The sequence below is a fragment of the Tropicimonas sp. IMCC34043 genome (assembly GCF_003390845.1).
Classification (GTDB): Bacteria; Pseudomonadota; Alphaproteobacteria; order Rhodobacterales; family Rhodobacteraceae; genus Tropicimonas.
Genome location: NZ_QMEK01000003.1, coordinates 114376 through 228066, shown reverse-complemented (window position 1 = coordinate 228066; position 113691 = coordinate 114376). Strand labels below are relative to the sequence as shown.

The 113691-nt window shown below is 64.8% G+C and carries 107 protein-coding genes, 2 tRNA genes and 1 pseudogene (1 of these 110 only partly in view); 50 read left to right on the top strand and 60 right to left on the bottom strand.

Features of this window, described 5'->3' with window-relative positions; genetic code table 11:
* Positions 1-288: 288 nt before the first annotated feature.
* The 12 genes from selD to DQG17_RS13535 form a co-directional block, all read right to left on the bottom strand.
* Positions 289-1353, bottom strand: coding sequence for a selenide, water dikinase SelD (gene selD, locus DQG17_RS13590; protein ID WP_116133386.1), 1065 nt, complete (start codon positions 1351-1353; stop codon positions 289-291).
* A gap of 166 nt (positions 1354-1519) precedes the next feature.
* Entirely contained in the window at positions 1520-2755 is a 1236-nt protein-coding gene (locus DQG17_RS13585) for a lytic murein transglycosylase (RefSeq protein WP_116133385.1), read from the bottom strand.
* Between the two features lie 229 nt (positions 2756-2984).
* The gene (gene rplA, locus DQG17_RS13580) at positions 2985-3683 is read right to left on the bottom strand and encodes a 50S ribosomal protein L1 (RefSeq protein ID WP_116133384.1); all 699 of its coding nucleotides are present in this window, start codon (positions 3681-3683) and stop codon (positions 2985-2987) included.
* 3 nt (positions 3684-3686) lie between these two features.
* The gene (gene rplK, locus DQG17_RS13575; protein ID WP_116133383.1) at positions 3687-4139 is read right to left on the bottom strand and encodes a 50S ribosomal protein L11; all 453 of its coding nucleotides are present in this window, start codon (positions 4137-4139) and stop codon (positions 3687-3689) included.
* Between the two features lie 163 nt (positions 4140-4302).
* Positions 4303-4836, bottom strand: a complete 534-nt coding sequence (gene nusG / locus DQG17_RS13570) for a transcription termination/antitermination protein NusG (protein ID WP_116133382.1) — start codon at positions 4834-4836, stop codon at positions 4303-4305.
* Positions 4837-5085: 249 nt separating this feature from the next.
* A complete protein-coding gene (secE, locus tag DQG17_RS13565) occupies positions 5086-5277 on the bottom strand; it encodes a preprotein translocase subunit SecE (RefSeq protein WP_116133381.1) in 192 nt (63 codons plus the stop codon).
* Positions 5278-5471: 194 nt separating this feature from the next.
* Entirely contained in the window at positions 5472-6644 is a 1173-nt protein-coding gene (locus DQG17_RS13560; protein ID WP_198666121.1) for an energy transducer TonB, read from the bottom strand.
* 26 nt (positions 6645-6670) lie between these two features.
* Positions 6671-7048, bottom strand: a complete 378-nt coding sequence (locus DQG17_RS13555; RefSeq protein ID WP_116133379.1) for a biopolymer transporter ExbD — start codon at positions 7046-7048, stop codon at positions 6671-6673.
* Positions 7049-7052: 4 nt separating this feature from the next.
* On the bottom strand, positions 7053-7418 hold the full coding sequence (locus DQG17_RS13550) for a biopolymer transporter ExbD (protein WP_198666120.1): 366 nt from the start codon (positions 7416-7418) through the stop codon (positions 7053-7055).
* Positions 7411-8052 carry a MotA/TolQ/ExbB proton channel family protein gene (locus tag DQG17_RS13545; protein ID WP_116133378.1) on the bottom strand — a complete coding sequence of 214 codons (642 nt, stop codon included), beginning with the start codon at positions 8050-8052 and terminating at the stop codon, positions 7411-7413. The genes DQG17_RS13550 and DQG17_RS13545 overlap by 8 nt, the downstream gene beginning before the upstream one ends.
* Positions 8049-8483 (bottom strand): hypothetical protein, encoded by a 435-nt coding sequence (locus DQG17_RS13540; RefSeq protein WP_157973611.1) that lies wholly within the window; start codon positions 8481-8483, stop codon positions 8049-8051. The genes DQG17_RS13545 and DQG17_RS13540 overlap by 4 nt, the downstream gene beginning before the upstream one ends.
* A 406-nt stretch (positions 8484-8889) precedes the next feature.
* Positions 8890-9801, bottom strand: a complete 912-nt coding sequence (locus DQG17_RS13535) for an AraC family transcriptional regulator (RefSeq protein ID WP_116133376.1) — start codon at positions 9799-9801, stop codon at positions 8890-8892.
* 189 nt (positions 9802-9990) lie between these two features.
* Here DQG17_RS13535 and DQG17_RS13530 point away from each other — a divergent pair, with 189 nt between their 5' ends.
* A complete protein-coding gene (locus DQG17_RS13530) occupies positions 9991-10935 on the top strand; it encodes a dienelactone hydrolase (protein WP_116133375.1) in 945 nt (314 codons plus the stop codon).
* 244 nt (positions 10936-11179) lie between these two features.
* Here the strand turns inward: DQG17_RS13530 and DQG17_RS13525 are convergent, their stop codons facing one another.
* The 13 genes from DQG17_RS13525 to DQG17_RS13465 all read right to left on the bottom strand — a co-directional run bounded on the left by DQG17_RS13525 (position 11180) and on the right by DQG17_RS13465 (position 25428).
* A complete protein-coding gene (locus tag DQG17_RS13525) occupies positions 11180-11764 on the bottom strand; it encodes a nuclear transport factor 2 family protein (RefSeq protein ID WP_116133374.1) in 585 nt (194 codons plus the stop codon).
* Positions 11765-12065: 301 nt separating this feature from the next.
* Positions 12066-12141, bottom strand: a tRNA-Trp gene (locus tag DQG17_RS13520).
* Positions 12142-12452: 311 nt separating this feature from the next.
* The gene (locus DQG17_RS13515; RefSeq protein ID WP_116133373.1) at positions 12453-13127 is read right to left on the bottom strand and encodes a type 1 glutamine amidotransferase domain-containing protein; all 675 of its coding nucleotides are present in this window, start codon (positions 13125-13127) and stop codon (positions 12453-12455) included.
* A gap of 27 nt (positions 13128-13154) precedes the next feature.
* Positions 13155-14186 (bottom strand): NADP-dependent oxidoreductase, encoded by a 1032-nt coding sequence (locus DQG17_RS13510; protein ID WP_116133372.1) that lies wholly within the window; start codon positions 14184-14186, stop codon positions 13155-13157.
* A 377-nt stretch (positions 14187-14563) separates the two neighbouring features.
* A complete protein-coding gene (locus DQG17_RS13505) occupies positions 14564-15748 on the bottom strand; it encodes a serine hydrolase (RefSeq protein ID WP_116133611.1) in 1185 nt (394 codons plus the stop codon).
* A gap of 272 nt (positions 15749-16020) precedes the next feature.
* On the bottom strand, positions 16021-16608 hold the full coding sequence (locus tag DQG17_RS13500) for a carboxymuconolactone decarboxylase family protein (protein ID WP_198666119.1): 588 nt from the start codon (positions 16606-16608) through the stop codon (positions 16021-16023).
* A complete protein-coding gene (locus DQG17_RS13495; protein WP_116133370.1) occupies positions 16577-17449 on the bottom strand; it encodes a carbon-nitrogen hydrolase family protein in 873 nt (290 codons plus the stop codon). The genes DQG17_RS13500 and DQG17_RS13495 overlap by 32 nt, the downstream gene beginning before the upstream one ends.
* Positions 17446-19101 carry an ABC transporter ATP-binding protein gene (locus tag DQG17_RS13490; RefSeq protein WP_116133369.1) on the bottom strand — a complete coding sequence of 552 codons (1656 nt, stop codon included), beginning with the start codon at positions 19099-19101 and terminating at the stop codon, positions 17446-17448. The genes DQG17_RS13495 and DQG17_RS13490 overlap by 4 nt, the downstream gene beginning before the upstream one ends.
* Complete coding sequence (locus tag DQG17_RS13485; protein ID WP_116133368.1) at positions 19098-19964, bottom strand: ABC transporter permease; 867 nt, start codon at positions 19962-19964, stop codon at positions 19098-19100. Before DQG17_RS13485 ends, DQG17_RS13490 begins: the two co-directional genes overlap by 4 nt.
* Entirely contained in the window at positions 19961-20905 is a 945-nt protein-coding gene (locus DQG17_RS13480) for an ABC transporter permease (protein ID WP_116133367.1), read from the bottom strand. The genes DQG17_RS13485 and DQG17_RS13480 overlap by 4 nt, the downstream gene beginning before the upstream one ends.
* 70 nt (positions 20906-20975) lie before the next feature.
* Positions 20976-22559, bottom strand: a complete 1584-nt coding sequence (locus DQG17_RS13475) for an ABC transporter substrate-binding protein (RefSeq protein WP_116133366.1) — start codon at positions 22557-22559, stop codon at positions 20976-20978.
* Complete coding sequence (locus tag DQG17_RS13470; protein WP_116133365.1) at positions 22556-24094, bottom strand: M81 family metallopeptidase; 1539 nt, start codon at positions 24092-24094, stop codon at positions 22556-22558. Before DQG17_RS13470 ends, DQG17_RS13475 begins: the two co-directional genes overlap by 4 nt.
* Positions 24091-25428 carry an aspartate aminotransferase family protein gene (locus DQG17_RS13465; RefSeq protein ID WP_116133364.1) on the bottom strand — a complete coding sequence of 446 codons (1338 nt, stop codon included), beginning with the start codon at positions 25426-25428 and terminating at the stop codon, positions 24091-24093. Before DQG17_RS13465 ends, DQG17_RS13470 begins: the two co-directional genes overlap by 4 nt.
* A 254-nt stretch (positions 25429-25682) precedes the next feature.
* Between DQG17_RS13465 and DQG17_RS13460 the strand changes: the two genes are divergently transcribed.
* Together DQG17_RS13460 and DQG17_RS13455 are read left to right on the top strand one after the other, a co-directional pair.
* A complete protein-coding gene (locus DQG17_RS13460) occupies positions 25683-26570 on the top strand; it encodes a MurR/RpiR family transcriptional regulator (RefSeq protein WP_116133363.1) in 888 nt (295 codons plus the stop codon).
* A gap of 14 nt (positions 26571-26584) precedes the next feature.
* Positions 26585-28060, top strand: coding sequence for a M81 family metallopeptidase (locus tag DQG17_RS13455; protein ID WP_116133362.1), 1476 nt, complete (start codon positions 26585-26587; stop codon positions 28058-28060).
* A 36-nt stretch (positions 28061-28096) separates the two neighbouring features.
* Here DQG17_RS13455 and rraA read toward each other — a convergent pair whose 3' ends face one another.
* From rraA to DQG17_RS13420, 7 genes are all read right to left on the bottom strand, one after another.
* Entirely contained in the window at positions 28097-28606 is a 510-nt protein-coding gene (gene rraA, locus DQG17_RS13450; protein ID WP_116133361.1) for a ribonuclease E activity regulator RraA, read from the bottom strand.
* Positions 28603-30117 carry a carboxypeptidase M32 gene (locus DQG17_RS13445; protein ID WP_116133360.1) on the bottom strand — a complete coding sequence of 505 codons (1515 nt, stop codon included), beginning with the start codon at positions 30115-30117 and terminating at the stop codon, positions 28603-28605. The genes rraA and DQG17_RS13445 overlap by 4 nt, the downstream gene beginning before the upstream one ends.
* Entirely contained in the window at positions 30114-31121 is a 1008-nt protein-coding gene (locus DQG17_RS13440) for an ABC transporter ATP-binding protein (RefSeq protein WP_116133359.1), read from the bottom strand. Before DQG17_RS13440 ends, DQG17_RS13445 begins: the two co-directional genes overlap by 4 nt.
* Complete coding sequence (locus tag DQG17_RS13435) at positions 31118-32113, bottom strand: ABC transporter ATP-binding protein (RefSeq protein ID WP_116133358.1); 996 nt, start codon at positions 32111-32113, stop codon at positions 31118-31120. The genes DQG17_RS13440 and DQG17_RS13435 overlap by 4 nt, the downstream gene beginning before the upstream one ends.
* Positions 32110-32994 (bottom strand): ABC transporter permease, encoded by an 885-nt coding sequence (locus tag DQG17_RS13430; protein WP_116133357.1) that lies wholly within the window; start codon positions 32992-32994, stop codon positions 32110-32112. Before DQG17_RS13430 ends, DQG17_RS13435 begins: the two co-directional genes overlap by 4 nt.
* On the bottom strand, positions 32967-33899 hold the full coding sequence (locus DQG17_RS13425; RefSeq protein ID WP_116133610.1) for an ABC transporter permease: 933 nt from the start codon (positions 33897-33899) through the stop codon (positions 32967-32969). Before DQG17_RS13425 ends, DQG17_RS13430 begins: the two co-directional genes overlap by 28 nt.
* A 72-nt stretch (positions 33900-33971) precedes the next feature.
* Entirely contained in the window at positions 33972-35549 is a 1578-nt protein-coding gene (locus DQG17_RS13420) for an ABC transporter substrate-binding protein (RefSeq protein ID WP_116133356.1), read from the bottom strand.
* Positions 35550-35724: 175 nt separating this feature from the next.
* Here DQG17_RS13420 and DQG17_RS13415 point away from each other — a divergent pair, with 175 nt between their 5' ends.
* From DQG17_RS13415 to DQG17_RS13395, 5 genes are read left to right on the top strand one after another with little or no spacing between them, the layout of a single operon-like run.
* A complete protein-coding gene (locus tag DQG17_RS13415; RefSeq protein WP_116133355.1) occupies positions 35725-36762 on the top strand; it encodes a GntR family transcriptional regulator in 1038 nt (345 codons plus the stop codon).
* The gene (locus tag DQG17_RS13410) at positions 36759-37457 is read left to right on the top strand and encodes a creatininase family protein (RefSeq protein WP_116133354.1); all 699 of its coding nucleotides are present in this window, start codon (positions 36759-36761) and stop codon (positions 37455-37457) included. Before DQG17_RS13415 ends, DQG17_RS13410 begins: the two co-directional genes overlap by 4 nt.
* Positions 37454-38494 carry a ketopantoate reductase family protein gene (locus DQG17_RS13405; protein WP_116133353.1) on the top strand — a complete coding sequence of 347 codons (1041 nt, stop codon included), beginning with the start codon at positions 37454-37456 and terminating at the stop codon, positions 38492-38494. The genes DQG17_RS13410 and DQG17_RS13405 overlap by 4 nt, the downstream gene beginning before the upstream one ends.
* A complete protein-coding gene (locus tag DQG17_RS13400) occupies positions 38491-39234 on the top strand; it encodes an SDR family NAD(P)-dependent oxidoreductase (protein ID WP_116133352.1) in 744 nt (247 codons plus the stop codon). Before DQG17_RS13405 ends, DQG17_RS13400 begins: the two co-directional genes overlap by 4 nt.
* Positions 39231-40604, top strand: a complete 1374-nt coding sequence (locus DQG17_RS13395) for a M20/M25/M40 family metallo-hydrolase (RefSeq protein ID WP_116133351.1) — start codon at positions 39231-39233, stop codon at positions 40602-40604. Before DQG17_RS13400 ends, DQG17_RS13395 begins: the two co-directional genes overlap by 4 nt.
* 58 nt (positions 40605-40662) lie before the next feature.
* Here the strand turns inward: DQG17_RS13395 and DQG17_RS13390 are convergent, their stop codons facing one another.
* The 3 genes from DQG17_RS13390 to DQG17_RS13380 form a co-directional block, all read right to left on the bottom strand.
* Positions 40663-42540, bottom strand: coding sequence for a PQQ-binding-like beta-propeller repeat protein (locus DQG17_RS13390; RefSeq protein WP_116133350.1), 1878 nt, complete (start codon positions 42538-42540; stop codon positions 40663-40665).
* A complete protein-coding gene (locus DQG17_RS13385) occupies positions 42537-42887 on the bottom strand; it encodes a hypothetical protein (RefSeq protein WP_157973610.1) in 351 nt (116 codons plus the stop codon). The genes DQG17_RS13390 and DQG17_RS13385 overlap by 4 nt, the downstream gene beginning before the upstream one ends.
* Before the next feature lie 176 nt (positions 42888-43063).
* Positions 43064-43825: a L,D-transpeptidase gene (locus DQG17_RS13380; protein WP_116133348.1), complete on the bottom strand. Its 762-nt coding sequence runs from the start codon at positions 43823-43825 to the stop codon at positions 43064-43066.
* Between the two features lie 390 nt (positions 43826-44215).
* On the opposite strand from DQG17_RS13380, the gene DQG17_RS13375 reads away from it, so the two are divergent.
* From DQG17_RS13375 to DQG17_RS13320, 12 genes are all read left to right on the top strand, one after another.
* Positions 44216-44650, top strand: coding sequence for a hypothetical protein (locus DQG17_RS13375; protein ID WP_116133347.1), 435 nt, complete (start codon positions 44216-44218; stop codon positions 44648-44650).
* A gap of 203 nt (positions 44651-44853) precedes the next feature.
* Positions 44854-46827 carry an AMP-binding protein gene (locus DQG17_RS13370; protein ID WP_369908030.1) on the top strand — a complete coding sequence of 658 codons (1974 nt, stop codon included), beginning with the start codon at positions 44854-44856 and terminating at the stop codon, positions 46825-46827.
* Positions 46828-46933: 106 nt separating this feature from the next.
* A complete protein-coding gene (locus tag DQG17_RS13365; RefSeq protein ID WP_116133346.1) occupies positions 46934-47752 on the top strand; it encodes an ABC transporter ATP-binding protein in 819 nt (272 codons plus the stop codon).
* A gap of 132 nt (positions 47753-47884) precedes the next feature.
* Positions 47885-48844 carry a branched-chain amino acid ABC transporter permease gene (locus DQG17_RS13360; RefSeq protein WP_198666118.1) on the top strand — a complete coding sequence of 320 codons (960 nt, stop codon included), beginning with the start codon at positions 47885-47887 and terminating at the stop codon, positions 48842-48844.
* On the top strand, positions 48844-49218 hold the full coding sequence (locus DQG17_RS13355; RefSeq protein ID WP_116133345.1) for a VOC family protein: 375 nt from the start codon (positions 48844-48846) through the stop codon (positions 49216-49218). The genes DQG17_RS13360 and DQG17_RS13355 overlap by 1 nt, the downstream gene beginning before the upstream one ends.
* Before the next feature lie 139 nt (positions 49219-49357).
* Positions 49358-49609: a hypothetical protein gene (locus DQG17_RS13350; RefSeq protein WP_116133344.1), complete on the top strand. Its 252-nt coding sequence runs from the start codon at positions 49358-49360 to the stop codon at positions 49607-49609.
* A complete protein-coding gene (locus DQG17_RS13345; protein WP_116133343.1) occupies positions 49609-50685 on the top strand; it encodes a branched-chain amino acid ABC transporter permease in 1077 nt (358 codons plus the stop codon). Before DQG17_RS13350 ends, DQG17_RS13345 begins: the two co-directional genes overlap by 1 nt.
* A 42-nt stretch (positions 50686-50727) precedes the next feature.
* Positions 50728-52017 carry an ABC transporter substrate-binding protein gene (locus DQG17_RS13340; protein WP_116133342.1) on the top strand — a complete coding sequence of 430 codons (1290 nt, stop codon included), beginning with the start codon at positions 50728-50730 and terminating at the stop codon, positions 52015-52017.
* Between the two features lie 76 nt (positions 52018-52093).
* Positions 52094-52924 carry an ABC transporter ATP-binding protein gene (locus tag DQG17_RS13335; RefSeq protein WP_116133341.1) on the top strand — a complete coding sequence of 277 codons (831 nt, stop codon included), beginning with the start codon at positions 52094-52096 and terminating at the stop codon, positions 52922-52924.
* A 104-nt stretch (positions 52925-53028) separates the two neighbouring features.
* Positions 53029-54252 carry a phenylacetate--CoA ligase family protein gene (locus tag DQG17_RS13330; RefSeq protein WP_116133340.1) on the top strand — a complete coding sequence of 408 codons (1224 nt, stop codon included), beginning with the start codon at positions 53029-53031 and terminating at the stop codon, positions 54250-54252.
* Between the two features lie 67 nt (positions 54253-54319).
* Positions 54320-55993, top strand: a complete 1674-nt coding sequence (locus DQG17_RS13325) for a peptidoglycan-binding domain-containing protein (protein ID WP_116133339.1) — start codon at positions 54320-54322, stop codon at positions 55991-55993.
* A 222-nt stretch (positions 55994-56215) separates the two neighbouring features.
* A complete protein-coding gene (locus tag DQG17_RS13320) occupies positions 56216-56677 on the top strand; it encodes an Lrp/AsnC family transcriptional regulator (RefSeq protein WP_116133607.1) in 462 nt (153 codons plus the stop codon).
* On the opposite strand, the gene DQG17_RS13315 is transcribed toward DQG17_RS13320, so the two are convergent.
* The 4 genes from DQG17_RS13315 to DQG17_RS13300 all read right to left on the bottom strand — a co-directional run bounded on the left by DQG17_RS13315 (position 56643) and on the right by DQG17_RS13300 (position 60108).
* Positions 56643-57650 carry a fatty acid desaturase gene (locus DQG17_RS13315; protein ID WP_116133606.1) on the bottom strand — a complete coding sequence of 336 codons (1008 nt, stop codon included), beginning with the start codon at positions 57648-57650 and terminating at the stop codon, positions 56643-56645. The two genes, DQG17_RS13320 and DQG17_RS13315, sit on opposite strands and share 35 nt — an antisense overlap.
* Positions 57651-57789: 139 nt before the next feature.
* Complete coding sequence (locus DQG17_RS13310; protein WP_116133338.1) at positions 57790-58437, bottom strand: RluA family pseudouridine synthase; 648 nt, start codon at positions 58435-58437, stop codon at positions 57790-57792.
* A complete protein-coding gene (locus DQG17_RS13305; RefSeq protein ID WP_116133337.1) occupies positions 58438-58902 on the bottom strand; it encodes a GAF domain-containing protein in 465 nt (154 codons plus the stop codon).
* Positions 58903-58947: 45 nt separating this feature from the next.
* Positions 58948-60108, bottom strand: coding sequence for an acetyl-CoA C-acyltransferase (locus DQG17_RS13300; protein WP_116133336.1), 1161 nt, complete (start codon positions 60106-60108; stop codon positions 58948-58950).
* A 91-nt stretch (positions 60109-60199) separates the two neighbouring features.
* On the opposite strand from DQG17_RS13300, the gene DQG17_RS13295 reads away from it, so the two are divergent.
* Positions 60200-60544 (top strand): STAS domain-containing protein, encoded by a 345-nt coding sequence (locus DQG17_RS13295; protein ID WP_116133335.1) that lies wholly within the window; start codon positions 60200-60202, stop codon positions 60542-60544.
* Positions 60544-61119: an ATP-binding protein gene (locus tag DQG17_RS13290; protein ID WP_116133334.1), complete on the top strand. Its 576-nt coding sequence runs from the start codon at positions 60544-60546 to the stop codon at positions 61117-61119. Before DQG17_RS13295 ends, DQG17_RS13290 begins: the two co-directional genes overlap by 1 nt.
* Positions 61120-61394: 275 nt before the next feature.
* On the opposite strand, the gene hspQ is transcribed toward DQG17_RS13290, so the two are convergent.
* The gene (hspQ, locus tag DQG17_RS13285) at positions 61395-61721 is read right to left on the bottom strand and encodes a heat shock protein HspQ (RefSeq protein ID WP_116133605.1); all 327 of its coding nucleotides are present in this window, start codon (positions 61719-61721) and stop codon (positions 61395-61397) included.
* Positions 61722-61928: 207 nt separating this feature from the next.
* On the opposite strand from hspQ, the gene DQG17_RS13280 reads away from it, so the two are divergent.
* On the top strand, positions 61929-62513 hold the full coding sequence (locus tag DQG17_RS13280; RefSeq protein ID WP_116133333.1) for a transglycosylase SLT domain-containing protein: 585 nt from the start codon (positions 61929-61931) through the stop codon (positions 62511-62513).
* A 39-nt stretch (positions 62514-62552) separates the two neighbouring features.
* Here the strand turns inward: DQG17_RS13280 and DQG17_RS13275 are convergent, their stop codons facing one another.
* The 3 genes from DQG17_RS13275 to DQG17_RS13265 all read right to left on the bottom strand — a co-directional run bounded on the left by DQG17_RS13275 (position 62553) and on the right by DQG17_RS13265 (position 67471).
* Positions 62553-63155: an outer membrane lipoprotein carrier protein LolA gene (locus tag DQG17_RS13275; protein ID WP_116133332.1), complete on the bottom strand. Its 603-nt coding sequence runs from the start codon at positions 63153-63155 to the stop codon at positions 62553-62555.
* Between the two features lie 129 nt (positions 63156-63284).
* Positions 63285-66272 carry a DNA translocase FtsK gene (locus DQG17_RS13270; RefSeq protein WP_116133331.1) on the bottom strand — a complete coding sequence of 996 codons (2988 nt, stop codon included), beginning with the start codon at positions 66270-66272 and terminating at the stop codon, positions 63285-63287.
* 14 nt (positions 66273-66286) lie between these two features.
* On the bottom strand, positions 66287-67471 hold the full coding sequence (locus DQG17_RS13265) for an aminotransferase class I/II-fold pyridoxal phosphate-dependent enzyme (RefSeq protein WP_116133330.1): 1185 nt from the start codon (positions 67469-67471) through the stop codon (positions 66287-66289).
* A 208-nt stretch (positions 67472-67679) separates the two neighbouring features.
* Here DQG17_RS13265 and DQG17_RS13260 point away from each other — a divergent pair, with 208 nt between their 5' ends.
* Positions 67680-68912, top strand: coding sequence for a UbiH/UbiF/VisC/COQ6 family ubiquinone biosynthesis hydroxylase (locus DQG17_RS13260; protein WP_116133329.1), 1233 nt, complete (start codon positions 67680-67682; stop codon positions 68910-68912).
* Positions 68913-69415: 503 nt separating this feature from the next.
* Here the strand turns inward: DQG17_RS13260 and DQG17_RS13255 are convergent.
* The 5 genes from DQG17_RS13255 to DQG17_RS13235 form a co-directional block, all read right to left on the bottom strand.
* The gene (locus DQG17_RS13255; RefSeq protein WP_116133328.1) at positions 69416-69613 is read right to left on the bottom strand and encodes a Trm112 family protein; all 198 of its coding nucleotides are present in this window, start codon (positions 69611-69613) and stop codon (positions 69416-69418) included.
* Positions 69610-70257 (bottom strand): LON peptidase substrate-binding domain-containing protein, encoded by a 648-nt coding sequence (locus DQG17_RS13250; protein WP_116133327.1) that lies wholly within the window; start codon positions 70255-70257, stop codon positions 69610-69612. Before DQG17_RS13250 ends, DQG17_RS13255 begins: the two co-directional genes overlap by 4 nt.
* A gap of 26 nt (positions 70258-70283) precedes the next feature.
* The gene (locus DQG17_RS13245) at positions 70284-71207 is read right to left on the bottom strand and encodes a tetratricopeptide repeat protein (RefSeq protein WP_116133326.1); all 924 of its coding nucleotides are present in this window, start codon (positions 71205-71207) and stop codon (positions 70284-70286) included.
* A 78-nt stretch (positions 71208-71285) separates the two neighbouring features.
* The gene (locus tag DQG17_RS13240) at positions 71286-72365 is read right to left on the bottom strand and encodes an acyltransferase (protein WP_157973609.1); all 1080 of its coding nucleotides are present in this window, start codon (positions 72363-72365) and stop codon (positions 71286-71288) included.
* Positions 72366-72476: 111 nt separating this feature from the next.
* Positions 72477-73265, bottom strand: a complete 789-nt coding sequence (locus DQG17_RS13235; protein ID WP_116133324.1) for an exodeoxyribonuclease III — start codon at positions 73263-73265, stop codon at positions 72477-72479.
* 200 nt (positions 73266-73465) lie between these two features.
* Between DQG17_RS13235 and DQG17_RS13230 the strand changes: the two genes are divergently transcribed.
* Positions 73466-74503, top strand: a complete 1038-nt coding sequence (locus DQG17_RS13230) for a hypothetical protein (RefSeq protein WP_198666117.1) — start codon at positions 73466-73468, stop codon at positions 74501-74503.
* Positions 74504-74739: 236 nt separating this feature from the next.
* On the opposite strand, the gene DQG17_RS13225 is transcribed toward DQG17_RS13230, so the two are convergent.
* Positions 74740-75426 carry a response regulator transcription factor gene (locus DQG17_RS13225; protein ID WP_116133323.1) on the bottom strand — a complete coding sequence of 229 codons (687 nt, stop codon included), beginning with the start codon at positions 75424-75426 and terminating at the stop codon, positions 74740-74742.
* Positions 75427-75586: 160 nt separating this feature from the next.
* Here DQG17_RS13225 and ribA point away from each other — a divergent pair, with 160 nt between their 5' ends.
* Together ribA and DQG17_RS13215 are read left to right on the top strand one after the other, a co-directional pair.
* Entirely contained in the window at positions 75587-76663 is a 1077-nt protein-coding gene (gene ribA / locus DQG17_RS13220; protein WP_116133322.1) for a GTP cyclohydrolase II, read from the top strand.
* Positions 76660-77154, top strand: a complete 495-nt coding sequence (locus DQG17_RS13215) for a L,D-transpeptidase (protein ID WP_198666116.1) — start codon at positions 76660-76662, stop codon at positions 77152-77154. The genes ribA and DQG17_RS13215 overlap by 4 nt, the downstream gene beginning before the upstream one ends.
* A 68-nt stretch (positions 77155-77222) precedes the next feature.
* Here DQG17_RS13215 and DQG17_RS13210 read toward each other — a convergent pair whose 3' ends face one another.
* Positions 77223-77876, bottom strand: coding sequence for a YggS family pyridoxal phosphate-dependent enzyme (locus DQG17_RS13210; RefSeq protein ID WP_116133321.1), 654 nt, complete (start codon positions 77874-77876; stop codon positions 77223-77225).
* 1 nt (position 77877) lies between these two features.
* Positions 77878-79350, bottom strand: a complete 1473-nt coding sequence (locus DQG17_RS13205; RefSeq protein WP_116133320.1) for a sulfotransferase — start codon at positions 79348-79350, stop codon at positions 77878-77880.
* Between the two features lie 228 nt (positions 79351-79578).
* Between DQG17_RS13205 and DQG17_RS13200 the strand changes: the two genes are divergently transcribed.
* Positions 79579-80934, top strand: coding sequence for an NAD(P)-dependent oxidoreductase (locus DQG17_RS13200; protein ID WP_116133319.1), 1356 nt, complete (start codon positions 79579-79581; stop codon positions 80932-80934).
* Between the two features lie 13 nt (positions 80935-80947).
* Positions 80948-82255: an NAD-dependent dihydropyrimidine dehydrogenase subunit PreA gene (gene preA, locus DQG17_RS13195; protein ID WP_116133318.1), complete on the top strand. Its 1308-nt coding sequence runs from the start codon at positions 80948-80950 to the stop codon at positions 82253-82255.
* A gap of 70 nt (positions 82256-82325) precedes the next feature.
* Here preA and pcaQ read toward each other — a convergent pair whose 3' ends face one another.
* The gene (pcaQ, locus tag DQG17_RS13190; protein WP_116133317.1) at positions 82326-83252 is read right to left on the bottom strand and encodes a pca operon transcription factor PcaQ; all 927 of its coding nucleotides are present in this window, start codon (positions 83250-83252) and stop codon (positions 82326-82328) included.
* Between the two features lie 90 nt (positions 83253-83342).
* Here pcaQ and pobA point away from each other — a divergent pair, with 90 nt between their 5' ends.
* From pobA to DQG17_RS13095, 19 genes are all read left to right on the top strand, one after another.
* Positions 83343-84512: a 4-hydroxybenzoate 3-monooxygenase gene (pobA, locus tag DQG17_RS13185; RefSeq protein WP_116133316.1), complete on the top strand. Its 1170-nt coding sequence runs from the start codon at positions 83343-83345 to the stop codon at positions 84510-84512.
* Positions 84512-85300, top strand: coding sequence for a 3-oxoadipate enol-lactonase (pcaD, locus tag DQG17_RS13180; protein WP_116133315.1), 789 nt, complete (start codon positions 84512-84514; stop codon positions 85298-85300). The genes pobA and pcaD overlap by 1 nt, the downstream gene beginning before the upstream one ends.
* Complete coding sequence (gene pcaC, locus DQG17_RS13175; protein ID WP_116133314.1) at positions 85293-85685, top strand: 4-carboxymuconolactone decarboxylase; 393 nt, start codon at positions 85293-85295, stop codon at positions 85683-85685. Before pcaD ends, pcaC begins: the two co-directional genes overlap by 8 nt.
* The gene (gene pcaH / locus DQG17_RS13170) at positions 85682-86404 is read left to right on the top strand and encodes a protocatechuate 3,4-dioxygenase subunit beta (RefSeq protein ID WP_116133313.1); all 723 of its coding nucleotides are present in this window, start codon (positions 85682-85684) and stop codon (positions 86402-86404) included. The genes pcaC and pcaH overlap by 4 nt, the downstream gene beginning before the upstream one ends.
* Position 86405: 1 nt before the next feature.
* The gene (locus tag DQG17_RS13165) at positions 86406-87098 is read left to right on the top strand and encodes a protocatechuate 3,4-dioxygenase subunit alpha (RefSeq protein WP_116133312.1); all 693 of its coding nucleotides are present in this window, start codon (positions 86406-86408) and stop codon (positions 87096-87098) included.
* Positions 87099-87106: 8 nt separating this feature from the next.
* Entirely contained in the window at positions 87107-87940 is an 834-nt protein-coding gene (locus tag DQG17_RS13160; protein WP_116133311.1) for a 3-keto-5-aminohexanoate cleavage protein, read from the top strand.
* Positions 87937-89244 (top strand): adenylosuccinate lyase family protein, encoded by a 1308-nt coding sequence (locus DQG17_RS13155; protein WP_116133310.1) that lies wholly within the window; start codon positions 87937-87939, stop codon positions 89242-89244. The genes DQG17_RS13160 and DQG17_RS13155 overlap by 4 nt, the downstream gene beginning before the upstream one ends.
* Entirely contained in the window at positions 89241-90263 is a 1023-nt protein-coding gene (locus DQG17_RS13150; protein WP_116133309.1) for a TRAP transporter substrate-binding protein, read from the top strand. The genes DQG17_RS13155 and DQG17_RS13150 overlap by 4 nt, the downstream gene beginning before the upstream one ends.
* Before the next feature lie 17 nt (positions 90264-90280).
* Positions 90281-90799, top strand: a complete 519-nt coding sequence (locus DQG17_RS13145) for a TRAP transporter small permease (protein WP_232829440.1) — start codon at positions 90281-90283, stop codon at positions 90797-90799.
* Positions 90796-92115, top strand: a complete 1320-nt coding sequence (locus tag DQG17_RS13140; RefSeq protein WP_116133308.1) for a TRAP transporter large permease — start codon at positions 90796-90798, stop codon at positions 92113-92115. The genes DQG17_RS13145 and DQG17_RS13140 overlap by 4 nt, the downstream gene beginning before the upstream one ends.
* 120 nt (positions 92116-92235) lie before the next feature.
* A complete protein-coding gene (locus DQG17_RS13135) occupies positions 92236-92718 on the top strand; it encodes a MarR family winged helix-turn-helix transcriptional regulator (RefSeq protein ID WP_232829439.1) in 483 nt (160 codons plus the stop codon).
* Positions 92719-92767: 49 nt separating this feature from the next.
* Positions 92768-93871: a C4-dicarboxylate TRAP transporter substrate-binding protein gene (locus tag DQG17_RS13130; RefSeq protein WP_116133307.1), complete on the top strand. Its 1104-nt coding sequence runs from the start codon at positions 92768-92770 to the stop codon at positions 93869-93871.
* A 51-nt stretch (positions 93872-93922) separates the two neighbouring features.
* A complete protein-coding gene (locus DQG17_RS13125; protein ID WP_116133306.1) occupies positions 93923-94462 on the top strand; it encodes a TRAP transporter small permease in 540 nt (179 codons plus the stop codon).
* Positions 94462-95742 carry a TRAP transporter large permease gene (locus DQG17_RS13120; protein WP_116133305.1) on the top strand — a complete coding sequence of 427 codons (1281 nt, stop codon included), beginning with the start codon at positions 94462-94464 and terminating at the stop codon, positions 95740-95742. Before DQG17_RS13125 ends, DQG17_RS13120 begins: the two co-directional genes overlap by 1 nt.
* Before the next feature lie 13 nt (positions 95743-95755).
* On the top strand, positions 95756-96523 hold the full coding sequence (locus DQG17_RS13115; protein WP_116133304.1) for an SDR family NAD(P)-dependent oxidoreductase: 768 nt from the start codon (positions 95756-95758) through the stop codon (positions 96521-96523).
* A 7-nt stretch (positions 96524-96530) separates the two neighbouring features.
* Positions 96531-97301, top strand: a complete 771-nt coding sequence (locus tag DQG17_RS13110; protein ID WP_116133303.1) for a crotonase/enoyl-CoA hydratase family protein — start codon at positions 96531-96533, stop codon at positions 97299-97301.
* Positions 97302-97323: 22 nt separating this feature from the next.
* Complete coding sequence (locus DQG17_RS13105) at positions 97324-99198, top strand: feruloyl-CoA synthase (protein WP_116133302.1); 1875 nt, start codon at positions 97324-97326, stop codon at positions 99196-99198.
* 11 nt (positions 99199-99209) lie between these two features.
* Positions 99210-100082 carry an amidohydrolase family protein gene (locus DQG17_RS13100; RefSeq protein WP_116133301.1) on the top strand — a complete coding sequence of 291 codons (873 nt, stop codon included), beginning with the start codon at positions 99210-99212 and terminating at the stop codon, positions 100080-100082.
* Complete coding sequence (locus DQG17_RS13095; protein WP_116133300.1) at positions 100079-101644, top strand: acyl-CoA dehydrogenase family protein; 1566 nt, start codon at positions 100079-100081, stop codon at positions 101642-101644. Before DQG17_RS13100 ends, DQG17_RS13095 begins: the two co-directional genes overlap by 4 nt.
* 265 nt (positions 101645-101909) lie before the next feature.
* On the opposite strand, the gene DQG17_RS13090 is transcribed toward DQG17_RS13095, so the two are convergent.
* On the bottom strand, positions 101910-102569 hold the full coding sequence (locus DQG17_RS13090) for an HAD family phosphatase (RefSeq protein WP_116133299.1): 660 nt from the start codon (positions 102567-102569) through the stop codon (positions 101910-101912).
* Positions 102570-102823: 254 nt separating this feature from the next.
* Here DQG17_RS13090 and DQG17_RS13085 point away from each other — a divergent pair.
* Positions 102824-102970: pseudogene (locus tag DQG17_RS13085) on the top strand (transposase); the annotation flags it as partial.
* Between the two features lie 485 nt (positions 102971-103455).
* Positions 103456-103545: transfer RNA gene (locus tag DQG17_RS13080), tRNA-Ser, on the top strand.
* Positions 103546-103785: 240 nt separating this feature from the next.
* Here DQG17_RS13080 and DQG17_RS13075 read toward each other — a convergent pair.
* From DQG17_RS13075 to DQG17_RS13045, 7 genes are all read right to left on the bottom strand, one after another.
* Positions 103786-104310, bottom strand: a complete 525-nt coding sequence (locus tag DQG17_RS13075) for a hypothetical protein (RefSeq protein WP_116133298.1) — start codon at positions 104308-104310, stop codon at positions 103786-103788.
* A gap of 309 nt (positions 104311-104619) precedes the next feature.
* Entirely contained in the window at positions 104620-105846 is a 1227-nt protein-coding gene (locus tag DQG17_RS13070; RefSeq protein ID WP_116133297.1) for a GIY-YIG nuclease family protein, read from the bottom strand.
* Positions 105846-107912 carry a DEAD/DEAH box helicase gene (locus DQG17_RS13065; RefSeq protein ID WP_232829438.1) on the bottom strand — a complete coding sequence of 689 codons (2067 nt, stop codon included), beginning with the start codon at positions 107910-107912 and terminating at the stop codon, positions 105846-105848. The genes DQG17_RS13070 and DQG17_RS13065 overlap by 1 nt, the downstream gene beginning before the upstream one ends.
* Positions 107913-107922: 10 nt before the next feature.
* Positions 107923-108750, bottom strand: coding sequence for an Abi family protein (locus DQG17_RS13060; RefSeq protein WP_116133295.1), 828 nt, complete (start codon positions 108748-108750; stop codon positions 107923-107925).
* Positions 108747-109526 (bottom strand): hypothetical protein, encoded by a 780-nt coding sequence (locus tag DQG17_RS13055; RefSeq protein WP_116133294.1) that lies wholly within the window; start codon positions 109524-109526, stop codon positions 108747-108749. Before DQG17_RS13055 ends, DQG17_RS13060 begins: the two co-directional genes overlap by 4 nt.
* On the bottom strand, positions 109523-112195 hold the full coding sequence (locus tag DQG17_RS13050) for a DNA methyltransferase (RefSeq protein ID WP_157973608.1): 2673 nt from the start codon (positions 112193-112195) through the stop codon (positions 109523-109525). The genes DQG17_RS13055 and DQG17_RS13050 overlap by 4 nt, the downstream gene beginning before the upstream one ends.
* A gap of 208 nt (positions 112196-112403) precedes the next feature.
* Positions 112404-113691, bottom strand: the 3' portion of a protein-coding gene (locus DQG17_RS13045; RefSeq protein WP_116133292.1) for a hypothetical protein. 656 nt of this gene lie beyond the right edge of the window; only the last 1288 of its 1944 coding nucleotides appear in the window; its start codon lies beyond the right edge, outside the window; its stop codon occupies positions 112404-112406.

Below are 113691 nucleotides of genomic sequence, written 5' to 3'. Positions count from 1 at the left end.
TAACGAATGCGACTTCCGTCGCGGATTTCTGCAACAATTTTCTGAAGCTATGTAGCGACCTCGCGTAAACGTGCAATGCGGCGGCAGCATCACAAGGATGTGCGCATCCGAAAGATCGGGACACCCAGTCAGAGTTTTGAGGTCAGGCCCGACCCGCAGGCATCCGGGGCACGGCCGCGGCGGATCGTCGGAGCCCGGCAACGCGCAGGCAGGTTTGATGCGCGGCAATCATGCCTTGCGACGGACTTCACCGGCGCAGGGGCGATCCCGCCCGCGCGACAGCTTGGGTCAGCCGAGGCTCACCCGCGTTGGCCCCGACGCCTCGACCATCTCGCCCACCACCGCGGTTTCCTCAAACCCGTGGCGGCGGAAGATCGCCAGTACCTCGACCAGCGCCTCGGGCGCGCAGGCAACCAGCAGCCCGCCACTGGTCTGCGGATCGGTCAGCAGCGCCCGGTCGAGGTCGGGGAAGCCCTCGGGCAGCGCGATCTCGGCACCATAGCTGGCCCAGTTCCGGCCCGAGGCGCCGGTGATGTGGCCCGCGGCCGCAAGGTCGCGCACCCCCGCGATGAAAGGGACCGAGGCCCAGTCGATCCGCGCCTCAAGCCCCGAGGCGCGCGCCATCTCGAGCGCATGCCCAGCAAGGCCAAAGCCTGTGACGTCGGTCATGGCGTGCACCGTGTCGAGATCCGCCAGATCGGGTCCGGGCGTGTTCAGCTGCGTGGTGACCGCGATCATCCTTGCGTATCCGGCCGGGTCGAGCTCGCCCGCCTTCAGCGCCGCCGACAACACGCCCGCGCCCAGCGGTTTGCCCTGCACCAGCACGTCGCCCGCCCGTGCGCCCGCGTTGGTCTTGACCCGGTCGGGATGCACGAGGCCAAGCGCCACCAGACCATAGATCGCCTCGACCGAGTCGATCGAATGGCCGCCGACAACCGGGATGCCGGCGCCGCGCGCCGCACTCGCCCCGCCTTCGAGGATCCGGGCAATGGTCTGCGGCGACAGCACCTTGATCGGCATCCCGACCAGCGCCAGCGCCATGATCGGCCGCCCGCCCATGGCATAGACGTCGCTGATGGCGTTGGTCGCCGCGATCCGGCCGAAATCGAACGGGTCGTCAACAATCGGCATGAAGAAATCGGTGGTGGCGACCAGCGCCTGCGTCTCGTTCAGGCGATAGACCGCCGCGTCGTCAGCGGTGCCCGCGCCGACCAGAACCTCCTCGGGCAGGGTCATGGTGACGGTCTCGCGCAGGATCTCGGTCAGCACCGCCGGCGCGATCTTGCAGCCACATCCGCCGCCGTGGGACAGCGAAGTCAGGCGGGGTTCGGGTGTCGGGACGGGCGCGGTCATGTGGGGCCTCCGGCGGCGCGGCAGTGTCGGGCCGAGGGCTAGACCCGCCGGCCGACACTGTCAACGCCGGGTCGGGTCCGACCGGCGCGCCCGCCTGCCCGGTCCCGACACAACCTTGAGCCGGCCCACAATACCTTGATTGCAGGCCGGTTTTCCACCCACCCGGTCACCGCAGCCGTTGCAACAACGCCATCGACGGCTGCCCGGTCACCGGCAGCCCCGCAGACGCCTGATAGGCCGAGATCGCGGCCAGCGTATTGGCCCCGATCACCCCGTCGGTCCCGCCGGTGTCGAAACCTTTTGCGGTCAGCCGCCGCTGCAGTTCCTTCCGGTCGTCGATGGTCATGCCCTGCGCGTCGGGCGGGAACGAGGCCTGAACCGGCGGCTTGCCAAGGATCCGGTCCGACAGATGCCCGACCCCGATGCCATAGCTTTCGGCATTGTTGTACCGCAGGATGACATTGAAGTTGTGGAACACCGCAAAGGCCGGCCCCCGCGGTCCCTGCGGGATCAGGATTGCCGTCGAGCCATAGTCGGGCAACGGACCCCCGCCCATCGTCGTGACCCCCATCGCTGTCCAGGCGCCTGCACTGCGGGCATTGCCACGGCCGGCAAGCCCGGTGTTGAATCCCGCCGGCAGCCGCACCTCGATCCCCCAGGGCTGGCCACGCCGCCAGCCCGAGCGCTGCAGATAGGCCGCAGTCGAGGCCAGCGCGTCGGTCGGATCGTCCGACCAGATGTCGGCCCGGCCATCGCCGGTAAAATCGACCGCATAGGCCAGGTACGAGGTCGGGATGAACTGGGTATGCCCCATCGCGCCCGCCCAGCTTCCGGTCATCCGCTCGGGGCTGACATCGCCCCGTTGCAGGATCTTCAGCGCGGCAATCAACTGCTGCTCGAAGAACGCCCCGCGCCGCCCTTCGAACGACAGGGTCGAGAGCGAGGAGATGACCGGGATGTCGCCGCGCCGCGTGCCGTATTTGCTCTCCATCCCCCAGATCGCCACCACGACCTGCGGATCGACGCCGTACCGCGCCTCGATCGCGGCGAGCGTGTTGGCCTGCTGGCGCAGCGCCGTCTTGCCCATCGAGATCCGCTCGTCCGAGGCGGCGATGGCCAGATAGTCCTCGAGCGAACGGGTGAACTCGGTCTGGCTGCGGTCCTTCTCGATCACGCCGGGCAGGAAGCCCGCGTTGCGAAAGGCGCTGTCGATGGTGGATTGCGAGATGCCCGCGGCGGAGGCGCGCGGCTTGAACGCTGCGACCCAGGCATCATAGGCCGGATTGGGCGCTGTCTTCATCTGCGAGGGCGCGGCACGCGAGGTGCCCGCTGTCCCGCCCGAACAGGCCGTCAATGCCGTTGCAGCAACGCCTGCCAAGAATGTCCGTCTGCTTGCCTGCATGATTTTCCCCGCCAGTGTTTTTTTGCGCTCGATTTGCCTCGCCCCATCCTATGACGGGTCGCATCATCCTGAAAGCACCCACACGACGGGACCGCGGGCTTTCCCTCCCAGACCTGACCGCCCCTGTGGCAGCGGACCTTCTGAAGATCGCGTCGCAAAGGGCCAGGCAGACATGAAAAAGGGCGCCCGAAGGCGCCCTTTTCGTCATTCATCCAGATCGAGCGTCCGCTCAGATCACGATGGCCGAGGAAACTTCGACCGACACGCCCGGACCCATGGTCGAGCTGAGCGAGATCTTCTGCATGTAGCTGCCCTTGGCACCGGCGGGCTTCGCCTTGGCCACGGCATCGCAGAAGGCGCGCACGTTCTCGACCAGTTCAGCCTCGCCGAACGACACCTTGCCGATGCCGGCATGGATGACGCCGGCCTTTTCGACCTTGAACTGGACTTCGCCGCCCTTGGCGCTTTTCACCGCCTCGGCAACGTCCATGGTCACGGTGCCGACCTTGGGGTTCGGCATCAGGTTGCGCGGGCCCAGGATCTTGCCCAGACGGCCGACGATCGGCATCATGTCCGGGGTCGCGATGCAACGATCGAAGTTGATCGTGCCGCCCTGGATTTCCTGCATCAGGTCCTCGGCGCCCACGATGTCGGCGCCGGCCGCGGTGGCCTCGTCAGCCTTGTCGCCACGGGCGAAGACGGCGACGCGCACGGTCTTGCCGGTGCCGTTCGGCAGCGTGACCTTGCCGCGGACCATCTGGTCGGCGTGGCGCGGATCGACGCCGAGGTTCAGCGCGACTTCGAGCGTCTCGTCGAACTTGGCCGAGGCCGCGCCCTTGATCAGCGCAACCGCTGCCTCGACGGTCAGATCTTCCTTGCCGGCAAATGCCTCACGGGCTGCGCGGGTGCGTTTTCCAAGCTTTGCCATGACTTACCCCTTGACCTCGATGCCCATGGAACGGGCCGAGCCCAGGATGATCTTCATCGCACCTTCGACACTGGTGGCGTTCAGATCCTTCATCTTGGCTTCGGCAATCTCGCGCAGTTGCGCCGCGGTCACGCTGGCCACCATGTCGTGGCCGGGCTTCACCGACCCCTTGGGGCGGTTACGCTTGCCCACAGGAGCAAGGCCGGCAGCCTTCTTCAGATAGTACGACGCCGGCGGCGTCTTGATGTCCATCGTGAAGGACTTGTCCTGATAGTAGGAGATGACGGTCGGGCACGGCGCGCCGACTTCCATTTCCTGCGTCTTGGCGTTGAACGCCTTGCAGAACTCCATGATGTTGATGCCGCGCTGACCCAGTGCGGGACCAACGGGCGGCGACGGGTTCGCCTTGCCGGCGGGCACCTGAAGCTTCAGGGTGCCAATAAGTTTCTTGGCCATGTGGCCACTCCTTTGTCATCGGCAGGGGGGAACCCCGCCCTGGTAAGGGCACAACGCGTCGTGCCCCATGGTCAGCGCGGTGCGGTTCGGACACGCGTGCCCTTGCCTCCCGCGAACGAACGGCGCGAACGCCGCAAGGCGGGGCATCGCCCCGCCGCCAGCCTCAGATCTCTTTCGAGACCTGGGCAAACTCCAGTTCGACCGGGGTTGCCCGGCCGAAGATCGATACCATCACCTTCAGGCGCTGCGCCTCGTCGTCGACTTCCTCGACCATGCCGGTGAACCCCTCGAAGGGTCCGTCGGTCACGTTCACCTGTTCGCCGATCTCGAAGATGATCAGGGACCGCGGCGCCTCGGCGCCTTCCTCGACCCGGTTCAGGATCAGGTTGACCTCTGAGTCGCGCATCGGCATCGGCCGACCCTGCGGGCCAAGGAACCCGGTCACCCGGTTGATCGAGGTCACAAGGTGATAGCCGCGGTCGGACATCTCCATGTGGACCAGCACGTACCCCGGCATGAAACGACGTTCGACCGTCACCTTCTTGCCGCGACGCACCTCGATTACTTCTTCAGTGGGGACCAGCACCTCGTCGATCTCGTCTTCGAGACCGGCGGAGGCGACATCGACCCGGATCTGTTCGGCGATCTTCTTCTCGAAGTTCGAGAGGACGCTCACCGAGTACCAACGCTTCGCCATCGCCCGTATTGCCCTTGCTTGTCCTGTTGCCAGCCGGACCATCCGGTTTCCCGTCTGGCCCCGTCGTCCCGCGAGATCGCGGCAGCATTACCGCCGCCACGGTTGCACGCACCCCAAACAAAAATCGGCGTGCGACCCGAATCGATGCACGCCGGCTGGGGAAAGTTTGCCCGACTTAGCGCCGGTGCCCCTGATTGACAAGGGCGTATCGCGGCGATGCCGGCCTTGCGGGACCCCGCCGAGGAAGCCTCAGCCGAAGAAGCGCAGGACTTGTGTCAGTCCACCGCGGATCAGCAGGTCCACAAGGAAGAAGAACAACGAGGTCACGATTGCCAGGCACAAGACCATCACCGTGGTCAGGAATACCTCGCGGCGCGACGGCCAGACGACCTTGCCGACTTCGGTACGCACCTGCTGCATGAACTGGAGAGGGTTGGCCATGGTCGGTCCTGCGCTTGCGATCTAGTGGTTCAGGCGCCGCACATACGCCTGCCAGCCGCGCATTTCAAGCAGGCTTTGCCCGATCCCCCCCCCGATCCACCCGGTGTGATGAAGGCGTGGCAGGCGCGGCGCGCGCCAAACAGGGAGGGCAACGGTCATCCGGTTCCCGGCGCTTCGTCCGGCAACGGTCCGGGTCAGTTGGCCAGATAGGTAAAGGTGATCCTGCGGTTTGCCCCTTTCGGGGGGCGCGGGAAGGGGGCCGCGCGTCGGATCTGCGCTCTGGCTTCGCTGTCCAGTTCGAGCGTGCCGGTGCTTCGCGAGACCGTGACCCAGGCCAATGATCCATCGAGATTGATCTCGAATGTCACCATGGCCGTTCCCCGGGCATGGTTTCGGACCTTGGGCATATTGTTCAGATGGACAAGGACCTGCCCGGCATAGTTGGTGACCGAGGCGTTCCCCGATTGTCGGGACCCGCCGCCAAGGCTCCCGCCGGACAGGGTTCTTTCGCGCTGATAGGTCGTCAGCGGCGATTCAATAACCACTCGGGGCGCAGAACCGCTTCCGCCCTGCGGTGTGAACTGCGCGGCAGGGCGGCGGGTTGGCGCCTTTGGGCGCATCGACGAGGATACAGCCAGATCGGATCCGCCGATCTCCCCGTCGTCCGGCGTGGTCTCCATAATCTCTGGCGTAGGCTGGGCCATCGTTGTGGGGAGAGCTGAGTCAACCGCCTCGCTTTCGGTCGGAACGACCGGGACCACAGACGGGGTAGGTGCTGGCGTGACAGGCAGGGTCGGCGAGACTTGTTCCGGCACCGCGGCAACCTGTTGCGGCGCGTCGGCCGTTGGCGCGGGCGCACGCGCACTCGAAGGACTGGGAGCAGGCGCGAGGGGCCCTGCCTCGACCGGGTCTTCAGACCCGTCCTCCGGAGTTTCCAGCGGCTCGGCTGCGGCAGCGGATTCTACTGGCGGCACGACTGCCGCTTCGGCCGTCGCAGTGGCCTCGCTCCCGACCGGTTCCAGCGCCTCGGGTTCTGGAACATCGCTCGTCTTCGGGGCTGACGGTTCGACAGTGTCGGGCTGCACCTCCTTCGCCACACCGAGGTCCGGGGTTTTGGTGTCCCTGGGATCGTCCGAGGCGACGAGCGCCAGCGTGGTTGGCGGCGCCGGCTCCGGCGCGTCCTCCACGGGCGGGACGGGGGCGGGTTCGGGCGGCACCGGGTCTGACGGCGCCTCGGCCATGTCTTCGAAAGCCTGACCCAAGGCGACGCTGTCGCTTGCCGCGCCCGTGTCGGATTGGTCCGGCGGGGTGCGAAAGGCGGCGGTCACGCCGAAGAAGTGGACAAGCAGCGAAACCAGGATGGCCAATGCCGCGATGGTGGCCGATTGCCGGATCACTCGAGCGCCCGCCGGGTCACCAGGATGACGGACGAGGCGCCGTTGCGGCGCAGGCTGCCCGTGACCTCGATCAGGCGGCGCGCCGGGACATTGCGGTCGGGGACGATCCGCACCGTCCCCGTGTCATGGCCGGCCATGTAGGTCTCCGGATCGGCGTCCGAGCCACGAAAGCTCAACCTGCCATCTGCGTGCAGCACAAGCGCGTCCGGCGGCTCGCGCCCCTCAAGGCCGGAGGTGTCCACAAGCTCCAGGTCGGGTGAGAGCGGCGGCGCGACCGTTCCGGCGATCAGGAAAAAGACCAACATCAAGAAGACGACGTTGATCAGGGCAATGGTCGCATCGCGCTTGCGGCGGGAAGGGGCCGGGCGGATCATGCGTTCACTCCAGAACAATGACCGACAGGTCGGCGCGTCCGCGCAGTCGTACCAGCAGGTCCGTCAACCGCTGAGCCGTGGTGTCGGCGTCGAGGCTGACCAGAACCTGCCCGGTTTCGATCTGCTCGGCGATGACATCCAGTCCGACCGGCATGCCATTCAGGACCAGCCGCTCGGCGCCAAGCTGCACGAAGACCCGTTCGGCCGGTGCTCCCTGACCTGCCCCGCCGGGTGCCGCCTGGCTCAATTCGATCTCGCCGAATTTTGCAAAGGTAGAGGACAGCATGAAGAACAGCAGAAGAAGGAAGATCACGTCGATCAACGGGGTCAGCGACACGGGGCGCCGCACGAAGGGCGCGGAATTACGCATCTGTGGATGCGGCCGCAGGATCGCCCTGCCCCGGTACCAGGACGGTTCGCAAGGCCTTGTCCGCGAACACCCGCTCGCGGGCAGTTTGGCTTTCGAACCAGGCAAGGATGATCGAGGTCGGCATCGCAACGGCCAGCCCGGCCGCTGTGGTCAGCAGGGCGACCCAGATGCCGCCCGCCAACAGCGACGGATCGACCGAAGACCCGGCCGCCTGCAGGCTTTGGAACGCGTCGATCATGCCAAGGACCGTTCCAAACAGCCCCAGAAGCGGTGCCATCTGTGCAACCGTGTCAAGAAACCGGAAACCGCGCTCGAGCCCGGCAAGCGCCACCGCGGCTTCGGCGTCGAGCCGTTCGTTCAGCCCGGGCTGGCTCGGCGCGTTCATCGCCGAGCCCAGGAGCGGCGCGAGGTAGCTGCTGCTGTGCGCGAGACGGTCCTGGGCCGACCGCCGGTCACCCGCATCCCAGGCTGCCAGCGCCTCCGAGAGCACCCGGTGCCGGCCGACGCCGGAGGCCAGGAACTGCCAGATCTTGTAGAGCGTGACCCCGAGCGTCAGCACCGACATCACAAGCAGGACCCCGATCACCGGTCCGCCGAGCGCGAGAACTTCGCGCAAAGCCCCAAGAATGCTCATCCGAGAAGCTCCACTGCGATCCGGCTGCCAAGCGAAAGCTCCGTGTCACAGACGCGGCTCTCCGCGCCATCGATCACACAGGAGTTTGCGCCATTGATCAGGGCATTTCCGATGGTGTCGCAGGGAATCTCCGGCAGATCGAACTGCCGCACCCGTGGCCGATCCACCGGCAACTCGCGAAAATCAAAGAGCGACAGCCGCATCACCCCGCCCGACGTGTCGAAGATCACCGTCTCGAAAACGGCCTTGTCAATCGCCGTCCCCGTCCGGTTCTGCGCCAGGAACGTCAAACGACACGCCCCGCCGACGTCCTGAACCCCATTCAGTTCCAGGGAAAGTTGTCGAGGCGCGTCTTCGGCGGATTGGGCCAGCGCCATGACGGGCACTGCAACAGAAACCAATACCGCTAGAGCAGAGCGACGAAACGACATGAGCTGGCTCCTCATTCCAGTTTTCGGGGTGGGAGCGGGTAAAATGCAACCGCTGATGGCATGGCCCGGAACAAGGACGGCCATATCGCAGACACCGGCTGATCGGAAGGGACGTCTACATCAATGTGATCTTCGGAGCTATGACCGGGCGTCGCCGACAATCGCGTCCCCGAGGAGAACCTTGCGCGTAGTCCACTGGCTGACCGCCGGGCGCGAGACGTTCATGAACTCCGCGAACTCGCGCCTTGGTCATCCCCCCCGCCGGGACAATGGCCGATCCCGCCACCTGCTCAACCTCCATCGCCCCCCCAACGCCGCCCGCGCCGGGTCGGTCCGAGCCCAAATTCGATAGTGGCCAAAGACTGTTGGCGCATATTATCGATGTCATCGGCATCCGCTTCCAATTCTAACTTCCGTCATCGTTTGCGAACGCACCTGGCGACTGGCCCTCGTGTCGGACAAAAGCCAGTCCAAATGCGCTGGCAGATCCGTAACCGACCTTCAGCGCGATCTCTGTAATGGTCAGCCCGCCCTGCCGCAGCAAGGTCTTGGCGACGGCCATGCGCCAGTCGGTCGCGTATTCCATTGGCGCGCGGCCGACCTCTCTGCGGAACCGTTCGAAGAAGCCAGAGCGCGACATGCCGGCGTCCTTCGCCATTTCTGAAACGGAAAGAGCGCCCCCTGCCTCGGTGTGGATACGTTGCAATGCACTGGTCAGTTTCGAATCCGACAGGCCGCGCAGCAGCCCCGGCGGCAGGGTCGCCGCCGGACCCGAGCGCAGGGCCTCGATCAGCAGGACTTCGAGCAGTCGCTCCAGGATCATCTCGCGCCCCGGTCGGTCGGCACGGGTTTCCTCGTGGATGACGGGCACAAGGGCGGTCAGGCGGCCTTGGCCGGAGACATGGATCATCTCTGGCAACAGCGACACAAGCAGGTCACTTGCAGGCGTATCGAAGCGGCAATGCCCGACGAGGGCGCGAACATCAACCGGAGCCTCTGGCAGGCCAAGCCGGAAAAGCCCGGGGCCGGTTTCAAGCGGAAGGCGAGGCACATGCGGGGACGGGGGCACCTCGCTTGACATGGTGAAGCCCTGCAGGTGGGGGATCAGCACGAAATCTCCTGCCCTCAGCGTGACCGGATCGCGCCCGATGACGTGCAGCCGGCACTGCCCTTCAACCATCGCGCAGTAGAAGGGGCTGGCCATGTTGTGACGCTCTACCAACCACTGGCCACCAGCCTCGACCATCTTTGAAATGGAGACTGCAGGCCGGAGAAGGGTGACAACGCTGGAAAGAGGATCTGAGGCACTGTCGAGCATGGATCTGGACGATCTATTGATGATTATGGACATCTGCATATAGAACGATCAGTTTCTGCCGTCTATCTCTCTGTCACACAAGACAAGGAGACGTCACATGCCCCGTATTCTTGCCACCGGTTGTTCCTCCGGTTTCTGGCACGGCGTGACCCATGCGATGCCGCCATCCCTTTCGACAGGAAATGCCCCATGAACAGACTGATCACCCTGTCCCGCGCTCTGCCGACGCCAGAGCCGGACATAACCGTCGCCTATACGCCGATCCGGCTGCCCATGCCGGGCCGCCAGCCGCTTGAGCTGCGCCTTACCGCACCGGCGGCCGGGGGTGACCTGCCCATCGTTATCCTGTCGCATGGCTTTGGTCCCTCGAACTACCTCCCCTCCAAGGACGGCTACGCCCCGCTTGCCCAGTTCTGGGCCGAACGGGGGCTGGCCGTTATCCAGCCGACGCAAGCGAGCTCTCGGATCGGCGGGCTGGACCCCGATCTGCCCAATGGGCCCTTCTTCTGGCGCGAGAGGGTGGAGGAAATGCGCGCCATCCTTGACCAACTGGCCGAGGTCGAGCGGCAGGCACCGGCCGTGGCCGGGCGGCTGGACCACGAGCGGATTGCGGTGGCCGGACATTCCTTCGGCGGCTTCACCTGCGGCCTGCTCCTTGGCGCGCGCTTGCAGGGCGAGGACTTTTCCGATCCGCGCATCCGTGCCGGCATTCTGCTGGCGGCCCCGGGCCGAGGCGGCGCGGACCTGACACAAGAAAACGCGGAGCGCTTTCCCTTCTTCGACGTGGACTTCAGCGGTATCAGCATCCCGACGCTCGTGGTTTGCGGTGCCGACGACGATCCCCATTTCACGCCCCGTGGCCCCGAGTGGCATGCGGATCCCTTTTATGACGCCCCCGGGGCCGATGCCCTGCTGACGATCAACGGCGTCGGCCATGGCCTTGGCGGCATCGCCGGGTGGGACGCGCGCGAAACCGAAGCAGAGGTGCCCGACGCGCTGGAGGCCACGCGGCGGCTGACGCTGGCCTGGCTGAGGAGCAGGTTCGCCATCGAGCCCGCCGCTTGGACACAAAGCCAGTCCGCGCTGAAAGAACGCGCGGGGTCCATTGCGGAAATCACGTTGAAACAGAGATGAATTCAGGTGTGATTGCCATCACGCCATAAATCTCGGCGGCCGCTTTGTCCGCACTGCCGGTCTAGCCCAGTGTCGACGTGGAGGCTCGCTTTCTCTCAGTCGACGCACAATCTCCCTGGCTACGGTGCCCGGCAGTACCGCCTGTCGGTCCCACCGTAGCCGGTAGCGGAGTCATGCAGAACAGCCGCCACCCTCGAGACAGTTAATCACCCATTGCCCATTTGTTCGTGGCAGTTTGAGAATATCATTCAGGAACGACAGAATCCGGAAAGTCATGCCAGCGCTGGATTTTCCAGCCGTCCGAACCTTTCACCAGCCATCCTTCATAATTCAGGCTGCTCACCGCGGCGAAAGTCTTGCCATTCGTCGCATTGGTCAAAAGTCCGGTAACACTGACATGGGCAGTGTCTGCCGTCTGGCCGAGAAACAGGATGTTTGTCATCAGATGGCGGCGCTGATTCCCGGAGGAGCTGAATTCTTTCATACGTTCTGTCCAAAACGTCCGGAAGCCGTCTCCGCTGAATGAAATCGCCTGCTCTCCCGGAACCCCGGCGACAAACACGGCGTCAGAGGTGAACAGATCGAACCACGCCTCTGACTCGTAATTGTCATATGCAAATGAGTAGGCGTAGATCTGATTGGCGATGGCCAGCCGATCGGTCGCGTCAAAATCGGCCGTGCCGGGATTGGCTTTGGGCGTGTAGGTGAGAAGTGCCTTGGCATCTTTCGCGATGCTTGCCCCTTCCGGAAGCGCGGCCTCGGCGAGAGCTGGCAGGGAGGGCGCGGCGACGAGTAGGACCGTCAAAGCCAGGGACGCAATTTGCTTCATGTCTTTTCCTTCTCAGGTCGGTGGAACCTGATTCAATCCGACATTCCCCAGGCGGACTGCCGTTTGACGTCTTGATCGCCTGATTTTTCCTGCCGATCAAACGTTACGTGCGGTGGATGGCGCGCCGCCTGCGTCCCACCGCCCGGGACCTCGACGCGCACTATCCGAGCCGCGACTCGCGGCTTGCCGACGCCGCCATGAGCAAGCGCGAGGCACACGAAGCCGGAAAAGGACACCCGACTGGAAGCCCGACTGGTCCAAGGGAATCGACTCTTGATCCCGAAGTTCTCAATGGATTGAATGGCAGGGGCAGCAGGGCTCGAACCCGCGACCTACGGTTTTGGAGACCGTCGCTCTACCAGCTGAGCTATACCCCTACGGCCCGCGTTTCTTAGGTTTTTCGGTCGGGGGCGTCAAGCGGGTTGCGGGTGCCGCCACGCAAGTTATCGGTTTCCTGTTCTGTGCTTGTTCCGTTCTCATGGCGCCGCGGCGACGGCTCGCCAAGCCCCGGCCGCAGCGCGCCGATTGCCGCCCCCATCGTCATCGCACGCCAACACCATGGCCGTGCCGGGCAAATCGGCGCCGCCTTCGGCAATACCAGATCGGCCCGCACCCTGCCCCGACTGAGGATGTGGTCGCACGTTTCCCGCGCATCCAGAATGGCGTGCCGGCAAGATCCGGCTGCGCCCTACAGAAGGCTCAGCAGCTTGCGTGCCGCTTCCTCGGAGGAGGCGGGATTCTGGCCTGTCACCAGTTTGCCGTCGGTCACCACGAAAGAACCCCAGTCGGCGCCCTTCTGGTAGTCGCCGCCATTGGCCACCAGCATATCCTCGACCAGGAACGGCACGACCTCGGTCAGGCCGACACCTTCTTCCTCGCTATTGGTAAAACCGGTCACCGTCCGTCCGGCAACCAGCGGCTTGCCGTCGGCACCCTTGGGGTGGCGGAATACCGCCGGGGCGTGGCAGACCGCGCCGATGGGACGGTCGCTTGCCGCGAAGGTCTCGATCAGCGTCTTGCTGTCGCCGTCCTCCGCGAGGTCCCACAGCGGGCCGTGCCCGCCGGGATAGAAGATGGCGTCGAAGCCGTCTGCGGAAACCGTCGAAAGGACCTTGGTGCTGGCCAGGGCCTTCTGCGCGTCTTCGTCCCCCTTGAAGCGTTTCGTGGCCTCGGTCTGGGCATCCTCGGCATCGCTTGACGGGTCAAGCGGCGGTTGGCCGCCCTTGGGCGACGCAAGGGTGATCTCGGCGCCGGCATCCTTGAAGACATAATAGGGGGCCGCGAATTCCTCGAGCCAGAAGCCGGTTTTCTTGCCAGTGTCGCCCAACTGGTCGTGGGATGTCAGAACCATGAGAATGTTCATCGGATCATTACCTTTCGTCTGTTGGTTTCAAACGCTCAGCTTGATGACACGCTTGCCAAACGCCTCGCCTCGCAGCAGGCCAACGAAGGCCGCGGGCGCCTGTTCCAGCCCCTCGATCATTTCCTCGCGATACTGGATCTTTCCCTGCTTCACCCAATCGCCCATCTGCCTGGCGAATTCTGGATAGAGATGGCCGAAATCGTCAAAGACGATGAAGCCGCGCATGGTCATCCGCTTGCGCAGGATCGTGCCCATCAGCAGGCTCAGGCGGTCGGGGCCATCGGGCAGCGAGGTGGCGTTGTATTGCGAGATCAGGCCACAGACCGGAACACGGGCCGAGGTGTTGAGCAGCGGCAGCACCGCATCAAAGACCGCGCCGCCGACATTCTCGAAATAGATGTCGATGCCTTCGGGAACGGCCGCTTTCAGCGCCTCGGGAAAGCCGTCGGCCTTGTAGTCGATGCAGGCGTCAAAACCGAGCGTTTCAACCACATGCGCGCATTTCTCGGCGCCGCCCGCGATGCCCACAACGCGAAGGCCGAGGATCTTGCCGATCTGACCCACGGTTGCGCCGACCGGGCCGCTGGCCCCCGCGACCACCAGGGTTTCCCCGGCTTTCGGTTGACCGATCTGGGTCAGGCCCGCCCAGGCGGTAAGGCCCGGCATGCCCAGCACACCAAGCGCCCAGGAAGGGGTCTGGGGCGCCTTGCCCATGTTGATCACGCCCGTGCCATCGGACAGCGCGTAGTCCTGCCAACCGCCAAAGGCGACGACCCAGTCACCCGGCGCAAAGCCGGAGACGTCCGAGCTGACCACCTGTGCGACCGTGCCGCCCACCATCACGGCGCCGACCTCGACCGGGGCGGCATAGGAGGGCGCGTCGCTCATCCTGCCGCGCATGTAGGGGTCGAGCGAGAGATATTCGTTGCGCAGCAGCATCTGGCCCTTGCCGGGGGTCGGCAGATCGACGGTCTCCAGCCGCAGGGTGCTGTCATCGGGTTCGCCCTTGGGGCGTTCGGCCAGAACGAACCTGCGATTTTGGGTGCTGGATTGTGTCATGAGGGATGTCCTTTGGGGGTCCGGCCCGGGGCCCGACGATGGTTGTTGGCGAAGCCGACGGATGCCGCGGCATACGGCGCACGGCGTCGGCTGAGCGGAGGGTCCTACATGGGCGCAAGCGTGGCGGCGCCGCTCGCGTCAATGGCAGTCGAGTTCCGATATAGGGCCGATGGGCGCGTCAACAATGCCCATCCGCCATGGATCTGCATCGGAAAGTGCTCCGCGAAGAACGTCAGTGGCCGCGCGCTTTGGGTGCAAGGCACCCCCCGACGAACCGTTGGTACCAAGTTGGGGTCGATTCCACGGACATGCCCAACCGCTTGCCGGTGCGGACGACCCGAACCTCGGATGCCCGGCAGGATCAGGCCGCCGCGGCGTCAATCGGCCGGTTGTTCGAGCCCGTGCAGGAAACACTGCCTGAGCGCCGCGAACACCGACAGGGTCTTGCGATCCAGATCGAGGTCCTCTGGAAGCGGCTGAGAGGACAGTTTCACGATCGTCAGCTCCGCCTCGGGGTCGGAACAGATCCACTGACCGTGGATCCCGACCGCCATCATTGCCCCCGGGAAGCTGTCCGGAACGTACCATTTGGAGCGGTAGTGGCCGGCCGGGAACAGATCCTTCATGCCGCCCCGCGCCCATGCCTCGCGCGAGCCGTTGGCCAGAATGTCCCGGACCCACGCCTCTGGCACGATCTGCACGCCGTTGGCCCGGCCCATGTTGCGCATCATCTCGCCAAAGCGCGCAAGGTCGCGCGCCCGGACGCAGATGCCCCCCGCCGTGCGCGGCGCGCCGTTCCGGTCGACGGTGATCCACCCGTCTGCCTCGGCCCCGAGCGGGGTCCAGATCATCTGCGACATCAGCTCGGCCAGGGTCTTGCCCGACGCCCTTTCGAGGATCCAGCCCAGCACGTCGGAATTGGGCGAGACATAGTGGAATGTCTCGCCATGTTCGTCCGCGTCCTTCGGAAGGCCCGGGAAGAAATCATGCAGACCGCCGGCATAGGGCAGCTCGCCCGGCGGATTCCAATCCATCGCCACCCGGTAGCGCGCGACATCGCCCTGCGGATCGAAGTAATCCTCGATGAAGCGGACCGACACGGTCATGTCGAGCACGTGACGCACACTGGCATCGCCCCAGGCCGAACCCTTCAGCTCGGGCACGTAGTCGACAACCGGTGCGTCGGGATCAAGCGCGCCGGTTTCCACCAGAACCCCCGCCAGCGACCCGGTCAGCGACTTGGAAACCGAGAAGACAATGTGCCGATCTTCCGGCCCCATCAGAGCGTCATAGCGTTCTGCGACCACCCGGCCCTGGTGCAGGACGATGAAGGCATCGGTGCAGGAGGACGCCAAGGCATCCTCGACAGTCTCGCCCGAGGGCAGAAGGATCGTCGAAAGATCGACCCGCGGCCCGGCATCAAGCCTGCTTTGCCGCCCGTCGGCACCGATGCGCCGTCCGTCCACCAGGGCATCGACGTGGTGAAAGCTCCAGCCGTTGAACGGCTGTGTGCGCCAATTGGCGAGCGTTGTCGCCTCTGCAAGGTTGCTGACGGTCGACATGGAACGGTCCTTTGCGAAGACGATTTCGTGCAGACGGACGAGCGCTGGCCCATCGCCTTTGGATGCAGATGGCACGGCAGGCTTCACCTGTTCAACCGCTCGCGGTTCGACCTTCGCCTCGATCACCGGAAAATGCGCGGCCGCCGACACCACCAGCGGCTGTCGCCGTCAGAGGTGCCGGCCGCGGGATTTGCCGAGGCCCGCGCGACACGTCGGGTCCGGGCGCCTGAACGTCCGGTGACAGCCCGTAACAGAAGCGCGCGCAACCTCGCTCAGAACGGCTGCGCGCCGAGAGGGCTGGCCTCCATCTCGGCTGCGACATGCGCATCGATGGGCGTCTGATAGGTGCGCAGCAGATAGCCCAGCACCGAATAGAACCCGACGGTCGCAATCAGGTCGATCACCGCCTCGCGGCCGATGACGGCGGCAAGTTCCGCTTCCTGTTCCAGGCTCAGATGCTTGTCGTCGATCAGTGCATCGACGGCACGGACGATCAGGCCATCCTCGCCATCGGGCATCCCGGCGATGGCCGCGATCCGGTCATCCTTGAGGCCCAGCGCGCGGGCGCGGCTGACATGATGCGCCCATTCATACTCCGATCCCAGCCGAAGCCCGGTGCGCAGGATCACGACTTCCGAGCGGACGGGGCCAAGCTGGCTGTCTTTCACGACGTGCTGGCGCAGCGGCGCCCAGGCCCGCAGCAGTGCCGGGTTGTGCGCCATGGTGCGATAGACGTTCAGCGCCCCGGCGAACCCGTCGCGCAGGTCGGAAATCTGTTCGGGCCAGTCGGCATCGTCCAAGGGGGGGCATGGGGATTGGGGCAAGGCTTCAACTTTCGAGAGGACCCAGAAACGGGGCATAGAGCGCCGGACGACGGTCCGCCCAGATGCCGGTGTCGGCGCGATAGCGAGCGACCGCGGACAGATCGAGCGCGACGCGCAGCACATCCTCGCGGTCGTGATCGAGCGCGCCCAGCAGCCTGCCATCGGGGGCAAGTGCGCAGGAACGGCCGAAAAACCGCTGATCGCCGTGGGTGCCCGCGCGGTTGCAACTGAGGAAGAAGACGCCGTTCTCGACCGCACGGGTATAGGCGCGATGGATGAAGAGGCCGGGATCGGCCACCTCCAGGCCATCCGCGCCGAACGAGGCCCAGACCGAGGTGACAATGCCGGCCCCCTGCAGCGCGAGGATGCGGGTCACCTCGGGAAAACGGATGTCATAGCAGATCTGCATCCCAAGACGGGTGCCGAACGCCGGAAAGACGGGAAACCCGTTGCCCGGCGTGAAGTACAGCTTCTCGTTCTGCCACTGGTGGGTCTTTACATAGTATCCCGCGACACCCTCGGGCGTGATCAGGACCGAGGCGTTGTGGATCACCCCGACGCGACGCGGGTCGCGCAGCCCGAGCCCCAGCACGAGGCTTACCTGTTTTTGCGCCGCCAGTGCCGCCAGCTCGGAAATCTCTTCGCCCGCCGGGTCCGCGCAGGCCGCACACAGCGCCTCGCCATAGTGCGGCACATCGCTGACGAACGGCCCGCCCGGCACGAGCGGCTCGATGTAGCCGGTGTTCGACAGCTCCGGAAACAGGATCAGATCCGCGCCTTCGTCTGCCTCGGTTGCGATGATATCGCGGATCCGGGACAGGTTCAGGGCCGCCGCAAGCGGTCTGGCGTCGAACTGGACAAGGCTGGTTCTTATCATGCGGGCTCCGGGATGCGGCGGCCTTGGGCGAAATCCCAGTCGCGGCCGGGCGCGGCCTCGATCAGGGCGCGGGTATAGTCGTGCTGCGGTCGTGCCAGAATGTCGCCCGCCGGGCCGAATTCCACAACCTCGCCGCGTCGCATCACCATCACGTCGTCGCAGATCTGTGCCGCGACCCGAAGGTCGTGGGTGATGAACAGCACCGCAAGGTTCTGGCGCTGCTGCACCTCGGCCAGAAGGTCCAGCACCTGCGCCTGCACCGAAACATCGAGCGCCGACACCGCCTCGTCCGCGACGATGACGTCGGGCGACATCATCAAGGCCCGCGCGATGGCGATCCGCTGCCGCTGGCCGCCCGAGAACTGGTGCGGATAGCGATCGAGGCTGTCGCGCGGCAGGCGGACGACCTCCAGCAGATCGCCGGCACGCGCCAGCGCCGCAACTCGTGCCTCGCCGGCGTTCATCGGCCCCTCGATCAGGCTTTCGCCGATCCTCAACCGCGGGTTCAACGATCGGTTCGGGTCCTGGAATATCATCTGGACCGCGCGCCGCGCCTCGGCCAGCGCCCGCTGGCCCTGCAGCGGGGCGATATCGTGGCCATTGACCAGAATGGCGCCGCTGCTTGGATCTTCGAGCCGCAGCACGCAGCGCGCCACCGTCGACTTGCCCGAACCGCTTTCGCCCACGATCCCCAGCGTCCGGCCACGCTCCAGCCGGAAACTGACGTTGTTGACGGCGTGGACCGAATGGCCTTCGCGCCCCAGCAGCCGCGAAATGGCGGACTGGAGGCTGAAGACCTTGTTGACCTCGATCAGCTCCAACACCCTGTCCTGGCTGTGCGGCGCCCGGGCCGGGCGCGGGGTCAGCGCGGGAACGGCGGCCAGCAGATCGCGGGTGTATTGCTGCCTTGGCGCGCTCAGGACCTTCTCGACCTCGCCTGTCTCGACGATCTCGCCGTTGCGCATCACGCAAACCCGGTCGGCGATGTCGACGACAACGCCCATGTCGTGGGTGATGAACAGGACGGCGGTGTTCTGTTCTTCCTGCAGACGCCTGATCAGTTCGAGGATCTGCTTTTGCGTGGTCACGTCGAGCGCCGTGGTCGGTTCGTCCGCGATCAGCAGCTTTGGCTTCAACGCCAGCGCCATGGCGATCATGACCCGCTGCCGCTGCCCGCCCGAAAGCTGATGCGGATAGCTGTCATGGATCCGTGCCGGACTCGGCAAGCCAACGGATGCGAAGGCTTCGAGCGCCGCCGCCTTGCGATCTGGCGCACGCATGGCACGGTGGGCGCGGAAGACCTCGTCCATCTGCAGCCCGATCGTCAGAACCGGGTTCAGTGCCGTCATGGGCTCCTGAAAGATCATCGCCATGTCGGCCCCGCGCAGTGCCCTTGTGCGGGCGGGCGTGGCCGCGACGATGTCCTCGCCGTTCAGACGCGCCTCGCCTGCCGTCACCTCAAGCTCGCCGCGCGGCAACAGGCCCATGGTGACAAGCGAGGTGACGGATTTGCCCGACCCGCTTTCGCCCACAAGGCAAAGCGTCTCGCCCGGGTGGATGTCAAAGCTGATCCCTTTCAGGATCTCGGCGGGGCGGCGGGCGGCGGTTGCAACCTTCAGGTTGCGCACCGAAAGGACCGGATCGACGCTCATGCGGACCGTCCTTTCATCTTGGGATCGAGCCTGTCGCGCAGGGCATCCCCCAGAAGGTTGATCGACAGGATGCAGAGCGACAGCACGATGGCGGGCCAGAACACCAGCCAGGGGTTCATCGCGAAATAAAGCCGCCCCTCGGCCATGATGTTGCCCCAGCTTGGCGTTTCGGTGCCGATGCCGACCCCCAGAAACGACAGCGCGGCCTCGGTCAGGATCGCGGCGGCATAGATATAGGTGCCCTGCACGATCAGCGGTGCCAGGGTCGAGGGCAGAAGGTGGCGCCAGATCAGCCGCAGCGGCGCGGTGCCAAGCAGCACGGCCGCATCGACGAAGGTCTCGGACCGCGTTGCCAGCACGCGCGAGCGGACAAGGCGGACGACCTGCGGGATCTCGGGCAGCATGATGGCGATGACGACCGTGGTCAGCCCGGCGTTGGTCAGGGCCACGATGGCGATGGCCAGCAGAATGCCGGGGATCGCCATCAGCCCGTCCATCATCCGCATCAGCACGGCATCGAGCCCGCGGAACCACCCGGCCAGCAGGCCGAGCGGCAGCCCGATGACGATGGACCCCAGAGCGACGCCTGCGCCCACCATCAGCGAGACCCGCGCACCATAGACGACGCGCGAAAACAGGTCGCGCCCATAGCTGTCGGTGCCCATCCAGTAGGTCGCATCCGCCGGTTTCAACCGCTTCATCGCGTTCAGACTGGTCGGCTCGAAGTTGGCGATGACCGGCGCGAACAGCGCCATCAGGACGATGGCGATCAGCACGACCGATGCCAGCACGGTGGTCCAGTGCGGCGGCGCGTCCATCAGGCGGCGACGCGGGCTTTCGGGGGCGCTTGTCGTCAGGCTCATTGGAAACGGATCCTCGGGTCGGTCAGCGCATAGGACAGATCGATCAGCAGGTTGATCAGCACATAGGTGCCCGCGGTCAGCAGGATGATGGCCTGGATCAACGGATAGTCGCGCGCCAGAACCGCATCGACGACAAGACGGCCGAGGCCCGGAATGTTGAAGACGGTCTCGGTGACGACGACGCCGGATATCATCATGGCAAAGCCGGTGCCGACCACGGTCAGGATCGGGATCGCGGCGTTGCGCAGCGCGTGGCGGAACAGCACGACAATCTCGGGCAGACCCTTGGCGCGGGCGGTGCGCACGTAATCCTCGCGCAGCACTTCCAGCATCGAGGCGCGGGTCATCCGCGACACCAGCGCGATATAGATCGAGGCAAGCGCCAGTCCGGGCAGGAAGATGCGGTGCGCAAAGGGTCCGATCCCGTCGGCCAATGGCTTGTAGCCCTGAACCGGGAACCATTTCAGGTTCACCGCGAAGACGCCGATCAGGACATAGCCGATCACGAAGACCGGCACCGAGAATCCGATCACCGAGAAGGCCATCACCGCGCGGTCGGTCAGCCCGCCGTGCCGCCAGGCGGCCAGCACCCCCATCGGCAACGAGATCAGAACCGTCAACCCCATCGCCACCAGTGCCAGCGCGACAGTCGGTCCGATCCGCTGACCGATCATCTTGAGGACCGGCTGCTGCGAGATCAGCGAGACCCCGAAATCGCCATGGGCCATCCTGCCGATCCAGGTGACGAACTGCACCGACAGCGGTTCGTTCAGGCCAAGGCTCTCGCGGATCTGTTGCAACTGGGCGGGCGTGGCCTGATCGCCGGCAATGGCCTGGGCCGGATCGCCGGGCGTAAGCCTCAGCAGCAGGAAGACGAACACGGCGACAAAGAACATCACCGGGATGGCCATCAGCAGCCTGCGCAGGAAATAGGAAAGCATCGCGTGCTCCGGATCGGCGGAAAAGGATGCGGGCGGCAGATCGAGCCGCCGCCCGCGGGTCTTTCAGGCGTTACTTGCTGACGCCCCAGAACAGCGTGATCGGGGCCGACTGCAGATCCTTCAGCTCGGTGCGCCAGGCCGCCACGGACTTGAACTCGCCGGCGTTGAAATAGAAGCCGTCATCCCAGGCGATCTGCTGGATTTCCTCGGCGATCTGCTTTTGCTCGTCGAGCGTGCCGGCGGTCAGGTAGGCCGCGCGCAGCTCTTCGATCCTGGCGTTGACCGGCCAGCCGGCCCAGCTGTTGTCGTCGCCCGAACCGTTGATCAACGAATGCACCAGCGGGTTCCAGATCCCTGCCACACCCCAATAGGTGAAGAAAAAGTTCCAGCCGCCCTCGGACACCGGCTGCCAGCCGTTCTTGCGCGATTGCAGGGTGGACCAGTCCATCGAGTCCACGTCGACCGTGAAGCCCGCTTCGCGCATCCGCTCGGCCGCGACGATGGGCTGGGTGGTCAGCACGGTCAGGTCGGTCGGCTGCATCATCAGCACGGGCGTCCCGTCATAGCTCGACGCCGCCAGGATCTCCTTGGCCTTGGCCATCCGCTCGTCCGCGGTGCCTTCCAGGTATTCAGACCCCGCGTCAGAGGCCAGCGGCACCTCGCAGCCATAGATCGAGGCGCAAAGCTGATAGTAATCGGCGTTGCCGATTGCCGTCTGCATGATCGTCTCCTGATCGAGCGCGTACATCACCGCCTTGCGGACCTGCGGATCGTCGAAAGGCGGCAGGCGGTGGTTGAATCGGCCGGTGACCTGTGCGCCGAGCGGGTTGAGGACGGCGGTCTCGACCTCGTCGTTCATCGCCAGCAACGGCAGCAGGTCGATGGTGACCTGTTCGATCAGATCCACATCGCCCGACTGGATGGCGTTGATCGAGGTCTGCATGTCCGGCATCGCCTTCCACACCACCCGGTCGACGTTCACGACCTTGGCGCCCGCAGTCCAGCTGGAGGGTTCCTCGCGCGGGATGTAGTCCTCGTTCTTCACATAGACGGCCTGATCGCCGGGACGGTATTCCTCGGCCACGAACTTGAACGGGCCGGAGCCGATGATCTCGGAGATCTGTTCACCGACGGGCGTATCGGCCAGACGCTTCGGCATCATGAAGGCCGGGATCGGAGACGGCTTTGCCAGCAGCTCCAGCACTGGGCCAAAGGGCGATTTCATATGGATGACGAGCACCTTGTCCGAGGTCGCCTCGATGCTGTCCACGTATTTCATCATGGTGCCGGCAGACCCGTCCTTCTGCGCCCATCGGTTCAGCGACGCCACGCAATCCTCGGCCGTGACCGGGGTTCCGTCATGCCATTTCAGACCATCGCGCAGGGTGAAAGTATAGGTCAGCTTGTCGTCCGAGACAGTGTAGTCGGCCATCTGCGGTTGCGGCTGATAGTTCGCATCCATGCCCAAAAGGGTTTCGAAGACCATGAAACCATGGGTCCGTACGATCTGCGCCGTGCTCAGATGCGGATCGAGCGAGCGCAGGGGGGCCTGCATCACCGCGGTCAGTGTGGTTTCGGCCCAGGCGGGAAGCGCTGCCATGGACCCGGCGACCAGCGCCACGCGGCCAAGTGTCTTCAATCCAAACAATTTCATTTACCTCTCCTTGTCGGTTTTTGGGGGTCGGTCATTTTGGGTCGCGTTGGGAAAACCGGGGGCGCCGCGCACCAAGGATAGGCGCGGGCGGTGTCAAATCTGCGATAGGGAATCAGCCGCACGTCGGCAGGACCAAGGTCGGGCGTGTCGACCACATAGATCGTATCGGCCAGCGGCTCATAGAAATCCCGGAAATGGGTCTTCGAGCGCAGCAGGATCAGGTCGTAATCCTCGGGGGCTTCGTCGAAGATGTAGAACGGGTCGCCATCGACGGCGAACGCGAAATGCGACACGACCGAGATGCGGATCCGGCCAATCTCGATCAGCGCGGTCAGGCCCAGATCGACCGGCGCACCCTGCTGGTAGCGGCCGGTTACTGTGTATGACTTTTCACCCGACCACAGCACCCTTGCCGTCAGCGTCAGGGGGCCACCGGTTTCAGGCGCGCTCTTGCCGCCGAGCGCCAGCGTGACCTCGGCCCCGGCGCCCGCCGCATGGGCCTTTGCTGCGCTTTCGGGATCGAGCAGGAAGGGCACGCCAACCCGGCCCCAGTCCCGGCCGCAGTCCCGCCCCACCAGCGCCCGCAAGATGTGGGTGGAATCGTTCATCCGGTCCGCATGTTCGACAAGAACGACGGGACCGCCCTTGGGCCGATGCGCGGCGATATCCTCCAGCGCGTCGCCCAGCCCCCAGACCGGGATCGCACGGGTCAACGCCTCGCGCGCCTCCCACAGACGCGCCGACAGAGCCCTGGCCTTGGCCTCTGCGGCTGCCTGACCGTCCCAGTCGAGGCAGATCACCGACATGCCGGTAATGGCATCGTCCGAATAGGCAAAGCCGCCCATGACCGAGATATCGCAGTCGCCCGCTGCCTCGATGGCGCGGGCCTCGGCGATGATCGTCGCGAGCGGTTCAAGAGCGGTCGCGGACATGATCGAGGGGATGACGATGCCGGGCCGGGCGACGGCAAGGCCCGGCTTCACGCCGCTGTCGAGCAGCCGCAGCAAGGCCAGGGCCGCGCGTTCGCCGGTTTCGCCCATGTCGATATGGGGCGAATGGCGATAGGCGACGGCGATGTCGGCCCCGGCAAACGTACGGGCGTCGACATTGCCATGGTAATCCAGCGGCACGGCAATCGGCAGATCGGGCACGGCAGCGCGGATGCGGTCGATGATGTGGCGTTCGACATCCTCGACCCCGGGCGCCCAGCAGGCGCCATGCAGATGCAGCACCAGCCCGTCGAGCGGACCCGAGGCGATCAGGCTCGCCGCGAGCTCGTCCACGAAGGCCTCGACGGCGTCATCGCTGGCCGGGCCGAGCGCACCAAGCAGCGAATGAGACAGCGCCACCACCTCGGCACCGGCGGTTTCCAGCGCCTTCAGCGTGCCACCCGCGACGGTGTTCGTGCCCCGGAAATGGCCGGCGATCTCGGCACCGCGAAAGCAGACCCGCTCGAAATCCGCGCGGGTCGAGACCTGCGGCACCGCGGTCACCGACTCGAGATTGAAGCCGGCAAAGGCGATCCGATAGCTCATCGCGCGGCGGCCTGCCCGGTCACGTCCAGAATGGCACCCGAGATCCGCTCGACGATCTGGTCGATCTCGAGGTCGCTGCAGATATAGGGCGGGGCGAGCAGCACGTGATCGCCACGGATCCCGTCGATGGTGCCGCCCATGGGATAGGACAGCAGGCCGCGGGCCATTGCCGCCTTCTTGATCCTCGCATGGAGTTTCAGGCCCGGGTCGAAGGGCGTCTTGCTGTTCTTGTCGGCGACGATCTCGATGCCGCGAAACAGACCACGGCCGCGGAGATCTCCGACGTACGGCGACTGGCCGAGGGCTGCGTCGAGCCCCGCCTGCAGCCGCTCGCCCATGGCGATGACATGCGCCATCATGCCATCGCGCGCCAGAATCTCGACCACCTTGTTGGCGGCTGCGGTGGCAATCGGGTGGCCGATATAGGTGTGCCCGTGCTGGAACAGGCCCGATCCCTGCCGGAACGCCTGATAGATCCGGTCCGACAGCAAAACCGCCCCGATGGGCTGAAAGCCGCCCCCCAAACCCTTGGCGATGGTGACGATGTCAGGGACGATGCCTTCCTGCTCGAAGGCAAAGATGGTGCCGGTCCGGCCCATGCCGCACATCACCTCGTCAAGGATCAGCAGCACGCCGTAGCGGTCGCAAACCTCGCGCACCCGGTCAAAGTAACCTGTCACGGGCGGCACGGCGCCAAGCGTCGCGCCGACGACCGGCTCGGCCACAAAGGCCATCACCTTGTCCTCGCCCAATTCGCGGATCTTGGCCTCAAGCTCATCGGCCAGGCTCGCGCCATAGGCCTCGGGGCTCTGGCCCTGCTTTTGGTCGCGATAGGCGTAGCAGGGCGACACGTGATGCGTCTCGGGCAGGATCGGCCGGAACTGCGCCCGCCGCATCGCGTTTCCGCCGGTGGCCAGCGCGCCGATGGTGTTCCCGTGATAGCTTTGCCTGCGGGCGATGATATGGCGCCGCTGCGGCTGTCCGATCTCGACGAAATACTGCCGCGCCATCTTCAGCGCCGCCTCGACCGCCTCGGAACCGCCAGAGACCAGATAGACATAGTCGAGCGGATCCGGGGCAAGCCCGGTCAGGCGATCTGCCAGGTCTTCGGCCGCATCCGTGGTGAAAAACGACGTGTGGGCATAGGAGATCCTCTCCATCTGCGCCCGCATCGCCTCCAGCACCTCGGGGTGGCTGTGGCCAAGGCAGCTTACGGCCGCGCCGCCGGATCCGTCGATATAGCTTCGCCCTTCGCCGTCGGTGATGGTGACACCCCTGCCTGAGGCGGCGCGGGGGAGTTCGGCCCCGATCGAGCGGTGGAGGATCCTGGTCATGTCTGCTTCCCGGGTTCTGCGGCGAAATCGCGGGACGCACCCGCGGCGTATCTTTGCCTTGCAGAGCACGACAGGATTTGCAACACTTGTTTCATATCGAGACGTAAAGTTCCGAGTGGATCGTGTTCGCTTTTGGTGAAACGTTCAAATCTTCAGCAGTTCTGGAATTTTGTGGAAAGAATGTGAGTATATTTTGTGTTTCCCTTAGGGAATCGCCAGAGTAGACGCATGCCTCTATCTGAAAGGTGAATCGAATGTTGCAACAAGGCGCCGTGAGAGACCGGATCGTCGAGCGCTTTGATGCCATGTCGCCGCAGCTGCAGGCGGCCGCGCGCTATATCCTCGAACACTCGCAGGAGGTTGCGCTTGTCTCGATGCGCGAACTGGCACGCAATGCCGGGGTGCAGCCGGCGACCATGACACGGCTGGCGAAATTCCTGGGGCTGGCGGGGTTCGAGGACATCCGCGTGCATTTCTCGGATGCGCTGCGCCTGCGCGCCGACGGGTTCGCCGCCCGCGCCATCGAACGCGACAACGCGGGCACAGAGGCGGGCAGCGGGCTGGCGCACCGCATGTTGCAAAGCCTGTCCGGCCAGATCGCCCGGCTGAGCGAGCCCGAGTCGCTGGCGCGCCTGCAGGCGGTCGCAGACCGGCTGGCGGCGGCACGGCGGGTCTATGTCCTCGGGCTGCGGTCCTGCCATTCGGTCGCCTGGCATTTTCACTATGTGATGACGCTTCTGGGCGACAAGAGCGTGCATCTCGACGGGCCGGCCGGTACCGGCGTCGATGGCCTGCTGCGCGCCGGCGATCAGGATGTGCTGCTGGTGATCTCGATCAGCCCCTATGCGCTGCAGACGCTGGAAATTGCACGGCTCGCCCGCGAGAAGAAAATCGGCATCGTCGCGATCACCGACAGCGAGGTCTCGCCGCTGATCGGGATTTCCGAGGCATCGATCCTGTGCGCCACCGAAAGCCAGACCTTCTTTCACACCCTGACCCCAGCGCTGGCGGTTTCTGAGGTGCTCTGCGGCCTGCTGGCCAACCGCGACCGGCAGGCCTCGCTCGACGCCCTGCAACGGGCAGACCAGCATCTGGCCTCGCTCAACATCTACACCAACACGATCCCGCCCCGCCGGATCTGACCGAAAGAGGCCCCATGCCAGCCCCCCGCCGCATCGCTGTTGCCCGCATCTGGCACGAGGCCAACAGCTTCAATCCGGTCGCCACCACGCTGGATGATTTCCGTCGCCGCGAATGGACGAAGGGAAAGGAAGCCCTGGCAGACGCCCGCAGCACGGCGACCGAACTGGGCGGGCTGGCGGGTTTTCTGGACGACCATCCCCATTGGGATGTCACCGTGTCGCGCTGCACCTCGGCGCCGCCGCTGGGACCTGTGACGCGCGATGCCTGCGCGGCGATCACCCGGGAGATTCTGGAGGACCTGCAGGCTGGCGACTGGGACGGGGTCTATCTGTCGCTGCATGGCGCCATGGTGGCCGAGGGCGATCTCTCGCCCGACTACAGCTTCCTGACCGCGCTGCGCCGGGCCATCGGGCCCGATCCCCTGCTGGCGGTCAGTTTCGACATGCACGCCTGCCTCGACCCCACGCTGGTCGGGGTTGTGGACATCCTGTCGGGCTATCACAGCTATCCCCACGTCGATATGGACGCCACGGCGCTGCGCGCGCTTTCGGCCATGGAGCGCGCCTTTGAAACCGGTGTGCGCCCACGGATCGAACTGCGCCAGCTTGACTTCCTGCCGCTGTCGCATGGCATGCGCACAGACGCCGGACCGATGGCCGAGCTCGTTGCCATGGCAGACACGGAATGCGCGGCGGAGGGGTTCGAGGATGTCTCGCTTTTCGGCGGCTTCGCCTATGCCGATACGCAAAACACCCGCGCCATCGTCACCGTGACCCACCTGCCCGACCGCGATCCGGCCCCGGCAATCGCGCGATTGTCGGCGGCCTATCTGGCGCGCAGCGGTGACTTTGCGATCACGCTGCCAGATGCACCGACCGCGGTTGCAAAGGCCCTGGCCGATCTCGATGCCGGGGCTGGCTGGCCGATCGCGCTTGTCGATCCGGCGGACAACCCGTTGTCAGGCGGGATCGGCGACACCACGGCGCAGTTCCGGGCACTGGTCGAGGCGGCGCCGGATCTTCCGACCGTGTTCTGTTTCTTCTTCGATCCGGGCCTTGTCGCCCGCGCCCATGACTTGGGCGAAGGCGCGGCCATTTCCTGCGGCCTTGGCGGGCGGATACTGCCCGAATTCGGCGCCCCGGTGCCGTTCGAGGGCGTGGTCGAACGCCTGACCGACGGGCGGTTCCGCAACCGCGGGCCGATGGAATACGGCCGCCAGATCGACCTTGGCCGGACGGCGGTACTGCGGCAGGGGCAGATGCGCGTGGTGATCTGCGAAACCTGCCAGAGCGCCAACGACCCCGCCTGGTGCGACCTGCACGGGATCGACCTGGCAGAGGTGGCGATCTTCGCGGTCAAGGCCAAGAACCATTTCCGGGCGGGTTTTCAGGACCTTTGCAGCCAGATCATCGATCTGGACTGTGCCGGGCTGGCGCCGGTCGACCTTTCGACGCTGCCCTACCGCCATGTCCCGGCGGAATTCCTGTGAACGCCCGCCCCAATCCTTGCCACGCGAAGCCTGTGCCTAGGGCTCCAGAGGCAGCTCGGCCGGGGCAACGATCACGCTGTCGCGGTCGGCATAGATCCAGTGCCCCGCGCTCACGCTGACACCGCCGATGGTGACCGACACTGCGGTCTCGGAGGGGTTTTGCAACCAGCCGCGGCGCGCAGTCGTGCCAAGCGCCCGCACCCCGAGTTCCAGCGCATCAATCCCCAGACTGTCGCGGATCGCCCCGTTGATGACGACGCCGCGCCAGCCGTTGGCGACCGCCTTCGCCGCCAGCCGGTCGCCCATGACGCCGACCCGAAGCGACCCGCGCGCGTCGACCACCAGCACCCGCCCCTGTCCGGGAGTCTCGAGCTGTGCCAGCACCGGCGTGTGATCCTCGAAACATCGCAGGGTAGCGGCCGGGCCAAAGAAGCTTGCGAAGCGCCCGAAGGAGCGGAACTGCAGGTCGATCACGGCGATTTGGTCGTGATGCGCGTCAAAAAGATCCGCGGTCACGATCGCGGGCTGAGGGGGCAGCGTGCTCATGCGACCAGCCTTTCGACCTTGTGGGAAAGATGGGCAATGTAGGCGGCCGGATCGAGTGCACTGCCCGCCACCCGTTGCAACGTCTCATCAGGCGTGGCGGCGCGGCCGTGGCGCCAGACCGCCTCGCGCATGAAGGCGAAAAGCGGCGCATAATTCCCCGTCCGCAGCCCGTCACGTACCCCAGGCGCCGTCTCGGCGACGGCAAAAAGCTGCGCCGACATGATATTCCCAAGCGTGTAGGTCGGAAACGACCCGACATAGCCATGCGCCCAGTGGACATCCTGCAGCACGCCGCTGGCATCGTCGGGCACGTCGACGTCGAGCAGCGTCTTCATCTTTTCGCTCCAGACCGCTGGCAGGTCGTTCACCGCGATGTCGCCCGCCATCAGCGCCGCCTCGATCTCGGAACGCAGAATGATGTGCATGTCATAGGTCAGCTCGTCCGCCTCGACGCGGATCAGGCTGGGGTTCACCCGGTTTACCGCGCGCCAGAACGTCTCGACACTCACGTCGGAAAGCTGGTCGGGGAAGGCATCGCGCAGCGCACCATAGTGCAGATCCCAGAATTCCGGCGTCCGCCCGACGCGGTTTTCCCACATCCGCGATTGCGCCTCGTGCATGGAAAAGCTCGCGCCGCCGACGGCATAAAGGTTCACAAGGTCGGTCGCAAAGATCGTGCGGGTGAATTCGGGCGCGATGTTCTGTTCGTACATCGCGTGCCCGGCCTCGTGCCAGAGCGCAAAGACCCCGCCCGGAAAGTTCGTCTCGTGAAACCGGCTGGTAATGCGCACGTCGCCGCGGGTGAACGAAATCTCGAACGGATGCGCCGTATCGTCGAGCCGCCCGCGGCCGAGGTCGTATCCCATCCGGCCCGCCAGCCCCAGTGCGAAGGACTTCTGCGCCGGTACAGGAAAGGCGCGGGACATGAAATCGTGGCGCGGCGTGCCAGCCGCGCGGGCCCGCCCGATCAGCGGAACGATGGCAGTCTTGAGCTCAGCATAGATCTCCTGCAACCGCGCCCAGGTCATCCCCGGCTCGAACCGCCCCACCATGGCGTCATAGGGATGCGCGCCCCCGATGGCCGAAGCGACCTGACGTTGCAGCGCCATGATCTGTTCGAGCATCGGCGCATAGGCGGCGAAATCGTTCGCCGCCCGCGCCGCGACCCAGGCGCTGTGGGCGCGGGCCGACATGGCGGCAAGCCGGTTGGTCACCTCGGGCGGCACCGCGCAAAGCACCGCCAGTTCCTGTTCGGCGCGGGCCACGGCGCGCACACGAATGTCGTCCGGTGCCGCATTTGCTAGGTCGTTCTTTGCCCCATCGATGGCACGGGCCATGTCGTCGCCGGTCGCAAGTTCGCGCGCCAGCGAGGTCAGCGTCGCCACCTGTTCGGCGCGCGCCTCGACCCCGCCCGCCGGCATCATGGTCCGGCTGTCCCAGGCGAGCAGGTTCAGCGTGCAGAGGATGTCGTTGACGCGCGCGATCTGCGCCTCGAACGTCTGGTAGGTCATGAGGGGTCAGTCCGATCTGAGGGGTCGATGAGACACGCGACCTGATGCACGCCGCGGCGCGGTTCGAGACGCGGGACCTCGGCCCGGCAATGCGCGGTCACATGCGCACACCGGCTGTTGAACAGGCAGCCCGAGGGCAGGTCGATGGGGCTGGGCAGTTCGCCGCGGGCCGCCACCTTGCGGCTGCGCTGGCTCGGGTCGAGCGACGGCGCCGCCTTGAGAAGCGCCTGGGTATAGGGGTGCCGGGGGGCGCGGAACAACTCCTCGGTCGGGCCGATCTCGACCACCTTGCCAAGATACATCACCGCGACCCGGTGCGAGACATGGCGCACAAGACGCAGGTCGTGCGCGACGAAAACCACCGTGAGGTCGAGCTTTTCCTGCAGTTCCAGCAGCAGGTTCACCACCTGCGCCTGGACCGAGACATCAAGCGCCGAGACGAGTTCATCCGCGACCAGCACCTCGGGTTCGACCGAGAGCGCACGCGCGATGCCGATCCGCTGCCGCTGACCGCCCGAGAATTCGTGCGGGTGCTTGCCGGCGGCATCCTGCGGCAGACCGACCAGCTCCAGCAGCTCGGCAATGCGCGCAGCGACCCGTCCGGGCGGCACCATCCTGTGGACATTCAGCGCCTCGGCCAGGGTCTGCGCCACGCTCATCCGCGGATTGAGCGAACTGTAGGGATCCTGGAAGATCATCTGGACCCGGCGGTTGAAGGCCCGCAATCCGGTGCCGGACAGCCCGGCAATGTCGCGCCCCTCGAACCAGACCCGGCCGCCGTCGACCTCGTAGAGCCGCACCAGACAGCGTGCGAGGGTCGACTTGCCACACCCGCTTTCGCCCACCAGTCCCAGCGTTTCGCCGCGCCGGATGTCGAGGTTGATACCATTGAGCGCATGAACCGCCCGTGGCGGCAGGCCGCTGAACCGCTCGGAGAGCGTGCGCTTCAGCTCGAAACTCTTCGAGACCTCCTGGACCGAGATCAGCGGCTGGTCCGCAGTCATGCGCTGACCCCCAGTTGATGGCGTACCATGGCACTGTGATGACAGGCGGCGGCGTGGCCCTCGGTCGTCCCGACCAGTTCTGGCGCTCTGGTGCGGCAGATGTCGGTCGCAAATACGCAGCGGGGCGCAAAGGCGCAGCCGGGCGGGATCGCCGACAGCGCCGGCGGCGTGCCCTCGATCGAGCGCAGCACCGTGCGTTCGGTCCCGGCCTGTGGCACCGACCCGAGCAGACCGAGCGTATAGGCATGGGCCGGATGGCCAAGGACGGGGCTCACACCCCCCTCTTCGACGATCCGGCCGGCGTACATCACCGCCATGCGGTCGCAGGTCTGGGCGATGACGCCAAGATCGTGGGTGACCAGCACCACGCTCATGCCAAGCTCGTCCCGCAGATCGAGGATAAGGTTCAGGATCTGATCCTGGATCGTCACGTCAAGCGCGGTTGTCGGTTCGTCCGCCAGAAGCAGCCGTGGCGCGCTGGCAAGCGCGATGGCGATCATCGCGCGCTGGCGCATCCCGCCCGAGAACTGATGCGGATATTCGTCGAGCCGCCGCGCCGCATCGGGAATGCCGACGAGGTCGAGCAGTTCCTGCGACCGACGCCGCCGCCCGGCACGGTCGAGCGTTGTGTGGGCGCGCAGGTTCTCTTCGATCTGAACCCGGATCGGCAGCACCGGGTTCAGGGCTGTCGCCGGCTCCTGAAAGATCATCGAGATTTCGCCGCCGCGTACCTTGCGAAGATCCTTCGGCGCCAGCCCGACAAGGTTGCGCCCCTGCCAGATCACCTGCCCCGATACCTCGGCGCCGGACGGCAGCAGCCGGGTCAGCGACCGCAGGGTGACGCTTTTGCCGGACCCGCTTTCGCCGACAAGGCCCAGCACCTCGCCCGGCATCACATCGAAGGACACGTCGCGCACCGCGGCGACGCGCGAGGCGCCCAGATCGAAGGTCGTTGTGAGGTTGCGGACGGACAGAGCCGGGGCTGCGGTCATCGGCGCGCCCTCAGCACTTCGGCCAGCCCGTCGCCTAGCAGGCTGAACCCGAGGCCGGTGATGACGATGGCGGCGCCCGGGAAGACCGCGATCCACCAGGCGGTGGTCATGAAATTCTTGCCCTCGGCGATCTGCACGCCCCATTCGGCGGCGGGCGGCTGGGCGCCGAGGCCGAGATAGCCAAGGCTCGATCCCAGCAGGATGATCAGCGCCATGTCGGTCATCCAGTAGACGATGGCCGGGGTGATCGAATTCGGCAGCAGGTGGCGAAACACGATCCGCGAATGGGTATAGCCCATCACCCGCCCGGCGTCGGCATAGTCGAGCTGTTTTTGCACCTTCACCTCGGCGGCGACGATCCGGCCATAGAACACCCAGCCGACCAGCCCGACCGCGATATACATGTTGGCAAGACCCGGCCCCAGAACCGAGACGATGGCGATCACCAGCACCAGAAACGGGAAGGTGATGACCACATCGACGATCCGGCCAAAGATCGTCTCGGCGAACCCGCCGAGATAGCCGACGATGGCGCCGACCGCGGTGCCGAAGACGAACGGGAATATGGTGCCCAGGACCGCAATCTGCATGTCGATGGTATAGGCGTGGATCACCCGACTGAGGATATCGCGGCCGAAATTGTCGGTGCCCATCGGATGGGCCGGGCTGGGCGGCTGCAGGATCGCGCCATAGTCGAAGGCGAGCGGATCGTAGGGGGCGAAGACCGACGGGAAGACGGCAAGGATCAGGCTCAGCCCGAGGATGACGGTGCCCCCGATCAGGGCTGCGGGCAGGGCGCGCCTGCGGGCGGACCGTGCCGGGGCATCCGCTGGGACGTCTGCGGGCAGATCGGTCACTTCTTCAACCTCGGGTCGAGCCATGCCTGGATCAGGTCGGTGGTCAGGAAAGTCAGCGAAACCAGCACCGCGAGCGCCACGGTCAGCCCCTGCACCACCGGATAGTCGCGGCCATAGATGCTGTCGACCATCAGACGGCCGGCGCCGGGCACGGCAAAGACGCTCTCGGTGATGACTGCGCCGCCGAGCAGCGTGCCGATCGACAGCCCGAAGATCGCCAGGGTCGAGATCAGCGCGTTTCTGAGGATATGACGAAACAGGATGATGCCGCTGCGCAGCCCTTTCGATTCGGCGAATGCCACATAATCGGCATCGAGCACGTTGATCACCGCCGAGCGCAGGTTGCGCATCAGCACCGCCGACAGCGACAGCGCAAGTGTGATCGAGGGCAGGATCAGGTGATAGACGTGGTCGAAAAACCCCTCGCCATAGCCGCCGACCGGGAACCAGCGCAGGCGGGCGCCAAACACGGTCAGCAGCACAAGTCCAACGAAGAAGACCGGCATCGACAGGCCGACCTGAAACCCACTGCGGATCACGGTGTCGGTGGCGCGGCCCCGCCGCAGTGCCGCCAGAAACGCCAGCGGCACCGAGGTCGCCACAGCGAACACCGCGGCCATGAAGGTCAGCATCATGGTGACCGGCAGGCGTTCGAGGATCAGCGTCGAGACCGGCACCTTGAGCGCAATCGAATTGCCCAGATCGCCGGTCACGAAGGACTTCACGAACAGCACGAACTGCACCGGGATCGGCTGATCGAGGCCGAGCTCGCGGTTGATCCGTTCGACGTCCGCGTCGAGTGCCCGGTCACCCAGCACGGCACTTGCCGGATCGCCCGGCAGCAGACGCACCAGCGCAAAGACAACGACCAGAATGAACAGCAGCGTCGGGATCAGTTGCAGGATTCTGCGAAGGACGTATTCAAGCATCACGCGGGGCGCCCGGACGTTCGTGCATTTGGGAAAGCGCGGGCGCAAGCGCGCCCGCATTCCTCGACACTGTTACTTTTCCAGCCAGGTTTCGCGGAAGATGTTGTTGCCAAGCGGGATCTGCACGAAGCCATGCACGCTGTCCTGCAGGGCCACCGGATAGGGCGTTTCGTAAAGCGGGACAGTCGGGCCGGTGGTGTTGAAGATCTCCTGGATGCGGGCATATTGCTCGGCGCGGACCTTGGGGTCGATCTCGCTTTGCGAGGCGACGAACAGGGTATCGACCTCGTCGCTTTTCCAGCCGCTGTGCAGCGCGTCGATGGTCGGCGAATAGGCGAAATAGGACGTGATCTGGCCCGGATCGGCGATGTCGTTGGTCCAGGCCGCGGCGCGCATGTCGAAGGTGCCGTCGCGATATTCCTGGGTCCGCGTGGCATTGTCGACCTGCAGGATCTCCAGCTTGACGCCTATCTGGCTCCACATCTGTTGCAGCGCGGTGGCGATACCGATCTCGTCCTGGTTGCCCGCCAGCACGAGGATCGAGGTCGAGAAACCGTCGGGATAGCCCGACTCGGCGATCAGCGCCTTCGCCTTGTCGAGATCATAGGGATAGAGCGGTCCGTTCGATGCCGCGAGCGGCGTGGCGGACGACATGAACGTCTGCATCGGCGTGCCGACGCCATAGGTCACGACCTGAATGATGGCCATCTTGTTGGCCGCATAATTCATCGCCTCGCGGACCTTCGGGTCGGACAGCGGGTTTTCCTTGCCGGCGATCTCGGGGCGCACGTTCAGCGTCACGTATTGCACCCGGGTCGAAGGGAAGAGTTCCATGTTGATGCCGGGCGCCGCATCCAGTTCGTTGACCCGCGAGAACGGGATCAGTTCCGCGCCGTCGATCTCGCCCGACTGCAGGCGCAGGATGCGGGTTGCGTCGTCAGGAATGACCTCGAAGGTCAGCCCGTCAAGATAGGGAAGCGGCTTGCCGTCGGCACCTTCGGCCCAGTAGTATTCGTTGCGCACCAGCTCCATCTTGGAACCGCGATCCCAGCTTGTCAGCACGAAGGGGCCAGAGCCGATGGGCGCCTTGGCGAAGGCTTCGGCCTTGGCCGCATCGGTGTCGCCCGGCATCGCCTCGAAGGCGGCCTTGGGCATGATGGCGGCATTGAACACCGTCAGGGCGGCCTCGATGGCCGGGTCCGGCTGGCTCAGCACCAACTTGACGGTCTTGTCGTCCGGCGCCTCGACCGAGGCCACCGAGGCGAGCAGGAAGTTCCAGATGCCGTTGTCGGGATTGCGCGCGCGATCGAGCGACCAGACCACGTCTTCGACCGTGATCGGTGTGCCGTCCGAGAACTTGATGCCGTCGCGCAGGGTCAGCGTCACCGACATGGCGTCGTCGGCCACCGACCATTCGGTCGCCAGCCCCGGCTCTACCCCCTTGCCGTCGGCCGAGGGCAGCAACAGCGTGTCGTACATGTTCGACAGGATCCAGATGTCGACGTTGGCGTCGTTCAGCACCGGGTCGAGGAACAGGCTGTCGGCGTAACGACCATAGGTCATCACGCCGCCGCGCTCCTGAGCCTCGGCGGCAAGCGTGACCGCGAAAAGTGCGGCCACCGATACGGCAGTCAGCGAGATCGTCTTCATGTTCACCCTCCTGATGGCGAAATTTCGAGCCCCGCCTCAAGGCGAGATCGTTATACCTTCACAACACACTTCCCAAAAATAGTTGCAGGTCAATGATACAATTCTCTGGAAATCGGGGTTAGCCTGAAGATAATAGGCCATAACGTTCAGTAAGTCCGCGAAAAGTGTATTAATTATGCAGACAAAAGAGGGCAGCGCCCGCAGCCTGAGCAAGGTCGACCGCAACCTGGCAATTCCGCTTGGCCAGCAGATCCGCGCCCACCTGATTCATGCGATCTCGAGCGGCCGTCTTGCCATCGGCAGCCCCCTGCCCTCGGTCCGCGACATGGCCGAGGCACTTGGCGTGGCCCCTGCGACCGTGGCCAAGACCTATACCGAGATGAAGGCCGAGGGCCTGCTGGAAGCGCAGGTCGGATCGGGTACCTATGTCGCCCACTCGCGGCTGGCACGCCTTGGCGCCGACCGGCGGGTCAGCGCCATCGCGGCCGGGGTCGATGTGCTGGTCGACCGCCTGCGCACAGCCGGGCTCGATGCCTCCGACATCTCGGCGATCCTCAATGCCCGCACGATCCACCGGCTTGCCGAGGCCGCGCGGCCGCGTGTCTTCATGGTCGGCCTGTTCGAGGCCGCAACCCTGAGCTATGCCGCCCGGCTGACCGAACAGCTTGGCGATGGCGCCATGGTGTCTGCACTGGTGCTGGCGCCCGACGACCCCGAGGCGGAACGCTCGGCGGCCGAGGCGCTGCAGTCCGCCGACCTGATCGTGACCTTCGCAAGCCTGCGCGACCGTCTTGGCCGGATTGCGCCGAACCGCCCCGTCGTCGCCGTCCGCTTCATCCCCGCCGAGACCACCCGCATGGCGCTGGCCGCAGTCCGTCCGATGACGCGAATGGTCGTCGTCTCGCGCTTTGCCGATTTCCTGCCGGTCCTGGAGCTCGGCGTGCGCCGTTTCGCGCCCCATGTGCAGGATGTCACCGCGCTCGATATCGACGCGTCCGACCTTGCCGCCCATGTCGCGCGCTGCGACGTGCTGGTGTTCTCGACCGGTGCCGAATCTGCCGCCGACCTCGCCCCCGCTGAAGCGACGCGCATCGAATATCTGCACATGCCCGATCCGGGCGATGTCGAGACCGCCGTGCGCCCGCATATCCTGCCGGGCGGCGAAAACCCGCCTCGGACCGAACCGATCCAGACAAGCAAGGAAGCATCATGAAAATCGCCGACATGGGATGGGAACAGGTCGAGGCCTATCTGAAGACCGACGATCTTGCCGTTCTGCCGCTGGGGAGCACCGAACAACACGCCGGTCTGTCGCTGTCGGTCGACTCGATCCTGTCCGAACGCATTGCGATCGAGGCGGCCGAACCGCTGGGGATCCCGGTATTTCCGGTCCTGGCCTATGGCGTGACGCCCTATTTCGTCGCCTACCCAGGCACGATCAGCCTGCGCATCGAAACCTATGTCAGCGTCGTGCGCGATATCCTTGACGGACTTTACCATCAGGGCTTTCGCAGGATCTTCATCGTCAACGGGCATGGCGGCAACCAGCCCGCCGGCAGCCTCGCCATCGAGTGGATGGCCGACCATCCCGGCACCTCGGTCAAGTTTCACAACTGGTGGAACGCGCCGCAGACCTTCGCAAAGGTCCAGGAAATCGACCCGGTCGCCAGCCACGCCTCGTGGATGGAGAACTTTCCCTGGACGCGACTTGCCCGTGACTATCCGACCCAGAAGAAACCGATGATCGATCTTGCTCGGATGCGCGCGATGGACCCCGAGAAGGTCCGCGCCTATCTGGGCGATGGCAACTTCGGCGGTCTCTATCAACGCCCAGACGAGGACATGCTGGCGGTCTGGAACACCGGCGTGACCGAGACCCGCGCGATGATGCAGGGACCCTGGGAATGACCGCGCTGCCCGCAGGGCCGATCCTGATCTGGGGCGCTGGCGCCATCGGCGGCACGCTTGGGGCCGCCTTCCTGCGCGCGGGTCACGAGGTGGTCTTTGTCGACAATGCCGTCGATCATGTGGCAGCGATCCGCGCCAATGGTCTGCGGATCGAAGGTCCGCTCTGGACCGCAACCGTGCAGGCCCCGGCCTTCACCCCCGAAGAACTCGAAGGCCGGTTCGGGCTTACCTTTCTCTGCGTGAAGGCGCTGCATACCCGCGGCGCGATCACCGAACTTGCCCCGCACCTGACCCCGGACGCCATGGTCGTATCGGCCCAGAACGGGCTGAACGAAATCGCGATTTCCGAGGCTGTGGGCGAAGGCCGGACCATCGGCTGCTTTGTCAACTTCGGCGCCGATTACCTTTCCCCCGGCGTCGTTCACTACAGCGGCAAGGGAGCCGTGGTGGTGGGCGAGATCGACAACCGCACGACGCCACGCATCACGGCCCTGCACGGCCTGATGCAGGAATTCGAGCCCGACGCGGTGCTGACCGACAATATCTGGGGCTATCTCTGGGGCAAGCTGGTCTATGGCGCGCTGTTGTTCGCCACGGCGCTGACCGACGACAGCATCGCCGATGTGCTCGACGCGGCCGAGGCACGCGACGTGCTGACCCGGCTTGGCCAGGAGGTCGGCTCGGTCGCCACCGAACGCGGCATCCGGACCGAGGGCTTCAACGGCTTCGACCCCGAGGCCTTCATGCCCGGCGCCCCGCAATCGCTGGTCGATGCATCCTTCGCCGAGATGGTCGCGCACAACCGAACCTCGAGCAAAAGCCATTCGGGCATCTGGCGCGATCTGGCGATCCGCAAACGCAAGACCGAGGTCGAGGCGCAGCTTGGCCCGATCGTGTCCGAGGGTCAGCGCCTTGGCGTGCCGACCCCCCTGACCCGGCGGCTGATCGCCTTGATCCGCGAGATCGAGGATGGCACGCGCGGCCTGTCGATGGCGAACCTCGCCGTGCTGGACGGACAGGAAGGGGCCAGCGCATGAACCGCAATTTCGAAAACCGCACCGTCGTCGTGACCGGCGCCGCCCACGGCATCGGCCGCGCCATAGCACTCGCCTTTGTCGAACGCGGTGCGCGGGTTCACGCGGTCGATATCAACGCCGAGGGGTTGGCAGAAACCGCCACCTCTGGAGGTGACCGCCTGCAGACGCTGGCGGTCGATATGGGCGATCATGGGGCGGTTCAGGCCGCGCTCTCCGGGCTTGGCGCCGAGATCCTTGTCAATTGCGCCGGTGGCGTGCGGGGTCAGGTCGGCCGGCCTATCGAGGAAATCTCGCCACAGGACTGGCAGGTGATCTTCGACGCCAACCTTTCGGGCAGCTTCTTTGCGACGCAAGCCGTCGCGCCGACGATGAAGGCCGCCGGTTGGGGACGCGTGGTCAATATCTCCAGCGGCGCGGGCCGCGGCGTCAGCCTGACCGGTATCCAGGCCTATGCCAGTGCCAAGGCCGGCCAGATCGGCCTGACCCGGCAACTTGCCCATGAACTCGGCCCCTTCGGGATCACCGTCAACTGCGTCGCCCCCGGTTTCGTGCGTTCGAACCCGACGACGGAACAGCAGTGGGACGCCATGGGCGCGGCCGGGCAGCAGGCGCTGCTGGACCGGATCGCCATGCGCCGTCTTGGCCGGTCCGAGGACATCGCCAACGCGGTGCTGTTCTTTGCGGCCGAAGAATCGGGCTGGATCACCGGCGAAACGCTTGGCGTCGATGGCGGCAAATGACGGTCGAGGATTGGCTGAAGGCGCACGAGGCCGAGGGCGTGGCCTTCATCGAGGACTTTGTTCGGATTGAAAGCCTCAGCGCCGACCCTGCCTATAGCGCCGAAATCGCACGCGCGGCGGGCTTTGTGGCGGACGCGCTGCGCCACGCCGGTTTTCCGGCGGTCGAACAGATCCCGACCGCGGGCAACCCCTGCATCCTTGCCGAATGGATCGTCGATCCGGCCGCGCCGACCATCCTCGTCTATGGCCATTATGACGTTCAGCCACCCGATCCGCTCGACAAATGGCTCAGCCCGCCCTTCGTGCCCGAGGTGCGCGACGACAGGCTCTATGGCCGCGGGGTTTCGGACGACAAGGGGCCGCTTGCCATTGCCCTGTTCGTCGTCCGCGCCTTTTCAGAGGTCGCGGGCCAGCCGCCGCTGAACATCAAGTTCCTGATCGAGGGCGAGGAGGAAAGCGGCAGCCCGAATTTCGAACCGACAGTCGCGGCGCTGAAGGATCGGCTAAGCTGCGATCTGGTGGTCTCGGCCGATGGTGCGATGTGGCGGGCCGACCTGCCCTCGGTCACCGTGGCAAGTCGCGGGCTCGTGGCGTTTGACGTGACCGTGGCGGGCGCGGGCAAGGATCTGCATTCGGGGCGCCATGGTGGCTCGGCCCCGAATCCGATCCGGGTTCTGGTGGCACTGCTCGCCTCGCTGCATGACGGCGAGGGAAATGTCGCCGTGCCGGGCTTTGCCGAGGGCGCGACGCCCCCCGACCCGCTGATCGAGGCCGCGATCCGCAGCGTCGATTTCAAAAGCGGCGGCTATTTCGATGCAATCGGCGCACCTCGCCCCGACCCGCTGCCAGCCGGGACAGACCTGCTGACCCGGCAATGGCTGGTCCCGACGCTGGAGTTCAACGGCATTTCAGGCGGCTATGCCGGCAGCGGCACCAAGACCGTCATTCCATCCGATGCCACGGCCAAGATCACCTGCCGGCTGGTCGCCGGGCAGGATCCGGATGCGGTGGTCGATGCAATCGAGGCGCACCTGCGGGGGCACCTGCCCACTGGCTACCAATTGTCGATCGCCCGCCATGGCCCGGGATCCGCCGCTTTCGCGCTCGACCCCGACCAACCGGGCCTGTCGCTTGCCGAAGACGTGCTGGAGGAGCTGCTGGGCCAGCGCCCGTTGCGCGTTGCCATGGGGGCGACGATCCCCATCGGGGCGATCTTTGCCCGGCATCTGGGCGCGGGTACGGTGTTCTTTTCGTTTTCCACGGCGGACGAGGACTACCACGCGCCGAACGAGTTCTTCCGGCTATCGAGCTTCCGCACCGGGCTGATCGCCTGGGCGCGGCTGCTGACCCGGCTGGGCGCGATGCGATAGCCTGCGCCGCGGCGATGCCCGCAGGCGATGCGGCACCCCGAAGGGCGCCGCAGGACTTCTATGGCAGGGTATAGGCAACCACCTGGTCGCCCACCTCCGGCTTCAGGATTGGGTTGCCGCCAGCGACAAAGACCACATAGTCCCGGCCCTCGTGGGTAAAGACCGCGGGCGTCGCAACTGCGGGCGCCTGCACCAGATCGGACCAGAGCTCTTTTCCCGTCGCGGCGTCGATGGCGCGCACCCGCGAATCCATCGACGCCCCGATGAAGATCACGCCGCCGGCCGTCACCGCCGGCCCGCCGATCGTGGGCGATCCCCAGGAAGGCGGCATGTAAAAGCCCCATTGCTGGACCCGCCCGAAAGGCTCGCGCCAGTCGAGCTTGCCGGTCCTCAGATCATAGGCCGACAGATACCCGTAGGGCGGCGACCAGCAGGGCATCCCGGCCCAGTTGAGCCAGTTTTCCAGCAGCAGGCCATAGGGCGCATCCTTCTGCGGATAATAGCCCTGCTCGGCCCCGCTGCCCTTGTCCTGATATTCCGCGCGCGGGATCAGCTTGTACAGCTGCACCGCCACCGAGGAATTGACATAGAACTTCTGGTTGACCGGGTCATAGCCGCCGCCGCCCCATTGCATCCCGCCGGCAGTCGAAGGATAGGCCAGCGTCCCGGTCTCGCTGGGCGGGGTGTAAAGCCCCTCGTAGCGATAGGTCTCGCGATCGCGGCTGCATTGTCCGAGCGAGACCAGATCGGCCAGCCAGAACACCGGCGGCATCGCGTCGGCATCGTTGGTCGGTTCAAGCCAGGTGTCGAACGGCTGCGTCGCGGCGGCCTTTTCGCCCTCTGCATCCGAGGCGGCAACGGCCCGCTCCTCGACCGGGAAGATCGGCTCGCCGGTCTCGCGGTTCAGCACATAGAGCATTCCCTGCTTGGTGGTCTGGATCAGCGCCGGGATGGTCTGCCCGTCCTTTTCGATGTCGATCAGGGTCGGTGCGGCGTTGGTGTCATAATCCCATATGTCGTGACGGACGAGTTGGTAGCTCCAGACCACATTGCCGGTGTTGGTATCGAGCGCCGTCACCGAAGTTGCCATCGGGATCGGGTCGAGCCGGTTTCCGCCCCAGAAATTCGGGCTCGGCGAACTGACCGGCACGAACAGCAGGTCGCGTTCGGTATCGACCGACATCGAGGCCCAGACATTGGCGGTTCCGGTCTTTGGCCGGATCTCCTCGGGGATGAAGCTTGCCTCCCATTTCAACGCGCCGGTCCGCGCGTCGATGGCCAGTACATTGCCCGGCGGCGCCTCGGAGAACGCCCAGTCCATGCCGGCCCAGCCAAGAAACAGCGTGTCGTCATGGATTGTCGGTGGCTGCAGCAGCGAGAACGGGAAGACGTCGTTGACCGTGTTCCACTGGTTGACGTTCAGCGACCCGCCATCGGCAAAATCCGCGCAGGGCGTGCCGGTATCCGCGTCCACGGCAAACAGATGGGCGTCCATCGTTCCCATGAAGATACGCTTGCCGCAGGTGCCGGTCTCGCCGCTGTCCCAATAGGCGACGCCGCGGTTCTTCAGCCCCGGCTGGGTCAGCGGGGCAAGTTCGGTCTGGGTGTCAAAGCTCCAGACCTGCTCGCCCGTCGCGGGGTTGAGCGCGAGGATCCGGTAGAACGGCGTTCCGACATAGATCAGCCCGTTGGCATAGATCGGCGTCGCCGACCAGATCGTCTCGGGCAGGGTGCCGCTACCATCGGCCAGATCGCCGGTATGGATCGACCATGCCTGTTTCAGCTTGCCGACGGACTGGGGCGTGAAACTGGTGACGGGCGAGTATTTGGTTGCGGCAAGCGTTCCGTTGAACGTGTCCCAGACGGCATCCTCGGCCGTTGCGGCGACAGGCAGCAACGCGGCGAGCGCGAGCATTCGGGCATGGCGGCGGATCATGCGATAGCCCCGCGGTCCAGTCTGGCAACGCGCGAGACGCCGGCGACCCAGGCAAGCAGGGCCACCCCCATCAACCCCAGTGCCACGAACTGCATCAGGAAATAGGCCGCCGCACCGGTGCCGAGAATGCCGAGAAACAGCAGCACGCTCAGCAATGCCGCAAAGCCGCCGGGCCCCGGGGCCGCGGCCTTCAGCAGAGCGCCAAGCGCGACCATGCCGCCGCCAAAGGCCGCAAGTGCCGCGCCCGCGGTGCCGGTGATGCCCGTCATCGGCGTGAAATAGGCCCAGAGCACGATGCCGCAGGCCAAGGCTCCGCAGATCGCAACCAGCAGAAATGCCATTCGCATGGGGGTCCCCGATTTTTGATTTCCTGTTCGCAGGACACACTAGAGCGCGACCACGAAGGTATTGCAATAGAAGTGCCCTGGTCGGGGATAGCCGCGAATTCCTGCGGCGGGGCGGCGGCATTGACAGTCCGACCGCCAGCGCCGCCCCGCACCGTCCTGGCCCTGCCTAGCCTAGCCTAGCCTTGCGGGTCGGACCCAAGCATGGCCGCCGTCAGAACCGGCACCTGCCCGGGGGGAACAGTGCCCTTGCCGGCTTCGGATTGCGGCAACACGATCACCTTGGTTCCGGGTTCCACACGGGAGGCAAGGTCGATGCTGTCTTGATTGAACAGCCGGATGCAGCCCGCCGAGGTCGCCTGACCGATGCTCCATTCGGCATAGGTGCCGTGGATGCGGTAGCGCGTATCCTTGCCGCCGCGATAGAGATAGAGCGCCCGCGCGCCAAGCGGGTTTTCGAGCCCCCCCTCGAGACCGGCCCTGACCGGGCCATAGAGCTCGGGATCCGAGGCAAGCATGTTTTTCGTCGGTGTCCAGCGCGGCCATTCACGCTGATAGGCGACCCTGGCATTGCCGGAGAAACCGCGCCCCGCCTTGCCGACGGCTACGGTATACCGGATCGCCTTGTCGTCGCCTTCGACCAGATAGAGCCGATGCTCCCATGGATCGACGATGATCGTGCCCGCCGGCTCGTCGCTCCAATAGGTCACCTCCTGGCGCGCCTTGTCGGCGGAGAGGTATTTGGGATCGACCGCAGGCACAACGATATCGCCGTCCTGAATCGCCGCGTATTTCATCCGAACCGGCGCGCCAAGATCGGCGGTCGAGGCCAGGATCGGTCCCGACCTTGTAACGGTGTCCGACTGGGGCGTCGCGCAGGCAGCAAGGCCGGCCAGCGCGGCAAGCAGGATCGGGACCGCGGTTCGTTGTCGTTTCTTCATGCTGGGCCTCCGGTTGTCTTCGGTTGGGTACCACGGGCAAAGACAGCGCACCGGATTTCTTCAACGGGGTGCGCGCTGGCCTCGTGGTCGTCGCCCGCCATGGTGCGGTCTTTCCTTGCCCCGCGGCAAGCGCGCTTGGCGCGATCCTGCCGATTCACGCCACACTGCGCCCAGCCCGCAACCCCTGACGGCCCGGCAGACGGAATCCAGCCCGCCAGACGCCGCGACAGGGATATTTTCGGAATATTTCATTGTCTGTGAAACGATCCGGCCTCATTCAAGAATCGGGAGATCGATTCGGCGCCCGAAATGGCATGCGGCCACCGCAGCGGCAAACCCGCGGTCCGGTCACTGAACGCCCGATCGAGATGCCAGGGGAGGAGTATGCCAGTGACCGATCAGCCAGAGTCGCATTCTTTCGGGCGCGCCGATTTTGACGTGAAGGACTTCACCTTCCTCTGCACGACCTGCCGGCGCAGCGGCGAGGAATGTGCCGCAGCGCTCGACACTGCCCGGGCGCTTGCCATGACCGGCGCCATCGCGCGCTCGGCGGCGCCCGATTTCGGCATGTCCGGCGTGACGTTCCTTGGCGGCTGCGACGCGCAATGCGCGGCCCTGTTCGTGCTGTCCCGCCGCGGGGTGGAGCTTTACTGCGGGGTTGCGCCCGATGCCGATCCTGCCGTGCTGGCCGCATTTGCTGCCAGCTTTCTGTCCTGCGATCCGCACGTGGTTTCCGCCTCGCGCACCCCGCCCCCGCTTGCCTTCGTGCTCGGCCCCATCATCGGCAATGGCCCCACCGTCCCCCCCGGCACGCCGGTCTGCTAGCCGCCTGACATTGCCGCTGCGGAACCTTGGCGACGCCGGTCCAGGCTTTGGCAGTCGAGATCCGTCCCGAAAATTCGATGCGCCGAAATTATTTGAACGTTCGTTCAAAAAATATTTGACCGGCCACCGATTCACCGGGCTATATTGGCGGAATACGCCGAAAAGGCGCGGTGCCGGCAAATGGTACCAAGGGGAGGACATCATTGGAGGCGATCACAACACCCACGGGTGAGCTGCGTTCCGTGCCTGCGCTCTTGCGACGCAATGCCTTGGAATTTGCAGGGCGAACTGCCTATCGCGAGAAGGAATACGGGATCTGGCAAAGCTGGACCTGGGCCGAGGCGCTGGCCGAGATCGAATGGCTTGCCATGGGATTTCTGGCGCTCGGAATGGACCGTGGCGATCATGTCGCCATCATCGGCCGCAACCGCCCGGCGCATTACTGGGCGATGGTCGCAGCACAGATGTGCGGGGCGGTCCCGGTACCGCTCTATCAGGACGCGGTCACCGAAGAGATGGCCTATGTTCTCGAACACTGCGGCGCCCGGTTTGTGGTCTGCGGCGATCAGGAGCAGGTCGACAAGGTGATCGACGTGCAGGAGCGTCTGCACCAGATCGAACACGTGCTTTACAACGACAAGCGCGGGATGCGGAAATACGACCACACCCATATGAACTGGCTGCATGATGTGCGCGAAGAAGGCCGGGTCGCGCATTACCGCCTCGAAGAAGAGATGCACAAGCGCGAGGCGGAGCTGAATTATGACAGCACCTGCGTCATGCTTTATACCTCGGGCACGACCGGCAAGCCGAAGGGCGTGGTGCTGTCGAACCGCAATATCATCGAGACCTCGAAGAATTCGTCGGAATTCGACCGGCTGGGCGTCAAGGAAGAGATCCTCGCCTATCTGCCGATGGCCTGGGTCGGGGATTTCATCTTTTCGGTCGGACAGGCGTTCTGGAACGGGTTTTGCGTGAACTGCCCCGAGTCGGCAGAAACCATGATGACCGACCTGCGCGAGATCGCGCCGACCTATTACTTTGCGCCGCCGCGGGTGTTTGAAACCCAGCTGACCAGCGTGATGATCCGCATGGAGGACGCAAGCGCGGTCAAACGCGCGCTATTCCGGCATTATCTGGCGCTGGCCCGCCGGATCGGCCCGGCGATCCTCGACGGCAAGCCGGTGAACGCGATCGACCGGATGCGCTATGCCCTCGGCGAATTCCTGATCTATGGGCCGCTGAAAAATGCGCTCGGCTTTTCCAAGGTGCGGGTCGGCTATACCGCCGGCGAGGCGATCGGACCCGAGATCTTCGATTTCTATCGCGCGCTCGGGATCAACCTGAAGCAGCTTTACGGCCAGACCGAGGCCAGCGTCTTCATCGCCCAGCAGCCCGACAACGAGGTGCGCCCCGATACGGTCGGCGTCACCTCGCCCGGGGTCGAGATCCGCATCGCCGACAATGGCGAGATCTTCTATCGCTCGCCCGGCACCTTCGTCGAATACTACAAGAACCCCGAAAGCACCGCCTCGACCAAGAACCCCGAAGGCTGGGTCGCGACCGGCGATGCCGGGTTCTTCGAACCCGACACCGGGCATCTGCGCATCATCGACCGCGCCAAGGATGTGGGCAAGATGGCCGACGGGCAGATGTTTGCGCCGAAATATGTCGAGAACAAGCTGAAGTTCTATCCCGACATCCTGGAGGCCGTGGTCTTCGGCAACGGCCGTGAGATGTGCACCGCCTTCATCAACATCGACCTGACCGCGGTCGGCAACTGGGCCGAGCGCAACAATATCGCCTATGCCTCCTATCAGGAGCTGGCGGGCCACCCGAAGGTGCTGGAAACCATCCGCACCCATGTCGAAGAGGTCAACCGATCCGTCGCGCAGGACGCCATGCTGTCGGGCTGCCAGATCCACCGCTTTCTGGTGCTGCACAAGGAACTCGACGCCGACGACGGCGAAATGACCCGCACCCGCAAGGTGCGCCGCAGCGTGATCGCCGAGAAATACGCCGACCTGATTGCGGCGCTCTATGACGGCTCGGACAGTGTCTCGACTGTCACCGAAGTGACCTATGAGGACGGCCGCAAGGGCGCGATCAAGGCGACACTGGCGGTGATCGACGCAGCGACCGTCGCGCAGCGACCGATGAAGGCGGCGGCGGAATGAGCGCGGGGCGAGGGATGGATGCGATTTTGGCCCGGCGTCGACGGCCGCGAATTTTCACCGCAAGCAAGGGTCCGGCGCAAAAGGCTGCGGGCCGGGGAGGACCGCAATGAGCGTGCCCGCTGACCCCTATGTCACCGAGGACGGCCGCCAGATCGGCGGCGTGCTGATGGAGATGAAGAACATCACCCTGCGCTTTGGCGGCGTGGTGGCGATCAAGGACATCAGTTTCGACATCCGCGAGGGCGAGATCCGCGCGATCATCGGGCCGAACGGCGCCGGCAAATCCTCGATGCTGAACGTGATTTCGGGCTTCTATCACCCGCAGGAAGGCGAGGTCCGCTACAAGGGGGCACTCCGGCCCGCGATGAAGCCTTATGAGGTCGCCCGCATGGGAGTCGGCCGGACATTCCAGAACATCGCGCTGTTCGAGGGCATGACGGTTCTCGACAACGTCATGACCGGCCGGCTGACCAAGATGAAGGCGCCGATCTGGCGGCAGGCGATCTGGCGCGGCGTGGCCGAGCAGGAAGAGATCCACAACCGCGAGCAGATCGAGAAGATCATCGACTTCCTCGAGATCCAGGCGATCCGCAAGACACCGGTCGGCCGCCTGCCCTATGGGCTGAAAAAGCGGGTCGAACTGGCCCGCGCGCTGGCGGCCGAACCCTCGCTCTTGCTGCTCGACGAACCGATGGCGGGCATGAACGTCGAAGAGAAGGAAGACATGAGCCGCTTCATCCTCGACGTGAACGACGAATTCGGCACCACCATCGCGCTGATCGAACACGACATGGGCGTGGTCATGGACCTGTCCGACCGGGTCGTCGTGATGGATTACGGCAAGAAGATCGGCGACGGCACGCCCGAGGAAGTGCGCAACAACCAGGAGGTGATCGACGCCTATCTGGGGGTAGCTCATGGTTGAGCGCCCGCTTCCGCAGCCGCCGGGCGGCTGGCTTGGCTTTGGGGCGGGAACCGCCTGCATCTGGCTTGGCTGTCGCAACGTTTCCTGGCCCGACGCCGGCGCCAACCTCAACACCCGCCGGAGAGGGGAACCATGGAAATCCTGAACAAGATCTTCATCGCGCCCTTCGCCGACATGGTCGCGGCGCCCGACTTCCTGATGCAGGTGCTGTGGGAGGGGCTGGTATCGGGCGTGCTCTATGCGCTGATCGCGCTTGGCTTCGTGCTGATCTATCGCTCCAGCCGGATCTTCAACTTTGCCCAAGGGATCATGGTCGTCTTCGCGGCGTTGACCCTTGTCGGGCTGCACGAGATGGGCGTGCCGGCCTGGATCTCGGTCGCGCTGACGCTTGCGGTCATGTTCGGGCTTGCCGTGACCATCGAACGTGTGGTGCTGCGTCCGCTGGTCGGCCAGCCCGACCTGATCCTGTTCATGGCGACAATCGGGATCACGCTGTTCCTGATCGGCCTTGGCGAAATCGTCTTTGGCGGCGCGAACAAGGTGATGATCACTTCGGAACTTGGCATCCCGACCGGCGATCTGGTGCTCGAACCCTTCGGCGGGCTGCTGATCCTGCAACATATCGACATCACGGCGGTGATCGTGGCCGCACTGCTGGTGATCGCGCTGCTGTTGTTTCTCAACCGCACCCGCATGGGCCGGGCGATCCGGGCGCTGGGGGACGACCATCAGGCGGCATTGTCGGTCGGGATCTCGCTGCAGACGGTCTGGGTGCTGGTCTGGTTCATCGCCGGCATCATCGCGCTTGTCACCGGCATCGCCTGGGGCAGCCGCGCGGGTGTCAGCTTTGCGCTCGAGGTCATCGCCTACAAGGCGCTGCCGGTGCTGATGCTGGGCGGGCTTGAATCGATCACCGGCGCGATCATCGGCGGGCTGATGATCGGCATGCTCGAAAAGATGTTCGAGATCTACTGGGGCGGGCCGCTGCTGGGCGGCAATACCGAAAGCTGGTTCGCCTATGTGCTGGCGCTGGTCGTGCTGCTGTTCCGCCCGCAGGGCCTGTTCGGCGAAAAGATCATCGAGAGGGTCTGATGACACATCGCAGCCGGCTGGCCGGGTTCATCATAGATTGCGAGACCGAGGATCTCGATGCCGCGGCCGATTTCTGGTCGGCGGCGCTCGGCTCCGCCCAGCGCGACAAGGAGCGGGGCAAGTACGTCGTCCTCGACGCCCAGCGCGGCCTGCATGTCGAGGTTCAGAAGGTCGAGCATCAAAGCCGCGTGCATCTCGACATCGAGACTGACGACATCGAGGCCGAGGTCGCGCGGCTGGAGGCGCTCGGCGCCCGACAGATCCGCAAGGTGCGATCCTGGGTGGTCATGGAGGCGCCGACCGGTCACCGGTTTTGCGTGATCCCCGCCGAAACCGACGATTTCAACGCGGAGGCGACGGCTTGGCAGGCGTGACGCCCCTGTCCCGCGCCGCAGGGCGCAGTGCGGGTGTCGTCGGCCATGGGCCGGGGCTCGCCCCGCCCTGCGCGACCGCAAGCGGCGGAGGTTTTGCATGTCGTCATCGAATTGGGAAATGTCTGGGGAGGAAACGGGCTTGGCCAAGCTGATTGCAATCCTGAATGTCGTGGCCTGGGCTGGCTTCTGGGCGTTCGGCTATCTGGCGCTGACCGCCGACAGCGGCACCAGAGGCCATGTCGTGGTCGCGATGCTGCTGGCAGCACTTGGCGCCGGCGCCGGCATCTGGGCCTATCTCTGGCTGGTGCGCTACAGCGAGCGGACGGGCTATGCCAAACGGCCCAACAAGGCGGTGCCGGAACAGTACCGCGACACCGGGGGATCCAACTGATGCTCTATCGCACCGCCGGTCAGTACAAGACCACCTACCGGGCGGATCAGGGGCTGTTCCCGATCAAGCAGGATGCCTTCCTGCTGGGGTTGATCCTGGTCTTCGCCTGGGTGGTGTTCCCCTTCACCGCGACAGAGTTCACGTTCCAGACCCTGCTGACACCGATCCTGATCTATTCGCTCGCGGCACTGGGGCTGAACATCCTGACCGGCTATGCGGGTCAGCTGAGCCTGGGCACCGGCGCCTTCATGGGGGTCGGGGCCTATGCCTGCTACAAGCTCGTGACGCTGATGCCCTGGATGAACCCGATCATCGCGATCCTTCTGTCGGGGGTGTTCTCGGCCGGGGTCGGTGTCGCCTTCGGCATCCCGAGCCTGCGCATCAAGGGCTTTTATCTCGCCATCGCGACGCTCGCCGCGCAGTTCTTTCTGGTCTGGCTGTTCGAGAAGTGGTCCTGGCTTTACAACGACAATGCCTCGGGCGCGATCCAGGTGCCGAACCTCGAGATCTTCGGGATCTATGTCTCGGGTCCGCAGGCGGCGTCCGTCACCCAGTATTATCTGGTGCTTGCCATCGTCACGCTGCTGACCTGGGTGACGATCAACCTGACCCGCGGCAATCTGGGACGGACCTGGAAGGCCACGCGCGACATGGACATCGCGGCCGAGCTGATCGGCATCAACCTCATGCGCTCGAAGCTGACCGCCTTCGCGATCTCGTCCTATATCGTCGGCGTCTCGGGGGCGCTTTTCGTCTTCATGTGGCGCGGCGCGGCCGAGCCGAACCTGTTCGACATACCGCTGAGCTTCCGGGTTCTGTTCATCGCCATCATCGGCGGGCTCGGGTCGATCCTTGGCAATTACCTCGGCGCGATCCTGATCGTCGGGCTTCCCGTGCTGCTCGGCACCCTGCCGAGCGCGCTGGGGATTCAGGTGGAATCGGCGCTGATCGAACATCTGAACACCATGATCGTGGGCTCGCTGATCATCTTTTTCCTGATCATCGAACCGCATGGCCTGGCACAGCTCTGGCGGCTGATCCGCGAGAAACTCATCATCTGGCCGTTCCCGCACTAGGGTCCGGCAAAAACCGAAACGGGATCATCAGGGAGGAACACGATGAAGACCTGGCAAGAACTGGCAATGGCCACGGCGGTCGGCCTGGTGTTGGGCGGGGCGGCGCTGGCCGAGGGGATCTATACCCCGAACCTCGCCTATCGCACCGGGCCTTTCGCCGCCACCGGCACGCCGATCATGGACGGGCAGAAGGACTACATGGCGCTGCTGAACGCGCGCGATGGCGGCATCGGCGGCGTCGCGATCAACTTCGAGGAATGCGAGACCGGCTATTCGACCGAAAAGGGCGTCGAATGCTATGAGCGCACCAAGGCCGATGCGGTGGTGACCCAGCCCTGGTCGACCGGCATCACCCTGCAGGTGCTGCCCAAGACCAACGTCGACAAGATCCCGATCCTGGCGCCGGGCTATGGCTTTTCGCCGATGTCGGATGGCGCGGTGTTCCAGTGGGCGTTCAACCCGCCGGCCTCCTACTGGGACGGTGCCTCGATGATCCTCAACGAGATCTCGGGCGGCGATCCGGCAAGCCTCAAGGGCAAGAAGATCGTGCTGCTGCACCTCGACCACCCGTTCGGCAAGGAGCCGATCCCGCTGCTCGAGACCATGGCCAAGGAATACGGCTTCGATCTGGTGCTGGTGCCGGTCGGCTTGAAGGAGATGCAGAACCAGTCCGCCCAATGGCTGCAGATCCGCCGCGAGCGGCCCGACTTTGTCATCATGTGGGGCTGGGGTGCGATGAACGCCGCCGCCATCAACGAGGCGGTCAAGACCAAATACCCGATGGACCAGTTCGTCGGCGTCTGGTGGGCCGGGCACGATGCCGACCTGAAACAGGTGGGCGAGGCCGGCAAGGGCTATCGCTCGATCTCGTGGTCGATGCCGCAGCCCGACGCGCCGATCATGGCCGACCTCAAGCAATACGTCTATGACAAGGGCAACAGCACGGCCGAGGACCCCGACAGCGTGTTCTATCAGCGCGGCCTCGTCATCTCGATGATGCTGGCCGAGGGAATCCGCACCGCGCAGCAGCATTTCGACGTCGGCGAGATCACCCCCGAACAGCTTCGCTGGGGGCTTGAGAACCTCGACATCTCGGACGAGCGCCTGGCCGAGCTTGGCATGACCGGAATGGTGCCGCCGTTCAAGACCTCGTGCGACAACCACACCGGGCATTCGGGTGGCTGGATGCTGGAATGGGACGGCACCAGATTCGTCCAGTCCTCGGACCTGCTGCAGGCCGATGCCTCCTTCATCCGGCCGCTCGAGGTCAAGGCCGCGGAGGAATACGCCGCCGAGAACCAGCCCTGGCCGATCAACGAGGACTGCAAGTGAGGATCTGAACCTTTCGCCGCCGGTTGCTGTGACCGGCGGCGGAAAATCAGGTATTTTTGCCAAGAAGAAGAGGCCGATGCTGGACACGGGCGAGACGCAGCCAAGCGAGACGCTGCTCGAGATCAACAATATCGAGGTGATCTACAACCACGTGATCCTGGTGCTGAAGGGGGTGTCCCTGAACGTGCCGCGGGGCGGGATCACGGCGCTTCTTGGCGGCAACGGGGCCGGCAAGACGACGACGCTGAAGGCGATCTCGAACCTTCTGCATTCCGAACGCGGCGAGGTGACCAAAGGCTCGATCCGCTATCTCGGCGAGGAGGTGCAGCACCTCGACCCCGCGGTTCTGGTCAAGCGCGGCGTGATCCAGGTGATGGAGGGGCGGCACTGCTTCGGGCACCTGAGCGTCGAGGACAATCTGCTGACCGGCGCCTATACCCGCGGCGACGGCAAGGGTGCGGTCGCCGCAGACCTCGAGATGGTCTATCACTATTTCCCACGGCTGAAGGAGCGGCGGAAAAGCCAGGCGGGCTATACCTCGGGCGGCGAGCAGCAGATGTGCGCGATCGGCCGGGCATTGATGAGCCGGCCGCAGACGATCCTGCTGGACGAACCCTCGATGGGGCTGGCGCCGCAGCTTGTGGAACAGATCTTTCAGATCGTGAAATCGGTGAACGAGAACGAGGGCGTCAGCTTTCTTCTGGCCGAGCAGAACACCAATATCGCGCTGCGCTTTGCCCATTATGGCTATATCCTCGAATCCGGCCGGGTGGTGATGGACGGGCCGGCGGCGGCGCTGCGCGAGAACCCGGATGTGAAGGAATTCTATCTCGGGGTCGGCGACAACGGGCGCAAGTCGTTCCGCGAGGTCCGCAGCTATCGCCGGCGCAAGCGCTGGCTGAGTTGAGGACCGCGACCCTGCCACCGGTTGCCTTTTGCCGTCAGGACCCGTGAGGTGCGGCTGTGGGGCGGCGACTCCGCCCCGACGAGACCGAAGAATTGGGGGCCGAAATGAGAAAGAAGAAACACGACGGGTTGGAATGGCGCAGCCCCGATGGACGCGCCGAGGATCTGGCGACGAGCCTGCCGCTGCAGATCCGTGCCGCCCGGGCTCTGCCCGGCTATGCCGACAGCCTGGCGGACGTCGACCCCGATGCGGTGACAGAGGCCGCGGCGCTGGCGACGCTGCCGGTGTTGCGCAAGTCCGGGCTTGGCACGGCGCAGACGCCCGACAATCCACTTGGCGGTTTCGCGACCCGGGCCGTGCATGAATTCTCGTATCTCTTCCAGTCGCCCGGGCCGCTTTACGAACCCGGCATGATCGGCGAGGACTGGTGGCGGATCGGGCGGTTCCTGCAGGCCGCGGGGATCGGCGCCGGCGACATCGTCCAGAACTGCTTTGGCTATCACCTGACGCCCGCGGGGCTGATGTTCGACAGCGGGGCGCGGGCGGTGGGCGCCGCGGTGCTGCCCGCCGGCACCGGCCAGACCGACCTGCAGGTGCGCGCCGCAGCCGATCTGGGTACCACGGCCTATGCCGGGACACCCGACTATCTGAAGATCATTCTCGACCGCGCGGCGGAGCTCGGCGAGCGGTTGAAGATAACCCGTGCCGTGGTCTCGGGCGGGGCGCTGTTCCCGTCGTTGCGGCAGGAGTATGACGACCGCGGCATCGCCTGCCTGCAATGCTATGCCACGGCCGATCTGGGGCTGATCGCCTATGAATCGGAGGCCCGCGACGGCATGATCGTCGACGATGGCGTGATCGTCGAGATCGTGACGCCGGGCACCGGCGATCCGGTCGATCCGGGCGAGGTCGGCGAGGTGGTGGTTACGACGCTGAACCCCGACTATCCGCTGATCCGCTTTGCCACCGGCGACATGTCGGCAGTTCTGCCGGGGCAAAGCCCCTGTGGCCGCACCAACATGCGGATCAAGGGCTGGATGGGCCGGGCCGACCAGACCACCAAGGTCAAGGGCATGTTCGTGCGCCCCGAACAGGTGGCAGCCCTGGTCGCGCGCCACAAACATGTGCACCGCGCCCGGGTGATCGTCAGCCGCGAGAACGAGATGGACCAGATGCTGGTCCGGATCGAGGCCGAGGGCGGCGACTGGACGGCTTATGAGGACGATGTCCACGACCTGCTGAAACTGCGCGCCAGGGTCGAGGTGGTGGCGCCCGGTGCGCTGCCGCGTGACGGCATCGTGATCGAGGATCTGCGCAAATACGATTGAGGCAGTGCTTTCCTCAGCCGCCAGAGCGGCCTAGGGTCGGGTCCGACATGGATGCAGCGGGGGAACGATGCGCGGCAGGACGGGAATTCGCGGTGGGCTGGCCGGTCTGGCACTGACGATGGTGCTGCCGGCGGCAGGTTTTGCCGACCGGGCGCTGCTGATCGGCACCCCGGCGGGCGAACGGCGCGGGCTGTTCAGCACCGCCGCCGCCCCCGAGCCGGCAAAGGCGCTGACCGCGGCCGGTTTTTCCGTGCTGCAGGACCCGGGCGCAGATGCCGCCGCCATGCGGGCGCAGCTTTCGGCCTTTCTCTCCGGTCTCGGGTCCGAGCCGCGGGCGGTGATCCAGCTGACCGGGCACTTCGTGCAATCGGGCGGCCGGACCTGGTTGTTGCAGAGCGGCGCGGGCGATTCGCCCGATCTGGCGACCGTCGCCGGTGTCGGCCTGTCGCTCGAGACCGTGCTGCAGATCGCCGGCCGGGTGCCAGGGGCGTCTGTGGTGGCGATCGGGATCGATCCCGGCGGGGCCGAACCCGGCACCGGGCTGTCGCGCGGTGTCGCGATCGATCCCGCCGCCATCCCGCAGGGCGTGACGCTGGTGCAGGGCCCGCCCGAGGAGATCGCACGCTTTGTCGCCGGGCCGCTGCTGGCGGAGGGGACGAGCCTGCCCGATGCCATCGCCGCCGGGCGCGGCCTGAGCGGGCAAGGATTTCTGTCGAGCCGGGTCGCCTTTGTGCCGTTCGGGGTAACGCGCCCCACCGCCCCGCCCGATGCGGCCGAGGTCGAGCGTGCGATCTGGCAGGCAGCGGCCGCTCGGGACAGCGTCGATGCCTATCAGGGCTATCTCGCGCGGTTTCCCGCCGGCGCATTCGTCGATGCCGCCCAGCAGGGAATCGAACGGATCCAGGGCGAGCCCAACCGCGAGGCGCGGCTGGCCGAGGAGGCGCTGGCGCTGCCGCGGGATCAGGTGCGCGACATCCAGCGCCAGCTTGCACTGTTGGGGTTCGAACCCGGCGGCGCCGACGGCGTGCTTGGCCCGGCAAGTCGCGCCGCAATCACCCGGTTTCAGGTGCGCTCGGGCTTTCCCGACACCGGCTTCCTGACCCAGGAACAGATCGGCCGGCTGGCGCTGCAAAGCGATCGGATCCAGGCCGAGACCGAGGCCGATGCGCGCCGCACCGCGCTGGAACGCCAGCGCCGGGACCGCGACGCCTGGTCAGCACTGGGCGAAGGCCATGACGAGGCGGGGCTCAGGACCTATCTGCAACGCTTCCCCGACGGCGCCTATGCGGTGATCGCCCGCGAACGGCTGGCGCGGATCGACGCCGCCGCCCGTCAGCAGGCCGACGCGCTGGACCAGCGCGACTGGGAACGGGCACAATCGGACGGGACCGAAGGCGCGCTGGAGGCCTATCTGGCCGCCCACCCCCAGGGCGCCCATGCCGCCGAGGCCAAGGGCCGGCTGGCCGCGATGATGGCCGAGCGCGACGGAAGCCAGCAGGCCGCGCGCGATGCCGAAGCGTCGCTGGGCCTGACCCCGGTGACGCGGCTGATGGTCGAACAGCGGCTGGTGCAACTGGGCCAGAGCCCGGGGCCGGTCGATGGAACTTTCGATCCCGCGACCCGAGGTGCGATCCGGGAATTTCAGACCAGCCGCGGGATCCCTGCCACAGGATATCTTGACCAGGTCACCGTCACCGCCATGCTGGCCGACCTTGGCAGCCTGTTCAGCCCCGGCCGCTGAGAACGGCGGCCCGCGCCCGTTCCAGCCGATTTTTTGAGCGCCGTCTTGCCAAGCCGGCGGGCGACGTCGGGTAATTTCAGACCAGCGTCCGGCTTTTTCGCAAACTCGGCGTTAACCTTTTGGACATCTGCCCGCGATCATGGCATGAATCGCTGAGATCATTTATCGGGTTCGTCGAATCCGCGGTAGATATTCTTGTTATACGTAAAATGGGTGAACTTCGTGCTTGACCGATTTGATGCAAAGATTCTGAGGGAACTCCAGAAGGACTCGCACATCGCCGTGGCCGAACTGGCCGAGCGAATCGGCCTGTCGACCTCAGCCTGTCACCGTCGCGTCAAACTGCTGGAAGGTGCCGGCGTGATCGACGGCTATTCGGCACGGGTCAATCCCAAGGCGCTTGGGCTAGATCTTGTGGTCTTCGTCGACATCACCCTGACATCCCAGAGCCGCGAGGCGATGACCGCCTTCGAGGAGGCGGTGCAGCTCTATGACGAGATCCTCGAATGCGTTCTGACGACGGGAACGGCGGATTACCTGCTGCGGATCGCCGCCAAGGACGTGGCCGATTACGACAACATCCACCGCAATTGTCTGGCCCGGCTGCCCGGTGTCTCGGGGATGCAGACAAGCTTTTCGCTGCGGTCGATCAAACCCTGGCGCGGCTATCCGGTCCCGGGCTGAGCGTCGCGGTCTTTGACGGAGGGAACGGCACAAGCCGGCCGGTGTCCTCGTCCCAAAGCTTGAGGCGGAAGCTGGCCAGTGCCTCGGGCCAGCGGATCACCCGCAGATCGTAACGGTCGCGGATCTGCCGGTGACAGCGCCGTAGGTTGTAGGACGGGATCCGGGCGTTGAAATGGTGGATGTCGTGATAGGCGATGTTGCCGGTCGCAAGGTCGAACAGCCAGCCGAGATCGAGCGCGGACGAACCCTGAAGCGCCGCCTGAACCGGGCTCAGGTCGGGCTTGCGGTCCCAATAGGTATCTTCGAAATTGTGCTGCAGATAGACCAGCCAGACCCCGGTCATCCCGGCCGTCATCACGGTGCCGAAATAGACCCAGAGCCCGGCCGACCCGAACCCCCACCAGATCATCCCGACCCAGAGCAGCACGAACAGGTCCTGCAGCAGCACCCCTGCCCGGCCGACACGCGCGGCATTGCGCGGCCAGCGATAGCGGATCGCATAGACGAAAATCCCGCCGACCGGGATCAGGAAGAACGGGTTGCGATAGATCCGGTAGCGCAGCCGTTGCAACGGTGACGCCCGGGTCCATTCCGCAAGGGTCATGGTAAAGATCTCGCCGGCCTCGCGCGCCTCGAGATTGCCGATGTGGGAATGGTGCCGGTTGTGGTTGAACTGCATCGCCCGGTAGGGGGTGAGGGTGAAGGTCGATAGCGCATAGCCTGCAAGGTCGTTCCGGGCCCGGCTGCCGAACAGCGAGGCATGGCCGCAATCGTGCTGGAGCACATAGAGCCGCACACCGCTCAACCCGTTGACGACGATCAGCGGCACGACGATCCACCAGGTCCGGGAATAGGTCAGCGCGAGCCACAGCGTCGTGAAATAGACCGCGAAGGTGCCGAAAAAGCTGATCGCCGCCATGCGGTCGCTGCGGTTGCAATAGGTGCGGGTAATCTCGCGGATACTTGTTGTCATCGTGCCTGCACTGCTTTTTTCTGCCCGACGCCGCGGCGTCCGCATCAGATTGCACCAGGTCGGGCCACTCCGGCTAGGGGCCGCGGCAATCCTTGGGCCGGAAAGTGGCAGGCTTTGGCCGCAACCGGCAGGCGCCGGCTCAGAACGGGCAGCGGGCGACAAACTCGATGCCAGCACCGCCAACGGGATGGCGCAGCGTGAGACGTTCGGCGTGCAGCATCAACCGGGCCGCCAGACCTGCCGCGCCTTCGGCATAGATCGGATCACCGAGGATCGGATGGCCGATCTCGGCCATGTGGACGCGAAGCTGGTGACTGCGCCCGGTTTCGGGCATCAGGGCCAGCCGGGCTGTACCACCCTCGCGCTCGAGCAGGCGCCAGCGTGTCAGCGCGCGCCGTCCCCGCGTCAGATCGACCATCTGCCGCGGCCGGTTCGGCCAGTCTGCGGCCAATGGCAGGTCGATTGTGCCGCTGTCGGCCAGGGGCTCGCCCCAGACCCGCGCCACATAGCCCTTCGAGGCATGCCGACGTTCGAACTGCAGCCCGAGATGCCGCTGCGCCATGCGGCTGCGGGCAAAGATCATCACCCCCGAGGTATCGCGGTCGAGCCGATGGACCAGAAGAGTCGCGGGGTCTGCCTGCAACAGCCGGGAAAGCAGGCAATCGGCCAGCTCCGCCGCCTTGCCGGGAACCGACAGCAACCCTGCCGGCTTGCAGACCGCCAGCAGGTGGTCGTCGCGATAGAGGATTTCCAGCGGCAGTTGCGGCGGATCGTAGGGTTCGCTCACCTAGTCCGCCCCGGCAAAGACGGCGGCAAGGATCGCCGCAAGACCCGCGGCATCGTCACTGTCAAAGGCGGCCCTGCGGTCGCTGTCGATGTCGAATACGGCCATCAGATGGCCACCCGCGTCGTGCACCGGCAACACGATCTCGGACCGGGTGGTCGTGGAACAGGCGATGTGACCGGGGAAGTCCGCGACATCGTCGACGATCTGGACCTCGCCGGTGCGGGCCGCGGCGCCACAGACGCCGCGGTCGAAGGTGATGCTCAGGCAGCCGTGCCCACCCTGATAGGGACCGATCTTCAACAGCCCCGGCGCGGTGACGCGATAGAAGCCGGTCCAGTCAAAGCGGTCGTCGGCATGGTGGATCTCGCAGACCAGTGTCGCCATCAGCGCAACGGGGTCGTCCTCGCCCGCGGTCAGGGCAAGGATTGTCTGCTTCAACTCGACATAATCGGCGCGTCTAGTCATGGGCATCGATCCGGGCGGCGATGTGGGAACAAGGAACCGGGCGTCTCATGGCAGCTCGATCGCGATGGCCGTGCCCTCGCCACCGCCGATGCAGATCGCCGCGATGCCGCGTTTCAGCCCGCGGCGTTCCAGTGCATTCAGCAACGTCACCACGATCCGCGCGCCAGAGGCGCCGATCGGATGGCCGAGCGCACAGGCCCCCCCGTTCACGTTGATCTTTTCGCGCGGCACGCCGATCTCGCGCATGAAGGCCATGGGAACGACGGCGAAGGCCTCGTTGACCTCCCAAAGGTCGACCTCTTCCGGATCCCAGCCGATCTGTGCCAGCAGCTTGCGCGCCGCCGGGATCGGCGCCGTGGGAAAGCGCGCCGGCGCCTGCGCATGGCTTGCATGTCCAAGGATCCGGGCGCGGATGGGCAGGCCCGCGCCTTCGGCTGTCAGCACCAAGGCCGCCGCGCCGTCCGAGATCGACGAGGAATTGGCGGCGGTGACGGTGCCGCCGTCGCGGAAGGCGGGTTTCAGCAGCGGGATCTTCTCGGGAAGGGCGAGGCCCGGCTGTTCATCCTCGGCCACCTCGACCGCCCCCTTTCGACCGCGGACGCTCACCGGGGCGATCTCGGCCGCGAAGGCGCCCGATTGCTGAGCTGCGCGCGCGTTCGACAGCGATCCCAGCGCGTATTCGTCCTGCGCCGCCCGCGTGAACTGGAATTCCCCGGCACAATCCTCGGCAAAGGTGCCCATCAACCGGCCGCGGTCATAGGCGTCCTCGAGCCCGTCGAGGAACATCGAATCCTTGACCTCGCCATGGCCGATCCGGGCACCGCCGCGCATCTTTGCCAGCAGATAGGGGGCGTTGGTCATGCTCTCCATGCCGCCCGCGACAACGGTGCTGGCCTGACCAAGCGCGATCTGATCGAAACCGATCATCGCCGCCTTCATCCCCGAGCCGCACATCTTGTTCAGCGTGGTCGCCGGCACCTGTTCGCCGAGGCCCGCGCCAAAGCCCGCCTGACGCGCGGGGGCCTGCCCCTGCCCTGCCGGCAGCACGCAGCCCATCAACAGCTCGTCGACCCGCCCTGCCCCGGCCTGCTTCATTGCGGCCCGGATCGCCACGGCCCCCAGATCGGCGGCGGCAAGCGGGGCAAAGGCGCCCTGAAACCCGCCCATCGGCGTCCGCGCGGCGCCGGCAATCACGACTGTCTTCATGACCGAAATCCTCCCTGTCCCGCCCTCGCATACCGAATGGTAACGTATTTCGTCCAGCCTGCCCGTGGTGTGGTCATGCGAGGACAGAATTATGGAGTTTGAGAGCCTTCGATCCAACGACACGCTCAGGATCAACGTTCTGACGCCGCGGATCGATGCGGCCTGCGTGATCCAGTTCAAGGACCGAATGCGCGAGCTTTGCGCAGATTGCCCGCCGCGGGTGATCCTCGATCTGGCGCAGGTCGACTTTCTCGATTCCTCGGGGCTCGGGGCGGTCGTTACGGCGATGAAGCATCTCGGCCCGGGACGCAGGCTCGAACTTGCCGGGCTGACCCCGAAGGTCGCCAAGGTGTTCCGGCTGACCCGCATGGACACCGTTTTCACAATTCACGATTCGGCGGACCAGGCGCTGGAGCCGGGTTCGAGCGCCGCCTGATGAGCTTTCCGCCGGCCTCCGACGGCATGTTGCCAGTCGGGAGGGAAGAAGAACCGCAGGGCGAGGCCCGAGCCCCCGGTCGCCGTCGCAAGGCGGCGGCGCGGCGCAAGCCGGAGCTTGCAGGTTTTGCCCCCGGGCCCCGCGGGCCCAGCCTTCGCGAGCGGCTCGGAAACCGGCCGGAAGAGGTGCGCGCGGCCCTTGCCAGGGTGATCCGGGCGCTCGACGCGTTCGGACTCGGGGTCGAAGACCAGGGCAATGTCGAGATCGTTCTGGCCGAGGTTCTGAACAATGTCGTCGAACATGCCCTGCCACAGGCGCCCGACGGCTGGCTGACGCTGCAACTCGACCTGCTGCCTGACCGGATCGCGGCCCGGGTGGTCGATACCGGCGGCCCGATGCCAGGGCTTGTGGTTCCGCCGGGCCAGCCCCAGAATCTCGATGTCGCGCTCGACGCATTGCCCGAAGGCGGCTTCGGCTGGTTCCTGATCCGCCACCTGACCTGCGAGCTGGAATACGTCCGCACAGCCGACGGCAACGAACTGGGTTTCTGGATACCGCGCGGCGCGGCGCTCTGATCCCGGCGGTTTCAGCGGGGAAACTGGCTAAAATCCCGGGGATTCCCCGCGCCATTGCCATCATTCCGCCGTTGTAGCGACCATCGCGCCTGCGATCAGGCTGCTGGAGGCATTCTCGCCTCCCCCGGCGCCGCACCCCATCCGACCTCACCCAAAGGCGGCGTCGGGCTCCGGGCGGCGCAGCGCCGTTCCGGCCGTCAAGGCAGCCGCGAGGCCTCCCGAACGGACTGACACGGGCGCCGGAAAGCGGCGGGAGCCCACCGTCTGCAGAAAGTTCAGTTCAGCTGGAAGTGCAGAGGATAAACGCCGTCCTCGAACTCACCGAACAGATCCGACAGGTCGGGATGGTCGATCGGTTCGCCCGAATGGTCCGCCAACAGGTTCTGCTCCGAGACATAGGCCACGTAATAGCTTTGCGCATTCTCGGCCAGGAGGTGATAGAAGGGTTGCTCCTTGGTCGGTCTATTCTCTTCCGGGATGGCGTCGTACCACTCCTCGGAATTCGAGAATGTCGCATCCACGTCAAAGACGACCCCCCGGAACGGGTGCTTCCGGTGGCGGACGACTTGCCCGAGATGGAATTTCGCGTGGCTCTTGAGCATCTTTCCCATTCCCTTCGGTCCCTCACTAAGCCTTCCGGGCTTCGCTGTCCATTCCACAGCGCAGAGTTATGGGGCAACATTCTCCTGCTTTCGTTGCATATGCACAGGGAATTTGCGTCTCTTGACCGATGTTGAGCGTTTCCACCGCGATGGAATTCCTTTAGAATCGCACAAAAAAGAGCAGTCAAAGAACGATCGGACAGGCAAATGAGACGAATCCTTTGCGCGCTCGCGATGCTTGCGGCGCTCGGCGGCTGCGGCGGCGGCGACAAGAGCTCGCCGAGCAACCTCGACAACGCGTGCAGCATCGTTGCCGAACGTCCGTCCTATCTGCGCGCCATGCGCAAGGCCGAGCGGCAATGGGGCGTGCCGGTGCCGGTTCAGATGGCAGTCATCCATCAGGAAAGCGCCTTCGACGGCGATGCCCGCACCCCCTATCAATGGTCGCTCGGCGTGATTCCAATGGGCCGGCAAAGCTCGGCTTACGGCTATTCCCAGGCCCTCGATTCGACATGGGACGAATACCGCAAGCAGACCGGCAACCGCGGCGCAAAACGTGACCGGATCCGGGACGCCACCGATTTCATGGGCTGGTACATGACCGAGACCAGGCGGCGCACCGGCGTGCCGCTGTCCGATGCCCGCCGCCAGTATCTGGCCTATCACGAAGGCTGGAGCGGCTATGCCCGCGGCAGCTATAATGCCAAGGGCTGGCTGGTCGTTGTCTCGCAAAAGGTCGGCAACCGGGCGGTGATCTATGACCGCCAGCTGCGGTCCTGCGGCAAGCTCTGAGGCGCGACTGTCGACGTCAAAGACCGGCGGGCGCCCGGGCTAGCGGCCCTTCCGCCGGTTCGATTCGTGCTGGATGCTGAACATCCCGTCGCCAAGCGCACTGCCCTTTTCCAGCGTACCGAGGATCACCGTGGTGCGCTCGCCCGCGCTGTCGGTGATGATCCACTGCCGCAACTCGACCGGGTCGTCGGTGAACACCAGTCGGATATTGCCGTATTCAGGGTGATCGGGGTCCTGCGCCACCACCGTTGTCGAGTTGCCGTCGCTGCTGTGTCCGACCACCATTTTCGCCCGCGAGAAATTCACGTTCTGCTGCAGGATCAGGTTCAGCGGTGTCTGGCTGAGCGGGAACTGCTCGGGCATGGTCTGCGACTTGCCGTCGAAGATCGCGACCGTGCCACCGCCTGCGATCACCAGCGTCTTGTTCGGCGGGTCGTATTCAAACCGCACCCGGCCCGGCCGCTTGATAAAGACCTGCCCGGTCGAGATTGTTCCGTCGGAATTGATCTGGGTGAATTTGCCGTCGGCGGTCTGAAACGAGTTCAGATAGCGCGACAGCGCGTCAAGCGATATCGTTTGTGCCGCCCCGGGAAGGGCGGTTGAGAGGGCGAGCACGAGGGACAGCAGGATTGCGCGGATCATGCGACCCTGACTAAGGCCGCGCGCCACAACGCGCCAGCCCCCGCCGGTCAAAGCCGCGTGAGAGCGGCGGATTCCGGCCAGACAGCGCCCGGAATCGCCTGTTTTTCGGCCACCTGTCGAATGCAGGGCTCAACCCTGCTCGGGCACGAGGATCTCGCGTTTGCCGACGTGGTTCGAGGCGCTGACGAGCCCCTCGTCCTCCATCTGCTCCACCAGACGCGCGGCCTTGTTGTAGCCGATCGCCAGCTTGCGCTGGATGTAGGAGGTCGAACATTTGCGGTCCTTCAGCACGATCGCCACCGCCTGATCGTACAGCGCATCCTCGCCGTCGGTATTGCCGCCAAGCCCCAGAACCAGGTCGATGTCGCCTTCGCGGTCCTCGTCCGGCCCCTCGACCACGCTGCCGACGTATTCCGGCGGCCCGAGGGCCTTGAGGTGGTTCACGATCTCTTCGACCTCTTCGTCCGAAACGAAGGGGCCATGCACCCGGGTCAGCTTGCCGCCGCCGGCCATGTAGAGCATGTCGCCCATGCCAAGCAGCTGTTCAGCGCCCATTTCGCCGAGGATCGTCCGGCTGTCGATCTTCGAGGTGACCTGGAACGAGATCCGGGTCGGGAAGTTCGCCTTGATCGTGCCGGTAATGACATCGACCGACGGCCGCTGGGTCGCCATGATCAGGTGAATGCCCGAGGCCCGCGCCATCTGGGCCAGACGCTGGATGCAGGCCTCGATCTCCTTGCCCGCGACCATCATCAGGTCGGCCATCTCGTCAACCACGACGACGATGAAGGGCAAAAGCTCGGGCGCGAATTCTTCGGTCTCGAACACCGGTTCGCCGGTCTCGTCGTCAAAGCCGGTCTGGACGGTGCGCGAGAACATCTCGCCCTTGGCCAGCGCCTCGTGGACCCGGCCGTTGAAGCCCTCGATATTGCGCACGCCCATCTTGGACATCTTGCGATAGCGGTCTTCCATCTCGCCGACGACCCATTTCAGCGCCACGACCGCCTTCTTGGGGTCGGTGACGACGGGCGAAAGCAGATGCGGGATGCCGTCATAGACGCTGAGTTCCAGCATCTTGGGATCGATCATGATCATCCGGCATTCCTGCGGCGACAGGCGATAGAGCAGCGAGACGATCATGGTGTTGATCGCCACCGACTTGCCCGAGCCCGTGGTGCCCGCAATCAGCAGGTGAGGCATCTTGGCGAGGTTCGCCACCACCGGCGCACCGCCAATGTCCTTGCCCAGCGCCAGAGGCAGCGGCATCGAGGTGTCGCCGAAGGCGCGGGCCGAGAGGATTTCGCGCAGCACCACCTTTTCGCGGTTCACGTTCGGCAGTTCGATCCCGATCACCGAACGCCCCGGCACGGTCGAGACCCGGGCCGACAGGGCGGACATCGACCGCGCGATGTCGTCGGAAAGGCCGATCACCCGGCTCGCCTTCAGGCCCGGGGCGGGTTCAAGCTCGTACATGGTGACGACGGGGCCGGGGCGAACGCTGACGATCTCGCCCTTGACGCCATAATCGTCGAGCACGTTTTCCAGCATCCGGGCATTTTCCTCGAGCGCCTCGTCGGACAGGACATGGCGTTCGATCATGTTCGGGTTGGTCAACAGCGACAGCGGCGGCGCGTCATAGGCTTCGGGTTCGGCAGGTTCGAGTTTGAGCCGCGGCTGCGCCTCGGCCTGGGCCTTGCGCGAGGTCGGGATCGGCCCCCGCGGCGGATGCTGGACCACCGCGCGGGCCTCTTCGACCGGGATCGCGCGCGGAAGGATCCGCGGGGTCACCTGCGGGCCGCTCACACTGTCGCGATCAGGGATCTTCTGGCCGAAGTCATCGTCGTCGAAGTCGTCTGCGTCGTCCTCGACAATGATCGCGGACTTCGGTGCCGGGGTCGCGACCCGCTGCATCGGCGGCAGAGGGGCCACCGGCATGTCGTCAATCTCGGCCATCGGTGCTGGCGGCACGGCGCCCGGCACCTTCAGGATCAGCGGATCGGGCCGGCGGCGGCGCACCACCGGCGGTTCGACCCGGCCGAGGGTCGGCTCGCTGCGCGGCGTGACGGAATTGCCCGACCCCTTGCGGCCGCGCAGACGGATCGCATCGGCAATGCGCGAACGGATGTGGTCTTCGCTGGGGAAATCGACGGGCAGATCCTCGCGGTCGTCCTCCTCCTCGACCGCTTCCTGATCGGGCAGTTCGATGGACTCGGCCGGGCCGCGCCGGATCAGTGCGGTGACCGAACTGAAAAGCCCGCCCGGGGCGCGGCCGCGATCGTCGTCAGACAGCGCGTCGTCGTCATCCTCGATGACGAAGTCGTCCGCATCCGCCGCGGCGCGCCGGACAACCGGTTCGGCCCGACGCTCGACAGGCCCGGCCACGGTATCGGCCGCGGCAGTCCCCCGCGCCTCGGCATGGCGTGCCCGGCGCTCGACCATGTCGCGCGCGGCGTTCGAGGTGCCGGCGACGCCGCGCCCCGCCAGCCGCATCAGCGCATCGTAGCCAAGGATCATGCCGACGCTGACAAAGCGCAGGATCCGCCGCAGCTCGCCCGGATTGAAGCCAGCGACAAACAACAGCATCACGACGGCGCCCGCCCAGATCGGCACGGCAAGCATCCGCAGGCCGGAACTGGCCGAGATCGGCAACAGGTTCAGGATCGCCCCCAGAACCGTATCGCCGAACAGCCCGCCAAGGCCAAAGCTGTGCTCCCAGCCATCCGAGGGCACGATGGTCGAGGCATAGACCGCCGCCAGCGCCAGGGCGATCGGGGTAAAGATCACCCGGGCCAGCAAGCGGTCGGCGCCGAGGTTGAACAGAAGCCTGATGCCCCAGGCCAGCGCAGCCGGCGCAAGCACCCAGGCGCCAAAGCCCACGACCACGAACAGCGGCGCTGCGATGGCGGCCCCGATCGATCCCAGCATGTTCCGCACCGGGCCGTCCGAGGCGGCGAAGAACGAGGGATCCTGCGGCGAATAGCTTGCCAGCATCGCCGCAATCGCGCCCGCAAGCAGCACGAGGGCGATCCCCAGCAACTCGCGCCCGCGTTTCTCGATTGCCTCCTGTGTGGAGCTGTCCAGAAGCGGGTCGCGTTGTCGTGTCTGATAAGATGCCATCGAAAACCTCGCCTCTATTTTTCGTACAGGCAGGCGCGGAGTGCGCCAAGCCCGCGCTGCAATTCGTCGGGACCAACGACCATGGCGACCCGCAGGTGCCCGGCACCCGGGTTCACCCCCGCCACCGCCCGGCCAAGATAGGCGCCGGGCAGAACCCGCACGCCTGTTGCCTCGAACAGATGCCTGGCCGCGGCCTCGCTGTCCGCGACCGGCAGCCACAGAAAGAACCCGGCTGCAGGTCCGACATAGCCCGGGACGCCGGCCAGAGCTGCGTCGGCCAGACGGTATTTCTGCTGGTAGAGCGCGCGCGAAGCAGCGACATGGGCCTCGTCCGACCAGGCACGCTCGGCCACCCGTTGCAGCGGCAGCGGCAACGGCGCACCGGCATAGGCGCGCAAGCGGCGAATCTGCACCGTACAGGCGGGTCCCGCGGCGACAAAGCCCGACCGCAGCCCGGGCATGTTCGAGCGCTTGGACAGCGAATTGAACACGACCAGCCGTTCGGGATCGGCCGCCATGCCAGCGGCGATCTCAAGCGCACCGGGCGGCGGCGTGTCGCGATAGATCTCGGAGTAGCATTCGTCGGCAAAGACGCGGAAATCGTACCGCTCGGCCAGCGTCATCAACGCACGCCAGTACTCCGCACCGGCGACCGAGCCCTGCGGATTGGCCGGAGAGCACATATAAACGATTGCCGTCCGCTCGAGGATCGCCTCGGGCAGCGCCGCGAAATCGGGCAGGAATCCGGTCTCGGCCGTGGCCGGAACGAACACCGGCTCGGCCCCGACCGCGGCGGCCGCAACCGCATAGACCTGATAGAACGGGTTCGGGATCAGCACGACGGGGCGTTGTCCGCGTTTTTCTTCGGGGCAGAGCGCGAGGGCCGTGTTGAACAGCCCCTCGCGGGTGCCGTTCAGCACTGTCAGCCGGGTCTCGGGGTCGACCGCCACGCCATAGCGGCGCCCGATCCAGCCCGCGATTGCCTCGCGCAACCCGGGCGCGCCGTCGTTGGGCGGGTACTTGGCAAATTCGCCCGCATGGGCGGCCAGAACCTCGGCCAGAAAGGGCGGCATAGGATGACGCGGCTCGCCGATTGTCATGTCGACGACCTCACCCCCCGGTTCGGAGGAGGCAAGCAGCTTCCGCAGCCGCGGAAACGCATAATCTGGCAGGTTCGAAAACCTTTCGGGGAACGTCATACGCTCGCTTGCCGTTCTGTATTGGTTGTCACTGCCTCGGCCGGGGTCATGGCGCCCCGTTTGAGCAGAGATTAGCCAAGGGGGGGGCCATCGTCCAGAAATAGTGTCGCAGCCCTAGCCGCTTGTGGCATTTGCGCCAGTTATTTCTGCGGCATCGCAGCATGGCAGAGCATGGACATTTCCCGACATCGAGGGCATGTCTTCCCGCATGAAACATGACAGCGACATCCTGATCGTCGGAGGCGGGCTGAACGGCCCCGCGCTGGCGCTTGCCTGCGCCCAGGTCGGGCTGCGATCCATCGTCGTCGATGCGCTCAGCACCGAGACACGCGCGGATGCAGGCTTTGACGGACGCTCCTATGCGCTGGCGCTGGCGTCACAGCGGCTGCTCGCGGCAATCGGCGTCTGGAAACAGGTCGCCGACCACGCCCAGCCGATCCTGCACATCGTCACCACCGACGGACGGCCGGGCGAAGGGCCGCTTTATCCCTTCGCCATGCGGTTCGACGCGGCCGAGATCGACGAGGGGCCGATGGGCTTCATGCTCGAGGACCGCTTTCTGCGCCAGGCGTTGCTGACCGCGATCGAGGCCGAGCCGCTGGTGACCCATCGCCCCGGCGAGACCGTTGTGGCGCAACAGATCACCCCGGGCTCGGCCGAGATCACGCTGGCGTCGGGCGCGACCCTGCGCGGCGCACTTCTGGTCGGGGCGGACGGGCGACGCAGCGGAACCTGCATGCGTGCCGGGATCCAGCGCTTGGCCTGGGATTATCGCCAGACGGCGCTTGTCTGCGCGGTCGAACACGACCTGCCCCACAACGGCACGGCGCAACAGTTCTTCATGCCGCACGGGCCGCTTGCCATCCTGCCGCTGCCGCCGGGCAACCGCAGTTCGATCGTCTGGGCCGAAGCGCCCGAGATCGCGGCCGAGATTGCAGCGCTTGACGACGACGGCTTCCTTGCTGCCTTGCGTCCGCGGTTCGGCGATTTCCTGGGCGAGATACGGCTCGCAGGGGCGCGCTTCAGCTATCCCCTGAACCTGACCATGGCCAACCGCACGGTGGGCGAACGTCTGGCGCTGATCGGCGATGCCGCACAAGGCGTGCATCCGATTGCCGGACAGGGTTTCAACCAGGGTCTGTGCGACGTCGCGACCCTGACCCAGGTTCTGGCCGAGGCGCACCGCCGTGGCGAGGACATCGGAGCGCGGCTGGTTCTGGAACGTCACGCCAGTTGGCGCAGCTTTGACAGAGCGTCGCTTGCCTTTGGCATGGATGCGGTCAACCGGCTGTTTTCAAATGACAGCGCGATCCTGCGACTGGGCCGCAACCTGGGCATGGGGGCGGTGCAATCGATGCCCGGCCTGCGCCGGTTCTTCATCCGCGAAGCCGCCGGCCTGACCGGCGATCTGCCGAACCTGCTGAAGGGCCGGCCGGCCTGACAATCGTACCGGCGGCGGCTGACGTCCCCGTCAGCCGGCCATCCTGTCGAGCGGGATCTGGCATTTGTCCGAATCGCCGCCGCAGGTCAGAAGCAGCCCGTCGCCGCAAACACTGGTCGCATCCTCGTAAGACGCCGGCGTTCTGCCGTGGGAACACCACTGCGAACAGGAATATCCAGGACTTCTGCGCGCGCGACGTTCCCCGCCAGCGCAGACCAGCCACGTCGCCGAGACCTGGGTGTGAACGTGAAAGAAAGGGCATTCGGCCATCTTGGCACCCCGAGAAATTCATATCTGTGGCTGCACGCCGTTGCCGTCACATGGGGCGTTGCATCCGGAAAATTTAATGCCAGAACGATAACACCTTTATTGACGACCGCAACGATACATAAGCCGTCTTAGGCAGTCGTTAATTGCGGAAAGTAATTTCCATGCAGATTTCCCGGGACCGAAAAGCGCCTGTCGCGCTCACGCCCGCTGCCATAGACGCTTTGGCCAAGGAGTCAATCCAGTTTGCGCGCCTCATCGATCAGCATGATCGGAATGCCGTTGCGGATCGGATAGGCAAGCCCCGCAGCGCGCGAGATCAGCTCCTGCCGAGCCGGATCATAGCTGAGCGTCGCTCCGGTCTGCGGGCAGACCAGCGCCTCGAGCATGTGCCTGTCGACGGCCTGCGCGGGTCTGGCGGGCGCGTCGCTCATTGCATCACCTCGTTTCCGTCGTCGCCTGCGTGCAGGGCGAACCGGATCAGTGCGGTCAGGGATTCGCGCCGGTCGGCCAGGGTCGGGGCTTCGAGCAGTGCCTGCTTGTCCTCGACCTCGAAGGGACAGAGCATCGCAAGCGAGTTGATCAACAACTCGTCCTGCGCATCCTTCAACGTGCTCCAGTCGGTCGTCAGCGACAGCGCGTCGAAATACCGTGCCAAGAGCTTCAGAAAGGCGGCGCGGTCCAGCCCCGGGTCATGCTCGGTCGCACCAAGATCGCTGGCGAAAGAATCCCAGCCGACATCGGCCTTGCGGTAGGGTGCAAACCCGGACACCTCGCGCAGGATCCGGAACCGCGAGATCCCGGTAAGCGTGATCATGTAGCGCCCGTCGCCGGTTTCGGAAAAGCCGGTCACGCGGCCAGCGCAACCGATCGCCTGCAGCTCGCTCTGGCCGGCCGTGGCTGCAAGGCGTGGCTGCACCATTCCGATCAGCCGGTGCTGGGTCTTCAGAACATCATCGAGCATCGCCAGATAGCGCGGCTCGAAGATCTGCAGCGGCAGCCGGGCGCGCGGCAAAAGCAATGCCCCCGGAAGCGGGAACATCGGGATGACATCGGGCAGATCGCTTGCGGCAAACATGATCTCATCCTAGCCGCTTGTCGCCGTCACGCAAATATCATCGAACTGAGTTTGCGCCGGCCGTTGAGCACGATCGGATCGGTTGGCTTCAGCGCCTCGAAGATGGTGAAAAGCTGCGCCTTGGCCGCGCCGTCGTTCCATTCGCGGTCGCGGCGGAACAGATCGAGCAGTTCGGCCACCGCGGCCTCGACCTCGCCACCGGCATGGAGCGCCTTTGCAAGGTCGAACCGGGCCTGAAGGTTGTCCGGATCGGCCTCGACCGCGGCGCGAAGCTCGGCCACGGGGCCTGCCTCGGCGGCCTGCAGGGCAAGCTCCAGCTGGGCGCGCGCCGAGTCGATCTCGGGAGCGCCAGCGATCTCCGACGGCACGCTCTTGAGCAGCAATTCGGCCTGTTCGATATCCTTCAACGCCAGATGCGCCCGCACCATGCCGCCATAGGCCGCCGCATTGGCGGGGTCCTCGCCGAGGATCGCGGCAAAGGTCTGGGCGGCATCGACAGCCGCACCTTCGGCCAGCATTGCCTCGGCCGCCTCGATCGCGGCGCCAAGCCCGCCGTCCCCGGCCATGTCGGCAACACGGGAAACAAAGGCCGTGACCTCGGACTGCGGTTGCGCGCCCTGGAACATCTCGACGACCTGGCCCTTGTAGAAGGCAACGACGGTCGGGATCGATTGCAGCGGCAGGCCCTGCTGAACCAGCATCTGCGCCAGCCTCTGGTTCTGATCGACGTCGATCTTGACCATCTTGACCCGGCCGCGGGCATCGCCCACCGCCTTTTCCAGCATCGGCCCCAATGTCTTGCAGGGGCCGCACCATGTCGCCCAGAAATCGACGATGACGGGCAGGTCCTGGCTGCCATCGACCACATCGGCCATAAAGGTGGCCTCGGTTCCGTCCTTGATCAGATCGCCTGCTTGCGAAGCAACGTCCTTTTTGCCCAGTTCGAGCATTCGCCCACTCCCAATTGCTTGTTGTCGTCTATATGGCCCGCGCCAGTTCCGGTTCCAAGCCCCGAACGGCCCCCCGGATCAGCGAAGCCGGGGTGGCGGGACCGCGGTCGGGGCAGCTGGAGCGGCCTTCCCGTGCCGAAGAAGCAGCCGGCAGCCGGCCCGCTGCAGCGGTTGTTCGATCCAGCTATAGGCCAGAATGCCAAGCAAGATCGAGGCCGCGAAGGCCAGCACCATATAGACCACCGCGCCCGGCACGCTCGCCTCGAGCCCGAGCCGATGCTTGAACAGCAACTCCAGCAGTACCTGCGGGAACAGGTGGACCAGATAGATCGCATAGGACGCATCGCCGATGCGGCGCAGCCAGGGGTGGTGGGCCTCGGCCGCCGGCAACCCGAGCATGCCGATCAGCACAAGCAGGCCGGGCACCCCCCAGGCTGGCAGGCGCATCAGCATCGGATCGTCGAGCGTGAGGGTCGCCACAATCATGAGCGCGACGCCAAGAACAAGGCAGGCCGCGGCCGGCACCCCAATTGGCAGCCTGCCGCGGCACCAGAGGTATCCGGCCGCGACCCCCATCGCGAATTCGAGCAGCAACGGGTCGGTATAGGTGGCAACCAGCGGCCCCTTTTCAGCAAGAAACCCGCCCGCGATCACCAGCGCCCCGAGGATCGCGCAGAGCGCTGCCAGCCGTTGCTCGGCCCGGAGCATCAGGCAAAGCGCAAAGACGAGGTAGAAAAACATCTCGTAATTCAGGGTCCAGCCGACAAAGAGCACCGGAAAAAAGGTCTGCGTCGTCGGGTTTACATGGGGGATGAACAGCAGCGACTGCAGGATGTGGGCGGGCGTCATCACGCTCCACCAAAACACGCCGGTGACGGCCAGCAGCACCCAGAGGCCGGTAAAGATCCAATAGGCCGGGACGATGCGAATGATCCGGTGCATGATGAACTCGGCCGGCGCCACCGGCCGCCGTTCGGCGACGACCCACATGATGAAGCCGCTGATGACGAAGAAGATGTCGACCCCGGCCTCGCCCACCGACAGCAGCGGCATCGCCTCGCGCGGGATCGCGTCGGGAAACCGGAAATGGACATGGAACGCGACGACCATGAGCACGGCAACCGCGCGCAGGTATTGAACAGATTCGAGTTTCTGCACCGCCACTCCGCAAATGGCCTGCCACCGCGCCTCTGCCATAGCACAGATCGCCAGGAAGTCCCAAGTGATGAGTTCTGGGGCATCGATCTGCCCCCCGAACCCGGGGCCGGATCAGAGATCGAAGCTTGCAAAGACCGGCGCGTGGTCCGACGGCTTTTCCCATCCGCGCGCGGCCCGCAGGACCCGACTGGAATGCGCCGCCGCCGCGATGTCGGGTGTCGCCCAGACATGGTCAAGCCGCCGGCCCTTGTCGGCCGCGTCCCAGTCAGGCGCACGATAGGACCACCAGGAATACAACGGCCCTTCGGGGATATCGGCGCGGGTCACGTCGACCCAGCCGCCGGCCTCCTGGGTTTCGGCAAGCTGGTCGACCTCGACCGGCGTGTGGCTGACCACCTTCAGCAATTGCTTGTGGTTCCAGACGTCATCCTCGCGCGGGGCGATGTTCAGATCGCCCACCAGGATCGCCCGCTCGGGCCGTTCGGCGCGGAACCAGTCGCGCATGCCGACCAGATAGTCGAGCTTCTGGCCGAACTTCTCGTTCAGGTCGCGGTCGGGAACGTCGCCGCCGGCCGGGACATAGAAGTTGTGGATCACGACACCGTTCTCCAGCCGTCCGGCGACGTGTCGGGCATGTCCGAGACCCGCGAAGTCCTGATCGCCCAGATCCTCCATCGGCAGCTTCGACAGGATCGCGACGCCGTTATAGCCCTTCTGCCCGCGGGCGATCATGCTTTTGTAGCCCAGCACGGCGAAGATCGAGGCCGGGATCTTGTCCACCGGGCTCTTGCATTCCTGCAGGCACAGGATGTCGGGCGCCTCATCGCGCAGCAACCGCGCGACAAGGTCGGCGCGCAGGCGCACCGAATTGATGTTCCAGGTGGCAATGGTGAAGGTCATGGGTCTCTCCGGCTCGACCGGCGCGACCCTAGCGGCGCGGCCACCGGCGCTCAAGCAGAAGCGCGAGCGTGAGGCCGAAAGGCGCAGACCGATAGAGGCGTTCGGGAACCACCGGCTTCCCCGGCGTCACAAAACTGCAGTCAAACCGAAATAGGGACGACATGCGGGTTCCCTTCCGCCAGAATTCATCGGAGCGATCAATGACCTCGAAACTTCGCCATGCGCGGATTGCGCTAGCCCTGTGCACAACGCTTGCGGCCAGCGCCGCCCTTGCCGACAATGCCCCCTTTACCATGGGTCTTTGGGGCGACATGCCCTATGCAAAGGCCTCGGACTCGCCCTTCATCCCGGCTTTGATTGCGGACATGAACGCCTCGGACATCGCCTTCTCGATGTATGACGGCGACATCAAGGACGGCAGTTCCGAATGCACCGACGCGATCTATGACGACGCGATGACCATGTTCAATTCGCTGAAGGCGCCGGTCCTTTACGTGCCGGGCGACAACGAATGGACCGATTGCCACCGCACCAACAACGGCGGCTGGGACAACCTCGAACGTCTCGATCACCTGCGCAAGACCCTGTTCGGCAAGCTCGGCACCCTTGGCCAGGCCTCGATGGACGTGGAACGTCAGGGCGCGCCGGGCGAGAAATTTGCCGAGAACGTGCGCGTGTCGAAGAACGGCGCGATGTTCGTCGGGCTGAACATTCCCGGCAGCAACAACAACCTCGTTGCCGACGACGCGGCCTGCACCAAGAAAAGCGCACGCACGCCCGAGCAATGCGCGGCCGACAACGCCGAATATCAGGAACGCGATGCCGCCAACACAGCCTGGCTGAAGGCCTCCTTCGCCGCGGCCAAGGCTAAAGGCGACAAGGGTGTGATGATCGTCATCCAGGCCGACCCCGGCTTTGACGTGCCCGAAACCGAGGATGACGACGAAAGCCGTCTGCCGGGCAAGGAAGGCTATGCCGCGTTCCTCGACACGCTGATCGCCGAAACCGAAGCCTTCGACGGCCAGGTCGTTCTGGTGCATGGCGACACGCATTTCTTCAAGATCGACAAGCCGCTGCCCGATGCCTCCCACATGCTGGCGAACTTCACCCGGGTGCAAACCTTCGGCAGCCCCAACATCCACTGGATCAAGGTCGATGTGGATGCCGCAACCCGCGACGTCTTCACCTTCCACCCGATGATCGTGAAGGCCAACGCGACCAAATCCCTGTCCCGGTAGGCAAAGGTCCGCAGGCACGGGGACCGCTCCCTGCGCGTTCTGCCATGCGGAACGGACCAGCGGTGGCAGATCTTCGCCCCTCAGGCCGTGCATATGGCCGCAGTAAAAAAAGGGCCGCCAAGAATGGCGGCCCAGTCCAACAGGGAGGATGCCACGTCATAGCCCCGACGTGACCAGGGGATTCTGGCAGATACTGGTTAACAATCGCCTTCACAAACGCGGCGACACGCGCCCTCTCAAGCTACCAGACGATAACCGCCCGATTCCGTCACCAGAAGCCGGGCATTTGACGGATCGGGCTCGATCTTCTGCCGCAGGCGATAGATGTGGGTTTCCAGCGTGTGGGTCGTGACCCCGGCGTTGTATCCCCAGACCTCGTGCAACAGCACGTCCCGCGGCACCACGCCCTCGCTGGCGCGATACAGGTATTTCAGGATGTTGGTCTCTTTCTCGGTCAGCCGGATCTTGCGCTCGGCCGGATCGACCAGCATCTTCATCGCCGGCTTGAACGTATAGGGTCCAAGCTGGAACACGGCATCCTCGGATTGCTCATGCTGGCGCAACTGGGCGCGGATCCGCGCCAGCAGCACCGGGAACTTGAACGGCTTCGACACATAGTCGTTGGCCCCGGCGTCGAGGCCAAGGATCGTGTCGGCGTCGCTGTCATGCCCGGTCAGCATCAGCACCGGGCACTTGACGCCCTGCTTGCGCATGACACGGCACAACTCGCGTCCGTCACTGTCGGGCAGGCCGACGTCGAGAATCACCAGATCGTAGAGACCGGCTTTCGATTTTTCCAAAGCCTCCTGGCCGCTCGCAGCCTCGAAGACGTCGAAATCCTCGGTCATGACCAGTTGCTCGCTCAGCGCCTCGCGCAGATCGTCGTCGTCATCGACCAGCAGGATCTTTTTCAGGTTTCCCATGCGGATATTCCTCGCTCTCTGAATCGCAAATGCGTGACGCTCGCGAATCCGACAAGTTTTGCTGCAGGGATTTCACGCCGATGTGTCCCCAGCCGGCAAATGTTTCAACTTTGCCACCCAACGGATAGAGAAGACGCCACCAGACTCAGGAGCCCCGCCCATGTCCCTGTCCCTCACCCCGGCCGAACGGCGCGCCCGCGCCCGCGCCGACCTGCGCCTGGGCCTGCCGATCTGCCTGTCGGGCGGCGGACCTGTCCTGCTCGCCGCCGCGGTCGAGACCCTCGGGGCAGCGCGGTTCGCCGCGCTTGCCGGCCGCACCGGCGCCTCCCTTGCAATCACCCGCCACCGGGCCGAGACGCTGAAAGCGCGTGCCTATGACGGAGATCTGGCCCGCATCGCGCTCCCCGAGGGGGCGACGCTCGACTGGGCCCGGTCTGTTGCCGACCCGGCCAGCGACCTCGACATGCCGATGAAGGGCCCGTTCAGGACGCTCCGCGACGGCGATACGGCGCTGCACCGCGAGGCGATCGGACTCACCAAGGAGGCACGGCTGTTGCCGGCGGTGCTGGTCGCCCCGGTTCTGCCGCTCGACGAAACCGCAACCCTGACCACACTCGATATCGCCACCGACGGCCGCCCCGAGGCGGGCGCGCAGTTCGACGAGGTGGTCTCGGCCCGGCTGCCGATGGCGCTGGCCCGCGCCGGACGGCTGCATGTCTTCCGCCCCGACGACGGCGGCGAGGAACATTATGCAATCGAGGTGGGCCAGCCCGATCGCAGCAAGCCGGTGCTGGCGCGCCTGCATTCGGCCTGCTTCACCGGCGATCTCCTCGGCTCGCTCAAATGCGATTGCGGCCCGCAACTGCATGCAGCCCTGGCCGCGATGAACACCGAGGGCGCCGGCATCCTGCTCTATCTCAACCAGGAGGGGCGCGGCATCGGGCTTGCCAACAAGATGCGCGCCTACCGCCTGCAGGACCAGGGCTTCGACACGGTCGAGGCCAACCACCGGCTCGGCTTCGAGGATGACGAGCGCGATTTCCGTATCGGCGCGGCGCTGCTGCGCGCGATGGGCGTGGGCGCGGTCAGGCTGATGACCAACAACCCCGCCAAGATCGCGATGATGCGGGCGCAGGGGATCGACGTGACCGAACGGGTGCCACTGAAAGTCGGACTCACACCCGAGAACGCCGCCTATCTGGCAACCAAGGCCGCCAAGTCGGGCCATCTGTTTTGAGCCCGCTGGACATTGTCCTGACCCCGCGCGGCATCCGGTTCCACGGCCGGCTTGTCCCCGCCGCCATCGGCCGCACCGGGATCACGGACGACAAGCGCGAAGGCGACGGCGCAACCCCGCGGGGCTGCCACCGCATCACCGGCCTGCTCTATCGCCCCGACCGACTTCCCCGCCCGACCCCTTGGGCCAAAGCTATCGGCCCGCGCGATCTGTGGTCCGACGATCCGACCGACCCGTCTTACAATCAGCCCGTGACAGCGCCCCACGGCTTCAGTCACGAGGCGCTGCGCCGCCCCGATCCGCTCTATGACCTGATCCTCGTCACCGACTGGAACAGCCGCCCTGCCCTGCCCGGCCGCGGCTCGGCGATCTTCCTGCACATCTGGCGCAGCCCGCGCTATCCGACCGCCGGCTGCATCGCCTTCCGCCGCGATCACCTGCACTGGATCGCGTCGCGCCTTTGCCCTGGAACGACGCTCATCGTCCCCTGATCGACCCCGGCTTCTTCTGTTCCCAAATATCCCCGCCGGAGGCACGCCGCGCAAGCGGCGTCCCCCCCTCAGCCGTAGTCGCGTTCGCCAAACAGCGCCGAACCGACCCGCACATGGGTCGCGCCCGCGGCAATCGCACGCTCGAAATCGCCGCTCATCCCCATCGACAGCCCGGCAAGCCCGTTGCGCTCGGCAAGCCCGGCGAGCCGGGCGAAATGCAGCGCGGCGTCCTCGTCGACGGGCGGGATGCACATCAACCCCTGCACCGGCAGATCCATGGCGCGGGTTTCAGCGACAAAACCATCGACCGCCGCGGGCAACACGCCCGCCTTCTGCGGCTCCTCGCCGGTATTGACCTCGATGAACAGCGGCGGGCAGATCCCGGTCTCCTGCGCCAGCCGCGCCAGCACCTGGGCCAGTTTCGGCCGGTCGAGCGTGTGGATCGCATCGAAAAGCTCGATCGCCGCGCGCGCCTTGTTGGTCTGCAACGGCCCGATCAGGTGCAGCTCGATCCCCTCGAAGCGTTCGCGGAACCCGGGCCATTTGCCCTGCGCCTCCTGCACCCTGTTCTCGCCGAACACCCTCTGGCCCTGTTCCAGCACCGCCGCGACCCGGTCGTTCGGCTGCACCTTCGACACCGCGATCAGTTGCACCGACCCCGCGGGCCGCCCTACCGCCGCCTCTGCCGCGGCAATCCGCGCCTCGATCTCTCTCAGGCCCATGTCACAGCACCCCTTCCCGCTCCAGCGCCTCGCTCAGGGGCTGAAGCTCGGTCGAAAACTTCTCCCACGCCTGTGCCGAACTGCGATAGATCGGCTGCCGCACCTGCTGGATCGACAGCGTCTTTACCTCGCGCTTCGTCTCGTGAAACGACAGGCAGGCCGGGTCCCAGTCAAGCCCCGCGGCCGCGATCAGTGCCCGCGTCTGCGCCTCGGGCTCGGCCACCAGATCCTCATAGACCACCTCGTGGAAGGCGTCCGGGATCGTCTCGCGCCAGAACTCGAGGATCTTCAGGAAGCTCTGATAATACCCTGCAAGGCTTTGAAAGTCATAGGCATAAAGGTGCTTTCCATCGACGAACAGGTTCTTGTAGATGGAATACAGCAGATCGCGCGGATCGCGGCGCACGACCAGAAACCGCGCGTTCGGGATCGCCTGCTTCAGCAGGCCGATGATCAGATGGGTCTGAATCGACTTGTCGGTCACCCGCGCGGCAAAGCTGACCGACCGGCGCACTGCATCGCTATAGGCTTGGCCGAAGGCCGCGATCTGCTCGGGGGCGAGGCTCGCCATGGGACGAAAGCCCTTTTCAGGCTCGCCGATCAGGCCATAGGCCAGCCGCAACCCATGCAACATCTCGTCGCCCGCCGTCACATCCGGGTGGCTCGCCAGGATCTGTTCGACCAGCGTCGTACCGGACCGCGGCATGCCGGTGACAAAGATCGGCGCGAACCCCTCGGGCCCCGGACCGACCGGGGTGAAATCGTGGCCGCGGAAGGTGGCAATCAGCTGGTCGACCTCGGATTTCCGCCGCGCGATGTCATAGGGAAATGCCGCGTGCATGGCCGCATTGGCGGGGTTCAGATAGCGGAACACCCGGTCGAACTGGCCGCTGTCCTCCATCGCCTTGGCAAGCGCGAACTGCAGCTGGATCCGGCTGCGCCCGGTGACCCGCTTGTCGGCATGAGCCTTCTGCATCGCGCCGATCAGCGGATCGCCCTTCTTCAGCTTCCGGGTCGAGGTCAGCATCCGGTAAAGCTGCCCCTCAAGCGGCGCCAGCTTCAACGCCTTGCGAAGCTGCGCCTCGGCGGCATCGAAGTCGCCGGTCCGCTGCAACACCAGCGCCTTGTCGGCAAGCGGGCGCACCTGTTTCGGCAACCGGCGGATCAGATCGTCGTGCAGCGCAAGCGCCTCGTCGATCCGGCCCGCGGCTTCATAGGCGCTGGCCAGTCCGCGCAGAACCTCGACCTCATCTGGCCTGAGCTTCCGTGCAGTCTCGAGATGCGCGACCGCGGCCGCGGCATCGCCACGGGCAAAATCGATCCGGCCAAGCTGGAAATGGGCCTCGAACATGCCGGGCGCCGCGGCGACGATGCTCGCATGCAGCGCCCGCGCCTCGTCAAGGCGCCCGGCTTTCTGCAATTGCAGGCCGCGCTTGTAGGTATCGGGAATGGTCTTGGGGTCGAGAGGCAGCATCGGCGGTCCATCCAGGCAAGCTCTGCCCCGTGCTAGCACCCGGCCGGGCGGGACGAAAGCAGCGCAATGAAAAACCGCCACGCCGGCGAATTTCCGGGCGAAACGGCGCGCGGATAGGCACGCGCCCGGACATCGACACTTTTTGACCGCCCGGTCAAATTTCTCTTTGCCAGAACTCCAAAGCCGTGCCAGCCTGCACCCAGAAGCTCTCCAGCAGGGGTTTGCACCATGCAAAACAGCCAGAGAACGCCGGGGGTCGCCGCCGGACGGTTCGACCCGGCGACTATCGACCGGAATTTCGACGATCTGCACGCACCGCTCGATGCCCACGAGGCACGGGTGGCGGCTGATCGCTGCTATTTCTGCTATGAGGCGCCGTGCATGACGGCCTGCCCGACATCGATCGACATTCCGCTGTTCATCCGCCAGATCCAGACCGCCGACACCGAAGGATCGGCGCGCACGATCCTGAGCCAGAACATTCTGGGCGGCATGTGCGCCCGGGTCTGCCCGACCGAGACGCTGTGCGAGGAAGCCTGCGTACGGATGGCGGGCGATGGCGAACCGGTCGAGATCGGCCGGCTGCAGCGCTTTGCGACCGATCACCTGATGGCCAAAGGCGTCCACCCCTTTGCCCGCGCCACGGCGACCGGCCGGCGTGTGGCGGTGGTGGGTGCGGGGCCCGCGGGCCTTGCCTGTGCCCACCGGCTGGCGATGAAGGGCCACGAGGTGGTGATCTTCGACGCGCGCCCGAAACCGGGCGGCCTGAACGAATTCGGCATTGCGGCCTACAAAGCGACCGACGACTTTGCCGCCCGCGAGGTCGCCTGGCTGATGCAGATCGGCGGCATCGAGTTGCGCTGTGGCAAGGCACTAGGCGAGGGCCTGACGCTGGAGGGCCTGCGCGCAGATTTCGACGCGGTGTTCCTCGGGATCGGCCTTGCGGGCGTTCGGGCGCTGGAGGTGCCGGGCGAGGATCAGACAGGCGTCGTGAACGCCGTCGATTTCATTGCCGAGCTGCGCCAGTCCCGCGATCTGACCTCGCTGCCCGTCGGGCGCGATGTGGTGGTGATCGGCGGCGGCATGACGGCGGTCGATGCCGCGGTGCAATCCCGCCTTCTGGGGGCCGAGACCGTGACCATGGTCTATCGCCGAGGTCGCGAGAAACTGTCGGCCTCGGTCTATGAACAGGATCTGGCGACCTCGAAAGGCGTTCGCATCGTGCTGAACGCCCAGCCCGTGGCGGTCGAGGGCGATGGCACGGTCAGCGGCGTGACCTTCGCCTATTCCGAGGACGGACCGGAGGGTCTGCGGCTGTCTAACGAACGCTTCACGATCCCGGCCGATCAGGTCCTGAAGGCCATCGGCCAGACCCTGAGCGGCGCGCCCGAGGGGCTTGAGACCGCAGGCGGCAAGATCGCGGTAACGGGGCCGGGGCGGACCTCGGTCGCCGGGGTCTGGGCCGGGGGCGATTGCGCAACCGGCGGCGAGGACCTGACAGTCACCGCCGTCGCCGATGGCCGCGACGCGGCCGAGGACATCCATGCGTCGCTTGTGGGCGACGCGGCCATCGCGGCCGAGTGACGGAGCAACGACAATGGCAAATCTCGCGTCCGACTTCGTGGGGATCAAGTCCCCGAACCCGTTCTGGCTGGCCTCGGCGCCGCCGACCGACAAGGAATACAACGTCCGCCGCGCCTTCGAGGCGGGCTGGGGCGGTGTGGTGTGGAAGACGCTCGGCGAGGCAGGCCCGCCCGTCGTCAACGTCAACGGCCCGCGCTATGGCGCGATCTGGGGCGCGGACCGGCGGCTGCTGGGGCTGAACAACATCGAGTTGATCACCGACCGGCCGCTCGAAGTGAACCTGCGCGAGATCACCGCGGTCAAGAAGGACTATCCCGACCGCGCCGTCGTCGTCTCGCTGATGGTGCCCTGCACCGAAGAGGCCTGGAAGGCGATCCTGCCCTTGGTCGAGGAAACCGGCGCCGACGGGGTCGAGCTGAACTTTGGCTGCCCGCACGGCATGGCCGAACGCGGCATGGGATCGGCCGTCGGTCAGGTGCCCGAATACATCGAGATGGTGACGCGCTGGTGCAAGGAAGCCACCCGGATGCCGGTGATCGTGAAGCTGACACCGAACGTCACCAGCATCCTCGGCCCGGCCGAGGCCGCCAGACGCGGCGGCGCCGATGCGGTCAGCCTGATCAACACCGTGAATTCGATCACCTCGGTCAACCTCGACACCATGGCGCCCGAACCGACCATCGACGGCAAGGGTACCCATGGCGGCTATTGCGGCCCGGCGGTCAAGCCGATCGCGCTGAACATGGTGGCCGAGATCGCGCGCAACCCCGAAACCGCCGGCCTGCCGATCAGCGGCATCGGCGGGGTCACGACCTGGCGCGATGCGGCCGAATTCATGGCGCTTGGCGCCGGTAACGTGCAGGTCTGCACCGCGGTCATGACCTATGGTTTCCGCATCGTCGAAGAGCTGATCGCCGGTCTGTCGGACTGGATGGATAGCAAGGGCTATGGCTCGGTCGCCGAGATCACGGGCCGTGCCGTGCCGAACGTCCGCGACTGGCAGCACCTGAACCTGAACTATGTCACCAAGGCAAAGATCAATCAGGACGCCTGCATCAAGTGCGGCCGCTGCTTTGCCGCCTGCGAGGATACCTCGCATCAGGCGATCTGGATGAAGGAAGGGCGGGTCTTCGAGGTGAACGACGCCGAATGCGTGGCCTGCAACCTCTGCGTCAACGTCTGCCCGGTCGAGAACTGCATCACGATGGAACAGATGACGCCGGGCGAGACCGATCCGCGGACGGGCCGCAAGGTCGCGGCCGAACATGGCGACTGGACGACCCATCCCAACAACCCGTCCTTCGTGAAAGCCGCGGAATAACTCCATCGCCCGATGCGGGACGCCCGGCGCTCGGTTTGCCGGGCCTTCGGGCGTCCTGCCTCCGTCCGTCTCAGGCGCCGCCCGTGTCGGGATATTGCACTGCCAGCGCCTGGTCTGTTGCCAGCCGGAACAGCTGTCTCTCCGGCGTTTCAGGTTCGCTTGCCCGCGTCATCAACCCGACCGGACCCTCGGTTCCGCCGGTCTCGATCGGCAGCCGTATCAATCGCCCTTCGGCCAGTTCGTTGGCAATGACGCCGGTCGTGATGATCCAGATTGCATCGCTCTGGCGGGTATGGACGCGCCCGAACGCGCCCGAGACCGTTTCGATCCTGCGCTTGGGTTCAGGAATTCCCTCGGCAATGAACAGCCGTTCGACAAAGGGGCGGATCGCAGCCCAGGGCGGCGGATAGATTACCGGCCAGTCGACGATCCGGCGGAACTCCGGCGCCTCGAGGATCGGATGTCCGGGTCGGACCACAAAGGCGACATCTTCCAGATAGAGCTGGGTAAAAGACAGCCCGCGCATGGTTTCGGGCGCCCCGAGCCGCCCGATCACGACGTCGAGCAGACCGCCGCGTAGCTGCGCGGTCAGGTGGTCGTGGGAGCCGTCGGCAATGGTCAGCCGCAGCTCCGGAGCCATGATCGTTGACTGGACGACGATCTCGGGCATCAGCCGTGCGGCGACCGAAGGCAACGCCCCGACCCGCAGCGTCAGCGCCCCCTCGCGGCCTGCATCCTCGATCCCCGCAATACCAAGCTCCAATGCCGACAGGCTTTTTTGCGCAAAGCCATGAAAGTGCTCGCCCTGCGGGGTCAGTGCGATCCCGGCGCGGCCACGTTCCAGCAGGCGCGCGCCGACGATGTCTTCCAGCTCGGCCAGACTGCGCGAAATGGCGGGCTGGGTCAGGTACAGACGTTCCGCGGCGCGCTTCAGGCTTCGCTGCCGAACGATTTCAACCAGCGCCTGAAGGTGGCGGATCTTGATGCGGCGATGCATTACTTACCACTTTTGGTATCTAACGTTGAATTTATATCATTTTACTTACCGCTACCAATAGGCAAATTTGAGCACAGGGGAGGAACATGAATGCGTACTCAGGTTGTAATCGTCGGTGGCGGCCCGTCCGGGCTGCTGCTGGGGCAGCTTTTGCACAAGCGCGGCATCGACGCCGTGGTGCTGGAGCGAAAGACCCGGGACTATGTGCTCGGCCGCATTCGTGCCGGCGTGCTTGAGACCGGTCTGGTCGCGCTGATGGAACAGGCCGGCGTCGCGGATCGGCTGCATCGCGAAGGCTTCGTGCATGACGGCACCCAGGTCGCGTTCAACGGCGAGATGTTTCACGTCGATTTCAAGAAGCTGACCGGCACGCCCGTCATCGTCTATGGCCAGACCGAGCTGACCCGCGATCTCTATGACGCCCGCGAGGCCAGCGGCGCGCCGATCGAATTCGAGGTCGACGATGTCGTCATCCACGACGCCGACACCGAAAGCCCCTATGTCACCTATCGCCTGCATGGGCAGGACAAGCGGATCGACTGCGATTTCGTCGCCGGCTGCGACGGCTTTCACGGCGTCAGCCGCCAGACCATTCCGCTGACCGTCCGTCGCGAATATGAAAAAACCTATCCCTTCGGCTGGCTCGGGGTGCTCTCCGAGACGCCGCCTGTCCACGACGAGCTGATCTATTCGAACTCTGAACGCGGCTTCGCGCTCTGTTCGATGCGCAACGATCATCTGTCGCGCTATTATATCCAGTGCGCGCTGTCCGACAGCCCCGAGGACTGGACCGACGACGCATTCTGGCAGGAACTGAAGCGGCGGCTTCCCGAGGCCGTTGCCGACCGGCTGATCACCGGCCCGTCGATTGAAAAATCCATCGCGCCGCTGCGGTCCTTCGTGACCGAACCGATGCGCTGGGGCCGGCTGTTCCTGTGCGGCGACGCGGCCCATATCGTGCCGCCGACCGGGGCCAAGGGCCTGAACACCGCGGCAAGCGACGTGCAATACCTGCTGACCGGCCTGTGCCAGTGGTACGAGGATGGCGACTCCGATGGGCTCGACCGCTATTCGGAGAAGGCGCTGCTGAGGATCTGGAAGGCCGAGCGCTTCAGCTGGTGGTTCAGCTCGCTGCTGCATCGTTACCCGGACCAGAGCGAGTTCGACCTGAAGATGCAGCAAAGCGACATCGCCTTCCTGCGCGACAACGAGGCCCAGCAGCGTGCCTTCGCGGAAAACTACGTCGGGCTGCCCTATTGATGCAAAGAGCGCAGGTAAACGGCGCCGGGCTGCATTTTGCCGACGAGGGTCCGCGGGACGGCAAGGCGCTGGTCTTCGCCAATTCGCTCGGCACCGATCTGCGGCTGTGGGACGCGCTTGTGCCGCATCTGCCCGCCGGGCTGCGGCTGGTGCGCTATGACAAGCGCGGTCACGGCCTGTCCGAGGCGACGCCGGGCCCCTACAGCATCGACCAGATGGCGGACGATGCCGCGGGCCTGATCCGTCACCTGGGATTGACCGAGGTCACCTTCGTCGGTCTTTCGATCGGGGGCATGATCGGCCTGTCGCTGGCGGCACGGCACCCTGGCCTGTTGCGCGCGCTTGTCGTGTCGAACAGCGCGGCCAGGATCGGCACCGAGGAGATGTGGCAAGACCGGATCGCGGCAATCCGCAGTGGCGGGCTGGGCCAGATCGGCGCGCCGACGATGGAGCGCTGGTTTTCGCCCGACTTCCGCGCCTCGGGCGCCGCAGACCTGTGGCAAACCATGCTGGAACGACAGCCGCTGGCGGGCTATGTCGCCTGCTGCGAGGCATTGGCGGCGGCGGATCTGACCGATCAGGCGCGGGGCCTGCGGTTGCCCGTGCAACTGATCGGCGGCTCGCTTGACGGGTCGACCCCGCCTGCGCTGGTGCAACAGACCGCGCAACTGATCGACGGGGCCAAATATGCCGAAATCGCGGGCGCCGGTCATCTGCCCTGCGTCGAGGCGCCCGCGGCCTTTGCCGCGATACTCACGCAATTCCTGAAGGAGGTCGGTCATGTCTGATCGCTATGAGACCGGCATGAAGGTACGCCGCGAGGTTCTGGGCGACGCGCATGTCGACCGCGCCGAGGCGCAGAAGACCGAGTTCGACGCCCGGTTCCAGGATCTGATAACCAATGGCGCCTGGGGCACGGTCTGGGCAAGCGACGGGATCAGCCGCCGCGAACGGTCGATGCTGACGCTTGCGCTGCTCGCGGCTGCCGGGAATTTCGAGGAGATCCCGATGCACATCCGCGCCACCGCCCGCACCGGGGCCAGCCGCAGCGACGTGATCGAGGTGTTTCAGCACGTGGCGATCTATTGTGGCGTGCCGCGGGCCAACCACGCGCTCAAGCTCGCCAAGCAAACCTATGCCGAAATGGACGCCGGGGAGGGCCAATCCGAATGACACCAGCCGAATATTACCAGCGCGACCGCACGATGCAGCCGCCAGCGCATACGCCGAACTACAAGACCTCGGTCGCGCGGTCGCCGCGCTACAGCCTGATCTCGTTGCAGCAATCGGCGTCCGAGATCACTGGACCGGTCTTTGGCCACAACGACATCGACCCGATCGACAACGACCTGATCAAGAACTACGCCAAGACCGGCGATCCGGTGGGCGAACGGATCATCGTCCATGGCCGGGTGCTGGACGAGAACGCACGTCCCGTGCCCAACACGCTGGTCGAAATCTGGCAGGCCAATGCCGGCGGACGCTATCGCCACAAGAAGGATACCTATCTTGCGCCCATCGACCCCAATTTCGGCGGTTGCGGCCGCACGCTGACCGACGAGAACGGATACTACTATTTCCGTACGGTGAAACCCGGCGCCTATCCCTGGCGCAACTGGGTCAACAGCTGGCGTCCGGCGCATATCCATGTGTCGATCTTCGGCGCCTCGTTCAGCCAGCGGCTGATCTCGCAGATCTATTTCGAGGGCGATCCGCTGATCCCGCTGTGTCCCATCGTTCATACGGTTCCCGACCCCGCGGCCATCGACAGGCTGGTGGCAAAGCTGGACATGAACGCAACGATCCCCTTGGATACGGTTGCCTACAAGTTCGACATCGTGTTGCGCGGCCGCCGGTCCACGCTGTTTGAAAACCGTCTGGAGGGGAACTGAGATGCCGCAGGAACTGAACTATCTCCCCGAAACCGCCTCGCAGACGGCGGGCCCCTATGTGCACATCGGCCTCGCCCCCGGTGCCGCGGGTTTTGACATCTATCGCCGCGAGCTTGGCTGGGACATTGCCGGGCCGAACGCAAAAGGCGAGCGGATCCGCGTCGAGGGCGTGGTGATCGACGGCATGGGCAGCCCGGTCAAGGATGTCCTGATCGAGGTCTGGCAGGCCAACGCGGACGGCATCTATGCCCATCCCGAACATCCCGGCGAGGTCGAGGAGGGCTTTCGCGGCTGGGGCCGGGTGATCACCGATTTCGCGACCGGCGAATGGGGCTTTGACACTGTCAAGCCGGGGCCGGTCAGGGCGCGCCGCGAAATGGCGTCCGAGGTCCGGCCGGCAGCGCAGGAAGAGCAGATCGATGCACATGGACGCGGCCATCAGGGGCTGCGTGAAATGGCGCCGCATCTCAACCTGTGGATCGTCGCGCGCGGCATCAACATCGGGCTCAACACGCGGATGTATTTCGACGACGAGGCCGAGGCGAATGCCAAGGACCCGGTGATCAACCTGATCGAATGGGAACGCCGCCGCCAGACGCTGATCGCCAAACGCTCGATGCGCGACGGCACGCCGGTCTACCGGTTCGAGATCCGCCTGCAGGGCGAGGACGAAACCGTGTTCTTCGACATCTGAGGCGTAAAATGACCAAACCCTGCATCATCTGCGTGGCCATCACGGGCTCGCTTCCGACCAAGGAAAACAACCCGGCGGTGCCGATCACTGTCACGGAACAGGTGGAATCGACCCAAGCGGCCTTCGAGGCCGGCGCACGCATCGCGCATTGCCACGTGCGCGACGATGCAGGGCGCCCCACCAGCGATCCCGATCGCTTTGCCGCGCTGAAGGAAGGGATCGAAAAGGCCTGCCCCGGCATGATCGTCCAGTTGTCGACCGGTGGACGATCCGGGGCGGGTCAGGCGCGGGGCGGCATGCTGCCGCTTCGGCCCGACATGGCCTCCTTGTCGGTCGGGTCGAACAACTTTCCGACCCGCGTCTATGAGAATCCGCCCGATCTGGTCGACTGGCTTGCGGCCGAGATGGTGACCTGTGGCGTCAAGCCCGAGATCGAGGCCTTCGATCTGTCGCATATCTTTCAGGCGGCACAGATGCATGCCGACGGGCGCATCCCCGATACGCCCTATGTCCAGTTCGTGATGGGCGTGAAGAACGCGATGCCGGTCGACCGGGAGGTGTTCGATTTCTACATCCATACCGTCAAGCGTCTGTTCGGCGAGGACGCGCCCTGGTGCGCGGCCGGGATCGGTTCGAACCAGATCGTCATGAACGACTGGGCGATTTCGTCGGGCGGCCATGCCCGCACCGGGCTCGAGGACAACGTCAGGCTCGACCGCGACAGGCTGGCGCCCTCGAACGCGGCGCTGGTCGCGCGGGCGGTGGAGCTTTGCCAGAAATACGACCGGCCCGTCGCCACGGTGGCCGAGGCGCGCAGCATTCTCGGGCTGCCCACGCCATGAGCCTTCTCGACGGCCTTCTCGGCGACAGCGACCTGGCCCGGATCATGGGCGACGCCGCGCAGATTGCGGCGATGTTGCGGGTCGAGGCGGCGTTGGCGCGGGTCGAGGGGCGGCTCGGGATCATTCCACCCGAGGCCGCCAAGGCGATTGCTGGGGTTGCCGCCGATCTGCACCCCGATGCCGCGGCACTCGAGCCGGGTACCGCGCGTGCCGGGATCCCGGCACAGGCGCTTGTCACGGCGCTGCGGTCGGCCTGCGGCCCGCACGCCGACTGGGTCCATTTCGGTGCCACATCGCAAGACATCCAGGACAGCGCGCTGGTTCTGCAACTGCGCACGGCACTTGAAGTGATGGCCGAAAGGCTTGGCGCGCTCGATGCCATGCTGGCCGAAAAATCTGCGGCCTTTGCCGATCAGCCGATCCCGGCACGGACCCGCTTTCAGATTGCCGCGCCGACGACGCTAGGCGCCAAGATCGCGGTCTGGCGGGCGCCGCTTGGCCGGCACCTTCAGCGTCTGGATGAACTGCGCCCGCGTCTTTTCAATGTCTCGTTTCATGGGGCGGCGGGCACGGGGGCCGCGCTGTCGCCATCGACGGACGAGGTCCGCCGGGCACTGGCAGACGCGCTTGGCCTGAGCGCGCCCGAGATCCCCTGGCACGCCACCCGCGACGCCATCGCCGAACTCGGCGGCTGGCTTGCCCTTGTCACCGGCTCGCTCGGCAAGATCGGGATCGATCTGATCCTGCTCGGACAGTCCGAGATCGCCGAGGTCGCGGCGGGAACCGGCGGCGGTTCCTCGACCATGCCGCAGAAATCGAACCCGGTGGCGGCCGAGGCGCTGGTGACGCTGGCGCGGCTGAACGCGGGCGACACGGGCACGCTGCATCAGGCAATGATCCATGCCCAGGAACGCGACGGCGCGGCGCTTGGCCTCGAATGGGCGGTGCTGCCGCAGATGGTGGTCCGCACCGGCGCGGCGCTGCGCATCGGCCTCGATCTGGCGACAACGCTTGTGCCCCGCCCCGAACGGATCGCCGCGACCTTCGCCGCCGACCGCGGCGCCATGATGGCCGAGGCCGCAACCTTTGCCCTGAGCCGGCAGATGCCGCGCGCCGAGGCGCAACGCCTCGTGGCCGAGGCGCTGCGTGCCGTGGCCGAAACGCCGGATCGGACCCTTGCGCAAGCGCTCGACGCGCTGGCGCCCGGAGGCGACTGGACCGAACGACTGAGACCCGCACGTCAGACCGGGGAGGCCGCAAGGCAGGCTGACGCGGGCAAACCTTCAAGGGAGGACAAGACATGAAGACCGCAATCGCGGCGCTCGCCGCAACACTCGGACTGACGACATCCGTCATGGCGCAGGAGGTGGTGCTGAAGGTGCACCATTTCCTGTCTGCCGATGCCCCGATCCAGACCGGCGTTCTGGAGCCCTGGGAAAAGGCCGTCGAGGAACAATCGGGCGGACGGATCGACGTTCAGATCTATCCGGCGATGCAGCTTGGCGGGCGGCCGCCGCAACTGTTCGATCAGGCGCGCGACGGCATTGTCGACGTCGCCTGGACGCTTCTGGGCTATACCCCCGGGCGGTTCCCCGTCTCCGAGGTGTTCGAACTGCCGTTCATGGCGGGCACGGCCACCGAGACGACCAACGCCTTGCAGGAATTCCAGGCCAAGTACCTGGGCGACGAACTGCGGCAGGTCCACCCGCTGCTGATCCATGCACCGGCCGCCTACAAGATCCACACCGCCGGCAAGCCGGTCAACGAGTTGTCCGACCTCAAGGGGCTGAAGATCCGGGCACCCTCGCGGACCATGACCGACGGGCTGAATGCGCTCGGTGCCACTGCCGTCGGCATGCCGGTTCCCGAAGTGCCGCAGGCGCTGAGCACCGGCGTCATCGACGGCGCGGTGATCCCGTGGGAGGTCTTCGGATCGCTCCGGATCGAGGAGATCGTCAAGGACCACACCGAGATCGGGTCCGAAAACGGCGGCATGTCGACCTCGGTCATGGCGCTGGTGATGAACAAGCGCGCCTATGACAAGCTGCCCGACGATCTGAAGAAGGTGATCGACGACAATTCGGGTGCGGCACTCGCCGCACTGGCAGGCCCCGCCTTTGATGCGGCCGAGGTGCGCGAACGTCAGGCGGCAATCGATGCCGGGGCCACCATCGCGATCATCCCCGAAGAATCGCTGGCGCCCTGGGTCGAGGCGACACAGCCCGTCGTCGACGCCTGGGTCAAGCAGATGGACGCCGACGGCATGGACGGTCAGGCGATGCTCGACGATGCCCGGGCGATGCTGGCCGTACAGCAGGACTGAGAGAGAAGGAGGCTTCCGTGACCGACCCCAACTCCACCGAAAAGACCTATCCGCTGCCGGTGCCGCGCTGGCTGACGCAGCTGTGCGGGCTTTTCGCCGGGCTGGGCGGCATCGTGCTGTTGGCGATGATGCTGTTGACGGTGACCAGTGTCACCCTGCGGACGGTCACGGGCGCCCCCATTTCCGGCGATTTCGAACTGGTCGAAATCGGCTGCGCCATTGCCATCTTCTGTTTTCTGCCGTGGTGCCAGATCCGCAGCGGCAACGTGCTGGTCGACTTCTTCACCATCAACCTGCGCCCCCGCACCAACCACTGGCTGGAGGCGGTGGGCGACCTTCTCTATCTCGCGATCGCGGTGCTGATGTGCTGGCGGCTGTTTCATGGCGGCCTCGACCTTCGGGACTATGGCGAACAATCCATGGTGCTGCGGATCCCGCTCTGGTGGAGCTTCGTCATCATCCTCCCCGCGGTCGCACTTCTGGCCCTTACCTGTGCTGCGACCATGCAGGGCCACATTCGGAAAGCCCTGTCATGACTGGAATCGCCGCCGGCCTCGCCGGCTTTGCAGCGCTGCTCGCCCTGATGGCGATCCGGGTTCCGATTGCCGTCGCGATGCTGAGCGTCGGGATCGTCGGCTATGGCCTGACCAATGGCTGGATGCCGCTTTTGGCCTATCTCAAGACTTCGAGCTACTATCAGTTCTCCACCTATTCGCTGTCGGTCATTCCGCTGTTCGTCCTGATGGGCGAATTCGCGACCCATGCCGGCATGAGCCGCGCATTGTTCCGCACGGCAGCCGCCTTCCTCGGGCATCGGCGCGGCGGGCTTGCCATGGCCTCGATCGGCGGCTGCGCGGCCTTCGGCGCGATCTGCGGCTCCTCGCTTGCCACGGCCGCCACCATGGCCCAGGTCGCCCTGCCCGAAATGAAGCGCTATAATTATTCCGGCGGGCTTGCGACCGGCGCGCTGGCGGCGGGCGGCACGCTTGGCATCCTGATCCCGCCATCGGTGATCCTTGTGCTCTATGCGTTGATGGCCGAACAGAGCATCGCCAAGATGTTCGTCGCCGCCATGGTCCCCGGCGTTCTGGCGGCACTTGGATATATGGTGGCGGTGGCCGTGTTCGTGCGCCGCCATCCCGAGGCGGGGCCGGCCGGGCCGCGCGCCGACCGGCGCGAAAAGCTGATGGCCCTGCGCGAGACCTGGTCGATCATCCTGATCTTCCTTCTGGTCATTGTCGGCATGTATCGCGGCTGGTTCACGCCGACCGAGGCGGCGGCGGTCGGGGCCTTTGGCGCCGGCGTGCTGGCGATCCTGCACGGCGGCATGCGCCTGAATGGCCTGATGGCCTGCCTGCGGGGCACGGCCATGACCTCGGCCATGATCTTCCTGATCCTTCTCGGCGCCGAGATGTTCAACGCCTTCCTCGCCCAGACCCGGACCCCGGTGCTGGCCGCGCAGATGATTTCGGACTCGGGTCTGTCGCCGATGCTGGTGCTCCTGGCGATGCTGCTGCTCTACATGGCGATGGGCTGCGTGATGGATTCGATGTCCATGCTGCTGCTGACCATCCCGATCTTCTATCCGATCATCGCGGGCCTCGATTTCGGCATGTCGGGAGAAGACACGCTGATCTGGTTCGGCATCCTCGCCGTCGTGGTGGTCGAGGTCGGGTTGATCACGCCACCTGTCGGCATGAACGTCTTTGTCATCAACGGCATCGCCCGGGACGTTCCGATGTCCGAGAGCTTTCGCGGGGTCCTTCCCTTCCTTGTCAGCGACTTCATCCGCATCGCCCTGCTGATCGCCTTCCCGTTCCTGTCGCTGTGGCTGGTCCACCTGCTGGGATGACCCCGGCGCCAGACCGCGTGCGCCCTCCCCCCATCGTGCAAATATGGTTATTCTAAATAATTATATTTGATAACCATATAGGCTGTGGTACACCTAGGAGGTGGAGAGGGTGGAATCGCCGTGGACAATCGAAAGCCGGATCAGACCGTCGGGGAGGTTGGCTCGGAAGAGTTGAGCGAAGGCACGATCCGGGAATTCCTCGGCTATAACCTCAAGCGGGCCTATATGGTGCTGAACCCGGCAACCCAGGCGGCTCTTGCCGAGCTTGATCTGCGGATCCCGTCGTTCAGCTGCCTTTCGGTGATCCTTGCCAATCCCGGCATCGCGCCCTCGGCGCTCGCCGCACAGCTCAGCATGGAGCGGTCGAACATCGTCGTCATCCTCGACGAGCTCGAGACCCGCAATCTGATCAGCCGGGCCCAGATGAAGACCGATCGACGCCGCTATTCCCTGACCGCAACGGTGCGCGGCAGGCGCCTTCACGACAAGGCCGTGGAGGCCATCCACCGTGCCGAAAGCCATCTGCTGCGCGGGCTGAGTGCCGATGAACGGCAACTTCTGGTCCGACTGGTGAACAGGATAGAAACGACCACGACCGACTAGGTCATCTGCGCCGCGAAACGGGAGTGCGGCGACTTCAAGGGAGGAAGACATGATTAACAGACTTTCCACGCTGGCCCTGGCCGGCGCGTTGACTGCTGCCGGCGCGATGGCTGGCGCAGATACGATCCGGGCGACCAGCGGCTTTGGTCCGTCCCATGTGTTGGCGACCGACGTCTTTCCGGAAATCGGCGTCCGGCTTCAGGAATTCACCGATGGCCGTTGGGACCTGCAGGACACGCCCTCGGGCCTTGTCGCGCCGAACGAGATGAGCGCGGGGCTGCGCGATGGCGTGACCGAAATGGGCACGCTGCTGATGCCCTATTTTCCGGCCGAGTTCCCCGATGCGGCGCTGCCGTCCGAGCTGTCGATCCTTGGATCGAACAATCTGGTGATTTCCGCGGCGGTGACTGATTACGTCGCCACCTGCGCCGAATGCCAGGCCGAGTTTGCCCGCAACGGACAGGTCTATCTCGGCACCGATGCAACCCCGCCCTACAACCTGCTGACCACGAAGCCGGTGCGCAGCGTCGCGGACCTCAAGGGGATGCGCATCCGCACCGGATCACCGCTTTATGCCGGGTTCGTCGCCGCAATGGGCGGCGAGGCGACACAGATCCCCTCGTCGGAACTGTTTGAATCGCTCAGCCAGGGCGTCATCGACGGCACCTTCAGCGGCAATCACGAAATCATCGCGAACCGCCTTGGCGACGTGGTGAACTATGTCACCGAGATCGAAGAAGGCGTCTTCAACGGCGCCGCCGACGGCGGGGTCAGCCAGCTTCTGTGGTTCCGGATGTCGCCCGAGGATCGCGCCGCGCTGGCGCGCGCCACCCAATACGGCATCACCAAGGGGCTTTACGCCTTCCTGCGCGACGCCAACGCCGCCCGCGACGTCGAGGGGATCGAGTTCATCGAGATGGACGAAACCCTCGCTGCGGCAAAGGCCGCCTATAACGAAGAGCGGCTGGCAGCGGCCGCCGGCATCCTGAGCGATCGCGGCGTGGCCGACGCCCAGGCCAAGATCGACCGCTACATCGCGCTGATCGAGAAATGGGAAGGCCTGATCAGCGAGGACATGACCTATGAGCAGGTCTCGGAGCTTCGCTATGACGAGATCTTCGCCAAGCTCGACATGAGCGCCTACGGCCTCTGACCCCTGCGCGCCCCGCCAAAGGCGGGGTGCCTTGCCCGGAGGAGGGGTGAGATGAAGACTCTGGAAAAATGGATAAGCCGGGTCAGCATCGTGCTGGTCTCGATGGTTCTTCTGGCCATGATGCTGCAGGTCGTCCTCGACGTCTTCATGCGCAGCGTCCTCGGTGCGGGGTTTCCCGCGACAACCGAACTGGTCGGCCGCTACTACATGGTGGCGATCAGCGTGCTGCCGCTGGCCATGACCGAGGTCCACCGCCGCCATATCGAAGCCACGATCTTCACCGATGGCGTCCGCGGGACCCCGCGCAGGATCATGCTGTTCTTCGGTTTCACCGTCGGCCTCATCGTCTTCGTGCTGCTCGCCTATGGATCGACCGGCGAGGCCCTGCGCCAGACCGCACGTCGCGCCTATGTCGAGGTCGGCACGGTGCAATTCCCGACCTGGCTCAGCTTCTGGATCCCGCCCGTCGCTTTCTGGCTGATGACGATGGTGCTGGGTATTCGCATCGTCGAGGTGCTGACCGGCCGTTTCGCCGAAAACAACCATGATCCGCTGGCGGAAATCGACTCTCACCTTCTGGAGACCAAATGATGGAACCGATCACGATCGGCGTTCTCGCCCTTGCCGGAATGCTCGTGCTGATCGGGCTGCGGGTGCCCATCGGCTTCAGCCTGATCTTCGTGTCGTTCGTCGGCATCTGGGGCATCGCGGGCTCGCGGGCGGCGATGAGCATGCTGTCGACCATCCCCTATACCTCTTCGGCCAGCTGGACGCTCAGCTCGATCCCGATGTTCCTGCTGATGGGCTATCTCGCCTATCATTCGGGGTTGACGCGCGGCCTGTTCGAGGCGGCAAGGGTCTGGTGGGGCTGGTTGCCAGGGGGGCTCGCGATTGCCTCGCTTGCCGGTGCCAGCGGATTTGCCGCGGTTTCGGGATCCTCGGTTGCCTGTTCGGCCGCGGTCGGGCGCATCGCGATCCCCGAGATGCATCGCCAGGGCTATGACATGCGCATCGCCACCGGATCGGTCGCGGCGGGGGGGACAATCGGCGCACTGATCCCGCCCTCGATCATCCTGATCCTGTTCGGGATCCAGTCGAACACCTCGATCAACGCGCTGTTCGCGGGCGGGTTGATGATCGGCCTTGCCTCGCTGTTTTTCTACATCCTCGCCGTCTTCGCCATCTGGCTGCGCGCGCCGGACCGCCTGCCCCGCGCCGAGCCCTATTCGATGGGCGACCGCTGGGCCAAGACGCTGGAGATCTGGCCGGTCCTTCTGCTCATAACCGTGGTCATGGGCGGGCTCTTCGGCGGCATCTTCACCGCGACCGAGGCCGGGGCGGTCGGGGCCTTCATGGCGCTGATCATCGGGCTGGTGCGCCGTTCGCTCAGCTGGAGCGGATTCCGTGAAAGCCTTGTCGACACACTGCTGTCCTCGGGCGCGCTGTTCATCATCGCCATCGGCGCCAACCTGTTCACGCGGCTTGTCGCAATGTCGGGGGTCTCGCACGAGATCGGCGCGCTGGTCGAGGGCCTCGGGCTTGGCACCCCCGGCCTGCTGCTGCTGATCGCGCTGATCTATCTGGCGCTCGGCATGTTCCTTGAACCCATTGGCGCGCTCCTGCTGACATTGCCGCTGTTCCTGCCGCTGGTCGTCACCCACGGCGTCGACAAGGTCTGGTTCGGCATCCTCGTCGCCAAGTTGCTCGAGATCGGCATGATCACGCCGCCGGTCGGGCTGAATGTCTTCGTCATCCACTCGGTCGCGCGCGACTATGTGCGGCTGGAACAGGTCTTTGCCGGGATCCTGCCGTTCCTTGCAGCCGATCTTGCATTGGTTGGCGCGATGATGCTGACGCGCGGCTTTTTCTAGGGAGAACAGAAACATGGACATTGCCAACCTGACCGCACTGGTCACCGGCGGCGGCAGCGGACTGGGTGCCGCAACGGCGCGGCGGCTGGCCGCCTGTGGGGCGCGCGTGGCGGTCGTCGACCGCAGCGCCGAGGCCGCGGCAAGTGTCGCGAACGAGATCGGCGGGCTTGCGCTCGCAGCCGACGTGACCGACGCCGAGGCGGTCGAGGCGGCGTTCGGACGTGCCGCAGCCGAACTTGGCTCGGCGCCCCGGATTGTCGTGAACTGTGCCGGCATCGGCACCGCGGCGCGCATCCTGCCGCGCGACGGCAGCCTGTCGATCGACGTCTTTGCGCGCACGGTCGGCGTCAACCTGATCGGCACCTATACCGTGCTCAGCGTCGCCGCGCGGGCGATGGCGGCGCTCGAACCGGTCGATGCCGACGGCGCCCGCGGCATCATCGTCAACACCGCCTCGGTTGCCTGGCAGGACGGCCAGATCGGCCAGGCGGCCTATGCGGCCTCGAAGGGTGGCGTCGCGTCGCTGACCCTGCCCGCCGCGCGCGAACTGGCGCGGTTCGGCATCCGCGTGATGACCATCGCGCCGGGGCTGTTCGAAACCGCGATGAGCGCCGGGCTGACCCCCGAAGTTCGCGCGGCGCTTGAATCCGGCCTGCCCTTTCCCTCGCGGATGGGCCGGCCCGACGAATTCGCGATGCTGGTCCAGCAGATCGTCGAGAACCCAATCCTGAACGGAGAAGTCATCCGCATCGACAGTGCGGTCAGGCTGGCACCGAAGTGAGGCACGCATGTTGAAAAGCACCTATTCCGAGGCCACCTATGACGGCCAGATCGCCGAGCTGGAGCTGATCCGCGAGGACAAGCGCAACGCCATGTCCGACGGGCTGCTGGCCGAGATCGAACATTTCTATGCGACCCTGCCGAAAGAGGTTCGCGTGGTAATCCTGCACGGCCGCGGCGGGCACTACTGCTCGGGCCTCGATCTCGCCGAGCATGTGTCGCGCAGCGCCGAGGACGGCGTCTATCACTCGCGCAACTGGCACCGGGTCATGGACATGATCCAGTTCGGCGGGCCGGTCACGATCAGCGCCATGACCGGCGCGGTGATCGGCGGCGGGCTTGAACTGGCCACCGCAACCCATGTCCGCATCGCCGAACCCTCGGTCATCTTCCAGTTGCCCGAGGGCCGGCGCGGCATCTTCGTCGGCGGCGGGGCGACGGTGCGGGTGGGCCGGATCCTCGGCCCCGACCGGATGGTCGAGATGATGTTGACGGGGCGCAAATACGATGCCGAGGAAGGCCTGCGGCTTGGCCTTGCGCATTATACCGTCGGCGAAGGCGAGGCACTGCCGCTGGCGCGCAAGCTCGCCCGGCAGGTCGCCGGAAACGCGCCGATGTCGAATTATTTCATGGTGAACGCGCTGTCGCGGATCGACGACATGTCCCGCGCCGACGGGCTGTTCACCGAAAGCCTTGCCGCCGCACTGGTCCAGACCACACCCGATGCCGAGGAAGGGCTGCGGGCATTCCTGGAAAAGCGCGCGCCGACATTCCGCTGAGATCCCGAGGGGGGGAGTAGACATGGCGACATTCGAAATCGAGGCGGCCCCTGCCGGGGTCGAGGCCCGCGCCGACTGGGCGCAGCGCCACACGCTGACGCAGTTCCTGCCGCACAAGGTGCTGCGCGAGGACCGCGCCGATGGCAGCATCCTTTTGCGGTCGGGCTATGACCTGCCCGAGCCGGTGGCGAACACCGGCGCCTGGCTGCATGAATGGGCCGAAAAGGCGCCCTATCGGATCGCCGTTTCGGAACGCCCGGTCGCTGGCATGGGCTGGCGCAATGTCACCTATGCCGAGCTTCTGGAACAGGTTCGCGCGGTTGCGGCCGCGCTTGTCGGCCGCGGGCTGGGGCAGGACGACACCATCGCGATCCTGTCGGGCAACGGGCTCGATCACCTGATCCTGTCGCTGGCCGCGCAATATGTGGGCGTGCCGGTGGTCCCGCTGGCCGAGCAATATTCGCTGATCGCCGAGGCCCACGCGCGCCTGACCTATGTGCTGGACAAGGTGAAGCCGCGGCTTGCCTTTGTCGACGATGCCGGCCGCTATGCCGATGCGCTCTGCCTGCCGGAACTGAACGGGGTCGAGGTCGTGGCGGTCAGGGGCGATGCGCCGCGGCCGATCACGCCGTTCAGCGAATTGCTGAAGGGCAGCGCGGGCGTCGACCTCGATGCCGCCCATGCCGCGGTCGGCCCCGATACGCTGGCGAAAATCCTGTTCACCTCGGGGTCGAGTTCCGACCCGAAAGGCGTGTTGACCACGCATCGGATGATGTGCGTCAATCAGGCCCAGCTTGCCGCGGCACTGCCGTTTCTGGCCGACCATGCGCCGCGGATCACCGACTGGCTGCCCTGGAACCACGTCTTCGGGGGCAGCCACAACGTCAACATGATGCTGTCCCATGGCGGCACGCTGACCATCGACAACGGCAAGCCGACCGGACCCGCCTTTGCAACGACGCTGAAGAACCGGACCGACCGGCCCGGAACGCTCGCCTTCAACGTGCCCGTCGGCTGGAAGATGATTGTCGAGGCGCTGGCCGACAAGCCGGACCTGCGGCGCCATATCTTCAAGGAACAGCAGTTGCTGTTCTATGCCGGCGCCTCGCTGCCGCAGGACGTCTGGGAGGGGCTGGAACGCTATTGCTTCGAGGCGCGCGGCGGCCTGCCGCTGATGATCTCGAGCTGGGGGCTGACCGAAACGGCGCCCGCCTGTGTCATCGTGCACGAGCCCATCGGGCGGTCGGGCGTCATCGGCGTGCCGGTGCCCGGCGTGACGGTCAAGCTGATCCCCGATGCCGAGATGCGCTGCGAGATCCGGGTGAAGGGGCCGAACGTGATGGCGGGCTATTTCAACGATCCCGAACGAACCGCCGCCGCCTTCGACGACGAGGGCTTCTTCATCACCGGCGATGCGGTGCGCTTTGTCGATCCGGAGAATGCCAACCGCGGCCTCGTCTTTGACGGTCGTGTGTCCGAGGATTTCAAGCTGGAGACAGGCACCTGGGTGCAGGCGGGCAAGCTGCGCGAAAACGCCCTGAAGGGGCTTTCCGGGATCGCGAGCGAGGTCGTCGTCTGCGGCCATGATCGTGGCGAGATCGGGCTGTTCATCTTCCCCACCGCCGGTGCCGCCGCCGAGGGCGAGGTCACCCGCGGCGCGATCACCGACGCGCATCTGATGGCGCGGATCGAGGAGCGGCTGCGGTCGTTGAACGCCCATGTCTCCGGCTCGGCCAAGCGGATCACCCGTGCCATGGTGCTGGCGGAACCGCCCTCGCTGAAGGATCACGAGATTACCGACAAGGGCTCGCTCAACATCAAGAAGATCCTGACCCGCCGTGCCGATCTGCTGGAGCGGCTTTACGACAACGAAGACCCGGCGCTGATCCGCGTCTGAGGGAGGCTGAAATGGTCGATTTTTCGTCGGTCCGCGCGATCGATTTTCACACCCATGCCGAGGAATCCTGCGGTTGCCATGCCGACGACGGCTATGATGACCTGCAAAGCACGATGGCAAAGTACTTCGGGGCGCCGTGGTCGCATCCGCCGACGATTCCCGAAACCGCCGCGCATTTTCGCGCAACCAACATTGCCGCAGTGATCTTCCCGGTCGATTCCGAACGCGAGACCGGCTATCGGCGCTATGACAACTACGAGGTTGCCGATCTGGTGGCGGAACACGCCGACATCCTGATCCCCTTCGCCTCGATCGACCCCGCCAAGGGCCGGCTTGGCGCCCGACAGGCCCGCGATCTGGTGGAAAACCACGGGGTTCAGGGGTTCAAGTTTCATCCGACCATGCAGGGGTTCTTTCCCAACGACCGCATGGCCTATCCGCTCTACGAAGCGATTGCCGAAACCGGCAAGCCCGCATTGTTCCACACCGGGCAGACCGGCGTCGGTTCGGGAATGCGGGGCGGCAACGGGATGCGGCTGAAATACTCCAATCCGATGTATATCGACGATGTTGCGGTCGATTTTCCCGACATGCCGATCATCCTCGCCCACCCCTCCTTTCCCTGGCAGGAAGAGGCGCTGTCGGTCGCCCAGCACAAGCCCAACGTCTATATCGACTTGTCGGGCTGGTCGCCGAAGTATTTCCCGAAGATCCTTGTCCAGTACGCCAACACGATGCTGAAAAAGAAGATGCTGTTCGGGTCGGACTGGCCGATGATCGCACCGGAAAAGTGGCTCGATGCCTTCGACAAGGCCGATTTCCGCGACGATGTTCGCCCGCTGATCCTGAAGGAAAACGCCATGCGGCTGCTGGGGGTGTCATGAGCGCGTTTCATGCCCCCACCGACGACATCCTGTTCTCGCTGCGCCATGTCGCGGGGGCCGGACGGCTTCCCGACTGGGACGACGAACTGGCAGGCGAGATCCTCGGCCATTTCGCCACCTTTGCGGAAGCGCGGATCGCGCCCCTTGACCCGAGTGGCGATGCCGAGGGCTGCCGGCTGGAAGAGGGCCGGGTCAAGATGCCCAGGGGCTTTCCCGATCTCTATCGCGAACTGGCGGAACAGGGATGGCAGGGGCTGGCCGCGCCCGAGGAATACGGCGGCCAGGGTCTTGGCGGCGCCATTCTGGCCGCGGTCAGCGAGGTCTTTACCGGGGCCAATCACTCGCTGCAGATGGTCACCTCGCTGGCGCCGGGCGCCATCGCCTTGCTGCGCCGCTTTGCGACCGAGGCGCAGAAGGCCGCCTTCATTCCGCCGCTGGCCGACGGGCGCTGGCTATCGACCATGGCGCTGACCGAACCCGGTGCGGGATCCGACCTGTCGGCAATCCGGACCCGCGCTGTGCGCGACGGCGACCGTTGGCGGATCGAGGGCGAGAAGATCTTCATCTCGGGCGGCGATCATGACATGAGCGAGAGCATCCTGCATCTGGTGCTGGCCCGCACCGGCGAGGCCTCCGAGGGCGTGAAGGGGCTCAGCCTGTTTGCCTGCCCGATGGATCTGCCCGACGGGCGGCGCAACCGGGTCTCGGTCACGCGCATCGAGGAGAAGCTCGGCCTGCACGCCTCGCCCACCTGTCAGCTTGCCTTTGACGGTGCCGAGGGGGAATTGGTGGGCGAGGAAGGCGGCGGCCTGCGCGTGATGTTCGCGATGATGAACCACGCCCGGCTCGACGTCGCGCTGCAAGGCGTCGCCCATGCTGCCCGCGCGGCCGATCTGGCCCGCCGCTATGCGGCCGAGCGCAATCAGGGCCGGGACGCGGCCGGGCAGCCCGTGACCATCGACCGCCACCCCGACGTCGCGCGCATGATCGACACCTGCGATGCGCTGGCGCTTGGCGGCCGCGCGCTGTGCCATATCACCCTTGTGGCGCAAGAGCTTGGCACCGATCCCGATTTCGTCGCCTTCATGACCCCAGTTGCCAAGTATTTCTGCACCGAGGCCGGGATCCGTGCCGCCGATCTGGCGATCCAGGTGATGGGTGGCTACGGCTATCTGCGCGAATACGGCGCCGAGCAGAACTGGCGCGATGCCCGGATCTGCGCGGTCTACGAGGGCACGAACGGCATTCACGCCCGGACGACGGCCACGCGGTCGCTTGCCATGAACGGCGGCGCCGGTGCGCGGGCCTTTGCGGAGTTCCTGCGCGCAAGCGGCCCCGCGATGGTACCGGCAGCCGAGATCTGGGAGGCCGAAGCGCACCGGCTGACCGAGGCAAACGCCGATCCCGCCACCGCGGCGCATGAGTTCATGGAACAGACCTGCGAGCTTGCCTATCGCGCAGCCTGGGCGCGGATCCTTCAGGCCGCCGAGGCCGCCCCCGATGCCGCCCGGCTGCAACGTCTCGGCGCTCTTGTGAGTGGGGAAACAGCCCGACCCCGATAGGTCGACGGGGCGGGGGATAGCGGGATCGGTATCGACCCGGCGCAAGCACGACGCCGATCCCCTCTGCCCTCGTTGACCCGATGCCGGCATTCTTGGCGCAGTCGAGCCGCGAATGTGGTTGCCGTCCTACCGTTGAACCACCCGCGCGGGCCTGCTGCGGCCGCCGCATCAAACCGGTCCGAAGGGCCCGGGCCGCGACTGGCGATGGCCACTGGCAGTTCGCGCGCTCGGGCTATTTGCGCGCGGCGCCCAAGACCGGCGCCAGCTATCCGGCCTGCAGCTTGAGAGGGTCGAGGTAGGGGACAAGCGCAGGGTCGGTATAGTCGGTGATGGTGGCCGTGGCGCCGGCGGCGCGCAGTGCGGCATCGTCCAGAAGCGTGCGGATGCCAATGGTCTTCAGCCCCGCCGCCACGGCCGAGCGGATCCCCGCGGGGCTGTCCTCGAAGGCGAGCGAGCGGGCGGGATCCGCCCCGAGTCGGCGCAGCCCCTCGGCATAGGGGGCGGGGTCGGGCTTGCCACGGACGCATTCCTCGCCGATCACCAGCGTCTCGATCCGGTCCGCGATCCCCAGCGCCTTCAACACCACCTCGCCATTGATCCGCGGCGCATTGGTAACGACGGCGGTTCGCCAGCCCTGCGCGTCCGCCAGATCGAGCAGCGCCAGCGCACCCGGCAGCGTCGGATGGCCGGGGCCGAGCCGGCGGCGATATTCGCTCTCCTTGGCCCTGCTCAGCGCCACGGCGTCCTCGTCCGGACAGAGATCGCCGAAGATGTCGACGTTCAGCCTGCCGTGCATGTGGGTGCGGTAATAGTCGAAGTCGATGGTCACGCCGCGGGCCGCGAACATGTCGGCGAAGACTGCGGAATGCAGCGGATCCGAATCGATCAGGGTTCCGTCGAGGTCGAAGAGGAGGGCTGTCGTCATCTGCTTTCTTCCGGATAGGTCGCGCCATCGCGATGTCGGGGCCGGGCGTTCCAGCCGGGTCGGCGGCCGGTCTTGCCGCGGCCTTGATAGCGCCGACAGTCCGGAGTTGCACCCGTCCGTTTGCGCAAGGCCGCCGTGCGGGAGCGGGTGGTGCCGCGGCGGCACGGGCGGGCTGCTCTGCCCCCTGAAAACTGGATCGTTTGAAGCTGGAGTTTTCCGCTGGACTCCCCTGGCTGGGAGAGGACCGAAAACGGATGACGGCATCGAAGTTCACGGACGCGCTGAAGGCGTTCGTCTTGAAGCAGGGGGACCAGGGAACGCCGGTCGCGGAGATCTGCCGCAAGGCCGGGATCCGTCAGGCGACCTACTTCAACTGGAAGAAGAAATATGGCGGCTTGCTTTCGGACCTGACGCTCCATCGGGCTTCGAAGTGCGCCTTCGCGAGATCTGGAACCGGTCGACGCAGGAGCGTCATGGCAAGACGCCGCGTTTCGCCTGCGATTCTTAACCGGTCTCGATCGCGCCGGCTTCGGCAAACATCCTGTCCAATTTCTCTTGGTGGCGAGGAGGTCGGTTCGTCCGAGTGCCGACGGAAATGCGGGCGTGGCCGAGAGACAGAATGCGGTCTTTTTCGCGGTGGGACGTGGGGTTCGGCGAGCCGGGAATCGCCCGCGTCGGTGCGACGTATTGCGCTGGACTTGGGGGTCGGATCACTCGCGGGCGGTCGACATTCCTGACCAGTCGGTCAAATTGCGTTGCCCGGATCCTGCCCGCAACCAGTGCCTTTCGGTGCCATTTCAAGGGTTTGAACCCCCACTGGCGACTCATCATCAGAATGGCAATTTCGCCTTGTATATCCTTGGCTTGGGCGGCTATACCCGTCGGCGGAGATGTGGCCGAGTGGTCGAAGGCGCTCCCCTGCTAAGGGAGTAGGCCCGGAAGGGTCTCGAGGGTTCGAATCCCTTCGTCTCCGCCATAAGCCCTTGAAAAATAGGTGTTTCCCAAGATGGTTCACCTGAGATGGTGTTCGTCTAGGGAGCGGCGCCGTTGCCATTTGGTAATTCTTAACTGAGATAGTAGGCACTTCGACGCTGCTAGCCACTTTCCTACGCACCCAACGTGGCTCTCGGGATGAGTGCTCACATTCAGCTCACAGATGAAGAGCAGGGATGCCTCCTGGGCTCATTAAGTCTCGGATCGATCTACCGAGGCTGCTTCATGTCAATGTACATCCTGCGATCTTCGGTACTTCAGTTGTCGGGCTCGTCGCGATTCGGGCTTCGACGATCAGCTTTCGGGCTGTTTTGATCAGCTTTCCCCATAGGGCGCCGCGCAGGAGCTCGGCGACTTTCGTGGCGGCCTCGCAGAGTTCATCGGCGTCAATTTCGGGCTTTGCTCTGCACAGATACCAATCGCTCTCTGACATCGCGTCGGCGGTATCAAAGCGAAAATCCCAGTAATATCCCTTAACGGCATCTTCTTCGCGCTCGAACCAAAGGTCTTCTCCGACGACTCCGGCGATGCCAATCGCTCTCCAGACTTCCGGGCGACACTCAGACCCTGCGATGACCTGGATCTGCCCGCCCCACGTTTTCTCTAGAAGTGCGTCCTGGCGCGGAGTCGGCCAAATCGCAGCACGGACGACATCGATACCGAAGTGTTCTGAGATGACGATATGTGCCGCTTCGTGGATTGCTGCGCCGCGTCGGTCTCGGGCATTAATGCGGTTTAGTTCGAGCATGTTGTGCTTTCTCTCCGTTGGAAGGCTCTCCCGCCAGCCGGGCCGGAGAGCGTCAGCGAGCTTCCAACAGACGATGACGCGAGATGTCGACACTACGCCCTTAGCCAACACAACAGCACAAGCTTTTGCGGAGGAGCCTCAGGCAGACGTAAAGTCACGGGAAGTGACAAGTGAACTGTTTTTCAACATTCGGAAACCGTATTTACATTCATCCTATCCTTATGAAAATGAGAGAACTAAGCTCACTTAGTCCACTTTCTATGATGGTTCTGGTTGGAAAACAGTGCACCGGCCTCAAAACGGCAGGACCTACGTTGTCGGAAACTCTTCTGAGCGATATACGATCTTTTGGACTGATGGGTTGTATCGGTACAAATGCAAGGTGCCGTCCTCGATCAGCTTGGCCGCCTGGCCGACATGTTCGGGCAGGACATAGAACCATTCCTTCGGAAACACCTTTTTCCCAAAGCGATCTGTGACGAAGAGCTCGCCCGGACGGGCCGCTGCGAAGAAGCGATGCAGTAGGCTTTCCACCTTGCTGCGTGATAGGTTTTGCAGACTGTAGGTCGCCACAATCTCCACCGGAGCTAGAAGAAACGTTGGATCGTTTTTGGCGTCCGCAACGCGGCGGGCAACGTCCTGACTAGTTACACCGATTTTGTGCAAGATCATGCGTTGCCCCTTGATCTCGGGGTTTTCGGATCGAGAACGGGCAACATAGATCGTTCCCGAGGGTTCGAGCTGATCACTCTCCCATTCAGGATCAAGCGGCCCGAGGCCAACCTTCTGGACCATGCGAGCTGTCTTGTCGTCATTCAGGGATTTGCGGAATGACGACATGAGCGGGTCGCTCTCTGTGCCGTTAGAAAAGATGACGCGGAGCCGATGGTCGCGCGCGCCGCCACGGGCCGTCATTTCCGACTTCTCGGCGATCATGGCCAGCAAGCCGTTTCTGATGAAGAAGTCCCCTTCGATCGGCTCGATTACCGACCATTTCCGTACTGGGCTTGCTTTGCGTTCACCGGCCTCCAAGCCGCGCTGGACGGCCTCAAAACGCTCCCGGAACTTCTCGAAATCCTGACAAGGTACAAAGTCAGCGCGATGATCCGGCACATGCCTGTCTGCGGAGGGCGTGGTGTGCTTCAGGCTGACCAGTGAGGCATCAAGATCAAGATCGTCATCTGCGAAGATGTCATCCAAGCTATCGGGAATATCCGCATCGACGGGGTCATCTTGCCATGAGCGCGGCGTGGGCGCGGCGTCATCGCTCAGCAGCCCCAACTGATCGACGGCCCGCATTTGATCGTTCGGAGCCCGCTTCACCGTATCCCAGATCGCGCCAAGGCGCATCTCGTCGTGATCCATCGCGTCTGGATCAGGGAGGCGCGAATGACGCTCATGGAACGCCGTGACTTCGAGCAAAGCGGCGACGCCACGATCCTGCGACGGACTACCGCGTCCTGCGCGAGGTTTGACATCTAACAAGCCGAATTCGTCGTCTTCCGCGAAAATGTCTTCCAAGCTGGGGCGCGACATCACAGAGCCCCCTCACGCAGGCGCTTGGCCTTTTCGGCCTTCAGCCAGGCAAGTGCCTCTGCCATGCGCTTTTCAAGCGGATTGGCGGAATGGACATTCGGCTCACGCCCTTCGGTGGCGCGGAAGGCCTTGATGCGCGGCCACAGCGTTCTGGCTTCGTCGCCGGTCATGTTCACGCGCAGGGCAACCATCGCCGACTGCACATGCGACAGCAGCTCGGAGTTCAGCGATTTCGATGCAACCTCGAAGCGCTCCTGGAAAGTGTTCACACTATCGATCAGCTCGATGTCGATGTCCCGGACGTTGATGAATTTCCGAACCATCTCCAGCAGGGTATTCGGGGCGCTGGCGGGTTCGCCGTCATCGTCTTCGCCGCTCGGCTTCGGAGGCGTGCCGCTCAGGGGGGACTGCCCCTCGGCGAAACCACGTTCGGCCTCCTTCCGCGCCAGCGTCAGGACGTTCATATGCGCCGCAAGATGCTGACGGACCGATTCCGCTTCCTCGGCGTCCAGCGTCTCATACCGCTTCTCGATAATGTCGGTCAGCACCATCTGCGTGGCGACCTCGGGGGCCGTGTCTGGCGACAGCACGCGCCGGTCCATCTCCTGATAGGCTGTCGCCATCAGATCGTTCATATCCTTCTCGCAGATCTCGCGCGAGCGGTCCGTGGGCGGCTCGACCAGCCCCTTGATGCCAATGGTGATATTGCCCTCGTCATCGGTGCCCATCGGCGCGCGCACATCGCCATCCTCGCGGCGGTAGAACTTGAAGTTCGGGGCCAGCACCTGCTCCATCAGCAGGGAGCCCGAGATCGCCTTGAGCATGTCGTTCACGGCATCAGCCACGACGCCGGTTTCCACGCCGGGTTCGGCAACAAGGTTCGTAAACAGCGCGCGGGGCTTGCCGGGTGCATCGCGGGTCGCGCGCCCGATGATCTGCACGATCTCGGTCAGGGACGACCGATAGCCGATGGTCAGCGCATGTTCACACCAGACCCAATCAAACCCTTCCTTGGCCATCCCAAGGGCGATGATGATGTCGACCTTGGCCCGATCCGCCAGATCATCGCGCTTGCCATCTGGCCCCTTGATCTCGCGCGACAGCGCAGCCTTGACTATATCGCGCCCCGGCCCGTCATCGACCAGGTCGGCGACCTTCAGGAGCCCGCCATCGGGTTTGCGCACCAGATCGAACCCCGTCTCGGGATCGCGCCCTTCATGCGTGCCCAGCAGGTCGAGGATCTTGCCCACCTCGTTGAACTTGTCATCGAACGCCTCGGACGACCCACGATGCGGGATATGGATGATCGTCTTCTGATCAGGGTTCAGCACGCCGGGCAGCCCGTTGACGTAATTGCCCTTGTAGAATTCGTAGTTGATTCCGAGCGCCTTGAGCCAGGCATAGCCCTCCAGCTGCTCGTAATAGCTGTAGGTGATCTTGGTGAAGCGGTCTTCGTCCTCGGGGCGCAGCACCGGATCGGCGTCGCCTCGGAAATAGCTGCCGGTCATCGCCATGACATGACACTCAGCGCGATTGATCAGGCTGCGCAGGATCACCCCCAGCCGATTGTTGTCCGAGGCGGACACATGGTGGAACTCATCGATGGCGATGAAGCAACTGTCAAAGGCCTCAATCCCCTTGGTCTTGATCACCTCGTCAAAGCCGAAGCGGAAGGTGGCATGGGTGCAGACCAGCACCTTGGCGTCGCTGTCCATGAAGGTCTGGAAGGCGCGCACCTTCTGCCTGTCGGCATCCTCGCCGGTCAGGCAGAGGTTCCAGCGGTCTTCGACCTCCCAGTCGGCTTCGAACCCATAGCTGGTCAGATCGGTCGAGCGGAACGAGCCACCGATCGAGGTTTCGGGCACGCAGACGATCACCTTTTCCAGCCCCTGATGGCGCAGCTTGTCGAGCGCCACGAACATCAGTGCGCGGCTCTTGCCCGCCGCGGGCGGCGCCTTCAAAAGCAGGAACTGCGCGGCGCGGGCGGCATAGGTGCGGGCTTGCATAGGGCGCTGACCAAGGGCGTTCGTGGTCGCCTTGGAGGTGCCATAGGTAACATTGACCATCTGAACCATCTTACTCTTTACCTCTTGGTCGTGCGTTGATGATTTGGCTGACCCTGCAGCGGCCAGCGACCCAAGTCTCCAATGCGGGCGAAGACCAAGAGATCAAGGTGAGAGCGTCTTGGTATTTTGCTGACGGCCCCTTGTCGAAGACCGCGTTGTGGTGAGCGATACGGTTGCGCCAGCGACGAACGCTCTCGATCAGATCATGCAACTCGTCTAGCTCGGCTTTCCAAGGGGCGTGCTTGAAGTTTTTCTGAAAGCCCTTTGGAAACAGGTATCGTTTAAAACGCTTGGTCGTCAGATGCTCCCAGAAGCCAAAAGACAGTGCGGAAACAAGGTGATGCGTGTCAACGCTTTCGGCATGCTGAGCACGCTCGTCTGCCAGAGCCATATCGAGATCGTTCAATCGTGGGCCGTCCAGGAGCTTCCTAAACGTGCTGTCCTCAAACCACCTATTGCCCTTGTAGAGCAAGGCGGAGTGAATGCTGTTGCGGCAAGTGATTTCAGCCATGTGGAGAGCGAACTGAAATGCATCCGCCAGGTCGCAGTTCCACAGGTAGATGTCCTCGCGTGCCACACCTGCGTCGCCTGCCGCCGGCGCATACCGCTGGAGCCTCCGCTCGCTCAGGGACTCGGTTAGCAACTTCTGAATGGTAAGATCTGTGAGACTCGGCACTTGATTGATATGGCCCTTATCGCTATCTGATGAGGTGTGAGACGTGGTGAGGTTGCCTTTAGGTGCTTCGGCAGGCTTCTGGCCCCTCCTGCGGACAAGATCATGAGGCGGGCCTTCGGGCGCCGCCTCGCTTCTTTTTTGCGACCCACTCTGATCGGTCATTTCGCACCTGCCTTTTCAGCACGATCTTTCAGTATCGCCTTCTCGAACCAAGCTGGCACGCTGGTAACATCAGACTCAGAAATGTTCTCGGGCACGTCCTTCCAAAAAGACACGATGGCATCAGAGAACGCCTGAAATTGGACATCGCTGACTTTCAGATATGTATGATCAAGAAAGTCGATCGAAGACCATGCAAGGCGCGTCCCTGCATTCGGGTCAGGGAGATATTCGGGGAAACTTTGCTTCAGATCGTCCAGCGACGTCCCTTTGCCATGCTTGTAGACATTCACGACCAGACGGCAGGCATCCAGCAGCTTAAAATATCCCGTGTTACGGATCTTCCACCCGAGGCCTTCGAGCAGGTCAGCGAGATCTGAAAAGTTCGTCTTCCAGATCTTTTCGGCGGTTAGGTCCCCTCGGTGCCAGTGCCTGACCTCGGCAACCAGCCAATCGCGAAGCTGCTTGTCCCATTCATGGAACATACCCGCGACCACACTCAGCTGGGTCTGGTCACGCATATCGGAGAGCAGGCGGTAGAATTCGATGCCAGCCTCTCCTGCCGCCTCATAGAAGCTCCCCGGATCGTCTCGGTCAGGATCGAAACGATGGCTGTTGTTCTCGAGCCAGTCTTCCGAGGCCTTGTCGGCCTCGGCTTCTATGTTCTCAAACTGCGTGAGCAGCCGCTTCCGCGCTTGTTCGACGTAGAAAATGTGCCCGTCGATCAACGACTGGCGAAACGGTCCCCACATCTGAAACAGCACATAGTTCCCCGTCATGCCCGCGCCCTCTTCTTGTCCTGCGACTTCACCTTGGCGGCATAGAGCTTGAAGAGCTTCTCCAGCCGCTCGGTGTCATTGCGGAAGGGACGGCCGATATACATGGTTTCAAGCAGGTCGTCGTTTTCCCGATGCACGGCACGCAGGTCGTCGGGCATCTTGTCCGCGTCATAAAGCTCGGCAAGTGTGGCGGGGTAATGAGAGTAACGGGAGCGCAGGATCTTGCGTGCCGAGGCCGAGAGCGCTTCCCGCTGGTCCTCAGTGAACTTCGGCACCGGGAATGTATTGTACACAATTTTTACAGAATATCTAAAGCCGTTTCCTATTCTGCCTCCAACTGTCGCAAGCCAAAGCCGGTGAAGTCTCGATCCGATAATGGCCAAGAGATATTCCTCTCGTTCATAAATCGCGAAGGCTTCTTTGCTCAGTACGTGGCCGGATGGCAGCATTGTTGCGGGAACATACTCGCGATCGGATGATTGAGAGTTTGGTACAGCTATGCATGGCTTGTCCTGAAATGTGGAGTAACAGAACCTGTGGGGGACGTTGGCTACTTTTTTCGCATCTCGTCCTGCTCCGGCTCTGTATTTTTGACAAGCGTCTATTCTCGCTTTGATTGGAGATATTTCGAGGGCGTCGGGTAGCCTATCGTCCGGTACCCAAATGCAGTAACGTTCTTCGCCCTCAATCAGTTCGTTTCCTCCGACGTAGGGCAGGAGGAAATCTTCGCTTCTTCTGTCTTCGAGAAGCATTGCCTCTCGCTGAGCAACTGTGACTGACAGATTTTTCCCGTCCACGGGATTGCTACCCATCACCATTTCTGGCAGCTGAAATACTTGATCGGAAGTGGAAAGGACAGGCACGTATCGGAATGGTATGAGGTACGGGCTAATCTCAATTGCGGCAGTTACGATCTCGCCATCGAAAAGGCGTCTTTCATTAATCCCCTTGGATGCCATTCCTATGATGGTCACCCAAACGCCAGCAATATCAGCTGCTGAGTTTTTCCAAGTAAAGGGACGGTAGGCGAACTTTATGCGGTGCGAGTATTCGAACAGAGCATCCCACATCGGTGCGACCTGTTCTCCTTGGCAAATAGAACTGGTCGTCACGAAGGCGAATTCGCTGCATCCATTTGCGTATTGCACCGCCTTGAAGAACCACGCGGTGACATAGTCCAGAAGGAGAAGGTCTCCCAGCCCATTCAAGACCATATCCTCGGTATGCCAACGCTCTCTCTTCTTCGCGCCAAGGTAGGGCGGGTTGCCGACGATGAATACCTCGTCGCCCTCATTTGGGGGCGGACAGACCCCCTCCCAGTCGATGCGCAGCGAGTTCCCGGTGCGGATATGCGCCGCGTCCTTCAGCGGTAGCGCGGCGGGACGCCGCCCAAAGACCTCGGCAAAGCTGGCATTCGCTTGATACTCGGCGATGAACAGCGCCAGCTTGGCGGTCTCGGCGGCGAAATCCGCGATCTCGATCCCGTAGAAATGGCTGATCGGGATGGCCGAGAACATGGCCAGCGATCCGGGGCCGTTCAGCTCTTCCAACCGCCGCAGGATGCGCGTCTCGCGCGCCCTCAGCTCACGGTAGGACACGACAAGGAAGTTGCCCGATCCGCAGGCTGGGTCGAACACCCGTATGCGCGACATCCGGTCCAGCACCTGTTGCAGCCCGCGGCCACGGTCCCATGCCTTGTGGATCTCGGCATCGAGGTCATCGAGGAACAGCGGCCCGATCACCTTCATGATGTTCGGCACCGAGGTGTAGTGCATCCCCAGTTCCGAGCGCTGCTTTGGGTCCGCGACCGACTGGATCATCGAGCCGAAGATGTCGGGGTTGATCTCCCGCCAGTTCAGATCGCAGGCCTCGCGCAGATAACGGAAGGCCACGGCATCAAAGCGCGGCGCGTCGATGGTGCCCGCGAAGAGCCCGCCATTGACGTATTCCAGCTCGCCCGTCCAGGCGGGCAGCCCTTCGCGCTTGTCCTTGGGCAGGTTCATTGCCTGGAAGGCCGCGATGATGGTTTCGCGTGCTTCCTCGCCCTTGTCGCCGGCATGGGTGAACAGCAGGCGGGAGAACTGGTTGTCCGGGAAGATGCCGACATCCTCGGCGAACATGCAGAAGATCAGCCGCATCATCAGCTGGTTCATCTCATGCCGACGCTCATCGCTGCCCCAATCAGGGTTTGCCCTGGTCAGCGCGTCATAGAGGCGGGCCAGCTTGCCGGTGGCCTTAACGTCGACGGGGTTTTCTTCAACCGCACGGTAACGTTCCTTGCCAGCTGCGGGCAGGAAGAAGCCGAAATTATCGCCAAGCTCGGCGAAGCGGCAATGGAGCGTATCGCCCGAGGCCGGATGCTCTGCCGAGATCATCTCGCCATCGGTGGCGATCAGGATCGCGGGCTTCGAGGTCTTGGTCTTCTTCGAGCTGCGCAGTTGGTCCAGCGTGACATCAGTCATGCCCACCAACGCGGGAGCAAAGTGGAACTTCTTGCCGAACAGCACACCGCCGGGAAGGTCGGACTTGTTGGTCGACCCGCTCCGCAGCTTGGAGATCGCCGCCTTGGCGCCATCAGTGGCGGCAGCAAAGGCGAAGGGGAATTCGGTGGCGTCAAACGGTTCGGCGACAATTTCCGCCAATGCGTCATAAATTTCGGTAGGGTTCATCAAGGGCCTCGGCGTCGTTGCCCTATTGGTAGGGTAAATCGCCCGAGCGGGCCAGAGCGTTTGGTGCTCGCCGCCTCCAGGCCGAACCTGAAGTTACTACAAGGCCCGATAATATGATGCGTGGTGGGCGCATTCATATTATCGAGCCCTGCCAGAACTCATTTCAAGCTCGTATTTCTGCAAAATAAAAGATGACGCGGAGATGCCGCTAATCGCTCGGCTTGAGCATCTCGATCAACCACATGTTTTTGCCATCGCGCATTCGGCGCCGCAGAACTCGATCCTGGGCAGGCTGATCAAGCAGCCGGCTGAGAACAATGCCAATGCCTTGGGCTGTCCTACCACTACCAGATGGGAAAACGGTACGAACCAGATCGTCCCACGCTCGGTCTCCCAAACAGCGCTCACGTACATCTGCAGATGTAAATTCTTCCCCCTGGAAATGTGCCTGTAGAAAACTCAGGAGTTCGCCCGTATGCTCCACATGTGTATCGGCAGCCATGCCAGATTGAAGGAAGGCTAGCGGATCGACAAGATCCAAATCCGGCATCAGTTCTGCAATCGCAGCAAGAGGGTCGCGAACAAGACGAGACCACTGCTCATAACTTGCGAAATTCCGTCGTGACACGCATACGGCCTTTGCGGCTCTGGTGAGTGTCAGAACAGCTGTGATGATGTCGTGCCGCCGTTTCAACGCCAGGTCTTGCGGAATGAAGTCGTAGGCTTTGGTCAGATCCGCCGTAGAGCTTGGCTTCAACCGGATTGGAATATGCCGTCTGGCCATACCATTTCCGAAACTGAGATTGCGGCCATTGATCACCAGGAGCGCCCGGTTAGGCAGGTGCTTGTTGATTTTGCTCACGCCAAGAATTCGCCCGGAGATGCGTGCAGCCGTGGCATAGCTAGAAAGCACCGAACTTTGAACATTCTGATCGGCGTTGTCGAAGTGAACGAAACGGCTCCCCTGCATCAGATGTGAAAACAACACCTTTTCAAGCTCGACAGACGTTTCAGGAAGCGACTGACAATCAGGGACTTCTCCTGTCGCGATCGCTCCGAGTGCAGTCGCCAGGTACGATTTTCCCGCTCCCAGACTGGGAGAGGTGATTGCGATGACTGGCGCAACAGGGACGGCGGGTCGCAAAACTGATGTCATGACAGCTGCAAGAACTGCACTGCGCCCCTGGGTGTGGTTTTCGAACTGAAAGTGAGTGAATGGCAAAAAGCATGTTTCAACGGCCTTTCGCAGGTCCTCTTCGGAAGGCACCTTAGGAACATCAAACAACGCCGGATCCTTCGTCAGAAACAACCCAGCCTTGTCAATGTAGCCGGGCATTTCGGGCAAAATGCCGTCCTCATCAGGCAGCGGATAATCGATGATTGATTCCAGCGGCTTCAGCTCACTCGGCACCAGGTCAAGAATCTGTTTAATCTGCCGGATCGGCATCTGTTTAGCCTTGTATTCTCCCTCTGCATTTTGAGTCATGAGGTCAACG

Coding starts and splice junctions, on each gene's coding strand:
- selD (WP_116133386.1), bottom strand. CDS start 1,353: ATGACCGCGCCCGTCCCGACACCCGAACCCCGCCTGACTTCGCTGTCC.
- DQG17_RS13585 (WP_116133385.1), bottom strand. CDS start 2,755: ATGCAGGCAAGCAGACGGACATTCTTGGCAGGCGTTGCTGCAACGGCA.
- rplA (WP_116133384.1), bottom strand. CDS start 3,683: ATGGCAAAGCTTGGAAAACGCACCCGCGCAGCCCGTGAGGCATTTGCC.
- rplK (WP_116133383.1), bottom strand. CDS start 4,139: ATGGCCAAGAAACTTATTGGCACCCTGAAGCTTCAGGTGCCCGCCGGC.
- nusG (WP_116133382.1), bottom strand. CDS start 4,836: ATGGCGAAGCGTTGGTACTCGGTGAGCGTCCTCTCGAACTTCGAGAAG.
- secE (WP_116133381.1), bottom strand. CDS start 5,277: ATGGCCAACCCTCTCCAGTTCATGCAGCAGGTGCGTACCGAAGTCGGC.
- DQG17_RS13555 (WP_116133379.1), bottom strand. CDS start 7,048: ATGATCCGCCCGGCCCCTTCCCGCCGCAAGCGCGATGCGACCATTGCC.
- DQG17_RS13550 (WP_198666120.1), bottom strand. CDS start 7,418: ATGCGTAATTCCGCGCCCTTCGTGCGGCGCCCCGTGTCGCTGACCCCG.
- DQG17_RS13545 (WP_116133378.1), bottom strand. CDS start 8,052: ATGAGCATTCTTGGGGCTTTGCGCGAAGTTCTCGCGCTCGGCGGACCG.
- DQG17_RS13540 (WP_157973611.1), bottom strand. CDS start 8,483: ATGTCGTTTCGTCGCTCTGCTCTAGCGGTATTGGTTTCTGTTGCAGTG.
- DQG17_RS13535 (WP_116133376.1), bottom strand. CDS start 9,801: ATGCTCGACAGTGCCTCAGATCCTCTTTCCAGCGTTGTCACCCTTCTC.
- DQG17_RS13530 (WP_116133375.1), top strand. CDS start 9,991: ATGAACAGACTGATCACCCTGTCCCGCGCTCTGCCGACGCCAGAGCCG.
- DQG17_RS13525 (WP_116133374.1), bottom strand. CDS start 11,764: ATGAAGCAAATTGCGTCCCTGGCTTTGACGGTCCTACTCGTCGCCGCG.
- DQG17_RS13515 (WP_116133373.1), bottom strand. CDS start 13,127: ATGAACATTCTCATGGTTCTGACATCCCACGACCAGTTGGGCGACACT.
- DQG17_RS13510 (WP_116133372.1), bottom strand. CDS start 14,186: ATGACACAATCCAGCACCCAAAATCGCAGGTTCGTTCTGGCCGAACGC.
- DQG17_RS13505 (WP_116133611.1), bottom strand. CDS start 15,748: ATGTCGACCGTCAGCAACCTTGCAGAGGCGACAACGCTCGCCAATTGG.
- DQG17_RS13500 (WP_198666119.1), bottom strand. CDS start 16,608: ATGCCCCGTTTCTGGGTCCTCTCGAAAGTTGAAGCCTTGCCCCAATCC.
- DQG17_RS13495 (WP_116133370.1), bottom strand. CDS start 17,449: ATGATAAGAACCAGCCTTGTCCAGTTCGACGCCAGACCGCTTGCGGCG.
- DQG17_RS13490 (WP_116133369.1), bottom strand. CDS start 19,101: ATGAGCGTCGATCCGGTCCTTTCGGTGCGCAACCTGAAGGTTGCAACC.
- DQG17_RS13485 (WP_116133368.1), bottom strand. CDS start 19,964: ATGAGCCTGACGACAAGCGCCCCCGAAAGCCCGCGTCGCCGCCTGATG.
- DQG17_RS13480 (WP_116133367.1), bottom strand. CDS start 20,905: ATGCTTTCCTATTTCCTGCGCAGGCTGCTGATGGCCATCCCGGTGATG.
- DQG17_RS13475 (WP_116133366.1), bottom strand. CDS start 22,559: ATGAAATTGTTTGGATTGAAGACACTTGGCCGCGTGGCGCTGGTCGCC.
- DQG17_RS13470 (WP_116133365.1), bottom strand. CDS start 24,094: ATGAGCTATCGGATCGCCTTTGCCGGCTTCAATCTCGAGTCGGTGACC.
- DQG17_RS13465 (WP_116133364.1), bottom strand. CDS start 25,428: ATGACCAGGATCCTCCACCGCTCGATCGGGGCCGAACTCCCCCGCGCC.
- DQG17_RS13460 (WP_116133363.1), top strand. CDS start 25,683: ATGTTGCAACAAGGCGCCGTGAGAGACCGGATCGTCGAGCGCTTTGAT.
- DQG17_RS13455 (WP_116133362.1), top strand. CDS start 26,585: ATGCCAGCCCCCCGCCGCATCGCTGTTGCCCGCATCTGGCACGAGGCC.
- rraA (WP_116133361.1), bottom strand. CDS start 28,606: ATGAGCACGCTGCCCCCTCAGCCCGCGATCGTGACCGCGGATCTTTTT.
- DQG17_RS13445 (WP_116133360.1), bottom strand. CDS start 30,117: ATGACCTACCAGACGTTCGAGGCGCAGATCGCGCGCGTCAACGACATC.
- DQG17_RS13440 (WP_116133359.1), bottom strand. CDS start 31,121: ATGACTGCGGACCAGCCGCTGATCTCGGTCCAGGAGGTCTCGAAGAGT.
- DQG17_RS13435 (WP_116133358.1), bottom strand. CDS start 32,113: ATGACCGCAGCCCCGGCTCTGTCCGTCCGCAACCTCACAACGACCTTC.
- DQG17_RS13430 (WP_116133357.1), bottom strand. CDS start 32,994: ATGGCTCGACCCGAGGTTGAAGAAGTGACCGATCTGCCCGCAGACGTC.
- DQG17_RS13425 (WP_116133610.1), bottom strand. CDS start 33,899: ATGCTTGAATACGTCCTTCGCAGAATCCTGCAACTGATCCCGACGCTG.
- DQG17_RS13420 (WP_116133356.1), bottom strand. CDS start 35,549: ATGAAGACGATCTCGCTGACTGCCGTATCGGTGGCCGCACTTTTCGCG.
- DQG17_RS13415 (WP_116133355.1), top strand. CDS start 35,725: ATGCAGACAAAAGAGGGCAGCGCCCGCAGCCTGAGCAAGGTCGACCGC.
- DQG17_RS13410 (WP_116133354.1), top strand. CDS start 36,759: ATGAAAATCGCCGACATGGGATGGGAACAGGTCGAGGCCTATCTGAAG.
- DQG17_RS13405 (WP_116133353.1), top strand. CDS start 37,454: ATGACCGCGCTGCCCGCAGGGCCGATCCTGATCTGGGGCGCTGGCGCC.
- DQG17_RS13400 (WP_116133352.1), top strand. CDS start 38,491: ATGAACCGCAATTTCGAAAACCGCACCGTCGTCGTGACCGGCGCCGCC.
- DQG17_RS13395 (WP_116133351.1), top strand. CDS start 39,231: ATGACGGTCGAGGATTGGCTGAAGGCGCACGAGGCCGAGGGCGTGGCC.
- DQG17_RS13390 (WP_116133350.1), bottom strand. CDS start 42,540: ATGATCCGCCGCCATGCCCGAATGCTCGCGCTCGCCGCGTTGCTGCCT.
- DQG17_RS13385 (WP_157973610.1), bottom strand. CDS start 42,887: ATGCGAATGGCATTTCTGCTGGTTGCGATCTGCGGAGCCTTGGCCTGC.
- DQG17_RS13380 (WP_116133348.1), bottom strand. CDS start 43,825: ATGAAGAAACGACAACGAACCGCGGTCCCGATCCTGCTTGCCGCGCTG.
- DQG17_RS13365 (WP_116133346.1), top strand. CDS start 46,934: ATGAGCGTGCCCGCTGACCCCTATGTCACCGAGGACGGCCGCCAGATC.
- DQG17_RS13360 (WP_198666118.1), top strand. CDS start 47,885: ATGGAAATCCTGAACAAGATCTTCATCGCGCCCTTCGCCGACATGGTC.
- DQG17_RS13355 (WP_116133345.1), top strand. CDS start 48,844: ATGACACATCGCAGCCGGCTGGCCGGGTTCATCATAGATTGCGAGACC.
- DQG17_RS13345 (WP_116133343.1), top strand. CDS start 49,609: ATGCTCTATCGCACCGCCGGTCAGTACAAGACCACCTACCGGGCGGAT.
- DQG17_RS13340 (WP_116133342.1), top strand. CDS start 50,728: ATGAAGACCTGGCAAGAACTGGCAATGGCCACGGCGGTCGGCCTGGTG.
- DQG17_RS13335 (WP_116133341.1), top strand. CDS start 52,094: ATGCTGGACACGGGCGAGACGCAGCCAAGCGAGACGCTGCTCGAGATC.
- DQG17_RS13330 (WP_116133340.1), top strand. CDS start 53,029: ATGAGAAAGAAGAAACACGACGGGTTGGAATGGCGCAGCCCCGATGGA.
- DQG17_RS13325 (WP_116133339.1), top strand. CDS start 54,320: ATGCGCGGCAGGACGGGAATTCGCGGTGGGCTGGCCGGTCTGGCACTG.
- DQG17_RS13315 (WP_116133606.1), bottom strand. CDS start 57,650: ATGACAACAAGTATCCGCGAGATTACCCGCACCTATTGCAACCGCAGC.
- DQG17_RS13305 (WP_116133337.1), bottom strand. CDS start 58,902: ATGACTAGACGCGCCGATTATGTCGAGTTGAAGCAGACAATCCTTGCC.
- DQG17_RS13300 (WP_116133336.1), bottom strand. CDS start 60,108: ATGAAGACAGTCGTGATTGCCGGCGCCGCGCGGACGCCGATGGGCGGG.
- DQG17_RS13295 (WP_116133335.1), top strand. CDS start 60,200: ATGGAGTTTGAGAGCCTTCGATCCAACGACACGCTCAGGATCAACGTT.
- DQG17_RS13290 (WP_116133334.1), top strand. CDS start 60,544: ATGAGCTTTCCGCCGGCCTCCGACGGCATGTTGCCAGTCGGGAGGGAA.
- hspQ (WP_116133605.1), bottom strand. CDS start 61,721: ATGCTCAAGAGCCACGCGAAATTCCATCTCGGGCAAGTCGTCCGCCAC.
- DQG17_RS13280 (WP_116133333.1), top strand. CDS start 61,929: ATGAGACGAATCCTTTGCGCGCTCGCGATGCTTGCGGCGCTCGGCGGC.
- DQG17_RS13275 (WP_116133332.1), bottom strand. CDS start 63,155: ATGATCCGCGCAATCCTGCTGTCCCTCGTGCTCGCCCTCTCAACCGCC.
- DQG17_RS13270 (WP_116133331.1), bottom strand. CDS start 66,272: ATGGCATCTTATCAGACACGACAACGCGACCCGCTTCTGGACAGCTCC.
- DQG17_RS13265 (WP_116133330.1), bottom strand. CDS start 67,471: ATGACGTTCCCCGAAAGGTTTTCGAACCTGCCAGATTATGCGTTTCCG.
- DQG17_RS13260 (WP_116133329.1), top strand. CDS start 67,680: ATGAAACATGACAGCGACATCCTGATCGTCGGAGGCGGGCTGAACGGC.
- DQG17_RS13255 (WP_116133328.1), bottom strand. CDS start 69,613: ATGAGCGACGCGCCCGCCAGACCCGCGCAGGCCGTCGACAGGCACATG.
- DQG17_RS13250 (WP_116133327.1), bottom strand. CDS start 70,257: ATGTTTGCCGCAAGCGATCTGCCCGATGTCATCCCGATGTTCCCGCTT.
- DQG17_RS13245 (WP_116133326.1), bottom strand. CDS start 71,207: ATGCTCGAACTGGGCAAAAAGGACGTTGCTTCGCAAGCAGGCGATCTG.
- DQG17_RS13235 (WP_116133324.1), bottom strand. CDS start 73,265: ATGACCTTCACCATTGCCACCTGGAACATCAATTCGGTGCGCCTGCGC.
- DQG17_RS13230 (WP_198666117.1), top strand. CDS start 73,466: ATGACCTCGAAACTTCGCCATGCGCGGATTGCGCTAGCCCTGTGCACA.
- DQG17_RS13225 (WP_116133323.1), bottom strand. CDS start 75,426: ATGGGAAACCTGAAAAAGATCCTGCTGGTCGATGACGACGACGATCTG.
- ribA (WP_116133322.1), top strand. CDS start 75,587: ATGTCCCTGTCCCTCACCCCGGCCGAACGGCGCGCCCGCGCCCGCGCC.
- DQG17_RS13210 (WP_116133321.1), bottom strand. CDS start 77,876: ATGGGCCTGAGAGAGATCGAGGCGCGGATTGCCGCGGCAGAGGCGGCG.
- DQG17_RS13205 (WP_116133320.1), bottom strand. CDS start 79,350: ATGCTGCCTCTCGACCCCAAGACCATTCCCGATACCTACAAGCGCGGC.
- DQG17_RS13200 (WP_116133319.1), top strand. CDS start 79,579: ATGCAAAACAGCCAGAGAACGCCGGGGGTCGCCGCCGGACGGTTCGAC.
- preA (WP_116133318.1), top strand. CDS start 80,948: ATGGCAAATCTCGCGTCCGACTTCGTGGGGATCAAGTCCCCGAACCCG.
- pcaQ (WP_116133317.1), bottom strand. CDS start 83,252: ATGCATCGCCGCATCAAGATCCGCCACCTTCAGGCGCTGGTTGAAATC.
- pobA (WP_116133316.1), top strand. CDS start 83,343: ATGCGTACTCAGGTTGTAATCGTCGGTGGCGGCCCGTCCGGGCTGCTG.
- pcaD (WP_116133315.1), top strand. CDS start 84,512: ATGCAAAGAGCGCAGGTAAACGGCGCCGGGCTGCATTTTGCCGACGAG.
- pcaC (WP_116133314.1), top strand. CDS start 85,293: ATGTCTGATCGCTATGAGACCGGCATGAAGGTACGCCGCGAGGTTCTG.
- pcaH (WP_116133313.1), top strand. CDS start 85,682: ATGACACCAGCCGAATATTACCAGCGCGACCGCACGATGCAGCCGCCA.
- DQG17_RS13165 (WP_116133312.1), top strand. CDS start 86,406: ATGCCGCAGGAACTGAACTATCTCCCCGAAACCGCCTCGCAGACGGCG.
- DQG17_RS13160 (WP_116133311.1), top strand. CDS start 87,107: ATGACCAAACCCTGCATCATCTGCGTGGCCATCACGGGCTCGCTTCCG.
- DQG17_RS13155 (WP_116133310.1), top strand. CDS start 87,937: ATGAGCCTTCTCGACGGCCTTCTCGGCGACAGCGACCTGGCCCGGATC.
- DQG17_RS13150 (WP_116133309.1), top strand. CDS start 89,241: ATGAAGACCGCAATCGCGGCGCTCGCCGCAACACTCGGACTGACGACA.
- DQG17_RS13140 (WP_116133308.1), top strand. CDS start 90,796: ATGACTGGAATCGCCGCCGGCCTCGCCGGCTTTGCAGCGCTGCTCGCC.
- DQG17_RS13130 (WP_116133307.1), top strand. CDS start 92,768: ATGATTAACAGACTTTCCACGCTGGCCCTGGCCGGCGCGTTGACTGCT.
- DQG17_RS13125 (WP_116133306.1), top strand. CDS start 93,923: ATGAAGACTCTGGAAAAATGGATAAGCCGGGTCAGCATCGTGCTGGTC.
- DQG17_RS13120 (WP_116133305.1), top strand. CDS start 94,462: ATGGAACCGATCACGATCGGCGTTCTCGCCCTTGCCGGAATGCTCGTG.
- DQG17_RS13115 (WP_116133304.1), top strand. CDS start 95,756: ATGGACATTGCCAACCTGACCGCACTGGTCACCGGCGGCGGCAGCGGA.
- DQG17_RS13110 (WP_116133303.1), top strand. CDS start 96,531: ATGTTGAAAAGCACCTATTCCGAGGCCACCTATGACGGCCAGATCGCC.
- DQG17_RS13105 (WP_116133302.1), top strand. CDS start 97,324: ATGGCGACATTCGAAATCGAGGCGGCCCCTGCCGGGGTCGAGGCCCGC.
- DQG17_RS13100 (WP_116133301.1), top strand. CDS start 99,210: ATGGTCGATTTTTCGTCGGTCCGCGCGATCGATTTTCACACCCATGCC.
- DQG17_RS13095 (WP_116133300.1), top strand. CDS start 100,079: ATGAGCGCGTTTCATGCCCCCACCGACGACATCCTGTTCTCGCTGCGC.
- DQG17_RS13090 (WP_116133299.1), bottom strand. CDS start 102,569: ATGACGACAGCCCTCCTCTTCGACCTCGACGGAACCCTGATCGATTCG.
- DQG17_RS13075 (WP_116133298.1), bottom strand. CDS start 104,310: ATGCTCGAACTAAACCGCATTAATGCCCGAGACCGACGCGGCGCAGCA.
- DQG17_RS13070 (WP_116133297.1), bottom strand. CDS start 105,846: ATGTCGCGCCCCAGCTTGGAAGACATTTTCGCGGAAGACGACGAATTC.
- DQG17_RS13065 (WP_232829438.1), bottom strand. CDS start 107,912: ATGGTCAATGTTACCTATGGCACCTCCAAGGCGACCACGAACGCCCTT.
- DQG17_RS13060 (WP_116133295.1), bottom strand. CDS start 108,750: ATGACCGATCAGAGTGGGTCGCAAAAAAGAAGCGAGGCGGCGCCCGAA.
- DQG17_RS13055 (WP_116133294.1), bottom strand. CDS start 109,526: ATGACGGGGAACTATGTGCTGTTTCAGATGTGGGGACCGTTTCGCCAG.
- DQG17_RS13050 (WP_157973608.1), bottom strand. CDS start 112,195: ATGAACCCTACCGAAATTTATGACGCATTGGCGGAAATTGTCGCCGAA.